The sequence below is a fragment of the Modestobacter sp. SYSU DS0290 genome, assembly GCF_054050955.1.
Map to the genome: position 1 here is coordinate 1 of NZ_JBJHAI010000012.1, position 112,778 is coordinate 112,778.

Annotated in this window: 106 protein-coding genes and 1 pseudogene; 74 read left to right on the top strand and 33 right to left on the bottom strand. The window is 74.8% G+C overall.

Annotated elements, in window-relative coordinates:
• Positions 1–251: 251 nt before the first annotated feature.
• Together rplQ and truA are read left to right on the top strand one after the other, a co-directional pair.
• Positions 252–1,016, top strand: a complete 765-nt coding sequence (gene rplQ, locus ACI795_RS11580) for a 50S ribosomal protein L17 (RefSeq protein ID WP_457075649.1) — start codon at positions 252–254, stop codon at positions 1,014–1,016.
• Between the two features lie 31 nt (positions 1,017–1,047).
• Entirely contained in the window at positions 1,048–1,899 is an 852-nt protein-coding gene (gene truA, locus ACI795_RS11585) for a tRNA pseudouridine(38-40) synthase TruA (RefSeq protein WP_457075650.1), read from the top strand.
• A 19-nt stretch (positions 1,900–1,918) separates the two neighbouring features.
• Here the strand turns inward: truA and ACI795_RS11590 are convergent, their stop codons facing one another.
• Together ACI795_RS11590 and mobA are read right to left on the bottom strand one after the other, a co-directional pair.
• Entirely contained in the window at positions 1,919–2,581 is a 663-nt protein-coding gene (locus tag ACI795_RS11590) for an SDR family oxidoreductase (RefSeq protein WP_457075651.1), read from the bottom strand.
• A 9-nt stretch (positions 2,582–2,590) separates the two neighbouring features.
• Positions 2,591–3,202, bottom strand: a complete 612-nt coding sequence (mobA, locus tag ACI795_RS11595; RefSeq protein ID WP_457075652.1) for a molybdenum cofactor guanylyltransferase — start codon at positions 3,200–3,202, stop codon at positions 2,591–2,593.
• Positions 3,203–3,244: 42 nt separating this feature from the next.
• Between mobA and fdhD the strand changes: the two genes are divergently transcribed.
• On the top strand, positions 3,245–4,075 hold the full coding sequence (fdhD, locus tag ACI795_RS11600) for a formate dehydrogenase accessory sulfurtransferase FdhD (RefSeq protein ID WP_457075653.1): 831 nt from the start codon (positions 3,245–3,247) through the stop codon (positions 4,073–4,075).
• Between the two features lie 30 nt (positions 4,076–4,105).
• On the opposite strand, the gene ACI795_RS11605 is transcribed toward fdhD, so the two are convergent.
• The 3 genes from ACI795_RS11605 to moeA are packed head-to-tail and all read right to left on the bottom strand — an operon-like array spanning position 4,106 to position 6,302.
• Positions 4,106–4,630, bottom strand: a complete 525-nt coding sequence (locus ACI795_RS11605) for a MogA/MoaB family molybdenum cofactor biosynthesis protein (RefSeq protein ID WP_457075654.1) — start codon at positions 4,628–4,630, stop codon at positions 4,106–4,108.
• Complete coding sequence (gene moaC, locus ACI795_RS11610) at positions 4,627–5,100, bottom strand: cyclic pyranopterin monophosphate synthase MoaC (protein WP_457075655.1); 474 nt, start codon at positions 5,098–5,100, stop codon at positions 4,627–4,629. The genes ACI795_RS11605 and moaC overlap by 4 nt, the downstream gene beginning before the upstream one ends.
• Complete coding sequence (gene moeA, locus ACI795_RS11615; protein ID WP_457075656.1) at positions 5,097–6,302, bottom strand: molybdopterin molybdotransferase MoeA; 1,206 nt, start codon at positions 6,300–6,302, stop codon at positions 5,097–5,099. The genes moaC and moeA overlap by 4 nt, the downstream gene beginning before the upstream one ends.
• Positions 6,303–6,383: 81 nt before the next feature.
• On the opposite strand from moeA, the gene ACI795_RS11620 reads away from it, so the two are divergent.
• From ACI795_RS11620 to tsaD, 16 genes are all read left to right on the top strand, one after another.
• Positions 6,384–7,343, top strand: coding sequence for a PfkB family carbohydrate kinase (locus tag ACI795_RS11620; protein ID WP_457075657.1), 960 nt, complete (start codon positions 6,384–6,386; stop codon positions 7,341–7,343).
• A gap of 47 nt (positions 7,344–7,390) precedes the next feature.
• Positions 7,391–7,876: a beta-class carbonic anhydrase gene (locus tag ACI795_RS11625; protein WP_457075658.1), complete on the top strand. Its 486-nt coding sequence runs from the start codon at positions 7,391–7,393 to the stop codon at positions 7,874–7,876.
• A 223-nt stretch (positions 7,877–8,099) separates the two neighbouring features.
• Positions 8,100–8,543, top strand: coding sequence for a 50S ribosomal protein L13 (gene rplM, locus ACI795_RS11630; protein WP_457075659.1), 444 nt, complete (start codon positions 8,100–8,102; stop codon positions 8,541–8,543).
• The gene (rpsI, locus tag ACI795_RS11635) at positions 8,540–8,971 is read left to right on the top strand and encodes a 30S ribosomal protein S9 (protein ID WP_457075660.1); all 432 of its coding nucleotides are present in this window, start codon (positions 8,540–8,542) and stop codon (positions 8,969–8,971) included. Before rplM ends, rpsI begins: the two co-directional genes overlap by 4 nt.
• Positions 8,972–8,993: 22 nt before the next feature.
• The gene (gene glmM, locus ACI795_RS11640) at positions 8,994–10,337 is read left to right on the top strand and encodes a phosphoglucosamine mutase (RefSeq protein WP_457075661.1); all 1,344 of its coding nucleotides are present in this window, start codon (positions 8,994–8,996) and stop codon (positions 10,335–10,337) included.
• A gap of 58 nt (positions 10,338–10,395) precedes the next feature.
• Positions 10,396–12,258 (top strand): glutamine--fructose-6-phosphate transaminase (isomerizing), encoded by a 1,863-nt coding sequence (gene glmS, locus ACI795_RS11645; RefSeq protein WP_457075662.1) that lies wholly within the window; start codon positions 10,396–10,398, stop codon positions 12,256–12,258.
• Positions 12,259–12,378: 120 nt separating this feature from the next.
• On the top strand, positions 12,379–12,753 hold the full coding sequence (locus tag ACI795_RS11650) for a holo-ACP synthase (RefSeq protein WP_457075663.1): 375 nt from the start codon (positions 12,379–12,381) through the stop codon (positions 12,751–12,753).
• Positions 12,750–14,222, top strand: coding sequence for an NAD(P)H-hydrate dehydratase (locus ACI795_RS11655; protein WP_457075664.1), 1,473 nt, complete (start codon positions 12,750–12,752; stop codon positions 14,220–14,222). Before ACI795_RS11650 ends, ACI795_RS11655 begins: the two co-directional genes overlap by 4 nt.
• A 26-nt stretch (positions 14,223–14,248) precedes the next feature.
• Entirely contained in the window at positions 14,249–15,412 is a 1,164-nt protein-coding gene (alr, locus tag ACI795_RS11660; RefSeq protein WP_457075665.1) for an alanine racemase, read from the top strand.
• On the top strand, positions 15,412–16,614 hold the full coding sequence (locus tag ACI795_RS11665) for an alpha/beta fold hydrolase (protein ID WP_457075666.1): 1,203 nt from the start codon (positions 15,412–15,414) through the stop codon (positions 16,612–16,614). Before alr ends, ACI795_RS11665 begins: the two co-directional genes overlap by 1 nt.
• A gap of 30 nt (positions 16,615–16,644) precedes the next feature.
• A complete protein-coding gene (locus ACI795_RS11670; RefSeq protein WP_457075667.1) occupies positions 16,645–17,271 on the top strand; it encodes a uracil-DNA glycosylase in 627 nt (208 codons plus the stop codon).
• Positions 17,268–17,726: a tRNA (adenosine(37)-N6)-threonylcarbamoyltransferase complex ATPase subunit type 1 TsaE gene (gene tsaE, locus ACI795_RS11675; protein WP_457075668.1), complete on the top strand. Its 459-nt coding sequence runs from the start codon at positions 17,268–17,270 to the stop codon at positions 17,724–17,726. The genes ACI795_RS11670 and tsaE overlap by 4 nt, the downstream gene beginning before the upstream one ends.
• A gap of 117 nt (positions 17,727–17,843) precedes the next feature.
• Positions 17,844–19,172, top strand: a complete 1,329-nt coding sequence (gdhA, locus tag ACI795_RS11680) for an NADP-specific glutamate dehydrogenase (RefSeq protein WP_457075669.1) — start codon at positions 17,844–17,846, stop codon at positions 19,170–19,172.
• A gap of 44 nt (positions 19,173–19,216) precedes the next feature.
• Positions 19,217–19,846 (top strand): tRNA (adenosine(37)-N6)-threonylcarbamoyltransferase complex dimerization subunit type 1 TsaB, encoded by a 630-nt coding sequence (tsaB, locus tag ACI795_RS11685; protein ID WP_457075670.1) that lies wholly within the window; start codon positions 19,217–19,219, stop codon positions 19,844–19,846.
• The gene (gene rimI / locus ACI795_RS11690) at positions 19,843–20,295 is read left to right on the top strand and encodes a ribosomal protein S18-alanine N-acetyltransferase (RefSeq protein WP_457075671.1); all 453 of its coding nucleotides are present in this window, start codon (positions 19,843–19,845) and stop codon (positions 20,293–20,295) included. The genes tsaB and rimI overlap by 4 nt, the downstream gene beginning before the upstream one ends.
• Complete coding sequence (gene tsaD / locus ACI795_RS11695) at positions 20,292–21,326, top strand: tRNA (adenosine(37)-N6)-threonylcarbamoyltransferase complex transferase subunit TsaD (RefSeq protein ID WP_457075672.1); 1,035 nt, start codon at positions 20,292–20,294, stop codon at positions 21,324–21,326. The genes rimI and tsaD overlap by 4 nt, the downstream gene beginning before the upstream one ends.
• A gap of 63 nt (positions 21,327–21,389) precedes the next feature.
• Here the strand turns inward: tsaD and ACI795_RS11700 are convergent, their stop codons facing one another.
• Positions 21,390–22,640 carry a THUMP-like domain-containing protein gene (locus tag ACI795_RS11700; RefSeq protein ID WP_457075673.1) on the bottom strand — a complete coding sequence of 417 codons (1,251 nt, stop codon included), beginning with the start codon at positions 22,638–22,640 and terminating at the stop codon, positions 21,390–21,392.
• 198 nt (positions 22,641–22,838) lie between these two features.
• Here ACI795_RS11700 and groES point away from each other — a divergent pair, with 198 nt between their 5' ends.
• Together groES and groL are read left to right on the top strand one after the other, a co-directional pair.
• Positions 22,839–23,147, top strand: coding sequence for a co-chaperone GroES (gene groES, locus ACI795_RS11705; RefSeq protein ID WP_036334331.1), 309 nt, complete (start codon positions 22,839–22,841; stop codon positions 23,145–23,147).
• A gap of 185 nt (positions 23,148–23,332) precedes the next feature.
• Positions 23,333–24,973 carry a chaperonin GroEL gene (groL, locus tag ACI795_RS11710; protein WP_457075674.1) on the top strand — a complete coding sequence of 547 codons (1,641 nt, stop codon included), beginning with the start codon at positions 23,333–23,335 and terminating at the stop codon, positions 24,971–24,973.
• A gap of 188 nt (positions 24,974–25,161) precedes the next feature.
• On the opposite strand, the gene ACI795_RS11715 is transcribed toward groL, so the two are convergent.
• Positions 25,162–25,461: a WhiB family transcriptional regulator gene (locus ACI795_RS11715; RefSeq protein ID WP_457075675.1), complete on the bottom strand. Its 300-nt coding sequence runs from the start codon at positions 25,459–25,461 to the stop codon at positions 25,162–25,164.
• 382 nt (positions 25,462–25,843) lie between these two features.
• Here ACI795_RS11715 and ACI795_RS11720 point away from each other — a divergent pair, with 382 nt between their 5' ends.
• Complete coding sequence (locus ACI795_RS11720) at positions 25,844–26,602, top strand: response regulator transcription factor (RefSeq protein WP_457075676.1); 759 nt, start codon at positions 25,844–25,846, stop codon at positions 26,600–26,602.
• A 13-nt stretch (positions 26,603–26,615) separates the two neighbouring features.
• Here the strand turns inward: ACI795_RS11720 and ACI795_RS11725 are convergent, their stop codons facing one another.
• On the bottom strand, positions 26,616–27,041 hold the full coding sequence (locus ACI795_RS11725) for a DUF5319 family protein (protein ID WP_457075677.1): 426 nt from the start codon (positions 27,039–27,041) through the stop codon (positions 26,616–26,618).
• A 184-nt stretch (positions 27,042–27,225) separates the two neighbouring features.
• Here ACI795_RS11725 and guaB point away from each other — a divergent pair, with 184 nt between their 5' ends.
• The 4 genes from guaB to ACI795_RS11745 all read left to right on the top strand — a co-directional run bounded on the left by guaB (position 27,226) and on the right by ACI795_RS11745 (position 32,585).
• Complete coding sequence (gene guaB, locus ACI795_RS11730; protein WP_457075678.1) at positions 27,226–28,743, top strand: IMP dehydrogenase; 1,518 nt, start codon at positions 27,226–27,228, stop codon at positions 28,741–28,743.
• Positions 28,740–29,909, top strand: a complete 1,170-nt coding sequence (locus tag ACI795_RS11735) for a GuaB3 family IMP dehydrogenase-related protein (RefSeq protein WP_457075679.1) — start codon at positions 28,740–28,742, stop codon at positions 29,907–29,909. Before guaB ends, ACI795_RS11735 begins: the two co-directional genes overlap by 4 nt.
• Before the next feature lie 14 nt (positions 29,910–29,923).
• On the top strand, positions 29,924–31,486 hold the full coding sequence (gene guaA / locus ACI795_RS11740; RefSeq protein WP_457075680.1) for a glutamine-hydrolyzing GMP synthase: 1,563 nt from the start codon (positions 29,924–29,926) through the stop codon (positions 31,484–31,486).
• A 76-nt stretch (positions 31,487–31,562) separates the two neighbouring features.
• Entirely contained in the window at positions 31,563–32,585 is a 1,023-nt protein-coding gene (locus ACI795_RS11745) for a sodium:calcium antiporter (protein ID WP_457075681.1), read from the top strand.
• A 36-nt stretch (positions 32,586–32,621) separates the two neighbouring features.
• Here ACI795_RS11745 and ACI795_RS11750 read toward each other — a convergent pair whose 3' ends face one another.
• A complete protein-coding gene (locus tag ACI795_RS11750; protein ID WP_457075682.1) occupies positions 32,622–32,888 on the bottom strand; it encodes a hypothetical protein in 267 nt (88 codons plus the stop codon).
• Entirely contained in the window at positions 32,881–33,807 is a 927-nt protein-coding gene (locus ACI795_RS11755) for a PspC domain-containing protein (RefSeq protein WP_457075683.1), read from the bottom strand. The genes ACI795_RS11750 and ACI795_RS11755 overlap by 8 nt, the downstream gene beginning before the upstream one ends.
• A gap of 133 nt (positions 33,808–33,940) precedes the next feature.
• On the opposite strand from ACI795_RS11755, the gene ACI795_RS11760 reads away from it, so the two are divergent.
• Together ACI795_RS11760 and ACI795_RS11765 are read left to right on the top strand one after the other, a co-directional pair.
• Positions 33,941–35,149 (top strand): ATP-binding protein, encoded by a 1,209-nt coding sequence (locus tag ACI795_RS11760; protein ID WP_457075684.1) that lies wholly within the window; start codon positions 33,941–33,943, stop codon positions 35,147–35,149.
• Positions 35,146–35,811 (top strand): response regulator, encoded by a 666-nt coding sequence (locus ACI795_RS11765; RefSeq protein WP_457075685.1) that lies wholly within the window; start codon positions 35,146–35,148, stop codon positions 35,809–35,811. The genes ACI795_RS11760 and ACI795_RS11765 overlap by 4 nt, the downstream gene beginning before the upstream one ends.
• Here the strand turns inward: ACI795_RS11765 and ACI795_RS11770 are convergent.
• Positions 35,808–36,542, bottom strand: a complete 735-nt coding sequence (locus ACI795_RS11770; RefSeq protein ID WP_457075756.1) for a PIG-L deacetylase family protein — start codon at positions 36,540–36,542, stop codon at positions 35,808–35,810. The two genes, ACI795_RS11765 and ACI795_RS11770, sit on opposite strands and share 4 nt — an antisense overlap.
• 75 nt (positions 36,543–36,617) lie before the next feature.
• Positions 36,618–36,893 (bottom strand): chorismate mutase, encoded by a 276-nt coding sequence (locus ACI795_RS11775; protein WP_457075686.1) that lies wholly within the window; start codon positions 36,891–36,893, stop codon positions 36,618–36,620.
• 262 nt (positions 36,894–37,155) lie between these two features.
• On the opposite strand from ACI795_RS11775, the gene pcrA reads away from it, so the two are divergent.
• Positions 37,156–39,447 (top strand): DNA helicase PcrA, encoded by a 2,292-nt coding sequence (gene pcrA, locus ACI795_RS11780; protein WP_457075687.1) that lies wholly within the window; start codon positions 37,156–37,158, stop codon positions 39,445–39,447.
• Between the two features lie 74 nt (positions 39,448–39,521).
• Positions 39,522–39,662 carry a hypothetical protein gene (locus tag ACI795_RS11785; RefSeq protein WP_457075688.1) on the top strand — a complete coding sequence of 47 codons (141 nt, stop codon included), beginning with the start codon at positions 39,522–39,524 and terminating at the stop codon, positions 39,660–39,662.
• 16 nt (positions 39,663–39,678) lie between these two features.
• On the opposite strand, the gene ACI795_RS11790 is transcribed toward ACI795_RS11785, so the two are convergent.
• The gene (locus tag ACI795_RS11790) at positions 39,679–40,599 is read right to left on the bottom strand and encodes a M23 family metallopeptidase (RefSeq protein ID WP_457075689.1); all 921 of its coding nucleotides are present in this window, start codon (positions 40,597–40,599) and stop codon (positions 39,679–39,681) included.
• 236 nt (positions 40,600–40,835) lie between these two features.
• Positions 40,836–41,747 carry an esterase/lipase family protein gene (locus tag ACI795_RS11795; protein ID WP_457075690.1) on the bottom strand — a complete coding sequence of 304 codons (912 nt, stop codon included), beginning with the start codon at positions 41,745–41,747 and terminating at the stop codon, positions 40,836–40,838.
• 150 nt (positions 41,748–41,897) lie between these two features.
• Here ACI795_RS11795 and ACI795_RS11800 point away from each other — a divergent pair, with 150 nt between their 5' ends.
• The 9 genes from ACI795_RS11800 (at position 41,898) to ACI795_RS11840 (ending at position 50,718) form a co-directional block, all read left to right on the top strand.
• Positions 41,898–42,944, top strand: a complete 1,047-nt coding sequence (locus tag ACI795_RS11800; RefSeq protein ID WP_457075691.1) for a hypothetical protein — start codon at positions 41,898–41,900, stop codon at positions 42,942–42,944.
• A gap of 34 nt (positions 42,945–42,978) precedes the next feature.
• Complete coding sequence (locus ACI795_RS11805; RefSeq protein ID WP_457075692.1) at positions 42,979–43,389, top strand: cobalamin B12-binding domain-containing protein; 411 nt, start codon at positions 42,979–42,981, stop codon at positions 43,387–43,389.
• An 86-nt stretch (positions 43,390–43,475) separates the two neighbouring features.
• Positions 43,476–44,639: an ADP-forming succinate--CoA ligase subunit beta gene (gene sucC / locus ACI795_RS11810; RefSeq protein WP_457075693.1), complete on the top strand. Its 1,164-nt coding sequence runs from the start codon at positions 43,476–43,478 to the stop codon at positions 44,637–44,639.
• Between the two features lie 27 nt (positions 44,640–44,666).
• On the top strand, positions 44,667–45,545 hold the full coding sequence (gene sucD / locus ACI795_RS11815) for a succinate--CoA ligase subunit alpha (RefSeq protein ID WP_457075694.1): 879 nt from the start codon (positions 44,667–44,669) through the stop codon (positions 45,543–45,545).
• A gap of 119 nt (positions 45,546–45,664) precedes the next feature.
• Positions 45,665–46,489: a hypothetical protein gene (locus tag ACI795_RS11820; protein WP_457075695.1), complete on the top strand. Its 825-nt coding sequence runs from the start codon at positions 45,665–45,667 to the stop codon at positions 46,487–46,489.
• Positions 46,490–46,563: 74 nt separating this feature from the next.
• The gene (locus ACI795_RS11825) at positions 46,564–47,757 is read left to right on the top strand and encodes a cell division protein PerM (RefSeq protein WP_457075696.1); all 1,194 of its coding nucleotides are present in this window, start codon (positions 46,564–46,566) and stop codon (positions 47,755–47,757) included.
• Between the two features lie 60 nt (positions 47,758–47,817).
• Positions 47,818–48,480 (top strand): phosphoribosylglycinamide formyltransferase, encoded by a 663-nt coding sequence (gene purN, locus ACI795_RS11830; RefSeq protein ID WP_457075697.1) that lies wholly within the window; start codon positions 47,818–47,820, stop codon positions 48,478–48,480.
• Positions 48,477–50,027 (top strand): bifunctional phosphoribosylaminoimidazolecarboxamide formyltransferase/IMP cyclohydrolase, encoded by a 1,551-nt coding sequence (gene purH / locus ACI795_RS11835; RefSeq protein ID WP_457075698.1) that lies wholly within the window; start codon positions 48,477–48,479, stop codon positions 50,025–50,027. The genes purN and purH overlap by 4 nt, the downstream gene beginning before the upstream one ends.
• A 70-nt stretch (positions 50,028–50,097) precedes the next feature.
• Positions 50,098–50,718, top strand: a complete 621-nt coding sequence (locus tag ACI795_RS11840) for a pentapeptide repeat-containing protein (RefSeq protein WP_457075699.1) — start codon at positions 50,098–50,100, stop codon at positions 50,716–50,718.
• A 63-nt stretch (positions 50,719–50,781) separates the two neighbouring features.
• On the opposite strand, the gene ACI795_RS11845 is transcribed toward ACI795_RS11840, so the two are convergent.
• Complete coding sequence (locus ACI795_RS11845) at positions 50,782–51,468, bottom strand: hypothetical protein (RefSeq protein ID WP_457075700.1); 687 nt, start codon at positions 51,466–51,468, stop codon at positions 50,782–50,784.
• Between the two features lie 84 nt (positions 51,469–51,552).
• On the opposite strand from ACI795_RS11845, the gene ACI795_RS11850 reads away from it, so the two are divergent.
• The 5 genes from ACI795_RS11850 to ACI795_RS11870 all read left to right on the top strand — a co-directional run bounded on the left by ACI795_RS11850 (position 51,553) and on the right by ACI795_RS11870 (position 56,078).
• Complete coding sequence (locus ACI795_RS11850; protein WP_457075701.1) at positions 51,553–52,422, top strand: bifunctional methylenetetrahydrofolate dehydrogenase/methenyltetrahydrofolate cyclohydrolase; 870 nt, start codon at positions 51,553–51,555, stop codon at positions 52,420–52,422.
• Entirely contained in the window at positions 52,419–52,733 is a 315-nt protein-coding gene (locus tag ACI795_RS11855) for a DUF3017 domain-containing protein (protein ID WP_457075702.1), read from the top strand. The genes ACI795_RS11850 and ACI795_RS11855 overlap by 4 nt, the downstream gene beginning before the upstream one ends.
• A 57-nt stretch (positions 52,734–52,790) precedes the next feature.
• The gene (gene mdh, locus ACI795_RS11860; protein WP_457075703.1) at positions 52,791–53,744 is read left to right on the top strand and encodes a malate dehydrogenase; all 954 of its coding nucleotides are present in this window, start codon (positions 52,791–52,793) and stop codon (positions 53,742–53,744) included.
• Between the two features lie 38 nt (positions 53,745–53,782).
• The gene (locus tag ACI795_RS11865; protein ID WP_457075704.1) at positions 53,783–54,997 is read left to right on the top strand and encodes an NADP-dependent isocitrate dehydrogenase; all 1,215 of its coding nucleotides are present in this window, start codon (positions 53,783–53,785) and stop codon (positions 54,995–54,997) included.
• 229 nt (positions 54,998–55,226) lie between these two features.
• Positions 55,227–56,078, top strand: coding sequence for an endonuclease domain-containing protein (locus ACI795_RS11870; protein WP_457075705.1), 852 nt, complete (start codon positions 55,227–55,229; stop codon positions 56,076–56,078).
• A gap of 92 nt (positions 56,079–56,170) precedes the next feature.
• Here the strand turns inward: ACI795_RS11870 and ACI795_RS11875 are convergent, their stop codons facing one another.
• Positions 56,171–57,037, bottom strand: coding sequence for a CAP domain-containing protein (locus ACI795_RS11875; RefSeq protein WP_457075706.1), 867 nt, complete (start codon positions 57,035–57,037; stop codon positions 56,171–56,173).
• 202 nt (positions 57,038–57,239) lie between these two features.
• Here ACI795_RS11875 and ACI795_RS11880 point away from each other — a divergent pair, with 202 nt between their 5' ends.
• Complete coding sequence (locus ACI795_RS11880; RefSeq protein ID WP_457075707.1) at positions 57,240–58,568, top strand: hemolysin family protein; 1,329 nt, start codon at positions 57,240–57,242, stop codon at positions 58,566–58,568.
• On the opposite strand, the gene galE is transcribed toward ACI795_RS11880, so the two are convergent.
• Positions 58,565–59,521, bottom strand: a complete 957-nt coding sequence (galE, locus tag ACI795_RS11885) for a UDP-glucose 4-epimerase GalE (protein ID WP_457075708.1) — start codon at positions 59,519–59,521, stop codon at positions 58,565–58,567. The two genes, ACI795_RS11880 and galE, sit on opposite strands and share 4 nt — an antisense overlap.
• A 76-nt stretch (positions 59,522–59,597) precedes the next feature.
• Here galE and hisC point away from each other — a divergent pair, with 76 nt between their 5' ends.
• The 4 genes and pseudogenes from hisC to ACI795_RS11905 all read left to right on the top strand — a co-directional run.
• Positions 59,598–60,722: a histidinol-phosphate transaminase gene (hisC, locus tag ACI795_RS11890; protein ID WP_457075709.1), complete on the top strand. Its 1,125-nt coding sequence runs from the start codon at positions 59,598–59,600 to the stop codon at positions 60,720–60,722.
• 27 nt (positions 60,723–60,749) lie between these two features.
• Positions 60,750–61,778: a tryptophan--tRNA ligase gene (gene trpS / locus ACI795_RS11895; RefSeq protein WP_457075710.1), complete on the top strand. Its 1,029-nt coding sequence runs from the start codon at positions 60,750–60,752 to the stop codon at positions 61,776–61,778.
• The gene (locus tag ACI795_RS11900; protein ID WP_457075711.1) at positions 61,775–62,371 is read left to right on the top strand and encodes a 2'-5' RNA ligase family protein; all 597 of its coding nucleotides are present in this window, start codon (positions 61,775–61,777) and stop codon (positions 62,369–62,371) included. Before trpS ends, ACI795_RS11900 begins: the two co-directional genes overlap by 4 nt.
• A gap of 226 nt (positions 62,372–62,597) precedes the next feature.
• Positions 62,598–63,350 (top strand): annotated as a pseudogene (locus tag ACI795_RS11905) (YihY/virulence factor BrkB family protein); the annotation flags it as partial.
• Positions 63,351–63,408: 58 nt separating this feature from the next.
• Here ACI795_RS11905 and ACI795_RS11910 read toward each other — a convergent pair.
• Entirely contained in the window at positions 63,409–64,854 is a 1,446-nt protein-coding gene (locus tag ACI795_RS11910) for a D-alanyl-D-alanine carboxypeptidase family protein (protein ID WP_457075712.1), read from the bottom strand.
• Between the two features lie 280 nt (positions 64,855–65,134).
• Between ACI795_RS11910 and ACI795_RS11915 the strand changes: the two genes are divergently transcribed.
• The 10 genes from ACI795_RS11915 to ACI795_RS11960 all read left to right on the top strand — a co-directional run bounded on the left by ACI795_RS11915 (position 65,135) and on the right by ACI795_RS11960 (position 76,917).
• Positions 65,135–66,196, top strand: a complete 1,062-nt coding sequence (locus tag ACI795_RS11915) for a BMP family lipoprotein (protein WP_457075757.1) — start codon at positions 65,135–65,137, stop codon at positions 66,194–66,196.
• 184 nt (positions 66,197–66,380) lie between these two features.
• Entirely contained in the window at positions 66,381–67,919 is a 1,539-nt protein-coding gene (locus ACI795_RS11920; protein ID WP_457075713.1) for an ABC transporter ATP-binding protein, read from the top strand.
• A complete protein-coding gene (locus ACI795_RS11925; RefSeq protein ID WP_457075714.1) occupies positions 67,916–69,157 on the top strand; it encodes an ABC transporter permease in 1,242 nt (413 codons plus the stop codon). Before ACI795_RS11920 ends, ACI795_RS11925 begins: the two co-directional genes overlap by 4 nt.
• On the top strand, positions 69,154–70,431 hold the full coding sequence (locus ACI795_RS11930; RefSeq protein WP_457075715.1) for an ABC transporter permease: 1,278 nt from the start codon (positions 69,154–69,156) through the stop codon (positions 70,429–70,431). The genes ACI795_RS11925 and ACI795_RS11930 overlap by 4 nt, the downstream gene beginning before the upstream one ends.
• A complete protein-coding gene (locus tag ACI795_RS11935) occupies positions 70,431–70,835 on the top strand; it encodes a cytidine deaminase (protein WP_457075716.1) in 405 nt (134 codons plus the stop codon). The genes ACI795_RS11930 and ACI795_RS11935 overlap by 1 nt, the downstream gene beginning before the upstream one ends.
• Positions 70,832–72,109 (top strand): thymidine phosphorylase, encoded by a 1,278-nt coding sequence (locus tag ACI795_RS11940; protein WP_457075717.1) that lies wholly within the window; start codon positions 70,832–70,834, stop codon positions 72,107–72,109. The genes ACI795_RS11935 and ACI795_RS11940 overlap by 4 nt, the downstream gene beginning before the upstream one ends.
• Positions 72,110–72,195: 86 nt before the next feature.
• Positions 72,196–73,104 (top strand): ABC transporter ATP-binding protein, encoded by a 909-nt coding sequence (locus ACI795_RS11945; protein ID WP_457075718.1) that lies wholly within the window; start codon positions 72,196–72,198, stop codon positions 73,102–73,104.
• The gene (locus tag ACI795_RS11950; RefSeq protein ID WP_457075719.1) at positions 73,101–73,916 is read left to right on the top strand and encodes an ABC transporter permease; all 816 of its coding nucleotides are present in this window, start codon (positions 73,101–73,103) and stop codon (positions 73,914–73,916) included. Before ACI795_RS11945 ends, ACI795_RS11950 begins: the two co-directional genes overlap by 4 nt.
• A 42-nt stretch (positions 73,917–73,958) precedes the next feature.
• Positions 73,959–75,041 (top strand): adenosine deaminase, encoded by a 1,083-nt coding sequence (locus tag ACI795_RS11955; protein WP_457075720.1) that lies wholly within the window; start codon positions 73,959–73,961, stop codon positions 75,039–75,041.
• Positions 75,042–75,273: 232 nt separating this feature from the next.
• Positions 75,274–76,917 (top strand): DEAD/DEAH box helicase, encoded by a 1,644-nt coding sequence (locus ACI795_RS11960; protein ID WP_457075721.1) that lies wholly within the window; start codon positions 75,274–75,276, stop codon positions 76,915–76,917.
• 101 nt (positions 76,918–77,018) lie between these two features.
• Here the strand turns inward: ACI795_RS11960 and ACI795_RS11965 are convergent, their stop codons facing one another.
• The 5 genes from ACI795_RS11965 to ACI795_RS11985 form a co-directional block, all read right to left on the bottom strand.
• Positions 77,019–78,479: a hypothetical protein gene (locus ACI795_RS11965; RefSeq protein WP_457075722.1), complete on the bottom strand. Its 1,461-nt coding sequence runs from the start codon at positions 78,477–78,479 to the stop codon at positions 77,019–77,021.
• 33 nt (positions 78,480–78,512) lie between these two features.
• Positions 78,513–79,379 carry an aldehyde dehydrogenase family protein gene (locus tag ACI795_RS11970; protein WP_457075723.1) on the bottom strand — a complete coding sequence of 289 codons (867 nt, stop codon included), beginning with the start codon at positions 79,377–79,379 and terminating at the stop codon, positions 78,513–78,515.
• A complete protein-coding gene (locus ACI795_RS11975; RefSeq protein ID WP_457075724.1) occupies positions 79,376–80,818 on the bottom strand; it encodes an aldehyde dehydrogenase family protein in 1,443 nt (480 codons plus the stop codon). The genes ACI795_RS11970 and ACI795_RS11975 overlap by 4 nt, the downstream gene beginning before the upstream one ends.
• Positions 80,818–81,813, bottom strand: coding sequence for a deoxyribose-phosphate aldolase (gene deoC, locus ACI795_RS11980; protein ID WP_457075725.1), 996 nt, complete (start codon positions 81,811–81,813; stop codon positions 80,818–80,820). Before deoC ends, ACI795_RS11975 begins: the two co-directional genes overlap by 1 nt.
• Positions 81,814–81,874: 61 nt before the next feature.
• Entirely contained in the window at positions 81,875–82,849 is a 975-nt protein-coding gene (locus tag ACI795_RS11985) for a DUF5937 family protein (RefSeq protein ID WP_457075726.1), read from the bottom strand.
• Positions 82,850–82,904: 55 nt separating this feature from the next.
• Between ACI795_RS11985 and ACI795_RS11990 the strand changes: the two genes are divergently transcribed.
• From ACI795_RS11990 to ACI795_RS12000, 3 genes are all read left to right on the top strand, one after another.
• On the top strand, positions 82,905–84,191 hold the full coding sequence (locus tag ACI795_RS11990) for an MFS transporter (RefSeq protein ID WP_457075727.1): 1,287 nt from the start codon (positions 82,905–82,907) through the stop codon (positions 84,189–84,191).
• Between the two features lie 140 nt (positions 84,192–84,331).
• The gene (locus ACI795_RS11995) at positions 84,332–85,606 is read left to right on the top strand and encodes a DUF222 domain-containing protein (protein WP_457075728.1); all 1,275 of its coding nucleotides are present in this window, start codon (positions 84,332–84,334) and stop codon (positions 85,604–85,606) included.
• Between the two features lie 65 nt (positions 85,607–85,671).
• Positions 85,672–86,082 (top strand): NUDIX domain-containing protein, encoded by a 411-nt coding sequence (locus ACI795_RS12000; RefSeq protein WP_457075729.1) that lies wholly within the window; start codon positions 85,672–85,674, stop codon positions 86,080–86,082.
• Between the two features lie 239 nt (positions 86,083–86,321).
• Here the strand turns inward: ACI795_RS12000 and ACI795_RS12005 are convergent, their stop codons facing one another.
• Entirely contained in the window at positions 86,322–87,851 is a 1,530-nt protein-coding gene (locus ACI795_RS12005) for a hypothetical protein (RefSeq protein WP_457075730.1), read from the bottom strand.
• Positions 87,848–88,393: a SigE family RNA polymerase sigma factor gene (locus ACI795_RS12010; RefSeq protein ID WP_457075731.1), complete on the bottom strand. Its 546-nt coding sequence runs from the start codon at positions 88,391–88,393 to the stop codon at positions 87,848–87,850. Before ACI795_RS12010 ends, ACI795_RS12005 begins: the two co-directional genes overlap by 4 nt.
• Before the next feature lie 155 nt (positions 88,394–88,548).
• Between ACI795_RS12010 and upp the strand changes: the two genes are divergently transcribed.
• From upp to ACI795_RS12030, 4 genes are all read left to right on the top strand, one after another.
• Complete coding sequence (upp, locus tag ACI795_RS12015) at positions 88,549–89,172, top strand: uracil phosphoribosyltransferase (RefSeq protein ID WP_457075733.1); 624 nt, start codon at positions 88,549–88,551, stop codon at positions 89,170–89,172.
• Position 89,173: 1 nt separating this feature from the next.
• Entirely contained in the window at positions 89,174–90,061 is an 888-nt protein-coding gene (locus tag ACI795_RS12020) for a Gfo/Idh/MocA family protein (RefSeq protein WP_457075734.1), read from the top strand.
• A complete protein-coding gene (locus tag ACI795_RS12025; RefSeq protein ID WP_457075736.1) occupies positions 90,058–90,486 on the top strand; it encodes a DUF805 domain-containing protein in 429 nt (142 codons plus the stop codon). Before ACI795_RS12020 ends, ACI795_RS12025 begins: the two co-directional genes overlap by 4 nt.
• 107 nt (positions 90,487–90,593) lie before the next feature.
• Positions 90,594–91,022: a DUF805 domain-containing protein gene (locus tag ACI795_RS12030; RefSeq protein ID WP_457075737.1), complete on the top strand. Its 429-nt coding sequence runs from the start codon at positions 90,594–90,596 to the stop codon at positions 91,020–91,022.
• A 36-nt stretch (positions 91,023–91,058) separates the two neighbouring features.
• Here ACI795_RS12030 and ACI795_RS12035 read toward each other — a convergent pair whose 3' ends face one another.
• The 7 genes from ACI795_RS12035 to ACI795_RS12065 form a co-directional block, all read right to left on the bottom strand.
• Positions 91,059–92,240, bottom strand: coding sequence for a cytidylyltransferase domain-containing protein (locus tag ACI795_RS12035; RefSeq protein ID WP_457075738.1), 1,182 nt, complete (start codon positions 92,238–92,240; stop codon positions 91,059–91,061).
• Positions 92,222–93,112: an N-acetylneuraminate synthase family protein gene (locus ACI795_RS12040; RefSeq protein ID WP_457075739.1), complete on the bottom strand. Its 891-nt coding sequence runs from the start codon at positions 93,110–93,112 to the stop codon at positions 92,222–92,224. The genes ACI795_RS12035 and ACI795_RS12040 overlap by 19 nt, the downstream gene beginning before the upstream one ends.
• Positions 93,113–93,190: 78 nt before the next feature.
• Positions 93,191–94,837, bottom strand: coding sequence for a phospho-sugar mutase (locus ACI795_RS12045; RefSeq protein WP_457075740.1), 1,647 nt, complete (start codon positions 94,835–94,837; stop codon positions 93,191–93,193).
• A complete protein-coding gene (locus ACI795_RS12050) occupies positions 94,834–95,700 on the bottom strand; it encodes an NAD-dependent epimerase/dehydratase family protein (protein WP_457075741.1) in 867 nt (288 codons plus the stop codon). Before ACI795_RS12050 ends, ACI795_RS12045 begins: the two co-directional genes overlap by 4 nt.
• A 97-nt stretch (positions 95,701–95,797) precedes the next feature.
• Complete coding sequence (locus ACI795_RS12055) at positions 95,798–96,259, bottom strand: hypothetical protein (protein ID WP_457075742.1); 462 nt, start codon at positions 96,257–96,259, stop codon at positions 95,798–95,800.
• Positions 96,256–96,960, bottom strand: coding sequence for a hypothetical protein (locus ACI795_RS12060; protein ID WP_457075743.1), 705 nt, complete (start codon positions 96,958–96,960; stop codon positions 96,256–96,258). Before ACI795_RS12060 ends, ACI795_RS12055 begins: the two co-directional genes overlap by 4 nt.
• A gap of 94 nt (positions 96,961–97,054) precedes the next feature.
• A complete protein-coding gene (locus tag ACI795_RS12065; RefSeq protein WP_457075744.1) occupies positions 97,055–97,873 on the bottom strand; it encodes a purine-nucleoside phosphorylase in 819 nt (272 codons plus the stop codon).
• An 83-nt stretch (positions 97,874–97,956) separates the two neighbouring features.
• Between ACI795_RS12065 and ACI795_RS12070 the strand changes: the two genes are divergently transcribed.
• From ACI795_RS12070 to ACI795_RS12100, 7 genes are all read left to right on the top strand, one after another.
• Positions 97,957–99,120, top strand: a complete 1,164-nt coding sequence (locus tag ACI795_RS12070) for a glutamate--cysteine ligase (protein WP_457075745.1) — start codon at positions 97,957–97,959, stop codon at positions 99,118–99,120.
• Positions 99,117–100,343 (top strand): amidohydrolase, encoded by a 1,227-nt coding sequence (locus ACI795_RS12075; protein WP_457075746.1) that lies wholly within the window; start codon positions 99,117–99,119, stop codon positions 100,341–100,343. The genes ACI795_RS12070 and ACI795_RS12075 overlap by 4 nt, the downstream gene beginning before the upstream one ends.
• Positions 100,344–100,399: 56 nt before the next feature.
• Positions 100,400–102,277 (top strand): methylmalonyl-CoA mutase subunit beta, encoded by a 1,878-nt coding sequence (locus ACI795_RS12080; protein ID WP_457075747.1) that lies wholly within the window; start codon positions 100,400–100,402, stop codon positions 102,275–102,277.
• Positions 102,274–104,484 carry a methylmalonyl-CoA mutase gene (gene scpA / locus ACI795_RS12085; protein WP_457075748.1) on the top strand — a complete coding sequence of 737 codons (2,211 nt, stop codon included), beginning with the start codon at positions 102,274–102,276 and terminating at the stop codon, positions 104,482–104,484. The genes ACI795_RS12080 and scpA overlap by 4 nt, the downstream gene beginning before the upstream one ends.
• The gene (gene meaB / locus ACI795_RS12090; protein ID WP_457075749.1) at positions 104,481–105,509 is read left to right on the top strand and encodes a methylmalonyl Co-A mutase-associated GTPase MeaB; all 1,029 of its coding nucleotides are present in this window, start codon (positions 104,481–104,483) and stop codon (positions 105,507–105,509) included. The genes scpA and meaB overlap by 4 nt, the downstream gene beginning before the upstream one ends.
• 110 nt (positions 105,510–105,619) lie before the next feature.
• Positions 105,620–107,029 (top strand): NAD(P)H-quinone dehydrogenase, encoded by a 1,410-nt coding sequence (locus ACI795_RS12095; protein WP_457075750.1) that lies wholly within the window; start codon positions 105,620–105,622, stop codon positions 107,027–107,029.
• 141 nt (positions 107,030–107,170) lie between these two features.
• Positions 107,171–109,753: a reprolysin-like metallopeptidase gene (locus ACI795_RS12100; RefSeq protein WP_457075752.1), complete on the top strand. Its 2,583-nt coding sequence runs from the start codon at positions 107,171–107,173 to the stop codon at positions 109,751–109,753.
• Positions 109,754–109,765: 12 nt separating this feature from the next.
• On the opposite strand, the gene ACI795_RS12105 is transcribed toward ACI795_RS12100, so the two are convergent.
• On the bottom strand, positions 109,766–111,526 hold the full coding sequence (locus ACI795_RS12105) for an acetyl/propionyl/methylcrotonyl-CoA carboxylase subunit alpha (RefSeq protein WP_457075754.1): 1,761 nt from the start codon (positions 111,524–111,526) through the stop codon (positions 109,766–109,768).
• Between the two features lie 249 nt (positions 111,527–111,775).
• Between ACI795_RS12105 and ACI795_RS12110 the strand changes: the two genes are divergently transcribed.
• Positions 111,776–112,778 (top strand): L,D-transpeptidase family protein (locus tag ACI795_RS12110; protein WP_457075755.1); only part of this gene is annotated, 1,003 nt, incomplete at its 3' end.

Here is a 112,778-nt window from a genome sequence, read left to right on the forward strand (position 1 = left end):
CCCCCCCCCCCCCCCCCCCCCCCCCCCCCCCCCCCCCCCCCCCCCCCCCCCCCCCCCCCCCCCCCCCCCCCCCCCCCCCCCCCCCCCCCCCCCCCCCCCCCCCCCCCCCCCCCCCCCCCCCCCCCGGGGCCCTGCAGCGGGGCCACTCGGGGCCCGGCACACTGGTCCCGGACCCAGCACCGCACTCTGCAGCACCGCGATGGACGACGCAGCCGGCACATGCCCGCCCGGCCGCCTGAGGAAGGACCGACATGCCCACCCCCACCAAGGGCCCCCGTCTCGGCGGGTCCCCCGCGCACGAGCGGCTGATGCTGGCCAACCTGGCCACCTCGCTGTTCGAGCACGGGCGGATCACCACCACCGAGACCAAGGCCAAGCGGCTGCGCCCGCTGGCCGAGAAGCTGGTCACCTTCGCCAAGCGCGGTGACCTGCACGCCCGCCGGCAGGTCATGACGACGATCCGGGACAAGGACGTCGTGCACCACCTGTTCGCCGAGATCGGCCCGCGCTTCGCGCAGCGCCCCGGTGGCTACACGCGCATCGTCAAGGTCGGTCCCCGCAAGGGCGACAACGCCCCCATGGCGATCATCGAGCTCGTCGAGGGCGAGACCGTGGCCCAGCAGGCCGTCGGCGAGGCCGAGCGCGCCCGCGGCACCCGGTTCGCCTCCGGCGCCGGCGCCGCGTCCGCGGCCGGTGAGGTCAGCGCCGACACGGCCGAGACCACCGGTCCGGGTGGCGACACCAGCCCGGCGGTCACCGGCGACGAGCCGGCTGCCGACGTCGCTGCGGCCCAGGACGTCGTCACCGACGTCTACAACCCCGACGGCGAGCGCCAGGACGACGGCGACGTCACCCAGGAGCCGACCGCGGAGAACCTGGCCGTCGTCGACGACCCGACGCTCTCCCCGGACGTCGCCAACGCCGCGGCCGCCGAGGTCGAGGCCGCCGAGCTGGGCGACGCCGCCACCGCGGGGACCCACGCTCCGGGCGGCGAGCCCGAGATCGACCCCAAGTGACCCCGCCGGCCTCACGCTGAGGCCGGGGTCCATGGACCGCCAGCACGTTCCGGACGAGCCCGTCACCGCACCCGGTGGCGGGCTCGTCCGCGTTCGCCTGGACGTCTCCTACGACGGGACGGCGCTGCACGGCTGGGCCCGCCAGCCGGGCCAGCGGACCGTCCAGGGCGAGCTGGAGCTCGGCCTGGCCACGGTGCTGCGGGTCGACGTCGACCTGACCGTCGCCGGCCGCACCGACGCCGGTGTGCACGCGACCGGGCAGGTCGCGCACACCGACCTGCCGGCCGAGCTGTTCGCCGCGCACGAGCCGCGGCTGCTGCGCCGGCTGCGCGGGGTGCTGCCACCCGACGTGGCGGTGAGCGCTGCCCGCGTCGTCCCCTCCGACTTCGACGCCCGGTTCGGGGCGCTGGCCCGCCACTACGTCTACCGGCTGACCGACGCCGACGCCGGACCCCCACCGCTGCGCCGGGCGGACACGGTGGGGTGGCCCCGCACGTTGGACGCCGGCGCGATGTCGCTGGCCGCCGGACTGCTGCTGGGACAGCACGACTTCGCGGCCTACTGCCGCCGGCGTGAGGGCGCCACCACGATCCGGACGCTGCTCGACCTCGACGTCGTCCGGAACGGCGACCTGGTCGAGGTCCGTGCCTCGGCCGACGCCTTCTGCCACTCCATGGTGCGCAGCCTCGTCGGGGCGCTGATCGCGGTGGGCGAGGGACGCCGGCCGGTGGGCTGGCCGGCCTCGCTGCTGGAGCTGCGGCAGCGGGCCAACGACGTGCCGGTCGCGCCGGCCGGGGGGCTCACGCTGGTCCGGGTCGACTACCCCTCCGACTCCCGGCTGGCCGACCGCGCCCGGGTCACCCGGGCGCGGCGGGACAGCTGATCAACGGCGGGACAGCTGATCAGGGGAGAGCGGCGACGGCCTCGTCGATCGGGGTGTCGCCGCTGACCAGCTCGACCACCTCGCCCCACTTCCCGACGGCGAGGACCTCCGCGAGCACCGCGGCGACGTCGTCCCGCGGGACGCTGCCCCGCTCGACGCCGTGCTGGAGGGTCACCCGTCCGGTGCCGGGGTCGTCGGTGAGGCCGCCCGGCCGCACGATCGTGGTGTCCAGGGCGGTGCGGGGGAGGATGGAGTCCTCCGCGGCGAGCTTGGCCTGCAGGTAGGCGGCGAACTGCGGGTCCATCCCCTGCGGGGTGCCCCGCCGCGCCTGCTCGACGCCCATCGAGGACACCAGCAGGTAGGGGCGCACCCCGGCGCGCTCGGCGGCGTCGGCCAGCAGCAGGGCCGCGCCCCGGTCGACGGTGTGCTTGCGGTCGGCGCCGCTGCTCGGTCCGCCGCCGGCGGCGAAGACCACCGCGTCGGCACCGCGGACGACGTCGGCGACCTGGTCGACCGAGGCCTGTTCCAGGTCGAGGACGACCGGCTCGACGCCGTCGGACTCGAGGTCGGCCCGGTGGTCGGGGTTGCGGACGATGCCGACGACGGCGTCCCCGCGGCTGCTCAGCAGCCTGCCGAGGCGACGGGCGACCTGTCCATGGGCTCCAGCGATCACGACGCGCATGGCCGGGGCCTACCCGGGGCTCCCGCCCGGCAGTCGTCCAGCGGCGGTGATCCGGGCCGCGGCGAGCTCTGCGGGGGTGTCGCAGTCGGTCCACGGCGCCGGCGAGCCCGGCGGCACCCGAGGGCGGTGCCGGACGGGGGCCAGGGGACCGAGCACCGACCGCAGGGGCGCGTGCGGCCGGGCACCGGTGAGGGCGGCCCGCAGCACGCCGGTCCGCCACAGCCCGAGCAGCAGCTGGTCGCGCCCGGAGTCGTCGACGACCAGCACGCCGTCCCCGCTGAGCCGGGTCCGCAGCTCGGCGACCAGCTGCGGAGTGATGAACGGCAGGTCTCCGGCGAGCACGGCGACGACGTCGACGTCGCCGGGGACGGCGGCCAGCCCGGCGGCCAGGGCCGGCACCGGGCCGCCGCCGGGCGGGTCCTCCCGCACGAGGGTGACGCCTGCGGGCACGTCCTGCGGCGGCCCGACGACGATCCGGGGCCGGGCGTCGGGGACCGCCGCCAGGACGGCCGCCAGCATGGTCCGGCCGCCCACGTCGAGCTGGGGCTTGGGCTGCCCGCCCAGGCGGGAGGCGCGTCCGCCGGCGAGGACGATCGCGGCGAAGGGCGGGGGCTCGGTCACGCTGCGAACGGTAGGGCGCGAGCGGTGAGTACCGTCAGCCGCGTGGGACGAGTGACCAGCCGGACCCCGGTGCTGCGCATCCGGGGCGACCTGCACACCCAGCGACCGGACACCGTGGCGGCCGAGGAGCCGCTGGAGATCCGCCTGGACGGCACCCCGCTGGCGGTGACGATGCGCACCCCGGGCGACGACTTCGACCTGGTGCACGGGTTCCTCGCCACGGAGGGCGTGATCCGCACCGCCGACGACCTCGCCGGGCTGCGGTACTGCAACTCCGTGGACGACGAGGGGCGCAACACCTACAACGTCGTCGACGTCGACCTCGCGCCCGGCGTGGAGGCCCCGGACACCGCGCTGGACCGGAACTTCTACACCTCCAGCTCCTGCGGGGTGTGCGGCAAGGCGAGCATCGACGCCATCCGCACCAAGACCAGCTATGACGTCGCCGGCGACGACACCCGGCTGACCCTGGAGACGCTGCTGGCCCTGCCGGACCGGCTGCGGGCGGCGCAGCAGGTCTTCGAGAAGACCGGCGGGCTGCACGCAGCCGGCCTGTTCACGCCCGAGGGGGAGCTGGTCGCGCTCCGCGAGGACGTCGGCCGGCACAACGCGGTGGACAAGGTGATCGGTGACGCGGTGCGCGAGGGTCGGGTGCCGCTGTCCCGGCACGTGCTGATGGTCAGCGGACGTTCGTCGTTCGAGCTGACCCAGAAGGCGGCGATGGCCGGGGTGCCGGTGCTGGCCGCGGTGTCGGCGCCCAGCTCGCTGGCGGTCGAGCTCGCCGCGGACGTCGGCATCACCCTGATCGGCTTCCTCCGCGGCGACGGCTGCAACGTCTACACCCACCAGGAACGGCTGTCACTGGGACGCTGACGCGTCGTACCCGTACCCGGCTCGCCCGTCTCATGGGTCCGGCGCTGGCGCGCCGGACCCATGATCGCCGCCGCGGAGCTGGCTGACGACGTGCGGGAGCAGTGGCCCGAGCACCGCGAGCCCGTCGCGGACGCCTCCGGTGGAGCCGGGCAGGTTCACGATCAGCGTCCGGCTGCAGGTGCCGGCGAGCCCGCGGGAGAGCACCGACGTCGGCACCGCGTCCTGGCCGTGGCGTCGGATCGCCTCGGCGATGCCGGGCGCCTCCCGCTCCAGGACGGCGCGGGTCGCCTCGGGGGTGACGTCGGTGGGGGTGAGCCCGGTGCCGCCGGTGGTGAGGACGACGTCGGCGCCGGTGGCGACGGCCTCCCGGAGCACCACCTCGAGCTCGGCGACGTCGTCCGGGCGCACGTGCGGCCCCTCGACGGTGAAGCCGAGCTCGCGCAGGCCGTCGGCGAGCACCTGACCGCTGCGGTCGGGGTAGACGCCGAACGCGGCCCGGTTGGAGGCGGTGACGACGACCGCGAGGGCGTCGGCGGGCAGCTCCGCGGCGCTCACCGGTGGAAGTCCCCGCTCTTGCCGCCGGTCTTCGACAGCAGCCGCACGTCGGTGATCGAGGCGCGCTTGTCGACCGCCTTGACCATGTCGATCATCGTGAGTCCGGCGACGGAGACCGCCGTCAGCGCCTCCATCTCCACCCCGGTGCGGTCCGCGGTGCGCGCGGTCGCGGTGATCTCCACGGCGTCGTCGGTGACCTCCAGGTCGACCGTCACCCCGTGCAGCGCGATCGGGTGGCACAGCGGCACCAGGTCCGGCGTCCGCTTCGCCCCGGCGATGCCGGCGATCCGCGCGGTGGCGATCGCGTCGCCCTTGGGCACGCCCCCACCGCGCAGCAGGGCGACGACCTCGGGGCTGACCAGCACCCGGCCGGCCGCGGTGGCCGTGCGGGCGGTCACCGCCTTCGCGGTGACGTCGACCATCCGGGCGGCGCCGGACTCGTCCAGGTGGGTCAGCCGCGGTTCGCTCACTGGAGTGCTCCTTCGATCAGGACGACGGTCACCTCGGCGCCGGTGGGCAGCTCGGTGACCTCCTCGGGGACGACGACCAGGCAGTTGGCGCGGGCCAGGTGGGCGACCAGGTGCGAGCCCGGCCCGCCGACCTGGGACACCTCACCGCCGTCGAACCGGCCGCGGAGGAACTGCCGCTTCCCGGCCGGGGAGCGCAGCGGCGCGGTCAGCCGGGCGGTGGTCCGCAGCCGGTCGGGGTCGCTGTGCCCCAGCGCCCGGCGCAGCGCCGGCCGCACGAACACCTCGAACGACACGAACGAGCTCACCGGGTTGCCGGGCAGGGTGACCACCGGGACGCCGTCGACCGTGCCGGCGCCCTGCGGCCCGCCGGGCTGCATCGCGACCTTGCCGAACTCGACGGTGCCGAGGCCCCGGAAGGCGTCCTTGACCACCTCGTAGGCGCCCGCGCTCACCCCGCCGCTGGTCACCAGCAGGTCGGCGGTCCCCAGCTCGGCGCGCACGGTGCGCAGGAACTCGTCGACGTCGTCGGGGACGAAGTGCAGCGTGCGGGCCTCGCCACCGGCGGCCTCGACCGCCGCGGCCAGCAGCACGGAGTTCGACTCGTAGATCTGGCCCGGCAGCAGCGGCCGGCCGGGCTCGACCAGTTCGCTGCCGGTGGAGAGCACCAGCACCCGCGGGCGGCGGCGCACCGGGAGCACGGCGTGGCCGACCGCGGCGGCCAGCCCCAGCTGGGCGGCGCCCATCGGGGTGCCGGCCCGCAGCGCGACCTCCCCGGCCCGGATGTCCTCACCGGTGTGGCGCAGGTGCGCACCCCGGGCGGGGGAGCCGGTGATGGTCACCACGTCGGTCGCCCCGTTGGTCCGCTCCACGGGGACGACGACGTCGGCGCCGGCCGGGACGGGGGCCCCGGTCATGATCCGGTGCACGGTCCCCGGCTCGAGGACCGGCACGTCGGTGCGCCCGGCCGGGATGTCGGCGGCCACCGGGAGCCGGACGGGGTCGTCCTCGCCGGCCGTCGCGACCTCGGCGTGCCGGGCGGCGTAGCCGTCCATCGCCGAGTTGGTGAACCCCGGCAGCGAGACCAGCGCGGGGAGGTCGCCGGCGAGCACCCGCCCGGCCGCCGCGCTGAGCGGCACGTCCTCGATGGGCAGCGGGGCCAGCAGGCCACGCACCACCGCCTGGTGTTCCTCGACCGTCCGCACGCCCCCATCCTCACCGACCCGCACCGGCGCCGGGGCGGGGGGCACGTGCGTCACCCGGCGGGACCGGGCAGGCTGGGCAGCGTGAGCGCTCCCGAGGGACCGGCCGTCGTCGTCGGTCAGGTGGGCCGTGACCTGGTGCTGGAGGTCGACCAGCTGCCGCGCGGTGGCGGCAGCACCCCGGTGCGCACCCGCCGTGAGCTGCTGGGCGGCAAGGGCGCCAACCAGGCCGTGGCCATGCAGCAGCTCGGGCTCCCGGTCGCGCTGGTGGGCGTGCTGGGCGACGACGCCGCCGGCGACGACGTGCTGGCGCAGGCGGTGCGCGACGGCCTCTGGATCACCGGGGTGGTGCGCCGGCCTGGGGGGACGACCGCGCTGCTGGTGGACCTCGTCGAGTCCGGCGGCACCCGGCGGCTGGTGGAGGACGTGCCCGCGTCGAGCCTGCTGACCCCGGCCGACGTGGCGGCCGCGGGTGAGCTCTTCGAGCAGGCCCGCGCCGTGGTCCTGCAGCTGCAGCAGCCCGGGCCGGCCGTGCGGGCGGCGCTGGCCCGGGCGCCCCGCAGCGCCCTGACCGTGGCCGACGGGGCCCCACCGGACCAGGGGACCGCGGATGCGCTCCTCGCCGGGGTGCAGGTCCTCCGCGCGGACGCCGTCGAGGCCGGTGCGTGGGTCGGTGGCGAGCTGTCCGGTCTGGACGACGTCCGCGCCGCGGCCACCGAGCTGTGCCACCAGGGCCCGCGCGTGGTCTGCCTGGCTGCCGGCGAGGAGGGCGACCTGACCGTGTGGCGCTCGCGCAGCGGGCGGGTGCACGAGCAGCTCGTCCCGCTGCAGGGGGAGTCGCCGGTCGACCCGACCGGCGCGGGGGACACCGTCGTCGCCGCGCTGACCGTCGCGCTGCTGACCGGCCTGGACCCCGGGGAGGCGGCCTGGCAGGCCGGTGTCGCCGCGGCGCGCACCGTCTCCCGGCTCGGCGGGCGCCCGCGGCTGGACCCGGACGAGGTGCGCCGGGCCGCCGAGGAGGCCCGGCGTCCTGCCGGTCGCTGACCCCGGCGATATCGTGTCCGCCGGATCACGGGCGAGAGGACGTTGCAGTGAGCGAGATCGACCGGATGCTGGCGGCCAACGAGGCCTGGCTGGAGCAGTTCCCCGGCGACCTGCCCGTGGCGCCGGCGCGGAAGGTCGCCGTCGTGGCCTGCATGGACTCCCGGATGCCGCTGTTCGGCCTGCTCGGTCTCGCGGTGGGTGACGCCCACGTGCTGCGGAACGCCGGCGGGCTGGTCACCGAGGACACGCTCCGGTCGCTGGCCATCTCCCAGCACCTGCTCGGGACCCGCAGCGTCGTGCTCGTGCACCACACCGACTGCGGCCTCAACAAGGCGACCGAGGAGCAGTTCCGGGCCGCTGTCGAGGAGGCCACCGGGGTGCGCCCGCCGTGGCCGGCGGGCGCCTTCACCGACCTGGACGCCGACGTGCGGGAGTCGGTCCGCCGCGTCCGGGAGGCCCCCTACCTGGTGTCCGAGGAGATCCGGGGCACGGTCTACGACGTCGCGACGGGGCGGCTCCGCGAGATCGAGTGACCCTCGGCCCCGTCCAGCGGCCCGCTCCGGGCCGGTGAGGGGCGAGGAGGACGGGGTCCTCCTCCTGGTATCGTGCTCGTTTGGCGCGCGCTGCCGGCTGGTGCACGCGCGTCCCGGGTCGTCGGTCGCCTGTACGCGGTGACCGGATGGCGGCCAAGTCTCCCGTGCTCGGTGAGGCGATCCCACCAGCCGCCCGCCCGATCGACGAAGGACAGTGAGCCTCGTGCGCACGTACAGCCCCAAGCCCGGTGACATCACCCGGGCGTGGCACGTCATCGACGCCACCGACGTGGTGCTCGGCCGACTCGCCAGCCAGACCGCGCAGCTGCTGCGCGGCAAGCACAAGCCCCAGTTCGCCCCGCACGTGGACGCCGGTGACTTCGTCGTCATCGTCAACGCGGGCAAGGTGGCGCTGACCGGCTCCAAGCGCGACGACAAGATCGCCTACCGGCACTCCGGTCACCCGGGCGGCCTCAAGCGGACCAACGTCGGTGACGAGCTCAGGACCCGCCCCGACCGCGTCATCGAGCGCGCCGTCAAGGGGATGCTGCCGCACAACACGCTGGGCCGGCAGATGCTCTCCAAGCTCAAGGTCTATGCCGGGCCCGAGCACCCGCACGCCGCCCAGCAGCCCCAGACCTACGAGATCAAGCAGGTGGCCCAGTGACCACGCCCATGACCACGGCGCAGACCGTGACCGACGCCGACGGGCGCCCGGTGCAGACCGTCGGCCGCCGCAAGGAGGCCATCGTCCGGGTGCGTCTCCTCCCGGGCACCGGCCAGTTCCGGCTCAACGGCCGCACCATCGAGGAGTACTTCCCCAACAAGGTGCACCAGCAGCTCATCCGTGAGCCGTTCGTGATCCTGGAGAAGGCCGAGCAGTACGACGTCGTCGGCATCCTGCACGGTGGCGGCGTGAGCGGTCAGGCCGGCGCCCTGCGCCTGGCGATCGCCCGCGCGCTCATCGAGGTCGAGCCCGACGACCGCCCCACCCTCAAGAAGGCCGGCTTCCTGACGCGTGACCCCCGTGTCACCGAGCGCAAGAAGTACGGGCTGAAGAAGGCCCGCAAGGCCCCGCAGTACTCCAAGCGCTGACCGGCGCCGGGGGGTCTGTTCCATGGGTCGCCTCTTCGGCACCGACGGCGTCCGTGGTCGGGCCAACGCCGACCTGACGCCGGAACTGGCCCTCTCGGTGGCCCGTGCGGCCGCCAGCGTGCTCGCCGACCGCGACGGGACCTCGCGTCCCGTCGCGGTCGTCGGCCGTGATCCCCGCGCCAGCGGGGAGATGCTCGAGGCGGCCGTGGTCGCCGGGCTGGCCAGCGCCGGTGCCGAGGTGCTGCGGGTGGGCGTGCTGCCGACGCCGGCCATCGCGCACCTGACCGCGCGCACCGACGCCGACCTCGGCGTCATGCTCTCCGCCAGCCACAACCCGATGCCGGACAACGGCATCAAGCTGTTCAGCCGCGGCGGTCACAAGCTGCCCGACGCGGTCGAGGCGGCGATCGAGCGGCGGGTCACCGGCCGCGAGGGGGACGACCACCGCCCCACCGGTGGTGGGGTCGGCCGGGTCCGCGAGCTGCCCGGTGCCGCAGAGGACTACACCGCGCACGTGCTCTCCGCCCTGCGCGAGCCGTTGCGCGGACTCCGCGTGGTCGTCGACTGCGCGCACGGCGCCGCGTTCCGCTGCGCGCCCGAGGTCTACCGCCGGGCCGGCGCCCAGGTGCACGTCATCGGTGGTGAGCCCGACGGCTGGAACATCAACGACGGCATCGGCTCCACCCACCTCGAGCCGCTGATCGCCGAGGTCGCGCGCCGCGGTGCGGACATCGGCATCGCCCACGACGGCGACGCCGACCGCTGCCTCGCCGTCACCGCCGAGGGGCAGGTCGTCGACGGCGACGCGATCCTCGCCATCTGTGCGCTCGCCCTGCACGAGAGCGGCAACCTCACCAACGACACGGTCGTCGCCACGGTGATGAGCAACCTCGGGTTCCACCACACGATGCGCGATGCGGGCATCGCGGTGCAGACCACCGCCGTCGGCGACCGCTACGTGCTGGAGGCGCTCCGGTCCCGCGGGCTGTCCCTGGGGGGCGAGCAGAGCGGCCACCTGGTCTTCCTCGACTGGGCCACCACCGGCGACGGCCTGCTCACCGGGCTGGCGCTGCTGTCCCGGATGAGCTCCACCGGTGCGTCGCTGGCCGAGCTGGCGTCGGTGGTCCGGCGGCTCCCGCAGACGCTGGTCAACGTGCCGGTCACCGACCGGCTGGCGGTGGTGGAGAGCGACGAGGTCGCCCAGGCGGTCAACCAGGTCCAGGCGGAGCTCGGCGAGTCCGGCCGGGTGCTGCTGCGCCCCTCGGGCACCGAGCAGCTGGTCCGGGTGATGGTCGAGGCCCCCACCCAGGAGGAGGCCGACGCCACGGCTGCCCGGCTGGTCGCGGTGGTCGCCGCAACCGGGTGACGGCTGTCGCCCGCTGAGGGGACGTGAGGGGGCCGGTTCCGCCGGTACCATCGCTCGAATGTGCGGCATCGTGGGGTACGTCGGACCACAGGACTCCCTCGACGTGGTCCTGGAGGGACTCCGTCGGCTCGAGTACCGCGGTTATGACTCGGCGGGGGTCGCGGTCGTCGCCGATGGGCGACTGAGCACCGCGAAGAAGGCCGGCAAGCTGGCGAACCTGGAGAAGGTCCTCGCCGAGGAGGCGCTCCCGCCGGCCACCGTCGGCCTGGGGCACACCCGGTGGGCCACCCACGGTGGTCCGACCGACCGCAACGCGCACCCGCACGTCTCGGCCGACGGGACCGTCGCGGTCGTGCACAACGGCATCATCGAGAACTTCGCCGCGCTCCGCGCCGAGATCGAGGCGACCGGGACGGAGTTCACCTCCGAGACCGACACCGAGGTCGTCGCCCACCTGCTGGCCGCCGCCTACCGGGGACTGCCGGCCGGTCCCGGGCGGCTCGCCGAGGCGATGCGCGGGGTGAGCCGCCGGCTGGAGGGCGCCTTCACCCTGGTCGCCGGCCACGCGGAGGAGCCCGACACCCTGGTCGCCTCCCGGCGCAACAGCCCGCTGGTCGTCGGCGTCGGCGAGGGCGAGTACTTCCTCGGGTCCGACGTCGCGGCGTTCATCGGGCACACCCGCAGGGCGCTCGAGCTCGGTCAGGACCAGGTCGTGGAGATCGACCGCACCCGCGGCGTCACGGTCACCGACTTCGCCGGCGCCCCGGTCGAGCCCACGGCCTACGACGTCGACTGGGACGCCGAGGCCGCCGAGAAGGGCGGCTACGACTGGTTCATGCTCAAGGAGATCGCCGAGCAGCCGCAGGCGGTCGCCGACACCCTGCTCGGCCGGCTCGGGGAGGGCGGTGAGCTGGTCCTCGACGAGGTCCGCCTCTCCGACCAGGAGCTGCGCGACATCGACAAGGTCTTCGTCGTCGCCTGCGGAACCGCCTACCACGCCGGGCTGATCGCGAAGTACGCCATCGAGCACTGGACCCGCATCCCGGTGGAGGTCGAGCTCGCCAGCGAGTTCCGCTACCGCGACCCGGTGCTGGACCGCTCGACGCTGGTCGTCGTCATCAGCCAGTCCGGCGAGACGATGGACACCCTGATGGCGCTGCGCCACGCGCGGGAGCAGAAGGCCCGGGTGCTGGCGATCTGCAACGCCAACGGGTCGACGATCCCCCGCGAGTCCGACGCCGTCCTCTACACCCACGCCGGACCCGAGGTGGCGGTCGCCTCCACCAAGGGCTTCCTGACCCAGGTGGTCGCCTGCTACCTGGTCGGGCTGTTCCTCGCCCAGGTCCGCGGGGTGAAGTACGCCGACGAGGTGGCCGCGATCGTCGAGGACCTGCGGCGACTGCCGGACGCCGTGTCCCAGGTGCTCGACGGGATGGAGCCGGTGCGCGAGCTGGCCCGGTCGCTGGCCACCGAGAACACCCTGCTGTTCCTGGGCCGGCACGTGGGCTACCCGGTCGCGCTCGAGGGTGCGCTGAAGCTCAAGGAGCTGGCCTACATCCACGCCGAGGGGTTCGCCGCCGGCGAGCTCAAGCACGGCTCGATCGCCCTGATCGGGCCGGGGACGCCGGTCGTGGTCGTGGTGCCCTCGCCGCGAAGCCGGGAGTCGGTGCACGGCAAGGTCGTCTCCAACATCCAGGAGGTGCGGGCCCGCGGCGCGCGCACGATCGTCATCGCCGAGGAGGGCGACGACGACGTGGTGCCCTACGCCGACCACCTGATCCGGGTGCCGCGCACGCCGACCCTGATGGCGCCGGTGGTCACCACCGTGCCGCTGCAGGTGCTGGCCTGCGAGATCGCCGACACCCGCGGTCTCGACGTCGACCAGCCCCGGAACCTCGCGAAGTCCGTCACCGTCGAGTAGAAGGACCTCGGTGCCCCCCACGACTCGCTCCGCTCGCCGCGGGCCCCTGCACCAAGGCCGTTCCAGTGCCTCACCAGCTCGCGGCGGGCCCCTGCGAAGGGGCCGTTCCAGCACGTCACCATGATCATCGGAGTTGGCATCGACGTGTGCCCGGTCGACCGGTTCGCCGCGTCGTTGCAGCGCACCCCCGGTCTGCGGGACCGGCTGTTCACCGCAGCCGAGCAGCGCACCCCCGCGGGCGACCCGCGGAGCGGGGAGTCCCTGGCCGCCCGGTTCGCGGCCAAGGAGGCGCTGGCGAAGGCCCTCGGCGCCCCGGGTGACCTGCACTGGCACGACGCGGAGGTCGTCGTCGGCGACCGGGGCCGCCCGCACCTGGAGGTGCGCGGCACGGTCGCCCGGCGGGCCGCGGAGCTGGGCGTCAGCCACTGGCACGTGTCGTTGAGCCACGACGGGGGCATCGCCTCAGCCGTGGTCATCGCCGAGGGTGCTCCGTGATCGGGCTGTACACCGCCGACCAGGTGCGGACGGCGGAGCGTGCGCTGATGGCGACGCTGCCGCCCGGGACGCTCATGCAGCGGGCCGCCACCGGGCTGGCGACGGTCTGCCTCGGGCTGGCCGGCCGGGCGCACGGGTTGCGGGTGGTGCTGCTCGTCGGTGCCGGTGACAACGGCGGTGACGCGCTGTTCGCCGGCGCCCACCTGGCCGGCCGGGGAGCGCAGGTGACCGCCGTGTTGCTGGACCCCGAGCGCGCGCACGCAGCCGGCCTGGCCGCACTGCGCCGCGCCGGCGGCCGGGTCACCGACCCCGTGCACAACGGGCTGGACCGCGCCGACCTCGTCCTCGACGGGATCGTCGGCATCGGCGGCTCCGGTGGCCTGCGCCCGGCGGCGGCCCGCCTGGCCGAGCAGGCGGCCGCCGGGCCGGGCCTGCTCGTCGCCGTCGACCTGCCCAGCGGGGTCGCCGCCGACACCGGGGAGGTGCCCGGGGAGGTGTTCCCGGCCCAGCACACGGTGACCTTCGGTGCGGTGAAGCCCGGGCTGGTCGTCGGCGAGGGCCGCCGGCACGCCGGGCAGGTGCACCTGGTCGACATCGGGCTGCGCCCCCACCTCGGTGAGCCGGCCGCCCGGCAGCTGACCGACGCCGACGCCGCGGCCCGGATCGAGCCGCCGTCCCCGGACAGCGACAAGTACAGCGGCGGGGTCGTCGGGATCGTCGCGGGCTCGGCCACCTACCCCGGGGCCGGTGTGCTGTGCACCGGCGCCGCGCTGCGCACCCGCCCGGGGCTGGTGCGCTACGCCGGCACCGCCGCCGACGGGGTCCGGGCCTCCTGGCCGGAGGCGATCGTCACCTCCGGGCGCCCGGGGGACGCCGGCCGGGTGCAGGCCTGGGTGGTCGGCCCGGGCATGGGCACCGACGACGATGCGCGCAGCGTGCTCGCCGAGGTGCTCGCCACCGACCTCCCGGTGGTGGTGGACGCCGACGCGCTGACCATGGTCGCCGCCGCCCCGGAGCTGGTCCGCGACCGCACGGCGCCGACCGTGCTCACCCCGCACGACCGGGAGTTCGCCCGGATCTTCACCTGGGCGGGCGAGGCGGAGGGGATCGGCCCCGACCGGATGGCCGCCGCCCGCCGGGGCGCCGCCGAGCTGGGCTGCACGGTGCTGCTCAAGGGCGATGCGACCGTGGTGGCGGATGCCGCGGGGACGACGTTCGTCAACGGCACCGGCACCCCCTGGCTGGCGACCGCGGGCACCGGGGACGTGCTCTCCGGGGTGCTCGGTGCCGTGCTGGCGCAGACGCCGGTCACCGGGCTGCCGGCGGTGGAGGCGGCCGCCACCGCCGCGCACCTGCACGGCCGGGCGGGTCAGCTGGCCGCCACGGCCGGGCCACTGGTCGCCGGCGACCTGGTGCGTCATCTGGCGGAGGCCGTCGGCCGGCTGTACCGGGGCGGTGCCCCCGCCTGAGCGGGGGTGCCTGGGAGAGTGGGCGCGTGACGACGGTGCAGCAGACCCCCCGGCGGACCGGCGAGAGCCGGGCCGAGGTGCTGGTCGACCTGGACGCCATCGCGGCGAACACCGCGGTGCTGCGCGAGCGGGTCGGCCGGCCGCTGATGGCCGTGGTGAAGGCCGACGGGTACGGCCACGGGCTGGTGCCGGCCGCTCGCGCGGCGCTGGCCGGCGGGGCCGACGCCCTGGGGGTGACCGTGCTGGAGGAGGCGCTCGCGCTCCGCGCGGCCGGGGTCACCGCACCGCTGCTGTCCTGGCAGCACGGGCCGGGGGAGGACTACGCCGCCGCGATGGCCGCCGACGTCGAGGTCTCGGTCAACGCCGAGTGGGCGCTGGCGGAGGTGGTGGACGCCGCCCGAGCCGCCGGCCGCACCGCGCGGGTGCAGTTGTTCGCGGACACCGGGCTGTCCCGGGAGGGCGCCACGCCGGAGGCCTGGCCCGGGCTGGTGGCGGCCGCGGCGCGCGCCCAGGCGGAGGGGGAGCTCGTCGTCACCGGGCTGTGGAGCCACCTGGCCTACGCCGACGCTCCGACGCACCCCACGATCGCGCGGCAGGTGCACGTGTTCGAGGAGGCCGTGGCGCTGGCCCGGGCGGCCGGGCTGACCGACGCCCGCCGGCACCTGGCCAACTCGGCGGCCACCATCGCCCTGCCGGAGACGTGGTTCGACATGGTCCGGCCCGGCGTCGCGGTCTACGGGCTGGACCCGCTCGGCGGGGACCCGGCCCAGTACGGGCTGCGCCCGGCGATGACCGTGCGGGCCCGGATCGCGCTGACCAAGCGGGTGCCCGCCGGTGCGGGGGTCTCCTACGGGCACACCTACGCCACCGCCCGGGAGACCACGCTCGCCCTGGTGCCGGTCGGGTACGCCGACGGGGTGCCCCGGGCCGCGGGGAACCGCGCTCCGGTGCTGGCCGCCGGCGCGCGGCGCACCATCGCCGGCCGGGTCTGCATGGACCAGTTCGTGCTCGACGTCGGCGACGACCCGGTGGCCCCCGGCGACCAGGTGGTGCTGTGGGGACCCGGCGCCGACGGCGAGCCGACGGCGCAGGACTGGGCCGACGTCCTCGACACCATCCACTACGAGCTCGTCACCCGGGTCGGCGGCCGCTTCACCCGCCGGCACGTCGGCACGGCGGGGGCGGCCTGATGGCGGCCGCGAACCGCCACCCCCAGCAGCCGCACCACCTGCACCTGCCCCGTGGCCGCACCGTCGGCCTGGTCGGTGCGGTGCTCGGGCTGGCCGCGGCGGGCACCGCGGTCGGGGTCACCGCGACCCGCGCAGCCACCGCCCGGGTGCGCGCCGAGCGGCTGGCCGGCCAGGTGCCCGACGTCGACCGGGAGTCCGGCCGGCAGCTGCGCGAGCAGGACCCGCTGGGCCTGGGCCGCCGCCCGGCCGACCGGACGGTGCACGTCGAGGCCGACGACGGCGTGCAGCTGACCGTGGAGGAGGTCGGACCGCTCGACGCCCCGTTGACCGTCGTCTTCGCCCACGGTTACGCGCTGTCGATGCACTCCTGGACGTTCCAGCGCCGTGACCTCGGGGAGCGGCTGGCCACCGCCAACGGCCACCGGCCGACGGCCCGGCTGGTCTTCTACGACCAGCGCGGACACGGCACCTCCGGCCGGGGCGACGCCGCGCACGCCACCATCGAGCAGCTGGGTGCGGACCTGGAGGCGGTGCTCACCGCCCGGGTGCCCCGCGGGCCGGTGGTGCTGGTCGGCCACTCCATGGGCGGGATGACCCTGCTGGCGTTCGCCCGCCGTCGTCCCGAGCTGTTCGGCGACCGGGTGGTGGGTGCCGCGCTGGTCTCCACCTCCAGCGGCAACCTGGCCGACCTGGACTTCGGGCTGCCGCACCTGCTCACCCGGGTGCGGACGGCGGTCCTGCCGCTGGCCGCGTGGACGATGCGCCGCCGCCCGGGGATCGCCGAGCACACCCGCCGGCTGGCCAAGGACGTCGTCTCCGCCGCGACCCGGGCGCTGTCGTTCTCCTCCACCGACGTCGACCCGGCGCTGGGGCACTACGTCGACGCGATGATCGCCGGCACCCCGGTCGACGTGATCGCCGAGTTCTACCCGGCGCTGGTGGGCCTGGACCAGAGCGGGGCGATCGAGCCGCTGCGCCGGGTGCCGGTGCTGGTGCTCACCGGCGACACCGACCGGATGATCCCCGCGGAGCACAGCGAGCTGATCGTGCGGGAGCTGGGCCGGGACGAGCACGGCGTGGACTTCGTCGTCGTCCCCGACGCCGGGCACCTGGTGCTGCTCGAGCACCCCGAGCAGGTGACGGCGGCGCTGTCGGCGCTGCTGCGCCGGGTGGACGCCGAGCGGGGGTCCCGCAGCGCGTGACCTCGGGTCACCGGTCGTAGGGTGCTCCGCGTGGCCGCCCTCCGACCGCCCCGCCTCGACGCGGCCGCCGACGAGGTGGCCCGTACCGCCGGGGCCGCACCGGACTGGGCGGCGCTGGCCGGGGTCGCCCGCTCGTGCGTGGCCTGTCCCGAGCTGGCCGCCACCCGGCAGCACGTCGTCGTCGGGGACGTGCCGGTGACGGGCCGGCCACGGCTGGTGCTGGTGGGCGAGGCCCCCGGCGCGACCGAGGACGAGACGGGCCGGCCCTTCGTCGGCCGGTCCGGTGCGCTGCTGGACCAGCTCCTGGGCGAGGCGGGGCTGGACCGGGCGGACGCCGCGGTGCTCAACATCGTGAAGTGCCGGCCGCCGGCCAACCGCACCCCGAAGGCGCCGGAGGTGGCGCGCTGCAGCGGCTGGCTGCGCCGCCAGCTCGAGCTGCTCGACGCCCGGGTGGTGGTGGCGCTCGGGCTCTCCTCGGCGAAGTGGTTCCTCGGGCCGCGCACGGTGCTGGGCCAGGTCCGCGGCCGGGCGCACGAGGTCGACGGCCGGGCGGTGTGGGCCACCTACCACCCGTCGGCGGCGATCCGGTTCGGGCCGAACGGGGCGCCGCGCGCCGGGCTGCTGGCCGACCTGCGCGCCGTGGCGGGCACGCTGTGAAGCGCGAGCACCTGCTCCCCACCCCCGCGGACACGCACGCCCTGGGCCGCGAGCTCGCCGGGCTGCTGCGGGCCGGCGACCTCGTGGTGCTCGCCGGCCCGCTGGGCGCCGGCAAGACCGCGCTCACCCAGGGCATCGGTGCCGGGCTCGGTGTGCGCGGGCCGGTCACCTCCCCGACGTTCGTGCTGGCCCGGGTGCACCGCGGCGGGCGGGTGCCGCTGGTGCACGTGGACGCCTACCGGCTCGGCGGCATGGCCGACGTCGACGACCTGGACCTCGACGCCACCACCGACGAGGCGGTGACCGTGGTCGAGTGGGGCCACGGCCTGGTCGAGCAGCTCGCCGACGAGCACCTGGTCGTCGAGCTGGACCGCCGGGACGACGACGTGCGCACCGCCCGCCTGGTCCCGGTGGGGGCGGGGTGGGAGCGGCGGCTGGCCCCGGGGCGGACGTGACTGCGGACACGCCGGCTCGTACCGTCCACGGGGGGAGCAGCACGCGCGGACGGGTCGTCCGGCGGCGGTTCGTGCTCTGCTGGTCGGAGGAGCGGAGGGCCTGTGAGCGGACAGTCGGTGACCGAGCGCATCTACGAGGAGGTCCTGCACCGCAACCCTGGTGAGACGGAGTTCCACCAGGCGGTGCGCGAGGTGCTCGACTCCCTCGCCGTGGTGCTCTCGCGCCACCGCGAGTACACGGAGATGAAGACCGTCGAGCGGATCTGCGAGCCCGAGCGGCAGGTCATCTTCCGCGTCCCCTGGCAGGACGACCGCGGTGAGGTGCACATCAACCGCGGCTTCCGGGTCGAGTTCAACTCGGCGCTGGGCCCCTACAAGGGCGGTCTGCGCTTCCACCCCTCGGTGAACCTGGGCATCGTCAAGTTCCTCGGGTTCGAGCAGGTCTTCAAGAACGCGCTCACCGGGATGCCGATCGGCGGCGGCAAGGGCGGTGCGGACTTCGACCCGAAGGGCCGGTCCGACGCCGAGGTCATGCGCTTCTGCCAGTCCTTCATGACCGAGCTGTACCGGCACCTGGGGGAGTACACCGACGTACCGGCCGGTGACATCGGGGTGGGGGCGCGGGAGATCGGCTACCTCTTCGGCCAGTACAAGCGGATCACCAACCGGTACGAGTCCGGGGTGCTCACCGGCAAGGGCCTGGGCTGGGGAGGTGCGCTGGTGCGCACCGAGGCCACCGGGTACGGCGCCGCCTTCTTCGCCGCCGAGATGCTCCGGGTGCGGGGCGAGTCGTTGGACGGGAAGCGGGTCACTGTCTCCGGCTCCGGCAACGTCGCGGTCTACGGCATCGAGAAGGTGCACCAGCTGGGGGGCACGGTCGTCGCCTGCTCGGACTCCAGCGGCTACGTCGTCGACGAGCGGGGCATCGACCTCGAGGTCCTCAAGGACGTCAAGGAGGTCCAGCGCGCCCGGATCGACGCCTACGCGGCGCGGGTCCCCTCGGCACGCTTCGTCGCCGGGGGCAGCATCTGGGACGTCCCCTGTGACATCGCGCTGCCGAGCGCGACCCAGAACGAGCTCGACGGCGACGCCGCGGTGGCGCTGGCCCGCAACGGCTGCCGCTACGTCGTCGAGGGCGCGAACATGCCCGCCACCCCGGAGGCCGTGCGCCTCTTCCGCGAGGCCGGGGTGGCATTCGCCCCGGGCAAGGCGGCCAACGCCGGCGGGGTCGCCACCTCGGCGCTGGAGATGCAGCAGAACGCCTCCCGGGACCGGTGGACCTTCGAGCACACCGAGAACCGGCTGGAGGAGGTCATGCGCAGCATCCACGCCCGCTGCCACGAGACGGCCGAGGAGTACGGCTCACCCGGCGACCTCGCGCTGGGGGCGAACGTCGCGGGCTTCCTCCAGGTGGCCGAGGCGGTGCACGCCCACGGGCTGATCTGAGCGGCAGGCGGCGCGGCCGGACGCGGCGGCTACCCTCGTCGGTCGTGCTGGTCCTCGCCCTCGACACCGCCACCCCGACCCTCGTCGTCGGTCTGGCGCGCTGGTCGGGGGAGCAGGGCGCCGAGGTGCTCGCCGAGCGCGCCGTCGCCTCGGGCAACCGGCATGCCGAGCTGCTCACCCCCGCGGTCCGCGAGGTGCTGACCGAGGCCGGGCTCGCGATGCGCGACCTGGACGCGCTCGTCGTCGGCCTCGGGCCCGGTCCGTTCACCGGGCTGCGGGTCGGCGTGGTCACCGCCGCGGCGCTCGGCGACGCCCGCGGGCTGCCGGTGCACGGCGTCTGCTCGTTGGACGCCGTCGGCGACGGCGCCCGGTCGGTGGTCACCGACGCCCGGCGCAAGGAGGTCCACTGGGCCACCTACGGCGCCGACGGCCGGCGGATCGCCGGCCCGGGGGTGGACCGGCCCGAGGACGCCCCGGTGACCGACCCGGTGGTGGGCGACGTCCGGTTCGCCGAGCGGCTGGGCCACCACGTCACCGCCGCGGAGGTCACGACGGCGGGTCTGCTGCGCGCCGCGGCCCCGTCGTTCGGCTCTGCGCCCGCGCCGCTGGAACCGCTGTACCTGCGCCGCCCCGACGCCGTGCCGCCCGCCGCCCGCAAGGTGGTCAGCCAGTGACCGTCCGGCTCCGCGCGATGTCCGAGGCGGACCTGCCGCGGGTGATGGAGCTGGAGGAGGAGCTCTTCGCCCCGGACACCTGGACCGAGTGGATGTACCGCGACGAGCTGGCCCGCCCGGACACCCGGCGCTACCTGGTCGCCGTGGACGAGACGGACACCGTGGTGGGCTACGCCGGGCTGATCGCCTACGACGACGAGGCGCACATCGCCACGATCGGGGTCACCGGCGCACGGCAGGGGGAGGGGATCGGGGCGCTGCTGCTGGACACCCTGCTGGCCGAGGCTGACCGGCGGCCCACCCCGGTGCTGCTGGAGGTGCGCGCCGACGACGCGGCCACCCAGGCGTTCTACGCCCGCCGCGGCTTCACCGAGATCGGCCGGCGGCCGCACTACTACCCGCTCAGCGGGGCCGACGCGGTCGTGATGCAACGGGAGGTGCGGTCATGAGCCAGCCGCTGGTGCTGGGGTTCGAGACCTCGTGCGACGAGACCGGCATCGGGTTGGTGCGCGGGCAGACGCTGCTGTCCGACGCGCTGGCGACGAGCATGGCCGAGCACGAGCGCTTCGGCGGCGTGGTCCCGGAGATCGCCTCCCGGGCGCACCTGGAGGCGATGGTCCCCACGGTGCACCGGGCGCTGGCCGACGCCGGGGTCGCCCTCGGCGACGTCGACGCCGTCGCGGTGACCGCCGGGCCGGGCCTGACCGGGGCGCTGCTGGTCGGGGTGGCGGCGGCGAAGGCGTACGCGCTGGCGCTGGACGTGCCGCTGTACGGGGTCAACCACCTCGCCGCGCACGTCGCCGTCGACGAGCTGGAGCACGGCCGGCTGGCCGAGCCCTCGCTGGCGATGCTCGTCTCCGGCGGGCACAGCTCGCTGCTGCTCGTGCCCGACCTGACCCAGGACGTGAAGGAGCTGGGCCGCACGATCGACGACGCCGCGGGCGAGGCGTTCGACAAGGTGGCCCGGGTCCTCGGCCTGCCCTTCCCCGGCGGCCCGCCGATCGACCGCGCCGCGCGGGACGGCGACCCGTCGTCCATCCCGTTCCCGCGGGGGCTCACCGGACCGCGGGACGCCGCCTACGACTTCTCCTTCTCCGGCCTGAAGACGGCGGTCGCCCGGTGGGTGGAGGCGCGCCAGCGGGCCGGTGAGCCGGTGCCGGTGGCCGACGTCGCCGCCGCCTTCCAGGAGGCCGTGGTCGACGTGCTGACCGCGAAGGCGGTGCGGGCCTGCCGCGACCACGGCGTCGACCACCTGGTCATCGGCGGGGGAGTGGCGGCCAACTCCCGGCTGCGCGCGCTGGCCCAGGAGCGCTGCGACGCGGCCGGGATCGTGCTGCGCACGCCCAGCCCGCGGCTGTGCACCGACAACGGCGCGATGGTGGCCGCGCTCGGTTCGCGGCTGGCCGAGGCCGGGGTCACCGCCTCGCGGATCGACCTGGGCGCGGACAGCTCCCTGCCGATCGAGGTCGTCAGCCGCTGAAGAAGGACCTCGTCCTCCTCACCCCTCGCAGGCTCGGGGCGAGCCTCTGGACGAGGCCGCGGGTCAGGGCGGGTCGCAGACGAGCACGGTCGGTGCGCCGGCGACCCGGGTGACGACGACGACCGCCGTCCCGCTGCCCGGGCCGCGCAGCTGCCGCGCCAGCGTCTCCGGCTCGATCGCCGACCCGCGCTTCTTCACCGTGACCCGGCCGACGCCGCGGGCGCGCAGCAGCGCCTTCAGCTTCTTGAGGTTGAACGGCAGCACCTCGGTGACCCGCAGCGAGCTGACCCAGGGGGAGTCCGCCGGGGCGTCGGAGGTCAGGTAGGCGATGGTGGGGTCGACGCCGGTGGCGCCGAGCTGGTCGGCGACCAGCGCGACCAGTCCGGAGCGGATCACCGCCGGGTCCGGCTCGTGCAGCCAGTCCCGGACCGGGGCGACGGGGGCGAGCCCGGGGTCGACGGCGGCGGTCAGCTCCCGCACGGTCCCGTCGGGCTGCAGCTGGGCCGCCCGGCGCCAGGTCGCCGAGACCCCACGGCCCCACAGCAGCGCCTCCACGATCGACCCGCCGGCGGAGACCCACTCGGCCTCGACGCCGGCCGGCACCCGCTCGTGGTCCAGCCCCGGTGCCACCTTGACCACGCCGGTGGGCAGCACGTCGAGCAGCCGGGACACCGTCGCCCAGGGCGGTGACCAGCGGTCGGGGTCCATCACCCGCCGCCCGCCGGCCCGGCGGGCCGGGTCCAGGACGGCGGCGTCGCACCCGGCCACCCGGCCGTCGGTGGCGGCGGCCACCAGGTCGACGACGTCGGCGTCGACGACCTGCACCCGGTCGGCCAGCCCCAGCGCCGCGGTGTTGAGGGTGGTGAGCTCCCGGGCGACCGGGTCCCGGTCGACCGCCAGCACCCGGGCGCCCGCACGGGCCAGCGCGATCGTGTCGGTGCCCGCGGCGCACCCCAGGTCGGCGACGGCTGCAGCGCCACCGGCCAGGAGCCGGTGTGCGCGCCGGTTCGCCAGCACCGGGCGGCCGGCCTGCTCCAGGGTGTCGCCGGTGAAGAGCAGCCGGTCGGCGTCGGCGCCGAAGGTGACCCGGGCACGCTCCCGCTGGCGGGCGAAGCCCCACGCCGGCCCGGCGAGGTCCACGCCCACCTCGGCGCGCAGCCGGGTCAGCGCGGCGACGGCATCGGTCCGCTCGGCCAGCAGCGCGGCCGCGCGCTGCAGGGCGGCGGTGCCGGCGGGGGTGGCGACGTCGCGCAGCTGGCGGACCGTCTCGGCGGCCGGGTCGCCCGCCCCGGCCTGCTGGTGCGCGCTGGACACGGCCACCAGCCTGGCGCACGACCCTGTCGCCCGGGCGGGCGACCCGGTTGAGCGGCTGGCACTCGCATGGGTAGAGTGCCAGCGACACGGCCGGTGGCTGACCCCCGCGACGGCAGCTCCCGCGACTCCGTGCCACAGCATCTGCACCACCGCACGACCTTCCGAGTACCCGTCCGACACCGAAGGGGGCGTCACCACGTGACGACCGCTACCAAGGTCAACATCAAGCCGCTCGAGGACCGGGTCGTGGTCCAGGCCAACGAGGCCGAGACCACCACCGCCTCCGGTCTGGTCATCCCGGACACCGCCAAGGAGAAGCCCCAGGAGGGCACCGTCGTCGCCGTCGGCCCCGGCCGCGTCGACGACAACGGCAACCGGGTCCCGCTCGACGTGAACGTCGGCGACGTGGTCATCTACTCGAAGTACGGCGGCACCGAGGTGCGCTACGGCGGCGAGGACTACCTCGTCCTGTCCGCCCGCGACCTGCTCGCCGTCGTCGAGAAGTAAAGGGCCCTCCTGCCCCCCACCGCTCGCAAGCTCGCGGTGGGCCCCTGCAGGAGGGCCGGCGGCTGGTGACGCGTTCATCGCCGCTCGCGCTCCGAACGTCCGCCCCGGCGACCCGAACCTCCGGGTCCCGGGGCGGTCGTCGTCTGCCCCGTTCTCCCCTGCAGCACCCTGAGAGAGGTCTGGCAATGGCCAAGATCATCCTGTTCGACGAGGACGCCCGGCGCGCCCTCGAGCGCGGCGTCGACAAGCTCGCCGACGCCGTCAAGGTCACCCTCGGCCCCCGCGGCCGCAACGTGGTGATCGACAAGAAGTTCGGCGCCCCGACGATCACCAACGACGGTGTCACCATCGCCCGCGAGATCGACCTCGAGGACCCCTTCGAGGACCTCGGCGCGCAGCTGGCGAAGAACGTCGCCACCAAGACCAACGACGTCGCCGGTGACGGCACCACCACCGCGACCGTGCTCGCCCAGGCGCTGGTCCACGAGGGCATGCGCAACGTCGCCGCCGGCGCCAACCCGATGGCGCTGGGCCGCGGCATGCGGGCGGCCGTCGACGCCGTGCACGCGGCCCTGGACGCGGTGGCCATCCCGGTCGACGACCGGCCGGCCATCGCCGGCGTCGCCACCATCTCCGCGCAGGACGCCGAGGTCGGCGAGCTGATCGGCGAGGCGTTCGAGCGGGTCGGCAAGGACGGCGTCATCACCGTCGAAGAGGCCAACGGGATGACCACCGAGCTGGACGTCACCGAGGGCGTCCAGTTCGACAAGGGCTACCTCTCGCCCTACTTCGTCACCGACACCGAGGAGCAGGAGGCGGTCCTGGAGGACGCCCTCGTGCTGCTCGTGCAGGGCAAGATCTCCGCGCTGGCCGACCTGCTGCCGCTGCTGGAGAAGGTGCTGTCGACCGGTGGCCGCCCGCTGCTGATCGTCGCCGAGGACGTCGAGGGCGAGGCGCTGTCCACCCTGGTGGTCAACTCCATCCGCAAGACCGTGAAGGTCGTGGCGGTCAAGTCGCCCTTCTTCGGTGACCGGCGCACGGCGTTCATGACCGACCTCGCGGTCGTCACCGGCGGTCAGGTCGTCAGCGAGGACGTCGGCCTGTCCCTGGACTCCGTCGGCCTGGAGGTGCTCGGCACCGCCCGGCGCGTCGTCGTCACCAAGGACGACACCACCCTCGTCGACGGTGGCGGCACCAGCAGCGCCGTCAGCGACCGGGTCGCGCAGATCCGCAAGGAGATCGAGGCCACCGACTCCGACTGGGACCGGGAGAAGCTGCAGGAGCGGCTGGCCAAGCTGGCCGGCGGCATCGCGGTCATCCGGGTCGGTGCGGCGACCGAGGTCGAGATGAAGGAGCGCAAGCACCGGATCGAGGACGCCATCGCCGCCACCCGCGCCGCGGTGGAGGAGGGCGTCGTCCCCGGGGGCGGCTCCGCGCTGGTGCACGCCGCGACCGCGATCGACTCCCTGGAGCTGTCCGGCGACGAGCTCACCGGCGCCCGGTCGGTGCGCAAGGCGCTGGACGCCCCGTTGTCGCTGATCGCGGCCAATGCCGGCTTCGAGGGCCCCGTCGTCGTCGGCAAGGTCCGCGAGGCCGGCACGGGGCAGGGCTTCAACGCCGCCACCGGCGAGTACGGCGACCTGGCCGCCCAGGGCGTCATCGACCCGGTCAAGGTGACCAAGGCCGCGCTGGCGCACGCCACCTCGATCGCGGCGATGGTGCTCACCACCGACTCCGCCGTCGTCGAGGCCCCGGTCGAGGAGGAGTCCGCCGACGGCGGCCACCACACCCACGGCCACTCGCACGGGCACGGGCACAGCCACTGAAAGGACCCCGCTCTCCTCACCCCTCGCAGGCTCGGGGTGAGGAGAGCGGGGCCGACGGCCGGTGCCCGCCTCCGGGCGGGCACCGGCTGCACAAGCCGAGAGGGCCGGTCCGACGTGATGTCGGACCGGCCCTCTCGGCGTTGGTGGGCGGTGGAGGTCCCCCCGCCCAGCGGCGCAGACCCCGGTGCTCAGACCCCGGCGGCGATGGCTGCGGGCTCGGCGGCGATCAGCCGTGCCCGCTCCTCCTCGCTCATGCCGCCCCAGACCCCGTAGGGCTCACGGACGGCGAGCGCGTGCTTGAGGCACGCGTCGATGACGGGGCACGTTCCGCAGACGGCCTTGGCGGCGGCCTGGCGGCGGGCGCGCGCCGGGCCGCGCTCGCCGTCGGGGTGGAAGAACAGCGAGGTGCTCTCGCCCCGGCAGGCGCCGTGCAGCTGCCAGTCCCAGACCTCGGCGACGGGGGTGGGCAGTCGGCGGATGTCGGCCATTGGACCTCCTCGGCTCGGATGCACCGGGGGGTCTGCCCGGTCACGGAGCAGCGGGTGCCCCCGCGCGATGGGCGGCAAACACGGCTGATCACGTTTCGTCGTGCGAGATCTGCCGGGATGTGCATCGCGTCGGGCCCGGCGGACGTCGGCCGCCCGGCTCTCACCCCCGAGGGTGACGGGCGCTGTCCACCGGTCACTCGGGCGATCAAGGTGGTCACAGGGAGTGCCGACCACCGGGGTGGGGGACCCCCCGACACCCGTCCGGGGGTCGGTGGTGGCGGCACCCCCGGGAGCGGGGCGCACCTCGTTCCCGGCCATCGGACCGGGTCTCGCCCGGACCGGTACGCACCGGCCCCCAGCCGGCGCAGAACGGGAGCACGCGGTGATCGAGGACAGGATGCGCGGGAACGGCGGCACGGGCGCCGTCGTCTGGGTGTTCGACGAGCGTCGCCGGGTGCGCGACGAGGTGGCCGCCCGGCTCCTCGCCCTGCCCTTCGTCAGCCGCGTCGAGGCGGTCGGTGACCCGGCCTCGCTGATGGCCCGGCTGGACAACCGGCTGCCCGACGTCCTGCTGGTCGGCACCCAGCGGGCGACCGACAGCGGCCTGTCGGTCGCCACCCAGGTCCTCCGTGCCCACCCCGCCCTGCGGGTGCTGGTGCTCGGGGCCCCCGACGACGCCGACTCCGTGCGCGCCGCGGTCGCCGCCGGTGCCCGCGGCTACCTGCGCTGGGACGCCAGCCCGCTGGAGCTCGGTCTGGGGCTCTCCCGCACCGGCATGCGCAGCGAGCCCGGCCGTCCGCCGGCGCTGGCCCCCGCGCCCCGTTCACCGCACCAGGTGCTGGCCGGTGCGGGTGGACCGTCGTCCGGGCCCTCCTGGGGCGGGGCGACCCCGCTGGCCGGGCTGGCCCCGACCACCGTCCGCTCGACCGTCCCCGAGACCCCCGCCGTCGCACTGTCGATGCGCGAGATGCAGGTGCTCACCGGCATGAGCCAGGGCAAGAGCAACGCCCAGATCGGCCGGGAGCTCTACCTGTCCGAGGACACCATCAAGACCCACGCCCGGCGGCTGTTCCGCAAGCTGGGCGCGAAGGACCGTGCCGAGGCGGTCGCCACCGGCTTCCGCCGCGGCATGATGACCTGAGGAAGGACCCGGCTCACTCCTCGCGGGCGTGCCGGCCGGTGCCGTGCCGGCCGGTCGGCTCCTCGCGCTCGGCGAGCGCCGCGATCCCGTCCGCGTAGCCGCTGGCGTAGTCCCAGCTGACGTAGTCGTCGGGGTCCGGGTCGAACGGCGGCTCGTGCCGCCCGGTCTGCCCCTCGTCGAGCAGCTGGCGCAGGTTGGCCTGCATCAGCGCCCAGTCGACGTGGTGCTCCTCCTGGCAGTCCGGGCAGTCGACGACGATGCCCTTGACGCCCGTGGGCTCCAGCAGGGTGCGGAAGACCTCTAGCTCGGCGAGGTCGTCGAGCACCCCCGCCCGCTCCTCCATGGTCAGCGGCGGATGGCCGGCGTGGTCCCCGAAGTCCGCGCCGAAGTCGCGGTCGTGGTCGGGGAACCCGTCAGCTGCGTCGTCCCACGCGTCCACGTGTCCTCCTCGCCGGTGCCTGCTCGTGTGGCCGTGCCGGCACCCGCTGGCGACCAGCGGGGACGGCGTCCGACGGACAACGGTAACGGGGGAACGGCGGCGCTGGGGCCTCCGCCTACGATCGGGATGGTCCCCCTGCGCCGTCGGCGGCGCTCCACCACCAACTCCGAGAGGGTGGCGACACGTGCAGCCCGATGAGCGCATCCCCGAACTGCCGGCCAAGTTCGCCCCGCTGGGGCTGACCTACGACGACGTCCTGCTCGTCCCCGGGCCCTCGGACGTCGTGCCCGCCGAGGTGGACACCAGCGCCCGGCTGACCCGCGGCCTGCGGCTGGCCATCCCGCTGGTGTCCTCGGCGATGGACACCGTGACCGAGTCGCGGATGGCGATCGCCATGGCCCGCGTCGGTGGCATCGGCGTGCTGCACCGCAACCTCGCGGCCGAGGACCAGGCCGGCCAGGTGGACCTGGTGAAGCGGTCGGAGTCGGGCATGGTCACCAACCCGGTCACCTGCTCGCCGGACAACACCCTGGCCGAGGTCGACGCGCTGTCGGGCCGGTACCGCATCTCCGGTGCGCCGGTGGTCGATGCCGACGGCGTGCTCGTCGGCATGGTCACCAACCGCGACATGCGGTTCGAGACCGACCAGAACCGGCTCGTCCGCGACGTGATGACGCCGATGCCGCTGGTCACCGCGCCCGTGGGCGTGGACCCGGAGCAGGCGCTGGCGCTGCTCAAGCAGCACAAGATCGAGAAGCTGCCGCTGGTCGACGACGCCGGGCGGCTGCGCGGGCTGATCACGGTCAAGGACTTCGTCAAGCGCGACCAGTTCCCGCTGGCCACCAAGGACGCCGACGGCCGGCTGGCCGTGGCGGCCGCGGTCGGCGTCGGTGAGGACGCCTACAAGCGGGTGGGCCTGCTGGTCGACGCCGGCGTCGACGTGGTCGTCGTCGACACCGCGCACGGGCACCAGCGTGCGGTGCTGGAGATGGTCGCCCGGGTGAAGCGGGAGTTCGGTGGCGAGGGCGGCGTCCAGGTCATCGGCGGCAACGTGGCCACCCGCGCCGGCTCCCAGGCGCTGGTCGACGCCGGGGTCGACGCGGTCAAGGTCGGGGTCGGCCCGGGGTCGATCTGCACCACCCGCGTGGTCGCCGGGGTCGGCGTCCCGCAGCTGACCGCCGTGTACGAGGCCAGCCTCGCCGCCCGGCCGGCCGGTGTGCCGGTCATCGCCGACGGCGGGCTCCACTACTCCGGTGACATCGTCAAGGCGCTGGTCGCCGGCGCCGACACGGTGATGATCGGCAGCCTGTTCGCCGGTGTCGAGGAGGCCCCCGGTGAGCTGGTCTTCATGAACGGCAAGCAGTTCAAGGCCTACCGCGGCATGGGCTCCCTCGGGGCGATGCAGAAGCGCGGCAACCAGTCCTTCAGCCGGGACCGCTACTTCGCCGACGACGTGCTCAGCGACGACAAGCTGGTGCCCGAGGGCATCGAGGGCCAGGTGCCCTACCGCGGTGCGCTGGCCGGGGTCGCCCACCAGCTGGTCGGGGGGCTGCGTGCGGGCATGGGCTACGCCGGTTCGCCGACCGTCGCCCACCTGCAGGAGCACGGCCAGCTCACCCGGATCACCGCCGCCGGGCTGACCGAGAGCCACCCGCACGACATCCAGATGACCGTCGAAGCCCCCAACTACCGGAGCCGGTGACCGTGCCCGTACGCGACAACGTCGAGATCGGCCTCAACCGGTTCGCCCGCCGGGGCTACGACCTGGACGAGGTGTCGATCGTCCCCTCGCGCCGCACCCGGGACCACGACGACGTCTCCACCGCCTGGCAGATCGACGCCTTCCGGTTCGAGATGCCGCTGGTCACCAGCCCCAGCGACGCCGTGGTCAGCCCGGCCACCGCGATCGCGGTCGGTCAGGCCGGTGGGCTCGGGGTGCTCAACGCCGAGGGCCTGTGGACCCGCTACGACGACCCGACCGACGTCTACCGCCGGCTGCGGGAGGCCGCCGGCCCGGACAGCGGGCCGCCGACCGCCCTGCTGCAGGAGGTCTACGCCGAGCCGGTGAAGCCCGACCTGGTCACCGCCCGGGTCAAGGAGCTGCGCGACTCGGGGGTGACCACGGCGATCCGGGTCTCCCCGCAGCACACCCAGCAGCTGGCGCCGACGATCCTGGCCGCCGGTGTCGACCTGCTGGTCATCCAGGGCACGATCGTCTCCGCCGAGCACGTGACGACGGCGGGTGAGGCGCTGAACCTCAAGGAGTTCATCGCCGACCTCGACGTCCCGGTGATCGTCGGTGGCGCGGCCGACTACCAGACCGCGCTGCACCTGATGCGCACCGGTGCCGCCGGCGTGATCGTCGGCGTCGGCGCCGACAGCTGGTCCACGGCCGACGCCGTCATGGGCATCCGGGTGCCGCTGGCCAGCGCGATCGCCGACGCCGCCGCGGCCCGCCGCGACTACCTCGACGAGACCGGCGGCCGGTACGTGCACGTCATCGCCAACGGCCGGATCGAGACCAGCGGCGCGATCGCCCGCGCGCTGGCCTGCGGCGCCGACGCCGTCCAGCTGGGCGAGCCGCTGCGGGCGGCGAGCGAGGCGCCGGCCGGCGGCGTGTGGTGGGACTCCGTCGCCGCGCACCCGCGGCTGCCCCGCGGCGGCACCTCCGGGGCCGCCGAGCCGCGCGGCACGCTGGAGCAGCTGCTGCTCGGGCCGGCCGAGGCCGCCGACGGGCGGACCAACCTCTTCGGCGCGCTGCGGCGCACGATGGCCAAGACCGGCTACCGCGACCTCAAGGAGTTCCAGCGGGTCGACCTCGTCCTCGGTGGCGGGAACGACGACGCACCCGGCCACCTGGCCGGCTGAGGGCAACGATGAGCATGGACTTCCCGACCGTCCTGGTCGTCGACTTCGGCGCCCAGTACGCGCAGCTGATCGCCCGCCGGATCCGCGAGGCCGGCGTCTACTCCGAGCTCGTCGGTTCCGACGTCCCGGTCGAGGAGCTGCTGGCCCGCAGGCCGGCGGCGATCGTGCTGTCCGGCGGGCCCTCCAGCGTCTACGCCGAGGGTGCGCCGCAGATCGACCCGACGCTGTTCGAGGCCGGCGTACCGGCCTTCGGCATCTGCTACGGCTTCCAGGCCATGGCGCAGAGCCTGGGCGGCTCGGTGGCCCACACCGGCGACCGCGAGTACGGCGGCACCCCGCTCACCGTCACCACCGAGGCGCGGCTCTTCGGCGGCCTGCCCACCCAGCAGTCGGTCTGGATGAGCCACGGCGACGCGGTCAGCGCGGCACCTCCCGGCTTCACCGTCACCGCCACCTCGACCGGTGCCCCGGTGGCGGCGTTCGAGGACGTCGACCGGCGGCTGGCCGGCGTGCAGTTCCACCCCGAGGTCAGGCACACCGCGCACGGCCAGACGGTGCTCGAGCACTTCCTGTTCGACATCGCCGGGCTGGAGCCCACCTGGACGATGGCCAACGTCGTCGACGAGCAGGTCGCGGCGATCAAGGAGCGGATCGGGGACCGGCGGGCGCTGTGCGCGCTCTCCGGTGGGGTCGACTCCGCCGTCGCGGCTGCGCTCGTCCAGCGCGCCATCGGCGACCGGCTCACCTGCGTCTACGTCGACCACGGACTGATGCGGCAGGGCGAGACCGAGCAGATCGAGCGCGACTTCGTCGCCGTCACCGGCGCCGACCTGCGGGTCGTCGACGCCAGTGAGCAGTTCCTCGCCGCGCTGGCGGGGGTGAGCGACCCGGAGCAGAAGCGGAAGATCATCGGCCGCGAGTTCATCCGGGTGTTCGAGCAGGCGGCCACCGACGTCGTCGCCGACGCCCAGGAGCACGGCGAGAGCGTCGACTTCCTGGTGCAGGGCACGCTGTACCCCGACGTCGTGGAGTCCGGTGGCGGCACCGGGACGGCGAACATCAAGAGCCACCACAACGTCGGCGGGCTGCCCGAGGACCTCACCTTCACCCTGGTCGAGCCGCTGCGGGCGCTGTTCAAGGACGAGGTGCGCGAGGTGGGCCGCCAGCTCGGCCTGCCCGACACCCTGGTGCAGCGCCAGCCGTTCCCCGGCCCCGGTCTGGGCATCCGGATCGTCGGCGAGGTGACCCGCGAGCGGCTCGACGTGCTTCGCCAGGCCGACGCGATCGCCCGCGAGGAGCTCACCGCCGCCAAGCTGGACACCGAGATCTGGCAGTGCCCGGTGGTGCTGCTGGCCGACGTCCGCTCGGTCGGCGTCCAGGGCGATGGCCGCACCTACGGCCACCCGGTGGTGCTGCGCCCGGTCTCCAGCGAGGACGCGATGACCGCGGACTGGACCCGGCTGCCCTACGACGTGCTGGCCCGGATCTCCACCCGGATCACCAACGAGGTGGCCGAGGTCAACCGGGTCGTGCTGGACGTGACGAGCAAGCCGCCGGGCACCATCGAGTGGGAGTAGTCGCCCGAGTGGCGTTGCCGGGCGTGTCGTGATCAGGTTGTCGCCGATCTGATCGTCGTCGACTGGAGGTACCGGGGTGACCACGGGTGCGTGGCCACTCCTGCCCAGCCTGCTCGCGCTGGTCGCGATGGCCCTGGTGATCGTCTTCGCCGGTGTCCGGCTGACCCGGGTCGCCGACGAGCTCGCCGACCGCACCGGCCTGGGCGACGCGGTCGGCGGGGCGCTGCTGCTGGGCGCGGTCACGTCGCTGCCCGGGATCGTGACCACGGCGACCGGGGCACTGGCGGGGGACCCCGGGTTCGGTCTGTCCAACCCGATCGGCGGGGTCGCGATCCAGACCGTCTGGCTGGCCATCGCCGACCTGGTCTACCGCCGGGCCAACCTCGAGCACGCCGCGGCGTCGCTGGAGAACGTCATGCAGTCGCTGGTCCTGGTGGCGCTGCTGTCGGTGCCGGTCATGGCCTACGCGACGCCCGACCTCCGGTGGGGGTGGATCCACCCGCTGACCCTGCTGATCCCCGCGCTCTACGCCTACGGGCTGGTGCTGCTGCGCCGCATGCACGACCACCCGATGTGGATCCCCACGCACACCTCGGCCACCGTGGAGGAGGACCCCGAGGAGGAGGGCACCGACCGCTCCACCCGCCGGCTGTGGACGCTGCTGGCCTCCCTGGGCCTGGTGGTCGGCGCGGCCGGCTGGGTGATCGGCCAGGCCGGGCTCGGCGTGGTCCAGGGCACCGGCCTGCCCAGCGGCGTGGTCGGGTTCACCCTCACCACCGCGGTCACCTCGCTCCCCGAACTGGTCGTGCTGATCACCGCGGTCCGGATGGGGGCGCTGACCCTCGGCGTCGGCAACGTCATCGGCGGGAACGTCTTCGACACCCTGATGATCGCCGTGGCCGACGTCTTCTACCTGGAGGGGCCGGTCTACCGGGACGCCGGGCCGATCAGCCTGGTGCTGCTGGGCGGGACGGTGCTCCTCACCACGGTGCTCACCGCCGGACTGGTGATGCGCGACCGCAAGGGCATCGGCTTCGAAGGGGTGCTGCTCCCGCTGATCTACCTGGGCACGGTGGCCCTGGCGGTGATCAGCCGCTGACGCCCCGGGAGAGCGTGCCCCCCGGGGCGGTCGCGCTCAGCGCCGGCGACGGGCCCGGCGCAGCTCGTTGGCCAGCAACGCCAGCCCGGCGCCGATGAGCAGCACCCAGCTGAAGCCGTGCTCGAACCAGTCCAGCGGCAGGGTCACACCGGTCATGAACAGGACGGCGAGGCCGACGAAGAACACCCCGGCGACCAGAGCGGTGGTGTCCAGGTCACGCCGGCGGGCCGGCGGGTCGGTCGGGGAGGCGCCGCTGGGGAACACCTCGGTCTGCTGCCGGCCGTAGGGGTCGTGCTCAGCCACGGGACACCTCCACGCTCCCGGCACCGAGGGAGATCGTGAGCACGATCTCCGGGTCGTCGTCGTCGCTCCAGTCCGCGCCGTACCCCGGGAAGAAGCCGGACTCCAGGGCGTCCCCGAACAGCTCGACATCGCCGATGGCGTTGTCCACGCTCACCTGGACGTCGGCCGAGAAGGGCACCAGGACCTGCACGTCGCCCAGGCCGGAGTCCACGCTGGTGCGGATGGTCCGGTCGCCGTCGGCCAGGTCGAGCTCGCTGAGGTCGAGGGTGAAGTCCCCGGCCCCGTGCTCGTACTCCGACTGCACGGCGGCGGCGGTCATCGGCCGGTAGGTGCGGTCGCCCATCTCCCCGTCGGGCAGCTGCACGGTGGAGGCCACCAGCAGCGCCGCGGACAGCAGCAGCCCGAGGGTGATCAGGCCACCCTTGGCGCCGCGGCCGGCCCCGGTCAGCGCGCCGACCACGAGCCCGACGCCGACGACCAGCAGGGCGCTGCCCAGGAAGCCCCGGGCGCCGATGTCCAGGTCGGTGAACCGGGTGAGCAGCACGCCGATCCCCAGCACGATGAGCAGGACGGCGACGGTCACCCCGGGCACCGGCGAGCGCGGGCCGGACGGCGGACGAGGGGTCTGCTCACCGGGCTGCACGGCCGGCGCCGCCGGCATGAGCAGCCAGAGCAGCAGGTAGATCACGATGCCGCTGCCGCCGGCGAGGGTCAGCGCGATCGCGCCCACCCGCCACAGCAGGGCGTCGACGCCCGTGTAGTCGGCCAGGCCGCCGGCGACGCCGCCGATGACCCGGTCGGTGCGGCTGCGGCGCAACTGCGGGCGCGGCGCCGCCCCCGGTTGCGGCGGCGGGGGCCAGGAGCCTGGTGGCTGGTCGGCCGTGGGGGGCGGGGCCGAGGGGGGGAGTGCTGAGGTCATGGCACCAGCCTGGCGATCCGGGGGGCGCAGCGGTATCGGGGAACCCCCTGGCCCGACCCTGATCCCGCGCCGCTGCCCGCACTCCGGGTGATCACCGGTGTGCCGACGCCGCCGACGGTGACACGATCGATCCGTGACCACCAGCACCGCGCCGACCGCCCGGCCCCCCGTGGGCCGCGGCGCCCGGCCCCCGCTGGCGCGCCCGGCCTCCGGCCGGCTGCTCGCCGGGGTCGCCGCAGGCACGGCGGCGCACCTGCGGCTGGACCCGATGGTGGCCCGGGTCGTCATCACCGGGCTGGCCTTCACCGGGGTCGGTGTCGTCGCGTACGCACTGCTGTGGCTGACGATGCCGGTCGTCGAGGAGTCCGACGACGGCACGGTCGCCGTGATCGGCGAGCGCCCCAGTCGACGGCAGCTGGTCCTGCTGTCGCTGCTCTCCTTCGCCGCCTTCGGGCTGGTCTCCCAGCTGCTCACCTTCGGCGGCTACGACGTCGTCGTGCCGCTGGTGCTGGCCGGCACCGGGCTGGCGGTCATCTGGCGGCAGACCGACACCGACGCGTCGCTGTCCCGCCGCACCAGCCGCTGGGCGCTGGCCGCCGGTGTCGCCGTCGGCGTCGGCGGGGTGGTGCTGCTGCTGGCCACCACGGGTCAGCTGGCCAACGCCCGCAACGGCTTCACCGCCACCGTGGTGATCCTCGTCGGCCTGGTGCTGGCGACCGCCCCGCTGTGGCGCCGGTTGCTCGACCAGCGGGCGACCGAGCGGGCGGCGCGGATCCGCTCGGAGGAGCGCGCCGCGGTCGCCGCGCACCTGCACGACTCGGTGCTGCAGACCCTCGCGCTCATCCAGCGCCACTCCGACGACCCGACCGTCGTGGGCCGGCTGGCCCGCAGCCAGGAGCGCGAGCTGCGGGCCTGGCTGTACGAGCCGACCGTCGCCACCGGCGGCACCTGGGCCGGGCTCGTCGCCCGGCTGGTCGCCGACGTCGAGTCCGACCACGCCGTCGCGGTCGACCCGGTGGTCGTGGGCGACCTGCCGGTCGACCACGCGGTCGCCACGCTGGGGCAGGCCACCAAGGAGGCGGTGGTGAACGCCGCCAAGCACTCGGGCGTCTCCCGGGTGTCGCTCTACTCCGAGGTCACGCCGACGACGGTGACGGTCTTCGTCCGCGACCGTGGCACCGGTTTCGACCCCGCCGCGGTGCCCGCGGACCGGCGGGGACTGCGCGACTCGGTGGTCGGCCGGCTCGCCCGGCTCAACGGAACGGCGACGGTGCGTTCGGCACCAGGAGAGGGGACCGAGGTGGAGCTGTGTCTCCCGCGCGAGGCGGGGGTGTCCGCGTGAGCGCACCGATCCGCGTCTTCCTCGTCGACGACCACGCGATGGTCCGGGCCGGGGTGCGCACCGAGCTCGGCGACGACGTCGAGGTCGTCGGTGAGGCCGCCGACGTCGCCACCGCGATCGCCGGCATCCGCGCCGCGGCGCCCGACGTCGTCCTGCTCGACGTGCACCTGCCCGGCGGCAACGGGCAGGCGGTGCTCGAGGCGCTGCGTGCGGAGCTGCCGGCGACCCGCTGGCTGGCGCTGTCGGTCTCCGACGCCGCCGAGGACGTCATCGCGGTCATCCGCGCCGGCGCCCGCGGCTACGTCACCAAGACCATCTCCGGTGCGGAGCTGCGCGACGCGGTGCGCCGGGTCGCCGAGGACGACGTGGTGTTCAGCCCGCGGCTGGCCGGCTTCGTGCTCGACGCCTTCGCCGCCGGCGGTGCCGTCGCGGCTCCCGCCGGCGAGGACCCGGCCGTCGACCCCGGCCTGGACCTGCTCTCGGCCCGGGAGCGGGAGGTCATGCAGCTGCTGGCGCGTGGTTACACCTACCGGGAGATCGGCCAGCGGCTGTTCATCTCGGTCAAGACGGTCGAGTCGCACGCCTCGAACGTGCTGCGCAAGCTGCAGCTGTCCAACCGCAACGAGCTCACCCGCTGGGCGGCGACCAACCGCCTGCTCTAGGCGGTGTGCAGGACCTGGAAGGCCTCGGCGAGCCGGCCCTCCGGCAGCCCGTGGGCGCGCGCGTTCTCCCGCATCCAGCCGGTGAGGAACTCCTCGAGCTGGCCCTCGGGCCAGTGGGAGACCTGGCTGGCGTGCGCGCGCAGCGCGGCGAGCTTGCGGTCGAGCGCGTCGGTGACGTCGACGGCGTGGTCGGAGCGCGGGCCACCACCCAGCCAGACCTCGGACACGGTCCAGGCGTCGAGGCCCTCGTCGGCCAGCAGCTCGGGGAAGGCGAAGGGGTTGCGGGCGTCGGGGTACACGGCGCGCAGCGTCGACTCACCGACCGTCATGTGGTCGGGGTGGCTGGCGCCGATGCGCTCGTAGAAGCGCTCCGGGGAGCTGGTGAGCACCCGCTGCGGGCGCACCTGGCGGATGACCCGGCTGATGTCGCGGCGCAGGTCCAGGGAGAGCTCGAGCCGGCCGTCGGGGTACCCGAGGAAGCGCACGTCGGTCACCCCGACCGCGGCCGCGGCGGCGGTCTGCTCCTCCCGGCGCAGCGGCCCCATCCGGTCGCGGGGGGTGTCGTCGAAGCCGCCCGCGTCGCCGTCGGTGACCATGCAGTAGGTCACCTCGGTGCCGGCCGCGGTCCAGGTGGCGACGGTGCCGGCGCTGCCGAAGTCGACGTCGTCGGGGTGGGCCAGCACGCAGAGGGCGCGCTCGACGTGCTCGGCAGGGGCGGTGGGCAGCGGCATCACGCGCCGCAGCTTATGGCCCCGTCCCGAGGCTCGCCCCGAGCCTGCGAGGGGGGAGGAGGACGGGGTCCTTCGTCAGAGGCGGCCGCGGCCCTGGCGCAGCAGCATCATCCCGAGCGCGGCGCCGTCCGGGCCGAGCGCACTGCGGAAGCGGGAGAGCACCTGGCGCTCGCGCGAGAGGTTGAGCCGCATGCCGCCCGAGGCGGTGCGCAGCGAGCCGATCTGCTGGGAGATCGCCAGCCGGCGCTGCACCAGCTCGATGATCTGGGCGTCGCAGGCGTCGATCTCGCCGCGGAGCGCGCCGATCAGGTCGTCGGCGGGGGGGAGCTGTTCGGTGGTGGGGGTGCTCATCGGGGGCCTCCGGGGTGGTGGAGGGCCGTCGGACCCCGCAAGACGAGAAACGCCCCGGGGCCATCGGGCCCGGGGCGTCGTGTGCGGTGGCTGCTCAGCCAGCGGTGACGGACACCGGAACCCGGTGGCCGTAGTAAAACTCGCGGTGGCGCAGCACGCAGCGAGTGTGACACGGACGACGCCCGGAGCGCCACCCGCGGCGCGCGCTCGGGGGCGCGCGGCGGCGAGGACCGTCGGACGCCCGGCCTACAGTGGCGTCGTCATGAGCAGCCCGCAGATCTCCCTCCCCGGCACCGCCGCGCTCGCCCGCTCCACCCCCGGCCAGACCGGGCGGGAGCTCGACCGGATGCTCGCCGGCCTCAACGGCCCGCAGCGCGACGCCGTCGTCCACGAGGGCAGCCCGCTGCTCATCGTCGCCGGCGCGGGGTCGGGCAAGACCCGGGTGCTCACCCACCGGATCGCCTACCTGCTCGGCGCCCGCGGGGTGCAGCCCGGCGAGATCATGGCGATCACCTTCACCAACAAGGCCGCCGGGGAGATGAAGGAGCGCGTCGCCGCCCTCGTCGGGCCCCGCGCCCGGGCGATGTGGGTGTCGACGTTCCACTCGATGTGCGTGCGCATCCTGCGCGCCGAGTCGGCGAAGCTCGGCATGAAGAGCTCGTTCACCATCTACGACCAGGGCGACTCGGTGCGCCTGATGACGATGGTCGCCCGCGATCTCGACCTGGACGCCAAGCGGTACCCCGGGCGCAGCCTGGCCAACCAGGTGTCGAACCTGAAGAACGAGCTGGTCGACGAGGAGTCCTTCAGCCCCCAGACGGCGCCGGAGAAGGTGCTCAAGGAGGCGTACACGCTGTACCAGCGTCGCCTGCGCGAGGCGCACGCGATGGACTTCGACGACCTGATCATGACCACCGTGCACCTGCTCCAGGCCTTCCCGGACGTCGCCGAGCACTACCGGCGCCGGTTCCGGCACGTGCTGGTCGACGAGTACCAGGACACCAACCACGCCCAGTACATGCTGGTGCGGGAGCTGGCCGGCGGCCCCGGCGGGCCGGTCCCGCAGGCCGAGCTGTGCGTGGTCGGTGACGCCGACCAGTCGATCTACGCCTTCCGCGGCGCCACGATCCGCAACATCGACGAGTTCGAGCGCGACTACCCCGACGCGACGACGATCGTGCTGGAGCAGAACTACCGCTCGACGCAGCGGATCCTGAAGGCCGCCAACACGGTCATCGCGAAGAACACCTCCCGCCGGCCGAAGAACCTGTGGTCCGACGCCGGTGACGGCGAGCTGATCTCCGGCTACGTCGCCGAGAACGAGCACGACGAGGCCGCCTGGGTGGCCGAGCAGATCGACGCGCTCACCGACGAGGGCACGGCGCGGCCGGCCGACATCGCGGTCTTCTACCGCACCAACAACGCCTCCCGGGTGTTCGAGGAGGTGTTCATCCGGGTCGGCATGCCCTACAAGGTGGTCGGCGGGGTGCGCTTCTACGAGCGCAAGGAGGTCCGCGACGCGCTGGCCTACCTGAAGCTCGTCGCCAACCCGGCCGACGTGGTGAGCCTGCGCCGGATCATCAACGTGCCCAAGCGGGGGATCGGCGACAAGGCCGAGTCCTGCATCGAGCAGTTCGCCGACCGCGAGCGGATCGCCTTCGGCACCGCGCTGCGCCGCTGCTCGGAGATCACCACGCTCGCCCCGCGTTCGCTCAAGGCGCTGCAGGAGTTCGTCGCGCTGCTGGAGGAGTTCGAGCAGCTGGTCGAGACCGGCTCGGGCCCGGCCGCGCTGCTGGAGAGCATCCTCGACCGCACCGGTTACCTCGCCGAGCTGTCGGCCAGCACCGACCCGCAGGACGAGGGGCGGGTCGACAACCTCAACGAGCTCATCTCGGTGGCCGCGGAGTTCGAGGCGGCCTCGCCCGGCGGCACGGTCACCGACTTCCTGGAGCAGGTCTCCCTGGTCGCCGACGCCGACCAGATCCCGGTCACCGGCGACGACGCCGGGGTGGTCACCCTGATGACCCTGCACACCGCCAAGGGCCTGGAGTTCCCGGTCGTCTTCCTCACCGGCCTGGAGGACGGCGTCTTCCCGCACCTGCGGGCCCTCGGCGACCCGAAGGAGCTGGAGGAGGAGCGGCGGCTGGCCTACGTCGGCATCACCCGGGCCCAGCAGCGGCTGTTCCTCTCCCGGGCCACGGTGCGCACCAACTGGGGTCAGCCGGCGTACAACCCGCCGTCCCGGTTCCTCGACGAGCTGCCCGCCGACACCGTGCAGTGGACCAACCCGCAGCCGGCGCTGTCCGCCCCGTCGTCGTCGGCCCAGCAGCGGGTCGCCGCGACCGGGCTGTCCACCGGCGGGTTGCGTGGCGGGGCGGGCAACCGCGCCGTGATCAGCGTCGACGTCGGCGACCGGGTCAGCCACGACGCCTTCGGGCTGGGCACCGTGGTCGAGGTCAACGGCGTGGGGGACAAGGTGCAGGCGACGGTCGACTTCGGCTCCGGCGGCACCAAGCGCCTCGTGCTGCGCTACGCCCCGCTGGTCAAGCTCTGACGCAGGGCCGCCGTCGGGTGCTCGAGGCGGCGCACGTCGCGCTCCGCCGGGGGGCAGGGGAGGCCGCGGGCCGCGTGCGCGCGCTGCCCTTCGGGGACGCGCCCCTCGAGGCGGGCCGGACGGTGAGCACGCTCCTGCACGTCACCGACGCTGAGCTCGACCGGGCGCCGGCCGAGATCGGCCGGGTGCTGCAGCCCGGTGCCTCGCGCCGCTGAGCCGCGCTCCTCGGGCTCAGCGAACCGACAGCCCGCGCTCGGCCAGCCACTTCTCCGGGTCGGTGGGCTTGCCGTTCATCCCGCCGACGTGGATCTCGTAGTGCAGGTGGGGGCCGGTCGACTGCCCCTGGTTGCCGACCTTCGCGATCTGCTCGCCGGCCGAGACGACGTCGCCGGCCTCGACGCTGTAGTAGCGCATGTGGCCGTAGATGTGCACGTTGCCGTCGGCGTCCTGGATGTAGACGGCGTTGCCGTAGCCCGACGCCGGGCCGGCCCGCAGCACCACGCCGTCCGTGGCGGAGTGGATCGGGGTCCCCAGTGGTGCGGCCAGGTCCAGGCCCCAGTGCATGGTGCCCCAGCGCATGCAGTAGCAGGTGGTCAGCCGGCCGGTGGTGGGGACGACGAAGTCGGGCTCCCGGGCCGCGCGGGAGGCGGCGATCTCATCCAGCCGCGCGGCCGCCTCGGCCTGGCTGATCTCGCCGCGGGCAGCGGCCACGTCGATGCCGCCGGCGAAGCTGGCGTCCTCCACGCCCAGGCCGTAGGCCTGCCCGGACGCCAGCGGCGTGGCGTCGGTGGGGCCGCCCAGCAGTGCGGCCCCCAGGGCGCCGGTGACCGCGACGGCGAGCAGCACCGGGGCGCGCCGGCCCGGCGGCCGGCGGAGCGCGACGGCCCGCCGGGGGCGGAGGGCGCCGAGGCGGCGGCGCGGCGCACGGCCCTCGTCGTCGGGGGTCTCGCCGGTGGGGGTGTCGTCGGTGGGGGTGTCGTCCCGGGGGCTCCGGTCGGCCGCCGTGGCGGCCGCCAGCTCCTGGTCGAGCTGGGCCCAGTCCTCGTCCCAGTCGGCCTCGTCGGCCCAGCTGCCGACCCAGTCGCCCTCGGGGCTGGGGGCGGCATCGTGGTCCGACCGGGTCCGGCCCACGAGCTCACGCAGTCGGGTCAACGGGCACCTTCCGGGGGTGGCGCCCCGGGGGGAGCCGGGGTGCCTGGCGGGCGCCGGTCACCGGGGAGGGCGACCGGGCTGCACACGGGCTGTGCGACGACGTCGACGGGGAATTCCATCGATGTCATTCCGGACGCTAACGACGGTGCAGGGGACGGACAACGACCTGACGGCTCGTGTCGCGAGGCTGTGCGCTCCGTGACGACACACGCCACTCAGAGCCCAGGTATGCCGTCTCAGGCGGCGATCGGGGCGCCGGTGGGCGCGGTGACGCGATGTCCGGCCAGCGTCGCGGCCACCTCGTCCACGACGCCGCGGTGGATCGGCAGGGACATGTGCCCCACCCCGCGGACGAGCACGTTGCGCACCTGCAGGTCGGGGTGCTCGCACCGGCCGGCGGCGGAGGGGACCACCACCTGGTCCAGGTCGCTGTAGACCGCCGTCACCGGGGTGCGGCAGCCCGGTGCGGGCCGGGCCAGCTCCTCCAGGAGCGGGGAGCCCGGCCGCAGTTGGCGGATCAACGGGGTCGGCAGGACGTGGGCCCACCGCGACCCGCCGTGCGGGGTGCCGAGGGTGACCAGGGACTCGACGCGCGCGTCGCCACCGAGCCGCTGTACCAGGTAGCGGGCGACCAGCCCGCCCAGGCTGTGCCCGACCACGTGCACCCGCTCGTGCCCGGTCTCGCTGCACACCTGCTCGACGTGCCGGCCCAGCGCCTCCGCGGCGCCGGCCACGTCGCGCACCAGCGGGCCGTAGTTCCAGGAGCAGACCTGGGCGAACCCGCGCCGCCGCAGGCTGCGCCGCATCACCGCGAACACCGATCGGTTGTCGACCAGGCCGTGCACCAGCACCACCGGGATCCGGGCGGCCAGGGGGTCGTCGGCGAACAGGGCCCGCACCGTCGGGGGCTGGGTGCCCGGGCGGTAGCGGCCGTCGGCGCGCACCGGTTCGGTGCGGGCGCCCAGCGGGTAGAGCAGCGCGTGCGCACCGACCCAGGCCAGTTCGGTCAGCCCGCCGGTGAGTGCGGTGGGGGTGACCAGCGACCGCAGTCCGAATCGGGTCGACGTCGTCCGGTCCGGGACGTCGGTGCCGGCCTCGGTCGCACCGGCGTGCCACGCTGGGGGAGAGGGTGGATCGGTGGTCAGCACCCTGATCTCCCTCCGCTCGTCCGGCCCGGCGCCGGGGGCGCCGTCTGCACTCGTGGTGTGCTCGGTCCGCGCACCGTAATGCCCTTGTGTGCCGGACGTCACACATCTGCCATGCGACACGACCGACCCAGTGACCTCCGAGGGGGAACCGTGCCCGCCCGCGACCGCGCGCCTGCCCGTTCCACGGCCGGCCGGCCGAGCGCCCGCCGGGCGTCCGGCTCTGCTGCCCGACCGGCCCGCCGGCCGGCGGAGCCGCCGGCCGGTGACCCGCTGGTGGTCGGCGCGGTCCCGGTGTCCGCCCGCATCGCCGGCGTGCTCCTGGCCCTCGCCGGGGTGATCGGCGCCGTCGGTGTCTTCCCCACCTACCTGACGGTCGGCGGAACGGTGATCGACCTGGTGACCGGCCCGCTGGATGCCCTGGTCGCGCTGCTCGCCCCGCTGGTGGCCGTGCTGGTCGGGGCGCTGCTGGCGCTGGGGCGGGTGCCACGGCTGGGGCTGGCCTACGCGGCGGTGAACGGTGCGCTCGCCGTCGGCCGGCTGCTGATCGAGCTGCACCAGGGGCACGGGTCCACCGCTCGTCCGGCGATCGAGGTGCTGGCCGGGGAGCGGGTGCTCACCAGCTCCGTGGACACCGGCGCCGGCTGGGTCCTCGGCGTGGTGGCGCTGGGCCTCGCCGTGCTCGCCGGGGTCGTCGCCCTCGTCGCGTGGGGACGCACCGTCATGGAGGACGCCGGCACGCTGGACCCGGCGCGGCCCGTGCTCGCCGGTGCGGCGGTGGTGCTCGGCGTCGGTGCGGTGCTCTGCCTGGCGCTGCCCGCCGCCGACGTCCCCGACCGGGTGGTGACCGACCCGGCCACCGGACTGCAGACCGTGGTGACCGTCGAGGGGCCGCAGGCGCTGCTGGAGCGGCCCGGCCTCGCGCTGCTCGGTGGCCTGCTGCTCGCCGGTGCCCTGCTGCTGTCCTCGGTGACCGCACCCTCGCTGCGCCCCCGGCTGGCGGCGGTCGGCGGCCTGCTCGCCCTGGCCGTCTTCGTGCTGACCACCGCGCTGGCCGGCATGCGCGACGCCGCGCGGAGCCCGGAGGTGGAGTGGACCGTGCCGGGGATGGGCCTGCTGGTGGTCGGCCTGGCGTTCGCCGGGCTGACCGCCGCCGCCTGGCGCTGGCGGACCGGCACTCCGGGCGCAGCGCGAGAGTGACGCATGCCACGTCGATGGGCCTAGAGTCCACGCCGTGACGAGCGAGCGCATCCGGGTGGTGATCGCCAAGCCCGGCCTCGACGGGCACGACCGCGGCGCCAAGGTCGTCGCGCGCGCCCTGCGCGACGCCGGCATGGAGGTCGTCTACACCGGTCTCCACCAGACGCCGGAGCAGATCGTGGCGACCGTCGTGCAGGAGGACGCCGACGCCGTCGGCCTCTCGGTGCTCTCCGGCGCCCATCTCACGCTCTTCGCCCGGCTCGCCGAGCTGCTGCGTGAGCGCGGGGTCGACGACGTCGTCGTCTTCGGCGGCGGGATCATCCCCGAGGCCGACCTGCCCGAGCTGGCCCGGCTGGGCGTGGCCCGGGTGTTCACCCCCGGCGCCACCACCGAGGAGATCGTCAGCTGGGTGCGCGAGCACGTCGGCACCCCGGCGGGGGCCTGACCGTCCGCACCCGATCGGGGTGACGCGCCGCACACCCGGCCGGGCGCCCGAGCGGTCGCCGGGGAGGCGGGCTACGGTGCCTGCTCGTGGATCTCTTCGAGTACCAGGCCCGTGACCTGTTGGCCGCGCACGGCGTCCCCGTGCTCCCCGGCGGCGTAGCCGAGACACCTGAGCAGGCCGAGGCGATCGCCCGCGAGATCGCGGCGCCCGTCGTGGTCAAGGCCCAGGTCAAGGTCGGCGGCCGGGGCAAGGCGGGCGGCGTCAAGCTCGCCGACGACCCCGAGAGCGCCAAGGCCCGCGCCCAGGACATCCTCGGGCTGGACATCAAGGGCCACGTCACCCACCGCGTGATGGTCGCCCAGGCCAGCGACATCGCGGAGGAGTACTACTTCTCCTACCTGCTGGACCGCTCCAACCGCACCTTCCTGGCGATGGCCTCGAAGGAGGGCGGCATGGAGATCGAGCAGCTCGCCGTCGAGCGCCCGGAGGCGCTGGCCCGCATCCCCGTCGACGCCTCCGTGGGCGTCGACGCGCAGAAGGCCGCCGAGATCGTCGACGCAGCCGGGTTCCCCGCCGAGGTGCGCGACCAGGTCATCGCCATCGCGGTCCAGCTGTGGGACGTCTTCTCCAAGGAGGACGCCACCCTGGTCGAGATCAACCCGCTGGCCAAGGCGCCCGACGGCACGGTCCTCGCGCTGGACGCGAAGGTGACCCTCGACGAGAACGCCGGGTTCCGGCACGCCGAGCACGAGGCCCTCGAGGACGCCGCCTCCGCCGACCCGCTGGAGGCCGCGGCCAAGGCCAAGGACCTCAACTACGTCAAGCTCGAGGGCGAGGTCGGCATCATCGGCAACGGCGCCGGGCTGGTCATGAGCACCCTCGACGTCGTCGCCTACGCCGGTGAGGAGTTCGGCGGCGTCCGCCCGGCGAACTTCCTCGACATCGGTGGCGGCGCCTCGGCCGAGGTGATGGCCAACGGGCTGGGCATCATCCTGTCCGACCCGGCCGTGAAGAGCGTCTTCGTCAACGTGTTCGGCGGGATCACCGCCTGCGACGCCGTCGCCAACGGCATCGTCGCGGCCCTCGGCCAGCTCGGCGACGAGGCCAGCAAGCCGCTGGTCGTCCGGCTCGACGGCAACAACGTGGAGGAGGGGCGGCAGATCCTCGCCGACGCCAACCACCCGCTGGTGACCGTGGTGGACACGATGGACGGTGCCGCCCGCCGGGCCGCCGAGCTCGCCGCCCTCTGACCCCCCGCTGCGAACAGGACAACTGAGATGTCGATCTTCCTCACCGAGAACAGCAAGGTCATCGTCCAGGGCATGACCGGCTCCGAGGGGCGCAAGCACACCCAGCGCATGCTCGCCTCCGGCACCGCCATCGTCGGTGGCGTCAACCCGAAGAAGGCCGGCGAGACCGTCGACTTCGACGGCGCCAGCGTCCCCGTGTTCGGCAGCGTCTCCGACGCCATGAAGGAGACCGGCGCCGACGTCAGCGTCATCTTCGTCCCGCCGGCCGGGGCGAAGAACGCCGTCATCGAGGCCGTCGACGCCCAGATCGGGCTCGCCGTCGTGATCACCGAGGGCATCCCGGTGCACGACTCCACCTACTTCTGGGCGCACGCCCAGGGCGGCACCACCCGGATCATCGGCCCGAACTGCCCGGGCCTGATCAGCCCCGGGCGGTCCAACGCCGGGATCATCCCGGCGAACATCACCAAGGCCGGCAAGATCGGCCTGGTCAGCAAGAGCGGCACGCTGACGTACCAGATGATGTACGAGCTGCGGGACATCGGCTTCTCCACCGCCGTCGGCATCGGCGGTGACCCGGTCATCGGCACCACGCACATCGACTGCCTCCAGGCGTTCCAGGACGACCCGGAGACCGAGGCGATCGTGATGATCGGCGAGATCGGTGGCGACGCCGAGGAGCGGGCCGCGGACTTCATCAAGGCCAACGTGACCAAGCCGGTCGTCGGCTACGTGGCCGGCTTCACCGCGCCCGAGGGCAAGACCATGGGCCACGCCGGTGCGATCGTCTCCGGCTCGGCCGGCACCGCCCAGGCCAAGCAGGAGGCCCTCGAGGCCGCCGGCGTCCGGGTGGGGAAGACCCCGTCGGAGACCGCGCTGCTGATGCGCGAGATCGTCGGGGGCTGACGCCGCCGCTGTTCCGCACGGCCGCTGCCCGGCACCTCCCCGGAGGTGCCGGGCAGCGGCGTTCCCGGTGGGGGACGATGCGGAGGACCCTGCCACGTACTCCGAGGAGAGCCGCCGCGATGACGTCCAGTGGTCCCGAGCAGCACCCGGCCGGGCCGGGCCCGGAGCCCGAGCGCGCGGCCGGGTCCCCGGCCGCGCACCCTCCCGCCCCGGCGCCCCGCCGCCGGCCCGGGCTGCGGGTGCTGGGCTGGGCCGACCTCGTCGTCCCGGCCGGGGCCCTGCTCTACCTGGTCTTCCTGAGCGTGCCCTGGTTCAGCGTGCCGGGGTACGACCTGGGCTTCGGCTACAGCGCGCCCGGCATGTCGGTCAACGGCTTCCAGTCGCCGTTGCTGACCCTCGCGCTGCTGCTGGTGCTGGTGGCCGCGGTGTGGAGCGTCCTGCCGGCGTTCCGCGAGGTCCGGGTCCCGTTCCCGCGCGCCGTCGTCCCGGCCGGCCTGGCGGCGCTGGCCTTCCTGCTGACCCTCACCGAGTGGCTGACCACCTTCGACGCCGGCTTCACGCTGATGGGGCTGCTCGCCTTCCTCACCGCGACGGCGCTGCTGGTGGTCACGCTCTCCCGGCTGCTCGCCGACCTGCGGGCGGCCGGCGCCGCGCCCGTCGGCTGGGCCGGCGCACCGCAACCGCCTCCCGGCGCCCCGGGCTGGGGTGTGCCGCCGTACGCGCCGCCCGGGTACGGCGCCGGCCCCTACGAGGCCGCGCCGCCGTACGGGAGCTGGGGGCACGGGGTGCACCCGCAGTACGCGCCGCCTGCTCACCACCCGCAGCCCCCGGAGTCCGGCTGGTACCAGGGCCCGCCCACCTGGAGCCCGCCCCCGGCGCCGGCTCCCGCTCCCGAGCGCGGTCCCGAACAGCCCGGCGGCAGCACCGCCGCCGGGGGCGGCTGACCGCTGGCCTGTGAGATGACCGGACCCGGCGCGTGCACCGCTGATCCGGCGACGCCGCTTGCGAGAGTGGTGAGGTGACGTCCCTGCTGTCCCGCCTGCCCCTCGGGTCGCACGGCACCGGCGGACGGCGTGGCCCCGCCACCGGCTGGCTCGCGGTGGCCACCGCCCTCGCGGTGTCGGTCACCGGGCTGCTCGGGCTCTGGCTCGCGCTGCTCGTGGTGCAGGCCCTCGACCCCGACGGCGGGCTGCCGGCGGGCTCGTCGGCGCGGGTGGCCGGCCAGCTGTGGTCGCTCGCGCACGGCGCGGCGGTCGAGCTCCCCTCCGGACCGCTCCGGATCGCGCCCCTGCTGGTCACCGCGGGCACCGCCTGGGGCCTGGCCCGGGCGGCCGGGTCGGTGGTGGCGGTGCGCGAGCTGGACTCGCCCCGGTCGGTCGCCGGGGTGCTGGGTGCCGTGGTCGCGGCGCACGCCGTCACGACGGCGTTGGTCGCCGTGCTGGTCAGCACGCCGGACGCCGAGGTGGGGGTGGGCCGGCCGCTGGTGGGGGCGGTGGTGCTGGCGCTGCTCGCCGGTGGCGCCGGGGTGCTGCGCGACTCACCGCTGGGCGGGGAGCTGCTGGACCGGTTCCCCGGTCCGGGGCGGGCCGTGCTGCGCGCCGTGGCCGCGGGCACCCTGGCGCTGGCCGCCGGCTGTGCCGCGGTCCTCGCCGTCGCCCTGGCGTCCGACGCCGACGGCGCCGCCGCCATGGTCACCGGGCTCGGTGGCGCGAGCGCCGGGGCCGCCGGGCTGACCGGGCTGAGCGTGCTGCTGCTGCCCAACGCCCTCGCCGCGGTCGCCGGGCTGGCCGCCGGGCCGGGGTTCGTCGTCGGGGCGGGCACCTTCGTCTCGGTGGGCGGCGTGACGCTCGGACCGGTGCCGGCGTTGCCGCTGCTGGCCGCCCTGCCCGACACCCAGGCCGTGCCGCTGGTCGCGTTCCTGTCCCAGGCGCTGCCCGCGCTCGCCGGGCTGGTCGCCGGGATCGCGCTGGGGCGCCGGCTGGAGGACGCCGACGGCGGCGCGGTCACCGCCGCGTTGTGGGGCGTCGTCGCCGCGGTCGGCGTCGGCGCCGTCACCGGGCTGTGGGTGCTCGTCGCCGGTGGTTCGCTGGGCGATGCCGCCCTGGCCGAGGTGGGCGCACCGGCGCTGGCCACCGGGCTGGCGGTGGCCGTGCAGGCCGGGATCGCCGCCGTCCCCGGCGCCGCCGTCGCCCGCTGGCGCAGCCGTCCCTGACCCGTCGGCACCGGACCCGTCGGCACCGGCCCCTGGGCCCGGACACTAGGGTCTGCGGACGTGCCCGCCGACGCATCCGCCGTCCCGGGGACGCCGGGTGCCCGCGCGCGCGTGGTGGTCCTGCTGTCCGGAGCCGGTTCGCTGTGCGCGGCCCTGCTCGCCGCGACCGACGAGCCCGGCTATCCGGCGGAGGTCGTCGCCGTCGGCGCGGACCGCCCGGACGCCGCCGGGCTGGCCCTCGCCGCCGACCGCGGGATCGACACCTTCGTCGTCGCCCTGCGCGAGCACCCCGACCGGGCGTCCTGGGACCGGGCGCTGGCCGCTGCGCTGGCCGAGCGCCGTCCCGACTGGGTGGTCTCCGCCGGGTTCATGAAGCTGCTGGGCCCGGCCGTGCTGGCCGCCCTCGACGGCCGGGTGGTCAACACCCACCCGGCGCTGCTGCCCGCCTTCCCCGGCGCGCACGCCGTCCGCGACGCCCTGGCCGCCGGCGTGGCCACCACCGGCGCGACCGTGCACCTGGTGGACGCCGGCCTGGACACCGGCCCGGTGCTGACCCAGCGCCCCGTCCCGGTGCACGCCGACGACGACGAGGCGAGCCTGCACGAACGGATCAAGACCGTCGAGCGCGAGCTCCTGGTGGACACCGTGGCCGCGCTGGCCACCGGCGCCCCGATCCCCTCCCTACCGACTCCTGCCATCCCGACCGAGGAGAGCCCCCGATGACCGAGCGCATCCCTGTCCGCCGCGCGCTGCTGGGCGTCTACGACAAGACCGGCATCGACGAGCTCGCCCGCGGCCTCGTCGACGCCGGTGTCGAGCTGGTCAGCACCGGCGCCACCGCGGCCCGGATCGCCGCCGCCGGGCTGCCGGTCACCCCCGTCGAGGAGGTCACCGGCTTCCCCGAGTGCCTCGACGGCCGGGTGAAGACGCTGCACCCGGCCGTGCACGCCGGGATCCTGGCCGACCGGCGCAAGCCGTCGCACGTGGCCCAGCTGGACGAGCTGGGCATCGCCGCCTTCGACCTGGTCGTGGTGAACCTCTACCCGTTCAGCGACACGGTGGCCTCCGGCGCCTCGCCGGACGAGTGCATCGAGCAGATCGACATCGGCGGACCGGCGATGGTCCGCGCGGCGGGCAAGAACCACCCGTCCGTCGCCGTCGTCGTCGACCCGGGCCGGTACGACGAGGTCGTCGAGGCGGTCGCCGCCGGCGGCTTCACCCTGGCCCAGCGCCAGCAGCTGGCCGCGGAGGCGTTCCGGCACACCGCCGCCTACGACGTCGCGGTCGCCTCCTGGATGGGCAACGTGCTCTCCCCGGACGACGAGAGCGGCTTCCCCGAGTGGGTCGGCGGCAGCTGGGAGCGCACCGACGTCCTGCGCTACGGGGAGAACCCGCACCAGGGGGCGGCCCTCTACCGCAGTGGGCAGCCCGGGCTGGCCGACGCCGAGCAGCTGCACGGCAAGCAGATGTCCTACAACAACTACGTCGACACCGACGCCGCCTGGCGGGCCGCGCACGACCACACCGACCCGTGCGTGGCGATCATCAAGCACGCCAACCCCTGCGGGATCGCCGTCGGCGCGGACATCGCCTCGGCCCACCGCAAGGCGCACGCGTGCGACCCGGTCTCGGCCTTCGGCGGGGTGATCGCCGCCAACCGCGAGGTGGACCTGACCCTGGCCGAGCAGATCTCGGAGGTGTTCACCGAGGTCGTCGTCGCCCCCTCGTTCACCGAGGACGCCCTCGGGCTGCTCACCCAGAAGAAGAACGTCCGGCTGCTCCGGATGCCCGAGGCGCCGCGGCTGACCGTCGAGCTGCGCCCGGTCAGCGGCGGGTTGCTGCTGCAGACCGCCGACCGGATCGACGCCGCCGGCGACGACCCGACCAGCTGGACCCTGGCCACCGGCCAGCCGCTGGACGCCGCCGGCCTGGACGACCTGGTCTTCGCCTGGCGGGCGGTGCGCGCGGTGAAGAGCAACGCCATCCTGCTGGCCAGCGACCGGGCCACCGTGGGCGTGGGCATGGGGCAGGTCAACCGGGTCGACTCCGCCCGGCTCGCCGTGGCGCGGGCGGGGGAGCGGGCCGCCGGGTCGGTGGCCGCCTCCGACGCGTTCTTCCCGTTCGCCGACGGGCTCCAGGTGCTGCTGGACGCCGGGGTGCGTGCCGTGGTGCAGCCGGGCGGTTCGGTGCGCGACGACGAGGTGATCGCCGCCGCGGCGGCCGCCGGGGTGACGCTGTACCTGACCGGCACCCGCCACTTCGCCCACTGAGGAAGGACCCTCTCCTCCTCACCCCTCGCAGGCTCGGGGCGAGCCTCTGGAGAGGCCGTAGGGTGCTGTGGTGATCGACAAGGAACCGCCGGAGCCGGACACCGTCTGGGAGGGCGAGGACCTGGCCCGCGTCGAGTGGGACTGGGCCCGGCTGGAGCGGGTCACCTTCGTCGACTGCCGCTTCGACGACGCCTCGTTCGCCGAGCTGGTCACGGTGCGCTGCGTCTTCGACCAGTGCGTGCTCACCGGCGTGGCGATGTCCGGTGCCCGGCACGAGGGGACGGCGTTCCTCTCCTGCCGGTTCGACCGCGCGCGCCTGTCCGGCAGCACCTGGTCCGGCTGCAAGCTCACCGGCTCGCAGTTCCCGGGTGCGACGCTGCGCCCGATGACCAGTGCGGACTCCGACTGGAGCTACACGTCGCTGCGGGGGGTCGACCTGTCCGGGGTCGACCTGTCGGGGCAGAAGCTGGTCGAGGCCGACCTGACCGACACCGACCTGCGGGAGTCCGACCTCACCCGCGCCGACCTGCGGCACGCCCGGCTGCAGACCACCCGGCTGCGGGGGGCCGACCTGCGCGGCGCGGACACCGACGGGGTGAACTGGCACGGCTTCGACGTCACCGGGGTGCGGCTGGACGTCGTGCAGGCGGTGACGTTCGCCCGCGCCCACGGGGCGCTGGTCGCCGACTGACCCGTCACGGCCCCGTCCGGAGGCTCGCCCCGAGCCTGCGAGGGGTGCGGAGGACGGGGTCCTTCACCAGCGGGTGCGCTCTCCGGTGACCAGCGCCTTGAGGCCGCCGAGCACGCCGAGCGCCGCGGCGGCGACGGCGAACCAGGCGCCGACCGCCCACCGCTCCAGGTCCCAGTCGGCGTCGGCCAGCGGCACCAGCACGCCGGCCGCGACCACGAGCGCCACCACCAGCGCGAGCGCACCGAGGAACCGGTGGGTGCGGGCCGGCACGAACAGCAGCAGGCCCAGCAGGAAGAGCACCGCACCCCCGCCCGCCACGGCCGGGACCGCCCAGTCGAGGTGGCCGGCCAGCCCGCCCGGACCCTCCGCGAGGTCGTCCAGGCTCCGCTGCACCAGCACCAGGCCCCGGTCGCCGCCGTCGACCCACACGACGAGCAGGCTGAGCCCGGCCGCCACCCCGGCCAGCAGGAGCAGCAGGCCGGCCAGGGTGTCCGGTCGCCGGCAGACGGCCGGCCGGCCCCCGGCGTCGTCGGCCGGCTGCCGGACGGCGACCGGCGCGGTCGGTGGCCAGGACGTCGCCGGGCTGCTCTCCGGAGTGGGGTCCCAGCGCGCCTCGGTGTGCACCACCTCGGTGGGCTGGTCGGCCAGCGGCTGCGCGGGCAGACGCCCGCCCGTCCACGCGGAGCTGCCGTGGGGAGTGGGGTCGCCGTCCCACGACGACTGCCGGGAGAGGCGGTCGGGCTCGCTCATCGGTCCTCCTCGCGCGCGGGCCGGCCCACGGAGCTGCCGGTGTCCGGGAGCCTAGGGGGAGCGGGCGTGCGGCAGACTGGTCCCGTGGCGGCGACGACTCTGGACGGCAAGGCGACGGCGGCGGCGATCCGGGCGGAGCTGACCGAGCGGGTGGCCTCGCTCGCGGCGGCCGGGCGGCGCCCGGGGCTGGGCACGCTGCTGGTCGGTGACGACCCGGGCAGCCGGTGGTACGTCTCGGCGAAGCACTCCGACTGCGCCGAGGTGGGCATCGCCAGCATCCAGCGCGAGCTGCCGGCCAGCGCCACGCTCACCGACGTGCTGGCCGTCGTCGACGAGCTCAACGCCGACCCGGCGTGCACCGGCTACATCGTCCAGCTCCCGCTGCCGCGGGGCATCGACGAGAGCGAGGTGCTGGAGCGGATGGACCCGGCCAAGGACGCCGACGGGCTGCACCCGGTGAACCTGGGCCGGTTGGTGCTCGGCGTGCCCGGCCCGCTGCCGTGCACCCCGGTCGGCATCGTGGAGCTGCTGCGCCGGTACGACGTACCGCTGGCCGGTGCCGAGGTCGTCGTCGTCGGGCGGGGGATCACCGTCGGCCGGCCGCTGGGCCTGCTGCTGACCCGGCGCACCGAGAACGCGACCGTGACCCTCTGCCACACCGGCACCCGCGACCTGGCGGCGCACACCCTGGGCGCCGACGTCGTGATCGCCGCCGCCGGGGTGCCCGGGCTGATCACCGGGGACATGGTCAAGCCCGGTGCCGCGGTCCTGGACGTCGGCGTCAGCCGGGTCGACGGGAAGATCGCCGGCGACGTCGCCGCCGACGTCCGCGAGGTCGCCGGCTTCGTCGCGCCGAACCCCGGCGGGGTCGGGCCGATGACCCGGGCGATGCTGCTGGCCAACGTCGTTCTCGCCGCCGAGCAGGCCACCGGGGCCGAGGTGCTCTCGGCGTGACCCGGCCGGCACCGGCCCCCGAGCCGCTGTACCGGCGGCGGCCGCTGCTGGCCGGCTTCGTGCGGCAGTGGCCGCTGCTGCTGGTCATCGTGCTGGTCGCGGCCGGCCTGGCGCTGGTGGCGCTCGAGCAGTGGCGCCGCGGCCTGGTCGTCATGGGGCTGGCCACGGTCTGTGCGGCGCTCCTGCGCCTGCTCCTGCCGGCCCGCCGGATCGGCTTCCTGGCGGTGCGCAGCCGCCGGGTCGACGTCGGGCTCAGCCTCGTGGTGGGCCTGGCGGTCGCCGGCACCGCGCTCGCCGTCCCGGCCGACTGACCCGTGCGGGGCGCCCCGCATGGCCGCGGGGGCGGGTCCGGGGCTAGGTTGGCGGGCATGGCGGAGCGGGACCGGCAGGGCAAGGTGACCGTCGTCGGCGCCGGCTTCTACGGCTCGACCACAGCGCTGCGGTTGGCGGAGTACGACCTGTTCGAGACCGTGGTGCTCACCGACATCGTCGAGGGCAAGCCCGAGGGCCTCGCGCTGGACATCAACCAGTCACGGCCGATCGAGGGCTTCGAGACCCGCGTCGTGGGCGTCGGCGGTGGGTCCTACGAGGGCACCGAGGGCTCCGACATCGTGGTCATCACCGCCGGTCTGCCGCGCAAGCCCGGCATGAGCCGGATGGACCTGATCGAGACCAACGCCGGCATCGTCCGCTCGGTCGCGGAGAACGTCGCCCGCACCTCACCGGAGGCCGTCGTCATCGTCGTCTCCAACCCGCTCGACGAGATGACCGCGCTGGCGCAGCTGGCCACCGGCTTCCCGAAGGCGCGGGTCATGGGGCAGGCGGGGATGCTCGACACGGCCCGGTTCACCGACAACGTGGCCCAGGAGTGCGGCGTCCCGGTCGGCTCGGTGCGCACCCTGACGCTCGGGTCGCACGGCGACACGATGGTCCCGGTGCCCTCGCGCTGCACCGTCGACGGCCGCCCGCTGGCCGAGGTGCTGCCGGCCGACCGGATCGCGCACCTGGTCGACCGCACCCGCAACGGCGGGGCCGAGGTCGTCGCGCTGCTGAAGACCGGTTCGGCGTACTACGCGCCGTCCGCCGCGGCCGCCCGGATGGCCCGCGCGGTGCGCGAGGACGCCGGGGCGGTCATGCCGGTGTGCGCCTGGGTCGACGGCGAGTACGGCATCTCCGGGGTCTACCTGGGGGTCGAGGCCGAGATCGGCCGGACAGGAGTGCGGCGGGTCGTGCAGAGCGACCTGACCGACAGTGAGCTGGCGGGCCTGCGCGAGGCCGCCGAGGCCGTGCGTGCCAAGCAGGCCGATGTAGCCGACCTCTGACCACGACGGTCAGAGCTGCAGAGAGGGATACCAACCACGTGAGCAAGATCAAGGTCGAGGGCAAGGTCGTCGAGCTCGACGGCGACGAGATGACCCGGATCATCTGGCAGTTCATCAAGGACCAGCTGATCCTCCCGTACCTGGACGTCGACCTCGAGTACTACGACCTCGGCATCGAGGCGCGCGACGCCACCGACGACCAGATCACCGTCGACGCCGCGAACGCCATCAAGCAGCACGGCGTCGGCGTCAAGTGCGCCACCATCACCCCGGACGAGGCGCGGGTCGAGGAGTTCGGCCTCAAGCGGATGTACCGCTCGCCCAACGGCACGATCCGCAACATCCTCGGCGGCGTCATCTTCCGCGAGCCGATCATCATGGCCAACGTGCCGCGGCTGGTGCCCGGCTGGACCAAGCCGATCATCGTCGGCCGGCACGCCTACGGTGACCAGTACCGGGCCACCGACTTCCGGTTCCCCGGCGAGGGCACCCTGACGCTGACCTACACCCCGAAGGACGGCTCCGCGCCGATCGAGCACGAGGTGTTCCAGACCCCCGGCCCCGGCGTCGTGATGGGCATGTACAACCTCGACGAGTCGATCCGCGACTTCGCCCGCGCCTCGCTGAACTACGGCCTGGCCCGTAACTACCCGGTGTACCTGTCCACGAAGAACACGATCCTGAAGGCCTACGACGGCCGGTTCAAGGACATCTTCGAGGAGACGTTCCAGGCGGAGTTCGCCGACAAGTTCAAGGAAGCCGGCATCACCTACGAGCACCGGCTCATCGACGACATGGTCGCCGCCTCGCTGAAGTGGGAGGGCGGTTACGTCTGGGCGTGCAAGAACTACGACGGTGACGTCCAGTCCGACACCGTGGCGCAGGGCTTCGGCTCGCTGGGCCTGATGACCTCGGTGCTCGCCAGCCCCGACGGCCGCACGGTCGAGGCCGAGGCGGCGCACGGCACGGTCACCCGGCACTTCCGCGCGCACCAGCGCGGTGAGGCCACCTCGACCAACCCGATCGCCTCGATCTTCGCCTGGACCCGTGGCCTGGCCCACCGCGGCAAGCTGGACAACACCCCCGAGGTGACCCGGTTCGCCGAGACCCTGGAGAAGGTCTGCATCGACACCGTCGAGAGCGGCCAGATGACCAAGGACCTGGCGCTGCTGATCAGCAAGGACAGCCCGTGGCTGAACACCCAGGACTTCCTGGCGGCCATCGACGCCAACCTGCAGAAGGCCATGGTCTGAGCACCGCCTGACGCCTGCGTTGCACGGACGGCCCCCGCGACCACTGGTCGCGGGGGCCGTCCCGCGTCCGGGGGTGTGACCGGCGCATCGAGATCGGGCTCAGGGCGGTCATCCTGCTCGGGAGACAGCGCTCAGCCCGTGGTGATCATGCCTGTGGGCGACGGCAGCAGCCGGGGCGACGTCTCCGGCAGGCTCCTGGCGTGCCACGGCCGCCGCACCGCCCACCCCCGTGCTGCGAGGGCGGGTCTTCCGCGGCACCTGGGCGGTCGAGCAGGGCCTGCTCACGAAGGCGCAGCTGCGCAGCAGCGCGTGGCGGCGCCTCCGCGCGGACGTCTACGCCGACGCTGCCGAGCCCTGCGTCCACCGGCTGCACGCCCGCGGGGTGGCGCTGGTGATGCCCCGCGCCGCGGCCCTGGCCGGGCGGACGGCGGCCGACCTGCTGGGCGTGCCCGGTGCCGCCGGCCCCGGGGACCCGGTGGAGGTGACCCTGCGGCCTGGGACCCGTTGGGACCCCCAGCCGGGGATCGTGGTGCGCACCGCGCCGCTGGCGGGGGACGTCGTCGCCCGGGGCCCGTTCCTGCGCTGGACCTCCGGGCTGCGCACCGCCGTCGACGTGGCCCGGTTCGCGCCACCGGACGATGCCGTGGTGCTGCTCGACCAGCTGGTGCACGCCGGCGCGGTGCAGCTCGACGCGGTGCGCGCCGCCGTCGCCGCGCTGCCCACGTGCCGCGGCGTCGCTCGCGCCCGCCGAGCCGTGGCGGCGGCCGACGGGCGGGCCGAGTCGCCGCAGGAGACCCGGCTGCGGCTCTTCCTGGCGGCGCACGGGCTGCCCGCACCGGTGTCCCAGTTCGAGGTCCGCGTGGCGGGCCGGTTCGTGGCCCGGGTCGACTTCGCCTGGCCCGAGCGACGGGTCGCGCTGGAGTACGACGGCGCCTGGCACGCCGAGCCGGGCCAGTTCGGCCGGGACCGCCAGCGCCTCACCGCACTCGCCGCGGCCGGCTGGCGGGTGCTGTTCGTGACCGCCGTCGACCTGCGCCGTCCGGTCCTGCTGCTCGCCCGGCTGGCGGACGCGCTGGCGTGATCACCTCGGGCGGAGCGCGGTCATCCTGCGTGGGAGACAGCGCTCAGCCCGATCTCGGCAGTCAGCCCTTCCCGGTGGGCGGGCGAGAGCGCTCAGGCGCCGAACAACTGGGTCCACCAGGGGCCGCCGGGCCCCTGGGCCACGCCGACGCCGAGGGTGCCCAGCTGGCAGTCGAGGATGTTCGCCCGGTGGCCGGGGCTGTTCATCCAGGCGGTCATGACCGCGGCGGCGTCCGGCTGGCCGTAGGCGATGTTCTCCGCTCGCGCGTGCTGGATCCCGGCGGCCCGGGCCCGGGCGAACGGGTCACGACCGTCGGGGTCGACGTGGGAGAAGAACCCGCGGTCGCGCATGTCCTCGCTGTGGGCGCGGGCGACACCGGCGAGGCCTGGATCGGCCGCGACCGCCGGGCAGCCGGCCGCTGCGCGCTCGGCGTTGACCAGGTCCAGCACCTGCTGCTCGGTGCTCGACCCGGCGGCCGCCGCGGCCACCGGGGCCGGGTCGGGTGCCGGCGCCGGGGCGGGAGCCGACGCCGGGGAGGCCGGCGCCTCGGGCTCGGGGGCCGGCGTGGACTCGGCGGCCGGCGGCGCGGCGGCCTCGACTGCGGAGGTCCCGGCCGCGACGGTCTCGGGCGCGGGGCTCTCCGGAGCCGGGCTCAGCGGTGCGTTGCTGCTCGGGGCGGTGCTGTCCGGGGCGGTGCTGCCCGGGGCGGCGGTCTCGGTGACCGCCTCGGCCGGTGCGGCGCCGGCTGCCGGCGGGCGGGGCTGCGGACCCCCGGCGGCGGTCTCGGCGAGGTGGGTGCGCACCACGCCGTGCACGACGGTCACGGTGGCGGCGAGCAGCACCAGGACGGCGGCCAGCATCAGCGGCGCCCAGAGCGGCCGGCCACGCCAGCTGAGCGGGCGGGACAGCGCGGCGTCCAGGCGCCGGAGCGTGGACGGGCGGGACGGGTGGGAGGGCACGGCTCGTCCTCAGCAGCAGATCGCGGACATCACCCGGTCGAGGGTAGACGGAGACGGAGAGTCACCAGCGTGTCGTCGTCCGGAACACCCGGGGGAGGAGAGCGGGTTCTCGGGAGGACCCGTCACGGGTCCGGCCACTACCGTGGTCCGCTGACGCCGGCAGAGCACTGCCGAGCACTGCATACGGAGGAACACGCCGCTCGTGAGCGACGTCTGGCTCAACATCGTCATGGTCGTCGGCTTCGTCCTGATCGGCGGTGCGTTCTCGGGAGCCGAGATCGCCCTGGTCTCCCTCCGGGAGTCGCAGGTCCGTGCGCTGGCCGACACCGGCCGCCGCGGGCAGGCGCTGAACAAGCTGCTCGGCGACCCGAACCGCTTCCTCGCCGCGGTGCAGGTCGGGGTCACCCTGGCCGGCTTCTTCTCCGCCGCCTTCGGGGCCAGCACCCTGTCCGGGCCGCTCGGTGACCTCCTGGTCGATCGGGGCGTGCGGGCCAGCGTGGCCGAGCCGCTGGCCTTCGTGCTGGTCACCATCGCGATCAGCTACCTGTCGCTGGTCGTCGGTGAGCTGACCCCCAAGCGGTTGGCCCTCCAGCGGGCCGAGGGGTTCTCCCTGGTCGTCGCCGCGCCGCTGAACGCCATCGCCAAGCTCTTCCGGCCGGTGATCTGGCTGCTGTCGAAGAGCACCGACCTGCTCGTCCGGCTGCTCGGCGGCGACCCGAAGGTGAGCGGGGAGTCGATCAGCCAGGAGGAGCTGCGCGACCTGGTCGCGGCGCACGAGTCGCTCTCCAGCGACGAGCGGCGGCTGATCGACGAGGTGTTCCGCGCCGGCGACCGGGAGGTGCGCGAGGTGATGACCCCGCGGACCGAGGTGCACTTCCTGGACGGGTCGACCACCGCGAGCCGGGCGGCCAAGCAGGTCGCCGACTCCAACTGGTCCCGCTACCCGGTGATCGGCCGGGGGGAGGACGACGTCGTCGGTTTCGTGCACGTCCGCGACCTGTTCCTGCCCAACCACCCCGCCGGGCGGGCGGCGACCGTGGCCGACCTGGCCCGGGAGGTCAAGCAGCTGCCCGGCACGGCGAAGGTGCTCAACGCGATGTCGGAGATGCGCCGGGAGAACCGGCACTTCGCGATCGTCGTCGACGAGTACGGCGGCACCGACGGCATCGTCACCCTGGAGGACCTCATCGAGGAGGTCATCGGGGACATCTACGACGAGTACGACGCCGACGTCGCCGCGGAGGAGGACGAGCCGACCGGCGGCCCGCAGGAGCTCGACGGGCTGCTGAACCTCGACGACTTCGCCGAGGCGACCGGCCTCGAGCTGCCCGAGGGGCCCTACGAGACGGCCGCCGGCTACCTGCTGGCGGCGCTGGGCCGGCTGCCGGTGGTGGGCGACGTCGTCGACGTCGAGGGCCGCCAGCTCACCGTGCTGGAGCTGGACGGACGGCGGATCGCGCGCATCGAGGTCAGCCCCGCACCCGAACCGGACGACGCCGAGGACGCCGCCGCCGAGTCCGACGCCCGCTAGCGCTGCTGCTGCACGAAGGCCCAGGCGTCGCCGACGATCTCCCGCAGGTCGGTGTGCACCGGCTGCCAGCCCAGGTCGTCGTGGATGCGGGCGGAGCTGGCCACCAGGCGGGCCGGGTCGCCGGCGCGGCGGGGGCCCACGACCACCGGCAGGGGGTGCCCGGTCACCTCGCGGACGGCGTCGACCATCTCCTGCACGGAGAAGCCGCTGCCGCTGCCCAGGTTGTAGACCCGGTGCTCGCCGGGCGCCGGCGCGGGGAGGGCGAGCAGGTGCGCGGCGGCGAGGTCCTCGACGTGGACGTAGTCGCGGATGCAGGTGCCGTCGGGCGTCGGGTAGTCGTCGCCGTAGACGGTGAGCGCCTCGCGGGAGCCGGCGGCGACCTGCAGCGCGATCGGGATGAGGTGCGTCTCCGTGGCGTGCCGCTCGCCCCGGCCGTACGCGGCGCCGCCGACGTTGAAGTAGCGCAGGCTCACCGCGGCGAAGTCGTACGCCACCGCGTAGCTGGTCAGCATCGCGTCGACGGCCAGCTTGCTGGCGCCGTAGGTGTTGGTCGGCCGGGTGGGCGCGGTCTCCGGGATCGGCACCTCGTCGGGCTCCCCGTAGGTGGCCGCGGTGGAGGAGAAGACGATCCGGCGGCAGTCCGCGGCGCGCATCGCCTCCAGCAGCGCGAGCGAGCCGCCGACGTTGTTCTCCCAGTACCGCTCCGGCGCCTGCTGGCTCTCCCCGACCAGGCTCTTGGCGGCGAAGTGCAGCACCGCCTCCGGGCGCACCTCGGCGAGCACCGGGGCGGAGTCGTGCAGCGACGCCTGCACCAGACGGGCGCCGTCGGGGACGGCGTCCCGGTGCCCGGTGGAGAGGTCGTCGAGCACCGTGACCTCGTGCCCCTCGGCCAGCAGCGCAGCGGTGACTACGCTGCCGATGTACCCGGCTCCGCCGGTGACGAGAACGCGCATGCCCGGGAGCCTAGACACGCGCACGCCGGGAAGCCTGGACAGGTGCGGCGCCCGCACCGGTACGAGGAGGAGTCCCGTGGTCAGCGCACGTCCCGCGGTGGCCGCGATGCCGGCCTACCGGCCCGGCCGCAACCCCGCTGACCTGGCCCGCGAGATCGGGGTCCCGCGCGCGGTGAAGCTGGCCAGCAACGAGGTGGCCTTCCCGCCGCTGCCCGCCGTCGTCCAGGCCATCGCGGCGACGGCGGGGGAGTGCAACCGCTACCCCGACAACGGCGCGACGGTGCTCACCGCGGCGCTGGCGGAGCGGTACGGCGTCACCCCCGGCCAGGTGGCCACCGGCTGCGGCGCGGTCACCGTGCTGCAGCAGCTGACCCAGGCCTACAACGACCCGGGCACCGGCATCGCGTTCGCCTGGCGGTCGTTCGAGATGTACCCGCTGCTGGCCCAGGTGGCCGGCGCCCGTGCCCGGCAGGTGCCGCTGGTCCCCGGCACGCCGGGCGGCGCCGCCGACACCCACGACCTGGACGCCCTCGCCGCGGCGATCGACGAGACCACCCGGCTGGTGTTCGTCTGCAACCCGAACAACCCCACCGGGACGGCGGTGCGCCGGGCCGAGCTGGAGCGGTTCCTCGACGCCGTGCCCGAGACGGCGCTGGTGGTGCTGGACGAGGCCTACCGCGAGTTCGTCACCGACGCCGACGTCCCCGACGGGGTCGAGCTGATGCGCGGGCGGCCCAACGTGGCCGTGCTGCGCACCTTCTCCAAGGCGTGGGGGCTGGCCGGGCTGCGGGTGGGCTACCTGCTGGCCGAGGACCCGGCCGTCACCGACGCGGTGCGCCGCACCCACGTGCCCTTCAGCGTCTCCAGCCTCGCCCAGGCCGCGGCGGTGGCCGCCCTCTCCGCGGAGGACGAGGTGCGGCAGCGGTGCGCCGCCGTCGTCGCCGAGCGCGACCGGCTGACCGCGGCGCTGCGGGAGCGGGGCCTGCCGGTCGCCGACAGCCAGGCCAACTTCGTCTGGCTGCCGCTGGGTGAGCGCACCGCCGAGGTCGCCGCCGCCCTGGAGGGGCGGGCGGTGATCACCCGGCCGTTCGCCGGCGAGGGGCTCCGGGTGACGGTCGGGACCCCGGAGGAGGACGACGTCTTCCTCGGCGCGCTGGACGCCGTCCTGACCAGCGCCGGGGTCGCGGGCGCGGACACCTGACCGGAGACCACCGGGGCGCGTGGTTCGATGAGGGACGTGCCTGCTCCCCGCGTGCTGTCCGGCATCCAGCCGACGGCTGACTCGTTCCACCTCGGCAACTACCTGGGTGCGCTGCGGCAGTGGGTGGCGCTCCAGGACGACCACGACGCCTTCTACTGCGTCGTCGACCTGCACGCGATCACCATGGAGCAGCCCGACCCGGCGGTGCTGCGCCGGCGCACGCTGGTCTCCGCCGCGCAGCTGGTCGCCCTCGGCGTCGACCCGGAGCGCAGCACGCTGTTCGTGCAGAGCCACGTGCCCGAGCACGCCCAGCTCGCCTGGGTGCTGCAGTGCCTGACCGGGTTCGGCGAGGCCAGCCGGATGACCCAGTTCAAGGACAAGAGCACCCGCGAGGGCGCCGGGGCGACGTCGGTCGGGCTGTTCACCTACCCGGTGCTGCAGGCCGCCGACATCCTGCTCTACCAGGCCGCCCGGGTGCCGGTCGGCGAGGACCAGCGGCAGCACCTGGAGCTCACCCGCGACCTGGCCACCCGGTTCAACGGCCGGTACGGCGACACGTTCGCGCTGCCGGAGGCCTACGTGCCGCCGGGTGCGGCGAAGGTGCTGGACCTGCAGTCGCCGGACAAGAAGATGAGCAAGAGCCTGCCGCCGGCCGGCTGCGTGAACCTGCTCGACGACCCGAAGGCGACGGCGAAGAAGATCCGCTCGGCGGTCACCGACACCGGCCGCGAGGTCGTCGCCGACCCGGTGGAGAAGCCGGGCGTGACCAACCTGCTGGCCATCCACTCGGCGCTGTCCGGGCAGAGCGTGGCCCAGCTGGAGGAGCACTTCGCCGGTCGCGGCTACGGCGACCTGAAGAAGGAGCTCGCCGACGTGGTCACCGAGGCGTTCGCCCCGGTGCAGCAGCGCACCGCCGAGCTGCTGGCCGACACCGCCGAGCTGGAGCGCGTCCTGGCCGCCGGCGCTGCGCGTGCCCGCGAGGTCGCGGCCCCCACCCTGGCCACCGTCTACGAGCGGGTGGGCTTCCTGGCCCCGGTCGGGGGCACGCCGGCGTGACCGACCGACCGCTGCGCGCCGACGACACGTTCGTGCACCGCCCCTCGGCGGAGCGCGAGGTGCCGGCCGACACCGCCGTGCTGGGCGTGGTGGTGTCGATCCCGGAGCCGTGGGCGCAGCTGCTGGTCGAGTGGCGGGGCAAGTGCGGGGACCCGCAGGCCAGCCTGGTGCCGCCGCACGTCACCCTGCTGCCGCCCACCGAGGTCGCGGTGGGTGACCGACCGGCGATCAGCGCCCACCTGGCGCAGGTCGCGGCCTCCCACCCGCCGTTCGACATGCGCCTGTCGGGCACCGGCACGTTCCGGCCGGTCTCGGAGGTCGTCTTCGTCGCCGTCGAGCGGGGCATCGCCGACTGCGAGCTGATCGCCACCGACGTCCGCACCGGTCCGCTGGCCCGGCCGCTGGCGTTCCCGTACCACCCGCACGTGACGGTTGCGCACGACGTGCCGGGCGAGATGCTGGACCTGGCGCACGCCGGTCTGGCGGAGGTGCACGCGGAGTTCCGGGTGACCTCGTTCACCGAGTTCGAGCAGCTCCCCGACGGCGCCTGGGCCGTCGCCCGCGAGTACCCGCTCACCGGCACACCGCGCTGACCTGCGGCGCGACCGGGCCGGGAGCCCGCCGGTCGACGCGCGCGGCAGATCGTCAGACCGCACACTCGGTCCGGTGACCGCGCCCCGGACGACGCCCGACCGCGCCGACGGTCCGGGCAATCCCGTCACCCGGCTGGTCGCCGCGGCCCGCCGCCTGCTGCGCCGGGGGCGCGACCGGTGGGGGTGGCTGGACCACCTGGTGCACGCCGGCGGTCACTACAACCGGGTGCAGGCCGACCTGCTCGCCTCCGGGGTCACCTACTACGTCTTCCTCGCCCTGTTCCCGGTGCTGCTGCTGGTCGCCGCCGTCGCCGGGCTGGTGCTGCGCGGCAACCCGCTGCTGGAGGAGCGGCTGGTCTCCGGCATCCGGGACGCGGTGCCCGGCTCGACCGGCGCCGACCTCGCCGACCAGGCCGCCGCGGCGATCGACAGCGCCACCACCTTCGGCCTCGTCGGCCTGCTGGGCTTCCTGGTCATCGGGCTGCGCGCGATGGACAAGATCCGGGTGGGCATGGACGTCGTCTGGCGCGGGCAGCCGGACCCGCCGGACTTCCTCACCGACCGGGTCAGGGACGTCGCCGGCCTGCTGGGGTTCGGGGTGGCCGGGGCGCTGAGCATCGCGCTGACCACCAGTGCGACGTCGGCCTCCACCCGGCTGCTGGACCTGCTGGGCCTGGACACCGTGCCGGGCTTCGGGCTGGTCACCGCGGTGGTGGCCGTCCTGCTGGCCCTGCTCGGCGACACCCTGGTCTTCCTGTGGCTGCTGCGGGGCGTGCCGGACAACCCGTTCGGCTGGCGTCGGCTGCTGCCCGGCGCGGTGTTCGGGGCGGTCGGCTTCGAGCTGCTCAAGCTGGCCGGCACCATCTACCTGGCGGTCATCGGCGGGAACGTGACCGCGCAGACGTTCGGCGGGATCGTCGGCCTGATCGTCTGGCTGAACGTGGTCTTCCGGTTCGCCTTCTACACCGCCGCGTGGACCGCGACGATCCCGTCGATCGAGGCGGACCGGATCGCCGCCGGCCACGTGCGGCCGGGCCTCAGCGCACCGGACCCGGCGCCTGTGGCCCCGGAGCGTCCGGGTGGTCCGGCGGTGGCGTCCCCGCCGGTGCGTCCGGCGGTGTCCCCGGTGCGGACCGCGGTCGGGCTGCTGGGGGCCGGTGCCCTGGCGGGGGCGCTGGGGGCCCGGCTGCTGGCCCGCCGTCGCCGGGACCGCCGGGCCGGCTGACCGGACGCCGGGCCCGGCGGCGGCCGACGACGGTGGCGAGCACCACCAGGACCGCCGCGACGGCCAGGGCGACGGGCAGCAGCGGGCTGCCCTGCTCCTGGGCCGGGGCGGCGGTGACCTCCGGAGCCGCGGCGGGCCGGGCCGCTGACGCCGGCCGGGTGGCCCGGGCCGAGGTCGGGGCCGCCGTCGGCTCGGGCTCGTCCGGGTCGACCAGCCGGCCGGGAGCCTCGACCGTGGCCGGGGTGGCGAAGCCCCAGTCCAGCAGCCGGGTCGCCTGCTCCTGCTCGTGCACCGGGCGGCGCTCGGCCTGCATGAGGCTCACCACCAGGCGGCGGCCGTCGCGCTCGGCCGCGGCCACGAAGGTGTGCCGCGCGGCGTCGGTGAACCCGGTCTTGCCGCCCAGCGTCCCCGGGTAGTCCGACAGCAGCCCGTTCTGCGACTGGATCTGGAACCCCTCGTACCCGGGCGCCGGGGGCATCTGCGCGATCCGGGTCTGCAGCACGTCGAGGGTGTAGGGGTCGGCGACCAGCTCGCGCATGAACAGCGCCAGGTCGTAGGGGGACGACGACTGGCCGGCGACGTCGAGCCCGGAGGGCGTCCCCACGACGGTGTCCGAGGCCCCCAGCCGGGCGGCGGTGGCGTTCATCGCCGCGACCGTGGGCGCCACGCCCCCGGCGACGCGGGCCAGGGCGTTGGCCGCGTCGTTGCCCGACTGCATGACCAGCGCCCGGAACAGCAGGTCGACGGTGTACTGCCCGTCGCGCACCAGCCCCACCCGGCTGCCCTCGATCGCCTCGTCCTCGACGGTGGCGACCACGACCTGCGCCGGGTCCAGCTGCGGCGCCAGGGTGAGCAGGGTCAGCGTCTTGATCGTGCTCGCCGGGTAGTAGCGGCCGTGCGGGTCGCGGGCGCCCAGCACCTGACCGGTGCCGGCGTCGGCCACCAGCCAGCCGTGCGCGTCGATCCCCTCCGGCAGCGGCGGGGCGCCCTCGGCGGTGACCACCCCGCGGGTGTCCAGCCCCTCCCCACCCACGGTGCTGCCGTCGGCGGCGCTGCCCTGCGGCGGGCCGGCGGCGTACGGCGCGGTCGGCGTGGGGGCGGTCGGGTCGACGGTGGGCCGGGCGGTCTCGGCGTGGGCGGGGGAACCGGCCGTGCCGAGCACCGCGACCGCGACCGTGGCCGTGACCAGGGCGTGGACGGCGGCGGACCGGACGGCGGCGCCGGCGCGCAGCCGGGCCGGGGACGTCGGGTGGCGCATGACGGGCACGCTAACCCGGCCGGGCGGCGGGTCCCGCTGTGGGCGCCGTCTCACCGCGACCGCCGGGTGTGTGCCCGGTGTTGCCCGTAGGCAACGATCCCATCTCTATCCGCTGCCTGGCGGCCGCACCCGCGTCACCCGGAGTTAGCGTGCCGGGGGCGTCGTCGCCCCGCCCGGTCACCGGGTCGGGGCCGGCGGCGGAGCACGGAACACCACCAGGCACCGGGGTCCGCCGATCAGATCGGCCGGGCCCATGAGAGAGGAGACCGTCTTGCGCCGAGTGCGTGGGATGAAGGCCGGCATCCAGGCCACGGCACTGCTGCTGGCCGGCAGCATGGCCCTGGCGGCCTGCGCCAGCGACGAGAGCGACGGCGGCTCGGGCGGGAGCGGCGACGACGAGCTCATGATCGGCCTCGCGTTCGACACCGGTGGCCGGGGCGACAAGTCGTTCAACGACTCCGCCTACGCCGGGGTCGAGGCCGCCGTCGAGGAGCTCGGCCTGTCGATGGAGGAGAACGTCCAGACGCTCTCGCCGAACGACGACGCCTCCAACCGGGGGGAGCTGCTCACCCAGCTGGCCGAGCAGGGCTACGACCCGGTGATCGCCGTCGGCTTCAACTACGACGAGATCATCGGCGAGGTGGCCGCGGACTTCCCGGACGTCACGTTCGCCCAGGTCGACGGCTCCAACGAGGACGGCGCCAAGGGTGACAACGTCACCGGCCTGGTGTTCGCCGAGGAGCAGGGCGCCTTCCTGGCCGGCGTGGCCGCGGCGTCGAAGACCGAGACCGACCACATCGGCTTCGTCGGCGGCGTGCAGAGCCCGCTGATCGAGAAGTTCCAGGCCGGCTACGAGGCCGGGGCCCGCGCGGTCAACCCGGACATCCAGATCGACAGCCAGTACCTGTCGCCGGCCGGTGACTTCAGCGGCTTCGGCGCCCCGGACCGCGGCTACAGCGTGGCCCAGGGCTTCTACCAGAACGGCGCGGACATCGTCTTCCACGCCGCCGGTGGCTCGGGTGAGGGCGTCTTCCAGGCGGCCGTCGAGGCCGGCAAGCGCGCGATCGGCGTCGACTCCGACCAGTGGCAGCTGGCCTCCCCCGAGCAGCAGGCCGTGATCATGACCTCGATGCTCAAGCGGGTCGACAACGCCGTGCAGGAGTTCATCCTCAGCTTCGCCGAGGGCGAGGTCGAGGGCGGCACCAACGAGGTCTACGACCTGGAGTCCGACGGCGTCGGCCTGTCCACCTCGGGTGGCTACATCGACGACATCTCCGACGTCGTCGAGGACTACCGCCAGCAGATCGTCGACGGCGAGATCACGGTGCCCACCACCCCGTGACGCGTGCGGCCTGAGCAGCACGGGCGGCGGCGGGCTCGGGGGCGGTACACGCCCCCGAGCCCGCCGTTTTCCGTGTGTACCGTCTCCGCGTCGGACGACGACGCCTGAGAACCACCTCCCGGCCGCAAGACCTGCGGCCGGGTACGTCCCTGCGCCACCACGCCGGTCCCCCGAGGAGTTCCCGTTGACCGAGTCGGCACCGCTCGCGGTCGAGCTCCGCGGCATCACCAAGCGCTTCCCCGGCGTGGTGGCCAACTCCGACATCCAGCTGCGCGTCCGCCGCGGCGAGGTGCACGCCATCGTGGGCGAGAACGGCGCCGGCAAGTCGACGCTGATGAAGACCCTGTACGGCATGCACCGCCCGGACGAGGGGGAGATCCTCGTCGACGGCCGCCCGGTCACCTTCCGCAGCCCGGCCGATGCGATCGCCGCCGGGATCGGCATGGTCCACCAGCACTTCATGCTGGCCGACAACTTCACCGTGCTGGAGAACGTCGTCCTGGGGAGCGAGCCCACCAAGGGCGGCCGGCTGGACCGCACGGAGGCCCGGCGCCGGATCCGGGAGATCTCCGACGCCTATGCGCTCGGTCTCGACCCCGACACCATGGTCGAGGACCTCGGCGTCGGTGACCGGCAGCGGGTGGAGATCGCCAAGGTGCTCTACCGCGGCGCCCGCACGCTGATCCTGGACGAGCCGACCGCCGTCCTGGTGCCGCAGGAGGTCGACGAGCTGTTCGGCAACCTCGCCGAGCTCAAGCGCGAGGGCCTCACCGTCATCTTCATCTCGCACAAGCTGGACGAGGTCCGGAAGGTCGCCGACGCGATCACCGTGATCCGCCGGGGGACCACCGTCGGCGAGGCCGACCCGCGGACGACGACGGCCAAGCAGCTCGCGGAGCTGATGGTCGGCGCCGAGCTGCCCACCGCCCAGCGGCGCGACTCGACCGTGCGGGAGACCCCGGTGCTGCAGCTGCGCGGGATCACCGTCGCCACGCCGGGCGGGCGCCCGGCGGTGGACGACGTCTCGCTCACCGTCCGTGAGGGGGAGGTCGTGGGCATCGCCGGCGTCGAGGGCAACGGCCAGGCCGAGCTCGTCGACGCGATCATGGGGCTGCGGCCGCTCACCGCCGGCACGGTCCTGCTCGGCGCCGACGACATCACCGCCTGGTCCACCCGGCAGCGGCGCGAGCAGGGGCTGGGCTTCATCCCGGAGGACCGGCACCGGCAGGGCATGCTGCTGGAGGCGCCGCTCTGGGAGAACCGGATCCTCGGCCACCAGACCCGCCCGCCCGCGGTGAAGGGCCCCTTCATCGACCGGAAGGGCGCCCGCGCCGACACCGCCCGGATCATGCGCGAGTACGACGTCCGGGCGCCCGGTCCGGACACCGCCGCCATGGCGCTGTCCGGCGGCAACCAGCAGAAGCTGATCGTCGGGCGGGAGATGAGCGCCCGGCCGCGGCTGCTCATCGCCGCCCACCCGACCCGCGGCGTCGACGTCGGCGCCCAGTCGGTCATCTGGGAACTGCTCAAGGACGCCCGCGCGGAGGGGATGGGGATCGTGCTGGTCTCGGCGGACCTCGACGAGCTCATCGGCCTGTCGGACACGCTGCACGTCATGCTCCGCGGGCGCCTGGTCGCCTCGCTGGACCCGGCGCGCCTGACCCCGGAGGAGCTCGGGAGCCACATGACCGGCGCCGCCGACACCTCGGTGGGTGCCGCGTGAGCACGCTGCGCCGCCTGGGCACCGCGCTGCTGGCGCCGGTGCTGGCCATCGTCGTCGCGCTGGTCATCTCCGCGCTGGTCATCGTCCTGATCGGGGAGAACCCGCTCAGCGCGCTCGAGGTCATGCTCGACTTCGGCGACAGCCCGTCTCAGCAGACCCAGGCGATGGTGGTCATCCTCAACCGGGCCGTGCCGCTGTTCCTGGCCGGCCTCGCCGTCTCCGTCGCCTTCCGGATGGGGCTGTTCAACATCGGGGTGGAGGGCCAGTACCGGCTCGCCACCATCCTGTCCGCCGCGGCCGGCGCCGCCGTCGCGCTGCCGGCCCCGCTGCACGTGCTGCTGATCATCGTCGTCGCCATGCTGGTGGGCGCCTTCTGGGCGGGGATCGTCGCCGTCCTGAAGGTCACCCGGGGCGTGAGCGAGGTGATCAGCTCGATCATGCTGAACTTCATCGCGCTCGGGCTGGCGTCCTACCTGCTCACCGGGCCGCTGCGGGGCAGCGAGCCGGGCGCGTCGATCATCACCACCGCGGAGATCCCCGAGTCCGGGTGGTTCCCCGGGCTCAACGGCGTCTTCGGGGCGCTGGGGCTGGCGCAACCGCGGTCGGAGCTGTACGGCTTCCTGCTGGTGGCGGCCGTCGCCGGGATCGTCATCGCGGTGCTGGTGCGGCGCACCCGGTTCGGCTTCGACCTGCGCGCCACCGGCATGTCGGCGTCGGCGGCCACCGCCAGCGGCGTCGACGCGCGCGGCATGGTGCTCAAGACGATGCTCATCTCCGGCGCGGTGGCCGGGCTCATCGGCCTGCCCGACCTGCTGGGCAGCTCCCACCACTACGGCACGGAGTTCACCACCGGGCTGGGCTTCCTCGGCATCGCGGTGGCGCTGCTGGGGCGCAACAACCCGATCGGCATCGCCCTGGGTGCGCTGCTGTTCGGCTTCCTCGACCGCGCCGCGATCCCGCTGCAGTTCGAGGGCATCCCCGCCTCGGTGGTCACGATCATCCAGGGCACGATCGTGCTCGCCGTCGTCGTCGCGAACGAGATCGCCCGCCGGATCTCCCGGCGCCAGGCCGAGCGCGGCGGCAGCCAGGCGGCCCCGCCGACCAGCGGCGACGGCAGCACCGACGGCGGGCAGGGGCCTGGCGGCCCGCCGCCGGACCCCGGCTCCGCCATCGGGACCGGCACCGGCCCGGGCGTGCGCAGCGGCGCTGCCGACGGCACCCGAGGAGGGACCCTGTGAGCACCGCCGCAACCACCGCGAGGACGTCGGGGCGCGGGCCGGTGACCGAGCTGCTGCTGGGCGGCGGCCGGGCCCGGCGGATCACCTGGCTGCTGGTCGGGCTGCTGGTGCTCGTCTCGGCGGTCCGGGTCGTCTCCGGTGAGCAGGCGCTCACCTCGTCCTCGACGTTCGCCGCCGCGCTGCTGCTCGCCGTCCCGCTGGGGCTGGTCGCGCTCGGCGGTCTGTTCTCCGAGCGGGCCGGCGTGGTCAACATCGGCCTCGAGGGCATGATGATCCTCGGCACCTGGGGGGCCGGCTGGGCCGGATACCAGTGGGGCTGGGCCGGTGCGCTGATCGGCGGCGCGGTCTTCGGCGCCGCCGGCGGTCTGCTGCACGCCGTCGCGACGGTCACCTTCGGGGTCGACCACGTGGTCTCCGGCGTGGCGATCAACATCCTGGCCGGCGGCGTCGTCCGGTTCCTCTCCGAGCTGCTCTACAGCGACAACCCGGCCGGCGGTGGGGTGACCCAGTCGCCCGCGCTGTCCAGCCGCCCGCCGAGCTTCTCGCTGCCGGTGCTCTCCTCCGGGCCGGACCTGCTGGGTGACCTGGAGAGCCGGCACTGGTTCCTGGTCTCGGACCTGGCCGGCGTCCTGCGCGGGTTCACCAGCGGCGTGGGGGTGCTGACCGTGCTCGCCGTGCTGCTGGTGCCGGCCACCTACCTGCTGCTGTGGCGCACGGCGTTCGGGCTGCGGCTGCGCTCCTGCGGGGAGAACCCGGCGGCCGCGGACTCCCTCGGCGTGCCGGTCTACCGGCTCAAGTACACCGCCGTGATCATCTCCGGCGCGCTCGCCGGGCTCGGTGGCGTCTTCCTGGTGTTCGTCGCCAACATCTACCGCGAGGGCCAGACCGGCGGCCGCGGCTTCATCGGCCTGGCCGCGCTGATCTTCGGCAACTGGCGGCCCGGCGGGCTGGCCGCGGGTGCGGGGCTGTTCGGGTTCTCCGACGCGCTCCAGCTGCGCAGCCCGACCGCCGTCGTCGCGCTGCTGCTGCTCATCGCCGTGCTGCTGGTCGGGGTGGCGATCTGGCAGGCCACCCGGCGCCGGTACGTGCAGGCGGTGATCGCGGCGGCGTTCGGTGCCGCGGCGCTGGCCGGCTTCCTGACCATCGACGAGCTGCCCGAGGGGATCGTCTCCTTCACCCCGCACCTGACCACGCTGCTGGTGCTCTCGCTGGCCTCGCAGCGGCTGCGGATGCCCAGGGCCGACGGGCTGGTCTACCGACGAGGAGAGCACTGATGGACGTCGACTGGGATGCGCTGCGCGCCGCGGCGCGGGAGGCGATGACCCACGCCTACGCGCCCTACTCGCAGTTCCCCGTGGGGGTGGCCGGGCTGGTCGACGACGGCCGGGTGGTCACCGGCTGCAACGTGGAGAACGCCTCCTACGGCCTGGGGCTGTGCGCCGAGTGCGGGATGGTCAGCGACCTGGCCCGCTCCGGCGGCGGCCGGCTGGTCGCGGTCGCCTGCGTGGGCGGCGACGGGCAGCCGCTGATGCCCTGCGGGCGCTGCCGGCAGCTGCTGTGGGAGCACGGCGGGCGGGACATGCTGATCGAGACGGTGTCGCTGGGCATCGTGCCGATGAGCGAGGTGCTGCCCGACGCGTTCGGCCCGGACGACCTGGTGAAGGCGGCCTCCCGATGACCCAGCCCTTCGACGCGATCGACGTCATCCGGGCCAAGCGCGACGGCCGGCCGCTGACGGCGGACCAGATCCGCTGGGTCATCCGCGCCTACACCGACGGGGTGGTGCCCGACGAGCAGATGAGCGCGCTGCTCATGGCGGTGTTCTTCCGGGGGATGTCCGGCGACGAGCTCGCCGCGTGGACGCAGGCGATGATCGACTCCGGCGTCCGCAAGGACCTCTCCTCGCTGGGGCGGCCGACCGCCGACAAGCACTCCACCGGCGGCGTCGGCGACAAGATCACCCTGCCGCTGGCGCCGCTCGTGGCCGCCTGCGGGGTGGCCGTGCCGCAGCTGTCCGGCCGCGGGCTGGGCCACACCGGGGGCACGCTGGACAAGCTGGAGTCGGTCCCCGGCTGGCGGGCCTCGCTCACCGACGCCGAGTACGTGCAGCAGCTGCGCGATGTCGGCGCGGTGATCTGCGCCGCCGGCGCCGACCTCGCGCCGGCAGACAAGGTGCTCTACGCGCTGCGTGACGTCACCGGCACCGTCGAGTCGATCCCGCTGATCGCCAGCTCGATCATGAGCAAGAAGATCGCCGAGGGCGCGGACGCGCTGGTGCTCGACGTGAAGACCGGCTCGGGTGCGTTCATGCGCGACCCCGACGACGCCCGCACCCTGGCCCGCACCATGGTCGGCCTCGGCGAGGCAGCCGGGGTGCGCACCGTCGCCCTGGTCACCGCCATGGACCGGCCGCTGGGCCGCTCGGCCGGCAACGCCGTCGAGGTCGCCGAGTCGGTGGAGGTGCTCGCCGGGGGCGGGCCGGCCGACGTCGTCGAGCTGACCCTGGCGCTGGCCCGGGAGATGCTCGCCGGGGTCGGGCGCGACGACGTCGACCCCGCCGACGCGCTCGCCGACGGCCGGGCGATGGACGCCTGGCGCCGGATGATCTCCGCCCAGGGCGGCGACCCGGACGCTGCTCTGCCGCAGCCCGCCGAGCGGCACGTGGTGACCGCACCGGCGACCGGCACCCTCACCCGGCTGGACGCCTACGCCCTCGGGGTCGCCGCCTGGCGCCTGGGTGCCGGGCGGGCCCGCAAGGAGGACCCGGTGTCGGCCGCGGCCGGCGTCGTCTGGCACGCGGGCGTGGGGGAGCAGGTGACCGCCGGGCAGCCGCTGCTGGAGCTGCAGACCGACGACGCCGCCCGGATCCCGCGCGCCCTGGAGGCGCTGGAGGGCGCCGTCGGCGTCGACACCGACGACCGGCCGCTCCCGCTGCTCATCGAGCGCATCTAGAAGGACCCCCTCGCCCCCCACCGCTCGCGAGCTCGCGGCGGGGCCCTGCGAGGGGGCCACAGGTGCGTGGAGGACACTGTCGCCTCGTGCAGCAGGACTCGCTCCCCACCACCGGCGCGGGCGCGGCCGTCGCCCCGGGCACGCCGCTGGACCCCGATGCCGCCATCTCGGTGCGCGGCCTGGTCAAGCGCTACGGCGAGCGCACGGCCGTGGACGGACTGGACCTGGACATCCGGCGCGGGGAGATCTTCGCGCTGCTCGGCCCCAACGGCGCCGGCAAGACCACCACCGTCGAGGTGCTGGAGGGCTACCGCCGGCGCGACGGCGGCGAGGTCCGCGTGCTCGGCGTCGACCCGGCGGCCGGGGGGCGGGCCTGGAAGGCCGACCTGGGCATCGTGCTGCAGTCCGGCGCGGGCGACAGCCAGCTGACCTGCCGGGAGCTGCTGCGCGCCCAGGCGTCCTACTACGCCGACCCCCGCGACGCCGACGAGGTCCTCGAGCTGGTCGGCCTCACCGAGAAGGCCGGCTCCCGGGGCCGCACCCTCTCCGGCGGCCAGCGCCGCCGGCTCGACGTCGCGCTCGGCATCGTCGGCCGCCCCCGGTTGCTGTTCCTGGACGAGCCGACCACCGGCTTCGACCCGGAGGCCCGCCGGCAGTTCTGGTCGCTGATCCGCTCGCTCCGCGACCTCGGCACCACGATGCTGCTCACCACCCACTACCTGGACGAGGCCGAGGAGCTGGCCGACCGGGTCGGCGTGATCGCCCGCGGCCGGCTGGCCGAGGTCGCCGTCCCCGCCGAGCTCGGCGGGCGGGGCACCGCCCCCGCCGTCGTCAGCTGGACCGAGGGCGGCGCCCGCCGGGTGGCCGAGACCGCCACACCGACGGCGTTCGTCGCCGGGCTCGCCGCCCGGTTCCCCGGCGAGGTGCCGGACCTGGCCGTCGCCCGGCCCACGCTCGAGGACGTCTACCTGCGGATGATCGGAGAGGGCCAGTGACCGCCACCCGTGAGCGGGCCCTGCCGTCGGTCGGCGCGGTGTGCCGCACGCGGGCCGGGGTGGAGCTCAAGGAGTTCTTCCGGCAGCGCGAGTCCGTCGTCTTCACGCTGATGTTCCCGGTGATCCTGCTGCTCGTCTTCGGGGCGGTGCTCGACTACGACCTCGGCGCGGGGGTCAGCTTCACCCAGTACTTCATGGCCGGGGTGATCGCCGCAGGCATCCTCGGCGCCAGCCTGCAGAACATGGCGATCAGCATCGCCACCGAGCGCTCCGACGGCACGCTCAAGGGCCTGGCGGGCACCCCGATGCCCAAGAGCGCCTACTTCGTCGGCAAGGTGGTGCAGGTCCTCGTCGTCACCGTGGCGATCGTGGCGATCCTGCTGGTCATCGGGGTCGCGTTCTACGACGTCGGGCTGCCCTCGGGTGCGGACTGGCTGACCTTCCTCTGGGTCGCCGGGCTCGGCTCGGCGGCCTGCACGCTGCTGGGCATCGCGGTCTCCAGCCTGGCCCGCAACGGCCGGTCGGCGTCGGCCACGGTCACCCCGATCGCGCTGGTGCTGCAGTTCATCTCCGGGGTGTTCTTCCAGTTCAGCGAGGTGCCCACCTGGCTGCAGACGATCGCCGCGGTCTTCCCGCTCAAGTGGATGGCGCAGGGCCTGCGCTCGGTGTTCCTGCCCGACGCGCTCGCCGCCGCCGAACCGGCCGGCACGTGGGAGCTCGGGCGGGTCGCGCTGGTGCTGGGCATCTGGTGCGCCGTCGGGCTGGTGCTGTGCGTGCGCACCTTCCGCTGGCAGGACCGCGAGAGCCGCTGAGCCGGTGCTCCCGGTACCGAGAGCACCGGTAGCGTTTCCGGCGTGCCTGCCGAGCTGAACGCCGAGAACCTCGCCCGCGCGCCGAAGGTGCTGCTGCACGACCACCTGGACGGCGGGCTGCGGCCGCAGACGGTGCTGGAGCTGGCCGACGAGGCCGGCTACCGCGACCTCCCGGCGGACGAGCCCGCGACGCTGGGCCGCTGGTTCCGGCAGGCCGCGGACTCCGGGTCGCTGCCGCGCTACCTGGAGACCTTCGCGCACACCGTCGCGGTGATGCAGCGGCCCGAGGCGGTGCACCGGGTCGCCCGCGAGGCCGCCCTCGACCTGGCCGCCGACGGTGTCGTCTACGCCGAGGTGCGGATGGCGCCGGAGCTGCTCACCGAGCAGGGGACGGCGCTGCAGGCGGTGGTCGAGGCGATGCTCGACGGCTACGCCCAGGGCAGCCGGGAGGCCGCGTCGGCCGGGACGCCGATCGTCGTCGGCACCCTGCTGTGCGCGATGCGCCAGGCCGACCGGTGGGTGGAGGTCGCCGAGCAGGTGGTCCGGTTCGCCGGCGCCGGCGTGGTCGGCTTCGACCTGGCCGGCCCCGAGGACGGCTTCCCGCCGGACCGCATCCCGGAGGCGATCGCCGTCCTGGACCGCGCCGGAGCGCACCGCACCGTGCACGCCGGGGAGGCCGCCGGCATCGGCTCGATCGTCGCCGCGCTGGACGGCGCCGGCGCCGAGCGGCTGGGCCACGGGGTGCGGATCGCCGACGAGGTGCCCGACGGCGGCCCGCTCGGGCCGGTCGCGGAGCGGGTGCGCGCGGAGCAGATCGCGCTGGAGGTCGCGCCGTCGTCCAACGTGCAGACCGGCGCCTACCCGTCGCTGGCCGAGCACCCGGTCGACCGGCTGCACCGGGCCGGCTTCGCGGTGACGCTCAACACCGACAACCGGCTGATGAGCGGGGTCTCGGCGAGCAGTGAGCTGACCGCGGTGGTGGACACCTTCGGCTGGGGCTGGGACGACGTGCAGGCGGTGACCGAGCGGGCGTTGCGCGCCGGGTTCGCCGACGACGCGGTGCGCGCCCGGATCACCACCGAGGTGGTCCGCCCGGCCTACGACCACCTGCGCGCGGGCGGCTGAGGCACCCCGGGGAGGAGGGTCACCCGGCTGCGGGAATCAATCCGGGCGCTGCGCTGCTAACCTGATCGTGCCGGCGCGTGCCGGTCATCCTCCCGGACGGTCCTGTCCGGGCACAGCGCATCCGTGCAGATCACGCGTCACAGAAGACGGCCGCGATCACCAGTGTGGACGCCGGACCCCCGGCGATCAGCATCACCACGGGACGCGCACCGATCTGTATCGGAGTCCCCGCTTGTCCTCGTTCGACTCTGTCGACACCCAGAACACCCAGAACACCCAGGACGCCGCGGCTGTGGCCGTCCTCGAGACGCCCGCAGCCGAGACCCCCGCGGTCGAGGTCGCTCCCGAGCCCACCGGCCCGACCTTCGCCCAGCTGGGCCTGCCCCAGCCGCTGGTCACCGCGCTCGAGCGCAAGGGCATCCGCCACCCGTTCGCCATCCAGACCTCCGCCCTGCCGGACGCCCTCGCCGGGCGCGACGTGCTCGGCAAGGCCGCCACCGGCTCGGGCAAGACGCTGGCCTTCGGCCTGCCGCTGCTCTCCCGTCTCGGTGCCGAGCCGGGTCAGGGACGCCGCGCACCGCGCGGGCTCATCCTGGTCCCGACCCGCGAGCTGGCCCAGCAGGTGCACGACAACCTGGCCCCCCTCGGCCAGTCGATCGGCGTCCAGCTGGCCGCCGTCTACGGCGGCGCCTCGATGTACCGCCAGATCCAGCAGCTCCGCCGCGGCGTGGACGTGCTCATCGCCACCCCCGGCCGGCTGCAGGACCTGATCAACCAGGGCGAGACCACGCTGTCCGAGGTCGTCGTCTCGGTGATCGACGAGGCGGACTTCATGTCCGACCTCGGCTTCCTCCCGGTGGTCAAGGAGCTCCTCGACCAGACCCGCACCGACGGTCAGCGGCTGCTCTTCTCGGCCACGCTGGACGGCGAGGTCGACACCCTGGTCCGCCGGTACCTCAAGGACCCGGCCCGGCACGAGGTCGTCAAGGCCGAGGACAGCGGCCCCAAGGCCGAGCACCTGGCCTACAGCGTGTCCTTCCCGGACAAGCTGAAGGTCACCGAGGCGATGGCCGCCCGTCCGGGTCGGATCATCATCTTCGTGCGCACCCAGCACGGCGCCGACCGGCTGGCCGACAACCTGAAGCACGTCGGCATCGCCGCCGAGCCCATCCACGGTGGGCTGCCGCAGGCGGCCCGCCGCCGGGCCCTGGAGGCGTTCACCGACGCCCGCAGCCCGGTGCTGGTGGCCACTGACGTCGCCGCGCGTGGCATCCACGTCGACGACGTCTCGCTGGTCCTGCACTACGACCCGCCGGCAGACCACAAGACCTACCTGCACCGCTCCGGCCGCACCGCGCGCGCCGGTGCCGCGGGTGTCGTGGTCTCCCTGCTGCTGCCCGACCAGGTGGGGCAGTCCAAGCGCCGCTTCCGCCAGGCCAAGGTCGACCCGCAGGTCACCCGGATCCGTCCGGGCGACGCTGCGATCGCCGACCTCGTCGCCGGTGGCACGTTCGTCGAGCCGATCGTCCGTCCGGTGCGCGAGTCGCGCCGTCCGGCCGGCGGTGCGGGCGGGCGTCGTCCCTCCGGTGAGCGTCCCGGCGGCTACCGCGGTGGCCCCCGTCGTCCCTCCGGCGACCGCGAGCGCACGTACGGAGACCGCCCCTCGGGCGAGCGCTCCTACGGCGATCGGGATCGTTCCGGCGGCCGCCCCTCGGGTGACCGCGACCGTTCGTACGGAGACCGCCCCTCGGGCGAGCGCTCCTACGGCGATCGGGATCGCTCCGGTGGCGGCGAGCGTCGCACCGGTGGCTACCGCGGCTCCAGCGAGGGGCACCGCTCCGGCGGCCGCCCCTCGCGCCCGGCCCGCTCCTACTGAGGTCAGGCCCGTCCCGCGAGGGACGGGTGAGCAACGGCAACGGCCGGCTCCCGCACTGCGGGGGCCGGCCGTTGCCGTTCGGTGCTGGTCGCCGTTCGGTGCTAGTCGCGGAAGCGCAGGGCCCCGCTGACCTCGGTGACGACCTCGTCCCAGGTGCTCGCCAGCGCGGCGGCGTCCTGCGCGGGCAGCGGCGCGGTCGGGTCGGACTCGCTGCGGGCGACGGCGCGGCCCAGCGGGGTGTCCCCGGTGAGCAGTTCCTCGACCCGGGTCAGCCCGGCGTACTCGGCGACGTCGCGCACGCCCTCCACCGGCTGCTCCAGCGCCTCGTGCCGGGCCAGCCCGCCCGCGCCGTCGGCCACCTCGCGCAGCACCTCGGCGAGCACGGTGAGGTCGTAGCGGTCCTGGTCGGCCGGCAGCGGCAGGACGTCGGTGTCGGCCACCTCCGGCCAGGATGCGATGCCGGTGAGGTCGTGGCGCTCGTCGGAGGCGCAGAAGCGGGCCAGCTCGACCGGGGACGGGAACAGGAAGACCTGCCCGTCCCGGCCGAGGAACCGGGCGCGGTCCTCGACGTAGCAGCGCAGCGTCAGACCGGCGCCCTCGGGGACGACGAGCTCGACGGGCAGGATGCCGACCGCCTCCCAGAACTCCTGGGCGGCGGCGACCGCGGCCGGGCTGGCGGTCAGCCGGCTGCCGCCGCGGATCGCCCGCGTGCCGGTGGTGACCACGCCGGGCTCGGCGGCGGTGGAGCCGGCCGGCTGGCGCTGGGCGCTCGCCCGGGCCACGGCCGGGCGGGCGTCGTCCTCGTCGTCGAGCAGGTCGACGTCCTCGTCCTCGTCCTCGTCGTCCGGGTCCGCCGCGCGGGCCTCGGCCTCCTCGGCGGCCGACGGGTAGTCGTCCGGGGAGACCCGGCCGGCGCCGGTCCAGTCCAGGTGGTCGTCGAGCTCCTCGAGGACGTCCTCCCAGAGCTCGTCGATCGCGGTGCCCAGCCGCCCCCAGGACTCCTCGCCGGTGCGGCCGAGGAACGCCTGCACACCGAGGGGCAGCGCGGCCACCTCGGGGCGGGAGACCAGCTCGGCGACGGACTCGAACTCGGTCTCGTCGTCGTCCAGCAGGTCGTCGTCGTCATCGGTGGTGTCGCAGCACTCGGCGATGCGGCCGACCACGTCGATGACGGCGGCCAGCTCGTCGACGGCCCAGCGGTCCGGGTTCTCCGCGACCACGTCGTAGACGCCGTCGAGGTCGAACCGGTGGTCCTCGTCGGGGGTCAGGTCACCGGCGTCCAGCCCGGCCACGACCGGCCAGACCGGGTGGTCGGCGAGATCGTGGTCGGTGTTGGTGCGGCAGAACGCGGCCAGCGCGGCGGGGGAGGGGAACAGGTGGACGACGGCCTTGGTGACGCCGTCCTCCGGGTCGTCGTCGTTCAGGTCGGCGGGCACGTCGACCGTGCTGCCGAGGAACGCCTGCCACTCCTCGCCGTCCTCCTCCCAGGGAGGCGCCCAGAGCGTGTAGCCGGTGCGGTCGTCGAGGGTGAGGGCGATGGGGACGATGCTGGGCCTGGCCACCAGCCCATCCTGCCCGGTCGAGCGCAGCTGCGCTCACACCCCCATCGGATGCCAGACGCTCTTGGTCTCCAGGAACGGCGTCAGCCGGCTCAGACCGGGGTCCGCGGTCCAGTCCGGCTCCTCCGCGGGCGCCCGCAGCACCCGCTTGATCGTGCCGGCCGCCGAGCGCTCCAGCTCCATCGCCAGGGGGCCGGGCGCACCGGCCAGGTCGATCGCGTCGACGTCGGCGTGCTCGGCCAGCCAGGGCCCGATCTCCGCGGCGTCGCCGGTGAGCAGGTTGACCACCCCACCGGGGACATCGGAGGTGGCCAGGACCTCGCCGAGGGTGATCGCCGGCAGCGGGCGCTCCCTGGCCGAGACGACGACGGCGGTGTTCCCGCCGGCGAGCACCGGCGCGAGCACGCTGACCAGGCCGAGCAGGCTCGACCGCTGCGGAGCGAGGACCGCCACGACGCCGGTCGGCTCCGGGGTGGAGAAGCCGAAGTACGGGCCGGCGACCGGGTTGCTGCTGCCCAGCACGGCGGCCAGCTTGTCGGTCCACCCGGCGTACCAGACCCAGCGGTCGATCGCGGCGTCGACGGCGGCCCGGGCCTTGGCGGTGCTCAGTCCCTCGCCGGCGGCGACCTCCTCGGCGAACTGGGCCGCGCGGCCCTCCATCACCTCCGCGACCCGGTAGAGCACCTGGCCGCGGTTGTAGGCGGTGGCGCCCGACCACTTGGCGAAGGCGCCCCGGGCGGCGACCACGGCGTCCCGGGCGTCCTTGCGGGAGGCCCAGGCGGCGTTGGCCAGGAAGTGGCCCTTGGCGTCGCGCACCTCGTAGGTGCGCCCGGACTCCGAGCGGGGGAACGCCCCGCCCAGGTAGAGCTTGTACGTCTTGCGCACGGCGAGCCGGTCGGTCACTTGGAAGCCTCCAGGTACGCGGCCAGGCCCTGCCGGCCGCCCTCCCGGCCGTAGCCGGACTGCTTGTAGCCGCCGAACGGCGAGGTCGGGTCGAACTCGTTGAAGGTGTTGGCCCACACGACGCCGGCGCGCAGCTGGTCGGCGATCTTCAGGATGCGCGAGCCCTTCTCCGACCAGATGCCGGCCGACAGCCCGTAGGTCGAGTTGTTGGCCTTCGCGACCGCCTCGTCGGGGGTGCGGAAGGTGAGCACGGACAGCACCGGCCCGAAGACCTCGTCGCGCGCGATCCGGTGCGCCGCGGACACGCCGGTGAAGACCGTCGGGGGGAACCAGTACCCGCGGTCGGGGAGGTCGCAGGCCGGCTGCCAGCGCTGCGCGCCCTCGGCCTCGCCGATCGCCGACAGCTCCCGGATCCGGGCCAGCTGCTCCGCGGAGTTGATCGCACCCAGGTCGGTGTTCTTGTCCAGCGGGTCGCCGACGCGCAGGGTGCCGATCCGCCGCTGCAGCGCCGCCACCACCTCGTCGTGCACCGACTCCTGGACCAGCAGCCGGGAGCCGGCGCAGCAGACGTGGCCCTGGTTGAAGAAGATGCCGCGGACGATCCCCTCGACGGCCTGGTCGACCGGGGCGTCGTCGAAGACGATGTTCGCGGCCTTGCCGCCCAGCTCCAGCGTCAGCCGCTTCTCGGTGCCGGCGACCGAGCGGGCGATCTCCCGGCCGACCTCGGTGGAGCCGGTGAAGGCCACCTTGTCGACGTCGGGGTGGGCGACGACCGCACGGCCGGTGGCGCCGGCGCCGGTCACGATGTTGACCACGCCCGGGGGCAGGTCGGCCTGCTGGCACACCTCGGCGAACAGCAGCGCGGTCAGCGGGGTCGTCTCGGCGGGCTTGAGGACGACGGTGTTGCCGGCCGCCAGCGCCGGGGCGACCTTCCACGCCAGCATCAACAGCGGGAAGTTCCACGGGATGACCTGGCCGGCCACGCCCAGGGGGCGCGGGGCCGGACCGAGGCCCGCGTGCTCGAGCTTGTCGGCCCAGCCCGCGTGGTAGAAGAAGTGCGCCGCGGCCAGCGGGACGTCGACGTCGCGGCTCTCCCGGATCGGCTTGCCGTTGTCCAGGCTCTCCAGGACGGCGAACTCCCGCGCCCGCTCCTGCAGCAGCCGGGCGATGCGGAACAGGTACTTGCCGCGGTCGGCCGGGCGCATCGGCCCCCAGACGCGGGTGAAGGCGCGGCGGGCGGCGCGGACGGCGCGGTCGACGTCCTCCTCCGTGCCGACGGCGACCTCGCTGAGCACCTCCTCCGTGGCCGGGTTGACGGTCTTCAGCGGGGTGCCGCCGCCGTCGGTGAACTCGCCGTCGACGAACAGGCCGTAGCTGGGCTTGAGGTCGACGATCGACCGCGACTCGGGCGCGGGCGCGTACTCGAACAAGCTGGTCATCAGTCCACGCTCACGTGGTCGGGGCCGGAGTAGTGGCCGGTGCGGAGCTTCTGGCGCTGCAGGAGCAGGTCGTTGAGCAGGCTGGAGGCGCCGATGCGGAACCAGTCGGGGGAGAGCCAGTCGGCGCCGGCGGTCTCGTTGACCAGCACCAGGTGCTTGACGGCGTCCTTCGTCGTCCGGATGCCGCCCGCGGGCTTGACGCCGACCTGGCGGCCGGTGGCGGCCCGGAAGTCGCGGACCGCCTCCATCATCACCAGGCAGACCGGCAGCGTGGCGGCGGGGGAGATCTTCCCGGTGGAGGTCTTGATGAAGTCGCCGCCGGCGAGCATCGCCAGCCAGGACGCGCGGCGCACGTTGTCCAGCGTGACCAGCTCGCCGGTCTCCAGGATGACCTTGAGGTGTGCGGTGCCGCAGGCCTCCTTGACCGCGACGATCTCCTCGAAGACGTCGAGGTAGCGGCCGGTCAGGAAGGCGCCGCGGTCGATGACCATGTCGATCTCGTCGGCGCCGTTCGCGACCGCGTCCCGGACGTCGGCGAGCTTGACCGCCCGGCTGGCCCGGCCGCTGGGGAAGGCGGTGGCGACGGCGGCGACGTTGATGTCGGTGCCGGCCAGCGCCTCCTTGGCCACGCCCGCGAGGTCGCCGTAGACGCAGACCGCGGCGACGGCCGGGCAGGTGAGGTCCTCGGGGTCGGGGCGCCGGGCCTTCGCGGCCAGGCTGCGCACCTTGCCGGGGGTGTCGGCCCCCTCGAGGGTGGTCAGGTCGACCATCGAGATCGCGGTGTCGATGGCCCAGGCCTTCGCGGTGCTCTTGATCGAGCGGGAGCCGAGGACGGTGACCCGCTGCTGCGCGCCCACCTGGTCGACGCCGGGCAGCCCGTGCAGGAAGGCGCGGAAGGCGTCGTCCGAGCGGGTCACGTCGGCGAAGGGGTCCGGCGGGGTGCCCGGGGCGCCGCCGGACCCGGCCAGGGCGTTCGGGTCGAGCACGTGGGTCATGCCGGGCATTCTCCACTGCCCGGCTCCGGGGCCGGAGGGTGCTGCCCCCCGGTGGGGAGGCTCAGCGAGCGGCGGCCAGCAGGTCGTCCCCCAGCGGCGAACGCCGGTACAGCACGGCGCGGCCGTAGCGGGCGGAGAGCAGCAACCCCGCCGCCCGCAGCGCCCGCAGGTGCTGATTGACCGCAGCGGGGGTGACCCCGGCCCGCGCCGCGAGCTCGGTCGAGGACGCCGGTGTGCCGAGCTGCTGCAGCAGCTCCGCGCGCACCCGGCCGATGACCCCGGCCAGCGCGCCGGCGGCGGGTGAGCGGTCGCGCTCCCAGAGGGTGCCGAGCCCCCGGACGCCGTACATGAGCAGGGGTGGCTCGGCGGGGGAGATGGGGGCGGAGGCGCTGCGGGTGAACATCGTCGGGGTGAGGGTGAGCCCGTCCCCCTGCGTGGACCGGGCGTAGGTGACGCCGGTGTGCATCCGCACCCGGACCACGCCGTCCGCGAACGACACCCCCTCGGCCAGGCCGGCGAACATGTGCGCGAGCCCGTGGCGGGCCATCTCGCGGCCACGGTGCATCACGTCGGCCTCCAGCAGGGCGCGCATCCGCGGCCAGTCGTCGGCGAAGCAGCGGTCCCAGTACCGGGCCAGGGCGTCGACGATCCGATCGAGCACCTGGGGCGCCGGGCCGCGCAGGACCTCGGGGAGGTCGGCGGGGTCGGTGACCGCGTGCACCGCCATCACGTCCGGGATCACCCGCTCCTCCGGCGTTCCCCGGAGGGCGGTCAGCTCGTCCTCGATCCGGGTCAACGGTGAACCGGGGCGTGGGGTCAGGAAGTCCGGTGTCCACAGCCGGGCGTCGGTCAGCGCGAGCAGCAGGGGGGCGTCGAGCTCGGACCTCGCCTCCGTGACGCGCCGGAGCCAGGGCAGGTGCAGCGGGTGCCGGCCCGGGTCGCGCCAGGCGCGCAGCGAGAGGACCAGTTCGTTGAGCGGCGAGATGGCGAAGCGCACGTCGGCCAGGTCCATCCCGGCCAGCTCGTAGCGGATCATCAAGCACAACGCTATCTCCGTGTGCCTGCCGCGCCCCGGGTGGCAGGAAGACCACGTGCAGACGGTGAACGTTCACGGCGGACCCCTGGCCGGCATGCGGGAGACGCTGGCGCCGCACGACCCGGTGGCCCGCGCGCTGACCTGGGCCACCATGGCCACCTCGCTGAGCAGTGGCGTCTTCTACACGGTGAGCGCGCTGTTCTTCACCCGGGTGCTGGGCATGTCCGCCACGACCGTCGGGGCCGGCCTCACGGTCGCCGGGGCAGCTGGCGTCGCGGGCTCGCTGGGGGCGGGGTTCCTCGCCGACCGGCTCGGCGCCCGGCGACTCCTCCTCCTGGCGACGCTGGGTCAGGGGCTGGCTCTGGTGGCCTACGTGGGTGCCAGGACGACGGCCTTGTTCATCGCCGTTGCCTGCTGCGCCGTGGGCCTGCGCTACACCCAGTCGACGGCGCGGCAGGCCGTGCTCGCCCGCAGCTTCACCGGCGCTGACCGGGTCGTCGTCCGAGCCCGGCTGCGGGTGGTGACCAACGTGTTCATCGGGCTGGGGACGGTCCTGGCGGGGGTGGCGCTGCTGGTGGACACCGGCGTCGCCTACCGGGCGGCGATGCTCGTCTCCGGGCTGTTCGTGCTGGTGTCCTGCCCGCCGCTGCGCCGCCTGGCCCGGCAGGGGGAGCCGGTCGGGAGTGACGGGCTGCCGGATCCGCTGGCCGCGGGGACCCGGGGCCCCTCACCGCTGCGGGACCGCCGGTACCTGGCGGTGACCGGGCTGAGCGCCGTGATGGCGATGCACTTCGGGCTGCAGACCGTCGGGGTGCCGCTGTGGGTGGCGTCGCACACCGACGCGCCGGCGGTGACGGTCTCGGCGTTGCTCGTGCTCAACACGGTGGTGGTCGCGCTCTTCCAGGTGCGGGCCGCCCGCGGGACCGACGATGTCAGGGTCGCCGGTCGCGTGGTTGCCCGGGCGGGGCTGTTGCTGGCGCTTGCCTGCGCGTTCTACGCGGTGGCGGGTGCCGGGGGAGCGGCCGTCGCCGTGGCGGTGCTGGTGCTGGCGGTGCTGGCTCATTCGGGTGCGGAGATGTGGGCGGAGGCGGGCAACTGGGGCCTCGCCTTCGAGCTCGCCGACCCGCGCAGCGCCGGCGCCTATCAGGGGGTGAGCCAGACCGGCTACTCCCTGGGCGCCATGCTCGCCCCGCTGGTGGTCACTGCGACCGCCATCGAGCACGGTGTCGTCGGGTGGGGGGTGCTGGCGGCGGTGTTCGCCGCCGCCGGAGGCGTCACCTGGGTCATCGCCCGGCGGGTGCCGTCGGGGCTGGGTCCGGCCGCCGGGCCGTCGGGTGATTGAGCGGTGGCTCAACCGATCGAGCCGGGTGTCAAGGCTCCCAGCTGATCTGTGGACAGGTCGTTGACCTGCGGATTCGACTGGTGAGGCTGCCCATTCGTCGATAGAGTTCGAACACACATTCGAATGGCGGGGGGGTGTCCGTGGGCGGCTCGGTGACGCTGGACGCCCCTGCGCCGAACGTGGTCGCGGAGCTCCCCACGGACGACCTGTCGGGGTTGGGCGTGCTGTCGGCGTTGGACTCTCGGGTGGGCGAGGAACTGCACGGGCTCCGCGATGGTGCAGTGCTGGAGCGGACGGCGTTGCTGGTGGCCGCGCGGAACCGGCTGGACGCCGAGCTGGCCCGCACGGTGCGGCACGCGGAGCTGACCCAGGCCGCGGAGCGTGATGGGCTGAAGTCGATGCGGTCGTGGCTGCTCGGGCACGCCCGCCTGTCGGTTGGTGAGGCGTCGCGGGTGGTGCGGGCTGGCCGGGTGCTGGAGTCCTTCCCGGCGCTGGCAGCCGGGTTCGAGCGCGGTGAGGTCACCGCGGCGCAGGTCGACGTGGTCGCCGGCGCGGTCGGCCCGGGCGAGGTGGCCCGAGCCGAGGAGCAGGGGATCGACCTGGCCGCGTTCGACTCCGCATGGGCGGATGTCGCGCGGGGGGCGCCGCATGCGTCGCTGGTCGTGGCGGTGCGGGCGTTCGAGGACGCACTGGACCCCGACGGGCCGGAGCCGGATCCCACGGAGGGGCGGCGGCTGAGCATCGCCACGCACGCCGACGGGAGCATCACCGCGCGGCTGGATGCCGATGCCGTGGGTGGGGAGAAGTTCAAGGCGGCGGTCGAGTCGATGCTGCAGGCAGACCGGCCGAAGGGCGACACCCGCACCCGCGCGCAGCAGCAGGCCGATGCGCTCGTGCAGCTGTGCGACAACGCCCTCGCGTCCGGCGGCTTGCCGACGCTGCGCACGGAGAAGCCGCACGTGGTCCTCGGTCTGGACGTGGAGGACCTGGCCGCCCCGGGGACCGGTGCCGGTGCGGCGCAGACCGGTTTCGGGGCGGTGATCTCCGCCGCGCGGGCCCGGTGGCTGGCCTGTGACGCGGTGGTCTCCCGGATCGTGCTGGGCCCGGACGGGGAACCGCTGGAGCTGGGCCGCAAGCACCGGGTGGTCACCCCCGGGCTGCGCCGGGCGGTGGTGGCGCGGGACAAGAGCTGCGTGTTCGCCGGGTGCGGGGCGCCGCACTGGTGGGCCGACGTGCACCACCTGGTCCACTGGATCAACGGTGGTGAGACGTCGTTGAGCAACTCGGCGTTGCTGTGCGAACGGCACCACACCAAGGTCCACCACGGGTTCCGGATCGAGCGACAACCCGACGGACGATGGCGCACGTGGCGGCCCGACGGCACCGAGATCCTGATCGGGCCCCTGCTCACCTGATCCCGGCGGAGCCCGCCTCAGGTGGCTGCTCGAGGGCCGGACGTCGGGCGTGGTCGACTGCTCACGTGCACCACGTCGTCACCGGGGCGCTCCTCCAGGATGGACGGGTCCTGCTCACCCACCGGTCACCGCACCGCCGCTGGTACCCCGACGTCTGGGACCTGCCCGGTGGACACGTCGACGACGGCGAGACGGAGCTCGATGCGCTCCGCCGCGAGCTGCGCGAGGAACTCGGGGTCGAGGCGCTGGCCATCGACCCCGAGCCGGTGGCGCGCATCAGTGACCCGGCCGCGGACCTGAGCCTGGGCGTCTGGGCGGTGCGCGCCTGGCGCGGGACGCCCACCAACGCCTGCCCTGACGAGCACGACGAGATCCGGTGGGCCGACGGAGCCGGCCTGCCGTCGCTGGAGCTCGCCCACCCCGGCTACCTGCACCTGCTGAGCGCGCTGCTCACCGCGAGCGCGGACGCCGGCTGACGCACGGCTGCGACCCGTCAGGCGATGGCCCGCCAGCCGATGGCCCGGGCCGTCCCGATCCGATCAGTCGGCCGTTCGGTGCGGCCCGGGCACGGGCGGGTGGGGCAGGGCGACGGCGGACCGGATCCCCGACGGTGGCGTCCGGCGGGGGCCTAGCGCGAAGCGGCGCTGTCGGGCGTCCTCGATGAGCTGTCGCGCCGCCAGGACGCTGGCTGGTTCGGCCTCGGGCCGCAGCCGGTTCACGCCGGCGGGGGGATCGGGGTGGCGAACGACGTCGTGGAGCTGCTCCCGAAGTCGCCCCAGGAGCCGATCTGCCCGGAGCTGATCGGCTCCGCCGGGGTCAGCCGGCCGTTCCGGTCGACCACCTGGACGGCGGACGCACCCGCCGGGAAGGGCAGGCTCGTGACGCCTTCCTCGAGGGGCACCCGTACCTGCTGCGCGCCGTCAGCGTCGAGGACCACCGCCTCGGTGGCACCCCGCGGTCCGCTGATGACCAGGGTCCGGATGCCCACCTCCATGTCGATGGCGACGACGTCGCCCTCGACCGGGTCGTCCGCCGGGCGGACGTCCAGGTAGCTCACCGCCTGGTCCGGCGTGCGCCCGGCGGGTGCGGGTTCCCCGGGCGTGCGGGTGTGCCCGCCGACGAGCAGGCGAGCGCCCGAGGGCATCCGGATGCTGTACACCGTGATCAGCGGTGCCGATCCGGTCGCCGGCGAACCCGCGTCCGGTCCCTGGAACACCTGCACGAGCTCGGGGGCGCCGCCGTCCGCGAGGTCCGTCAGCTCCGTCCCGAACGGCCCCAATGCGGTCGTCAGCGCCTGGTCCAGGTAGTCGTGGCCGGGGTCGACCGTGCCGGCGAAGCGGCTCTGGATCCCCACCGGCCACCCCCGCGCGTCGTCCGGGTCGATCCCGGCGGCCGGTCCGGCGACGCTGGGCGCGGTGCGCCAGATGTCCTCGCCACCCCGGAGGACGCGGACGCTGGCGGGGACGCCGAACCGGGTGGAGCTCTCCAGCGCGGTTACGACCACGCCGTCCCGGTCCTCGTCGGCGACGGGCTCGAAGGAGCGGCGAACGGTGCCGTCGGCGTCCAGCACCGCCCGGTCGGACACCTGCACCTGGTCACCGGGAGCGGTCACGACCACCAGGGAGCGCTGGGGGTCACGGAGGTCGACGTGCGCGAGCGGCTCGTCGCCGACCCGGGTCTGCGGGGTCCCGGAGATGCTCATCTCGTCCGCGCCGGCACCGGCCGGGCCGGTGAACCAGGCCACCGTGTCCCCGCCGGCAGCGCGCAGGGCGACCAGGGCCCATCGGCCTCCGGGCACGTCGCCGGCGAACAGGACCTCCCGCTGGTCGGGGCGGTAGGCGGCGGCCAGGTCCACCGTCACCGACGTCCAGTCCTCGGCCGGCTGGGGCTGCGGGTCGATGGTGAACCCGGTGCCGTCGGGTGAGCGCCACTGCTGGTAGGTCCACGGCAGCTCGCGCAGGGCCGCGAGGAACGCCGGGTCCTCGGCCAGCGAGCCACGGGTGCCGGCGGCCGAGGCGCCGCCGACCGCCTCGGCCGCCTGCCCGCCGGGGACGTCGCGGAGGCTGCCGACGACGGGCACCAGAGCGACCACCAGGACGACGGCCAGTCCGGTGCCCACGGTCGTGAGCCGGCGGTTGCGCTGGGTGCGGCGTCGCGCCAGGACGTCGTCGGCGAGCCGGGGTGACGGGGCGGCGGCCTGGTCCGCCAGGTGGTCGAGGTCGATCCGGAGCTGGTCGGTGTTCACGGTCGCCTCCTGGGGGTGACGCCGGCGTCGTCCATCGGTCGTGCCGGCTGGGCAGCGGCGTCGCTGGCCGCGAGGTGCTCCCGCATCCGGGTCAGGGCGCGGGAGGTCTGGCTCTTGACGTTGCCCACCGAGCACCCCAGGACCCGGGCGGTGTCGGCCTCGGAGAGGTCCTCGTGGAACCGGAGCACCAGCACGGCCCGCATCCCCGGGGACAGGGACTGCAGTGCGGCTGTCGTCCGGTCGGCCGGGGTGAAGTGCTCGTGCGCCGGCGGCAACGCCTCGTCGTGGTCGGCGATGAGGCGCTCGGGCACGCGGCGGCGACGACGCCAGCTGGTGTGGGTGTTCACCAGCGCGGTACGTGCGTAGCCGTAGGCGAGCTCCGGGTCGGACAACCGCGCCCAGCGCCGGGACACCTGCATCAGTGCCGTCTGCAGCAGGTCCTCGGCGTGCCCGTGGTCCCCGGTCAGCAGGAAGGCCGTGCGCATCAGACCTGGCGACCAGGTCCGCACGAACGCGTGGAAGGACACGTCGTCCGGCTCCACTGCACCTCCGTCTCCCGGGTCACCGTGGAGTCCGCACCCCACTACCTGAAGACACGCTCAGGAGTCCCTCAGAGGTTGCACGGGACCGAGGAACACCGTCCCCACCGCCCGGCTCAGCGCCTGACCGGCCACGGGGGGCCGATACGGTGTGCGCCGTGCAGCTGACCGTCGTCGACCACCCGATCGCCCGCGCCCGCCTGTCCCGGATGCGCGACGAGCGCACGGACAACGCCGCGTTCCGCGCCGCCCTGCGCGAGCTGACCCAGATGCTGGTCTACGAGGCCACCCGTGACCTCGAGGTCGTCGAGGAGTCGATCACCACCCCGGTCACCGGCACCATCGGCTACCGGCTGGCCGGCCCGCCGCTGATCGTCCCGGTGCTCCGCGCCGGCCTCGGCATGGCCGACACCGCGCACGGCATGCTGCCGGAGTCGCAGATGGGCTTCGTCGGCCTCGCCCGCAACGAGGTCACCTTCCAGCCCGAGGCCTACATGGCCTCGCTGCCGGAGTCGCTGGTCGGCCGGGCGGTCTTCGTGCTCGACCCGATGCTGGCCACCGGTGGATCGCTGGTGCACTGCTGCACGCTCCTCACCGACCGCGGCTGCACCGACATCACCGTGCTCTGCGTGCTCGCCGCGCCCGAGGGGATCGAGCGCCTGGAGAACAGCGGCCTGCCGCTGCGCGTCTTCACCGCCAGCATCGACCAGGGCCTGGACGAGAACGCCTACATCGTCCCCGGCCTCGGTGACGCCGGGGACCGCCAGTTCGGCGCCGTCTGACATGCGGTTCGGGGTGCTCGGCACCGGGTTCTGGGCCACCGAGGTGCACGCCGCCTCGCTGGCGGCGCACCCGGACGCGGAGCTGGTCGGCGTGTGGGGCCGGGACCTGGCCAAGGCGAAGGCGGCCGGGGCGCGGTTCGAGGTCCCGGGCACCGTCGACCTCGACGCGCTCCTCGCCGACGTCGACGCGGTGAGCTTCGCGCTGCCGCCGGACGTGCAGGCCCCGCTGGCCGAGCGGGCCGCAGCAGCCGGCAAGCACCTGCTGCTGGAGAAGCCGGTCGCACTGTCGGTCGACGCCGCCGACCGGGTGGTCGCCGCCGTGGAGTCCGCCGGCGTCGCCTCGGTCGTCTTCTTCACCAACCGCTTCCGGACGGCGACGTCCACGTGGCTCGAGCAGGCGTCCCGCACCCGCCTGGCCGGTGGCGCGGTCACCTGGCTCGGCCGGCTGACCGGCTCGCCGTTCGACACCCCCTGGCGGCGGGAGCACGGCGCGCTCTGGGACGTCGGACCGCACGCGCTCTCCCTCCTCGTCCCGGCGCTCGGTCCGGTCAGCGCCGTCCAGGCGGGTGCGGGGCAGGGGGACACGGTGCACCTGGTGCTCACCCACCCCGAGGGCCGCGCGAGCACGGTGACCGTCTCCAGCACGGTGGCCGGGCTGGCCACCGGCATCGACATCGGGGTGCACGGGGACGCCGGTCGGCTCGTGCTGCTCCCGGAGTCCGGCACGGCGGTCGAGGCGCACGGCGTGGCCGTCGACGAGCTGCAGGCGGCCGCGCTCACCGGCGGTGCGCACCCGTGCGACGTGGCGTTCGGCCGGGACGTCGTCCGGGTGCTCGAGGCCGCGCAGCGGGCCCTGGCCAGTGGCTGCCGGGAGGCCGTCACGCCGTGACCGGCAACGACGGCCGGGTCGGCCCCGTCGCCTGGTACGTCCCGACCGGGCGGATCCAGCGCAGCGACTGGTGGCTGCGCTACGTGCTCGTCATCCTGTTCATCGGGGTGCTGGCCTCGCTGGTCGACGCATCGACCTTCCCGGACGCCTTCCCGCGCTTCGAGGACCGGGAGAACGCCCTGGACGTCGCCGACCTGCTGTGGGCCTTCCCCAGCCAGGGCGGCCCGGTGACCGTGCTGGCCGCGCTCGTGCTGGTCGTGCCGAACGTCGCGGCCACCGTGACCCGGCTGCACGACCGCGACCACTCGGCCTGGTGGCTCCTGTGGGCGCTGCTGCCGGGGGTCGGCTGGCTGGTGCTGCTGGTGACCGCCGGGTTCCTCGGCACCCAGCCGCACGCCAACCGGTACGGCTCGCCACCGACCTGACCGTCCACCGTGTCACCCGGCCGGGGGACAGACGCCACCCTGCGTGACCGCCACGATGAGCCGCCGGCCGTCCGGACGGCGCCCAACCGCAACGACGACGAGGTCCCGTGAGCATCGCCCAGTGGTACGTGTCCCGCGGGCGGATCTCCCGCCGCACCTTCTGGCTGCACTACGTGCTGCCGATCCTGCTGCTCAACGCCCTGGCCGTCGCCGCCGACCTGGCCCTCGGCTTCAGCGAGGTGACCGGCACGACGGCCACGACCACCAGCGCCAGCCTGCAGACGACGCTCGGTGTGCTGTCGCCGATCGTCGGGCTGCTGACGCTGGTGCCGTCCTTCTCCTCCAACGTCACCCGCCTGCACGACCGCGGGCACTCGGCCTGGTGGCTGCTCATCGGTCTGATCCCGCTGGTGGGCGGCCTGGTCCTGCTGGTCCAGCTCGGGTTCCTGCCCGGGGAGGACCACGCCAACGACTACGGCCCGCCCCCGGCCGCTGAGCACGTGCCCGAGCCGGGCTACCCGCAGAGCTACCGCTGACCGGTCCGCGGGCACGCGCCGGCTTCGCCTGCGGGTTCAGGCGTCCAGTGGCGGCCGGGCCACGAGTCCCCGGAGCAGCCGGTCGGCGGCCTCGCGGAAGGCCCCCGACCCACCGGCAGCCGACGTGACGTAGCCGGCCACGTGTCGGACCTCGGGGACGGCGTCCGCGGGGCAGGCGGACCAGCCGACGCTCGCCAGCAGCTGGGCGTCGTGGACGTCGTCGCCGATGTAGGCGATCTCCCGCAGGCTGAGCCCTCGCCGCTGGGCGATCGCCACCACGTCGGAGAGCTTGTCGGTGGAGGCGAGGCAGACCTCGTCCAGCCGCAGCTTCGCCGCTCGCTCGGTCAGGCTGGGGCCGGCCTCGGAGGTGATGATCCCGGTGGCGACGCCGGCCTCGCGCAGCAGCTGGAAGCCCTTGCCGTCACGGGCGGAGAACACCTTGCCCTCCCGGCCGGCCTCGCCGTAGAGCAGACCGTTGTCGGTCAGCACCCCGTCGACGTCGGTGAGGACCAGGCGGATCGGCGACCGCAGCACCTCCGGCCGGTGCCCGTGCACGCGCAGCAGGGCGTCCACCACCACCAGGTCGGCAGGGTCGTCGATCTCGTGGCCGGCCGCGCGGGGGGTCTCCACCAGGGCGACCGCACCGCTGAGGCGCGATCCCGTCGCCAGCAGCGCGGTGCGGTGGGTGGCGTAGACGGCTCCGGACTCGACGAGGTCACCGGACCAGTCCTGCCGCCTCGGCCGGCGCACCGGGTCGTAGTTCACGGGCAGGCCGGTCCCGCCCTCTCCGGCCTGCCACCGGAAGGCGTGCGTCCGCACGACGGTCAGCGCACTGTCGGCGCCGGCCTCGAGCGCCCGGACGCACCGGTCGACGTGCTCCGGGGTGGTCAGCGGGCTCGTCGCCTGGAGGAGGACGACCACGTCGCACTCGGCACCGCTGGCCCACTCGAGCATCGCCGACTCCGTCGAGGCGGTGTCGGTCGCCGTCGCCGGGTCACGCCGGTGCACGGTGACCCGGTCACCGAACGCCTCGGCCACCGCGGCGATGACCGGGGAGTCGGTCGACACCACGACCTCGTCCACCGTGCCGGCCTGCAACGCCGCCCGGATCGACCACGCCACCAACGGACGGTCCCCGACGAGTGCGACGTTCTTGAGCGGGATGCCCTTGCTGCCGCCGCGGACGGGGATGAACGCGACTACACGCCGTCGGTCCACTTGAGCTTCTCCCGGGTGGCCTTCTCGACCTCGAGCAGGTCGTCGGACTTGTAGGTCAGGGCCTGGGCCACGTTGCGCGTGTCGCGCTTCAGCTTGCGCAGGCCGTCGGGCTCCAGCGAGGCGGCGTGGTCGGTGCCCTTGGCGGTGCGGTCGAGCGTGAAGTGCCGCTCGATCGTCCGGGCACCGAGCGCCAGCGCGGCGACGTCGGCCGCGATGCCGAGGTGGTGCCCGGAGAAGCCGATCTCCTTCACCACGTCACCGAGGTCCGCGCGCAGCCGGGTGATCTCCAGCAGCGCCAACTGGTCGAACGGCACGGGGTAACCGGAGGTGCAGGCGTACAGCACGACGTCGGCGGCCCGGCCGCGGGAGACCAGGAACTCGACGATCCGCTCCTCCTCGGCCCGCGTCGTCATGCCCAGCGAGATGTGGATCTCCCCGCCGAACCGGTCACACAGCGTGCCGAGGACGGAGAAGTTCAGGTTGGTCGCCGACGGCACCTTGATGAACTCGGGGGCGAGGTCGGTGATCGCCTCCGCCGAGGGCACGTCCCAGACCGACGTGGAGTAGACGACGCCGTTGTCCTCGCAGTGCTGCTTGAGCTCCCGGTGCTGGTCCACGGAGAACTCCAGGTACTCCCGGTGCTCGCCGTAGGTCCGGCCGAAGCTGTGCATCGGGTTGGGGTGCGGCCGGTCGTACTCCTCCTGCGTGAAGAGGACCCGGTTGTCCCGCTTCTGGAACTTGACCGCGTCGACCTCGCAGAAGGTGGCGGCGATGGAGATCATCCGCTTGGCGAGGTCCAGGTCGCCGGCGTGGTTCCCGCCGATCTCGGCGATGACCCGCGGCGCCGCGGGTGGGTTGGTCGTCGAAGTCACGTGTGTCCTCTTGGGGTGTCGGGCGCCGTGGGACGGCGCCGGGTGAGCGGTGCCCGCGCTGGTCGCGGGCGCGTCGGATCAGCGATCGGCCGGGGTGGAGAGCCCCAGTGCGGTGGTCATCTCGGTGCGCAGCCGGGTCAGCTCCGCGGTCGCCCGCTCGCGGGCGGCGGGCACCGCGGCGGCGTCGGCCACCGGGACGACCGTCTCCAGGTAGGCCTTCAGCTTGGGCTCGGTGCCGCTGGGCCGCACGACCACCCGGACGCCGTCCCCGGTCAGCCGCACCCCGTCGACCGGCGGTTCGGCGTGCGCCAGGTCGGTGGCCTCGACGTCCCGGCCCAGCAGCTGCGCCGGGGGCCGGGCGCGCAACCGGGCCATCGCCCCGGTGATGACCGAGAGGTCCTCCACCCGCACCGACAGCGGTCCGGTGGCGAAGAGCCCGTGCTCCACCGCCAGCTCGTCGAGCCGGTCGGTGAGCGTCCGGCCGTCGGCGTGCAGCTCGGCCGCGAGCAGCGCGACCGCCAGGGCCGCGGAGATGCCGTCCTTGTCGTGCGCGACGCCGGGCGTCACGGCGTAGCCCAGCGCCTCCTCGTAGCCGAACACCAGCGGCGCCGCGGCCGAGCCGGCCCGGATGATCCACTTGAAGCCGGTCGGGGTCTGCTCGAACCGTGCGCCGTGCGCCCGGGTCAGCTCGCCCAGCAGGGAGCCGCTCACCAGCGAGCAGGCGTAGGTTCCGCGCACCCCCCGGCGCAGCAGCCAGTCGGCCAGCAGCACACCCACCTCGTCGCCGGTCAGCTGCCGCCCGCCCACGACCACCGAGCAGCGGTCGGCGTCCGGGTCCTCGGCGATCGCGACGTGGGCACCGGCCTGCTCGGCGCGGGCCACCAGGAGGTCGACCGCTCCCGGTTCCTCGGGGTTGGGGAAGGCGACGGTCGGGAACGCCGGGTCCGGCCGGTCCTGCTGCGGCACGGTGTGCAGCGGCCCGAAGCCGGCCGCCTCGAACACCCGGCGGGTGGTGGCCGAGCCGACGCCGTGCATCGCGGTGTAGGCGACGGTGAGCCGCTGCCGGTCGGCCAGCGCCACCCGGCCGGGCTCCAGCGCGTCGACGACGGCGGTCACGTAGTCGGCCTCGACGTCGTCGGAGCAGGTGACCCAGTCGTCGCTGCGCGGCAGCGACCGCAGCGACCCCACGGCGGCGATCGCCGCCTCGATCTCCCGGTCGGCCGGCGGCACCAGCTGGGCGCCGTCGCCCAGGTAGACCTTGTAGCCGTTGTCCTGCGGCGGGTTGTGGCTCGCGGTGACCATCACCCCGGCGACCGCGCCCAGGTGCCGGACGGCGAAGGACAGCACCGGGGTGGGCAGCGGCCGGGGCAGCACCTGGACGGCGAAACCGGCTCCGGCCAGCACCTCGGCGGAGAGCCGGGCGAACTCGTCGGAGCGGTGGCGGGCGTCGTAGCCGATGACGACGCCGCCCCCGGCGTGCCCGGCGCCGCGCAGCCAGGCGCCCAGGCCGGCCGCGGCCCGGGTCACGACAGCGGCGTTCATCCCGGCCGGCCCGGCGCGCAGCGGGCCGCGCAGGCCAGCGGTGCCGAAGGTCAGCGGACCGGCGAAACGACGCGCCAGCTCCTCGGTGTCCTGCGCCTCGATCAGCGCCGCGATCTCGGCCCGGTCGCCGTCGTGCGGGTCGTCCTCGGCCCAGGTGCGGGCGGTGGTCAGCACGTCGGTCACTGCTGCTGCCCCTCGATCTCCTCGGCGTCGAAGGAGGCGAGCGTGTACTCCCCGCCGACCAGGGTGTGCACCGGGTCGGTCGGGTCGGGCTCGCCGTGCGCGGCGATGAGTGCGGCGGCGTGGCGCTCGGCGTCGTCCACGGGGCGGTAGCCCAGCGCACGGGCCGCGGTGAGGTCCCACCAGTTGCGGGTGTTGTCCGACACGCCCCACACCACGGCGAAGCCGGGGGAGGGGGTGCGCAGCGCGGCGTCGACGAGACCCACCTGGTCGGTGGGGGACAGCCAGGTGGCCAGCTGGCGCAGGGTGGTCGGCTCGGGGAAGGCGCTGCCGATCCGCAGGCAGACGACGTCCATGCCGTACCGGTCGACGTACAGGGCTCCCAGGCCCTCCATCGCCACCTTGGAGACGCCGTAGTAGGTGTCCGGGCGGTGCGGCGCATCCTCCTCGCGGAGCAGCCCCTGCCCCGGCCGGGGCGTGTACCCGGTGGCGTGGTTGCTGCTGGCGAGCACGACCCGCCGGACACCGGCGCGGCGGGCGGCCTCCAGTGCGCAGTAGGTGCCCTCGATGTTGGCCGAGCGGATCGCCGGCCAGGTCGACTCCCCGGAGATGCCGGCCAGGTGCACGACGGCGCCGGCGCCCGCGGTCGCCTCGACCATCGCATCGAGGTCGGTGACGTCCGCGACCACGGTCTCCTCACCTGCGCGGGGCTCGGTGATCGGGGCGACGTCGAGGCTCCGCAGCGACCAGCCGCGCTCGGGCAGGCCGCCGCGCAGGACCGTGCCGATCCGCCCGGCGGCACCGGTCACCAGGACCGGACCGGGCCTCCCCGGTGTCTCGGGCACGTCGTTGCTGGGTCGGTCCACGGGTCCCCCTCGTCGGTGGTCGGCCGCGTCCGACCGTACGGGTGCGGCCGGGGCGGACGGCCACCCCGGCCGGGTGAGCGGTCGCCGGACCGCTCGCTCAGTGCGTCTCGAGGCGGCGGAGTCGTTCCTCGTAGGCCGCCACGGTGCTCAGCCGGGCGCGCACCTGGGCGTGCTCCCGCCGGATCTGGGCCAGCAGCCTGCGCGCGTCGTCCGCCTCCTGGGCGGGGACGTCGGCGACGGGGGACACGGTGTCGTCGCCCTGCCGGAGCCGCTCGACCCGCTCCTCGAGCCCGGCGAGGGCCGGCGCGATCCGGTCCACGTCGAAACGCAGCCCGTCCACGGCTGCCCGCAGCTCCGCCACCTCGGCGGCCACGGCACCGATGCGCGCCCAGTGCTCGTGCCGGGAGCGTTCGTGCTCGTCCAGCAGTGCCTGGGCAGCGCCGAGCCGGTCGTGCAGGTGGGCGATGTCGGGCTCGACCCGGTCCCGCACGAAGCGGTGGCCGATCCGGCGCAGCCGGCCGGCGCCGGGGAGGGCCGCGGCCAGGCGACGGGCGTTCACGGGAGCACCTCGACGCGGCCGGCCGCGGTCATCCGCCGGAGGAGGGCGGCCTCGGCCCGCAGGTCGTGTTCGTCGTTGACCGGGGACGGCGCCCCGTAGGCGTGGGCCCAGCTCCGCTGCTCCGTGTCCTCGAGCATGGAGAACCCGGTGACCCGGACCACTGCGTCCGGGAAGGCGTGCGCTGCCAGCACGACCGCGGTCGTCCCGGTGGTGGCCCACTGCGGCCGCTCGGCCCGGTCCAGGCCGAGCTCGGTGACCAGCGGCAGGGTGACCTCACGGTTGGGGATCGGCACGAGTCCCAGGTCCGCGGGCCACCACGGAGGGACCACCTCGACGTCCCAGTGGACCCGGCCGGGCTCGTTGAGCAGGTACAGCCGGTGGCTGTAGTCCTCGAACAGCCACGGGGTGGCCCGCACCGCCCACTGGAGCACGACGACGTCGGCCCGGCGACCGACGGTCGGGGCTCCTCCGGGCTCGTCGAGGGCGAACCCGTTGACCCGGATCACGAGGTCGGCGTCGTCGATCGAGGCAGCCCGGCGGGCGTCGGGGAGCAGCGGCGCGTTGCCGACCACGGCGACGGTCCGCACCGGCAGCCGGACGGCGTAGGCGGACAGCAGCGCGACGAGCGGCCCGGTCGTCCTCGGTGGCCCGGCCTCGGCGGCGAGCGCACCCGCTGCTGGGGTGGTCATCAGGTCGGTCATCCACTCGACGCTAACAAGGGAGCAGCTGTGGAGCCGACATCCGGACGTGGCCGGCGCAACGCCGGCCACACCCGTCCCGGCAGTGTCGCGGGCGTCAGTCCATGCGACCGATCAGCTGGACCAGGAACTCCCCGAGCCGGCCGGCGGCGGCCTTGCCTGCCTCGAGCACCTCGAGGTGGTCCAGCGCCTCCCCGGTGATCCCGGCCGCGGCGTTGGTGACCATCGACAGCCCGAACACCTCCAGGCCCGCGGCCCGGGCGGCGATCGCCTCCAGCGCCGTCGACATGCCGACCAGGTCGGCGCCGAGGGTGGTCAGCATCCGGATCTCGGCCGGGGTCTCGAAGTGCGGGCCGGGCAGGGCGGCGTAGACGCCCTCGGCCAGAGACGGGTCGATCTCCTTGGCCAGCGCGCGCAGCCGGGCGGAGTACAGGTCGGTGAGGTCGACGAAGGTGGCGCCGACCAGCGGGGAGCGGGCAGTGAGGTTCAGGTGGTCGCTGATCAGCACCGCCTGGCCGACCCGGTGCTCCGGCCGCAGCCCGCCGGCGGCGTTGGTCAGCACGACGGTGCGGACACCCGCGGCGGCGGCGGTGCGGATGCCGTGCACCACCGGCTCGACGCCGCGGCCCTCGTAGAGGTGGGTGCGGCCCAGGAACAGCAGCACCTTGCGGTCGCCCACCCGGACGGAGCGGATCTGCCCGCCGTGGCCGGTGACGGTGGGGGCGGTGAAGCCGGGGAGGTCGCCGATGGCGACGGTGGCCAGCGTCTCGCCGAACGCGTCGGCGGCCGGCGCCCAGCCCGAGCCCATGACGACGGCGACGTCGTGGTCCCCGCCGACGGCGGCGGTCAGCTGCTCGGCGGCCTGGGCGGCCAGCGCGGTGGGATCGGACGGAGGTGCTGCGGTGGGCTCGCTCACCTGCGCGAGCATAGGGATCCGGTCGGACACCGCACCCGCTCGCACGACCGGCGGCCCGCCTCCGCCGCTCCTAGACTCGCGGGGTGCAGATCCCCTTCCACTCGTCCGAGCGTGCCTCCCTGGGAGTGGAGTGGGAGCTCCAGCTGGTCGACCGGGAGACCGGTGAGCTGACCTCCGGCGCCACCGAGATCCTGGCCGAGCTCACCCCCGACGGGCTCGAGGAGCACCCGAAGGCCAAGCACGAGCTGCTGCAGTCGACCGTCGAGGTCATCACCGGGATCTGCACCACCGTCGCCGAGGCCAAGGCCGACCTCGCGGGCACCCTCGCCGAGGTCGTCGCGGCGGCCGACCGGCGCGGCCTGGACCTGATGTGCGCCGGCAGCCACCCGTACACCCGCTGGGACACCCAGGAGATCTCGCCGAAGGAGCGGTACGCCGAGCTGGTCGAGCGGATGCAGTGGCCGGCCCGGCGGCTGCAGATCTTCGGGGTCCACGTGCACGTGGGCGTCCGCTCGCCGGACAAGGCGATGCCGATCGTCAACGCCCTGCTGCAGTACGTGCCGCACTTCCTGGCGCTGTCGGCGTCCTCTCCGTTCTGGTCCGGCTGCGACACCGGGCTGGCCTCGGTGCGCACCAAGGTCTTCGAGGGGATGCCGACCGCCGGCCTGCCCTACCAGCTCACCGACTGGGCCGGGTTCGAGGAGTACATGGGCACGCTGATCGCGGCCGGGGCGATCGAGAGCGTCCGCGAGGTGTGGTGGGACGTGCGTCCACACCCGGACTTCGGCACCGTCGAGCTGCGCATCTGCGACGGCCTGCCCACCCTCGACGAGATCGGCGCGGTCGCCGCCCTGGCCCAGTGCCTGGTCGAGCAGCTCGACACCCAGCTCGACCGCGGCTACACCCTGCCCACGCCGGCCGGCTGGATCGTCCGGGAGAACAAGTGGCGCGCGGTGCGGTACGGCCTGGACGCCCGGATCGTCGTCGACGAGCAGGGCACCGTCGCCCCCGTCCGGGAGGCGCTGGCCGAGCTGATCGAGGAGCTGCTGCCCACGGCCCGCAAGCTGGGCTGCGAGGCCGAGCTGCTCGACGTCCGGCGGGTGCTCGCCGTCGGAGGCTCCTACCAGCGGCAGCGCGCGGTCGCGGCGGCACACGACGGCGACCTGCGCCCGGTCGTCGGCAGCCTGGTCGCCGAGCTGCGCGACGGCCTGACCGACGTCGACAGCGCCGCCGGGGAGCCGCGGTGAGCGACGAACGCCCCCGGGACGGCGCCGGCGCGGAGCTGGACGACTGGACCCGGGACCACCAGGCCGAGCTGGTCGCCGTCCGCCGGCACCTGCACGCCCACCCCGAGCTGGGGTTCGCCGAGCACGAGACGACCGCCCACCTCGAGCAGCGGCTGTCCGCGGCCGGGCTGCGGCCCCGTCGGCTGCGCTCGGGCACGGGCCTGGTCTGCGACGTGACCGGCGACCCCGACGGCCCCGTCGTGGTGCTGCGGGCCGACATCGACGCCCTGCCGCTGGCCGACCTCAAGGACGTGCCCTACCGCTCCACCCGGGAGGGCCTCTGCCACGCCTGCGGGCACGACGTGCACACCACCGTGCTGCTCGGCGTCGCGCTCGCCCTCGCCGCGCAGGAGCACCTGCCCGGCACCGTCCGCTGCGTCTTCCAGCCGGCCGAGGAGCAGGTGCCCGGCGGGGGGCTGGCGGTCGTCGACGAGGGGGTGCTGGCCGGCGCCACCCGGGCGTTCGCGCTGCACTGCGACCCGTCGCTGCCGGTCGGCCGGGTAGGGCTGCGCACCGGGGCGATCACCGCCGCCTGCGACCGGGTGGAGGTCACCCTGACCGGGCCCGGTGGGCACACCGCCCGCCCGCAGCTCACCGTCGACCTGGTGCACGCGCTGGGCCGGGTGGTCACCGAGGTGCCCGGACTGCTCTCCCGGGTCGTCGACCCGCGGTCGAGCCTGTCGCTGGTGTGGGGGTCGGTCAGCGCCGGCGTCGCGGCCAACGCGATCCCGCAGACCGGCACGCTGCGCGGCACGCTGCGGGTGCTGGACCGCTCGGTGTGGAACGAGGCGGAGGAGCTGGTCCGGCGGCTGGTCACCGAGGTCGCGACCGGGTCCGGGGCCGGGGTGTCGATCGAGTACGTGCGCGGCGTCCCCCCGGTGGTCAACGACCCGCGCAGCGTCGCCCTGCTGCGCGGGGCGGCGATCGAGACCGTCGGTGGGGACGGCGTGGTCCAGTCCCCGCAGAGCATGGGCGGGGAGGACTTCGGCTGGTTCGCCGAGGTGCTGCCCATCGCGCTGGCCCGGCTGGGCACGGCGGGGGACGGCCCGCCGCTGGACCTGCACCGGGGCACCTTCGACGTCGACGAGCAGGCGATCGGCGTCGGCGTCCGGCTGCTGGCCCGCGCCGCGCTGCAGGCGCTCGCCGCCGACGCGGTCGTCCCCGTGGGTGACCCCGCCCGGTAGATCGTGTAGAGCTTGGGCCCACGAGCCGAGTGGCACCGAGAGGCGGGGACCCGACGATGAGCTCCACCGACCAGCAGGCGGGGCGCCCGACCGGGCCGCCTCCTGCCGAGCCGGCCACTCCGGACGACCTCGCGCTGGCCGCGGGCTTCCCGGCCGCCACCCGGGAGCAGTGGCGGGAGCTGGTGGCCGGGGTGCTGCGCAAGGCCGGGCGCGACGACCTGCCCGACCCGGTCGAGGACGCGCTGCGGCAGACGGTGGCCACCGGGGTCGCGGTCGCGCCGCTGTACACCGCCGAGGACGTCGCCGACCTGCCCGCCGCCGTCGGCGTGCCCGGGCTGCCGCCGTACGTCCGCGGGTCCCGGGTCGCGTCGGTGCCCGCCGTCGACGGGGAGCTGACCGTGCCCGGCGGCTGGGACGTCCGGCAGCGGCACAGCGATCCCGACGTGGCGCGCACCCGGGAGGCGATCGCCGCCGACCTGGAGAACGGCGTCACCTCGCTGTGGCTGGTGCTCGGCGAGGGGGCGGTCCCGGTCGAGGCGCTCGGCGAGGTGCTCGCCGACGTGTACCTCGACCTCGCGCCGGTGACCGTCGACGGGGGTGTGGCCGCGGCCGAGGCGCTCCTCGCGCTCGTCGAGGGGCGGAGCGACCTCGCGCCCGGCGGCTGCCTGGGCCTGGACCCGCTCGGCGTGCAGGCGGCCACGGGGGAGGAGCAGGACCTGGCGGGGCTGGCCGGCGTGGCCCGCCGCGCCCCCGCGGGCTGGCGCACCGTCGTCGTCGGCGGCACCGTGTTCGCCGACGCCGGTGGCTCGGTCGTCGAGGAGCTCGGCTGCGCGGTCGCCGCGGGGGTGGCGTACCTGCGGGCGCTCACCGATGGCGGCCTGAGCACGGAGGAGGCGTTCGGGCAGCTGGAGTTCCGGCTCTCCGCCGGGGTCGACCAGTTCACCACCATCGCCGCGCTGCGCGCCGCGCGCCGGCTGTGGGACCGGGTGGGCGAGGCCAGCGGGGTCGCTCCGGAGCACCGGGCCATGCGCCAGCACGCGGTCACCTCCTCGGCGATGGTCACCCGGCACGGCGCGGCGGTGAACATGCTGCGGACGACGGTCGCCTGCTTCGCCGCGGGCGTCGGCGGCGCCGACGTCGTCACGGTGCAGCCCTTCGACGCCGCCCTGGGCCTGCCCGACGCGTTCGCCCGCCGGATCGCCCGCAACACCCAGACCCTGCTGCTCGAGGAGGGGTCCGTGGGTCGGGTGCTCGACCCGGCCGGTGGCTCCTGGTACGTCGAGGCGCTCACCGAGTCGATCGCCCAGGAGGCGTGGGCCTGGTTCACCGAGGTCGAGCGGGCCGGTGGGCTGCCCGCCGCGCTGGCGTCCGGGCTGGTCGGTGAGCGGATCGCCGCCGCCCGGTCGGTCCGGGAGGAGCGGGTCGCGCACCGCACCGACCCGGTCACCGGCGTCACCGAGTTCCCGGACGCCGCGGAGGTGCTGCCCACCCGCCGGCCGGACCCGTGGCGTCCGCCGTCCGGGCCGGGCGGGCTGCCGCGGGTGCGCACCGCCGAGCGGTTCGAGGCGCTGCGCGACCGGGTCGAGGCCACCGACCCGCGTCCGGCCGTCTACCTGGCCACGCTGGGCCCGGTCGCCCGGCACACCGCCCGCGCCGGCTTCGCCGCCAACCTCTTCGCCGCCGGTGGGCTGCGGACGCCGTCCGGCGACGGCGCCTCCGGGTTCGCCGCCGCGGGGACGACGGTGGCCTGCCTGTGCGGCACCGACCGCGACTACGCCGCCGACGGGGCCGCGCTGGCCGCGGAGCTCCGGGCCGCCGGCGCGACCCAGGTGTGGCTGGCCGGCACCGCGGACGTCGAGGGCGTCGACGGGCACCTGTTCACCGGCTGCGACGCCCTCGCGGTGCTGACCACGGTGGTGGAGGAGTGGGCATGAGCGGGATCCCCGACTTCGGCGACCTGGAGCTCGGTGCACCGCAGGCCGGGGCCACCGGCGCGGACTGGGCGACGGCCTTCGAGCAGGCCACCGGCCGCACCCCGGCCGAGGCGGCGTGGCAGACCCCCGAGGGGATCGTCGTCCCGCCGCTGTACACCCCGGCCGACCTCGCCGGGCTCGACTCGCTGGCCACGTACCCGGGCATCGCGCCCTACCTGCGCGGGCCCTACCCGACGATGTACACCACCCAGCCGTGGACCATCCGGCAGTACGCCGGCTTCTCCACCGCGGCCGCGTCGAACGCGTTCTACCGGCGCAACCTGGCCGCCGGGCAGAAGGGCCTGTCGGTCGCCTTCGACCTGCCCACGCACCGCGGCTACGACTCCGACCACCCGCGCGTGGTCGGCGACGTCGGCATGGCCGGGGTGGCGATCGACTCGATCCTGGACATGCGGCAGCTCTTCGACGGCATCCCGCTGGACCGGATGAGCGTGTCGATGACGATGAACGGCGCGGTGCTGCCGGTGCTGGCGCTCTACGTCGTCGCGGCGGAGGAGCAGGGGGTGAGCCCGGACCAGCTCACGGGGACGATCCAGAACGACATCCTCAAGGAGTTCATGGTCCGCAACACCTACATCTACCCGCCGCAGCCCTCGATGCAGATCATCAGCGACATCTTCGCGTTCACCTCGCAGCGGATGCCGCGGTTCAACTCGATCTCCATCTCCGGCTACCACATCCAGGAGGCCGGGGCGACGGCCGACCTGGAGCTGGCCTACACCCTCGCCGACGGGGTCGAGTACCTGCAGGCGGGCAAGGGCGCGGGCCTGGACGTCGACGCCTTCGCCCCGCGGCTGAGCTTCTTCTGGGCGATCGGCATGAACTTCTTCATGGAGGTCGCCAAGCTGCGGGCCGGGCGGCTGCTCTGGGCCCGGCTGGTGCGCGAGGCCGGCGCGCAGAACCCGAAGTCGATGTCGCTGCGCACCCACTCGCAGACCTCCGGCTGGTCGCTCACCGCGCAGGACGTCTACAACAACGTCGTCCGCACCTGCCTGGAGGCGATGGCCGCCACCCAGGGGCACACCCAGTCGCTGCACACCAACGCCCTGGACGAGGCGCTGGCGCTGCCCACCGACGCCTCGGCCCGGATCGCCCGCAACACCCAGCTGCTGCTGCAGCAGGAGGCCGGGACGACGCGGGTGATCGACCCGTGGGGCGGCTCGGCGTACGTGGAGAAGCTCACCGCCGACCTGGCCCGCCGCGCGTGGGCGCACATCCAGGAGGTCGCCGAGCACGGCGGCATGGCGCAGGCGATCGACGACGGCATCCCGAAGCTGCGGATCGAGGAGGCCGCGGCCCGCACCCAGGCGCGCATCGACGCAGGCACCCAGCCGGTCATCGGCGTCAACAAGTACCGGGTCGACGCCGACGAGGCGGTCGAGGTGCTGCGGGTGGACAACGCCGACGTCCTCGCCCAGCAGAAGGCGAAGCTCGCCGAGCTGCGGGCGACCCGCGACGAGGCCGCGACCACCGACGCGCTGGCCCGGCTGACCGCCGCCGCCCGCGCCGCCGCCGAGGGCAGTCGGGGCCCCGGGCTCGAGCAGAACCTGCTCGCGCTGTCCATCGACGCGGCCCGGGCGCGGGCCACGGTCGGGGAGATCTCCGACGCGCTGGAGGCGGTGTACGGGCGGCACGCCGGTCAGGTGCGCACCATCTCCGGTGTGTACCGGGACGAGGCAGGAGACTCCGGGGCGGTGGCGGAGACCCGCGCGCTGACCGACCGGTTCGCCGAGGCCGAGGGCCGCCGGCCGCGGATCCTGGTGGCCAAGATGGGCCAGGACGGGCACGACCGCGGGCAGAAGGTGATCGCCACCGCCTTCGCCGACCTCGGCTTCGACGTCGACGTCGGCCCGCTGTTCCAGACCCCGGACGAGGTCGCCCGCCAGGCGGTGGAGGCCGACGTGCACGTCGTCGGCGTCTCCTCGCTGGCCGCCGGCCACCTGACCCTGGTGCCCGCGCTGCGGGACGCGCTCGCCGAGCTCGGCGCCGACGACGTGCTGGTCGTCGTCGGCGGGGTGATCCCGCCCGACGACGTGCCGACGCTGCGGGAGATGGGCGCCGCCGCGGTCTTCCCGCCCGGAACGGTCATCGCCCAGGCCGCGCAGGAGCTGCTGCGCACGCTCTCGTCCCGGCTCGGCCACCCGTGACCGAGCCACCTCCCCGGGCTCTCGGTACAGAAAGCCCGGGGCCTTCTGTACCGAGAGCCCGGGAGGTCGACGTCCCGGCGCTGGTGGACGGCGTGCTGGCCGGCCAGCGCCGGGCGGTGGCCCGGGCCATCACGCTCGTCGAGTCACGCCGGGCCGACCACCGGGAGCGGGCGCAGGAGCTGCTGGTGCAGCTGCTGCCGCACGCCGGGGGCGCCCGCCGGGTCGGCATCAGCGGCGTGCCCGGGGTCGGCAAGTCCACGTTCATCGACGCCCTCGGCGTCCAGCTCACCGCCGCCGGGTCGCGGGTCGCGGTGCTCGCGGTCGACCCGTCGTCGGCGCGCTCGGGCGGGTCCGTGCTGGGGGACAAGACCCGGATGAGCCGGCTGGCCGTCGACCCGGCCGCGTTCATCCGGCCTGCGCCGACCGCCGGCACCCTCGGCGGGGTGGCCCAGGCGACCCGCGAGTCGATGGTCGTGGTCGAGGCCGCCGGGCACGACGTCGTCCTGGTGGAGACCGTCGGCGTCGGGCAGTCCGAGACCGCCGTGGCCGAGATGGTCGACTCCTTCCTCTTCCTCACCCTGGCCCGCACCGGCGACCAACTGCAGGGGATCAAGCGCGGCATCCTGGAGATCGCCGACGTCGTCGCGGTGAACAAGGCCGACGGCCCCGGGGAGGCCGACGCCCGGCGGGCCGCCCGCGAGCTGGGCGGGGCGATGCGGATGCTGCGCGGCGCGGCAGTGCCGGTGCTGACCTGCGCCGGGCTCACCGGGGCGGGGCTGGCCGAGGTGTGGGCCGCGGTGGTCGAGCACCAGGACCGGCGGCGGGCCTCCGGCGAGCTGGACCGGCGGCGGCGCGAGCAGCAGGTCCGCTGGCTGTGGCAGCTGGTCCGTGACGGCCTGGAGCACCGGCTGCGCGAGCACCCCGGCGTCCGTTCCCTCGCCCCGGAGCTGGAGCGCGAGGTGCTCGCCGGCGAGCTCACGCCCGCGCTGGCCGCCCGGCAGCTGCTGGGCACCTTCCTCGGCTGACCGGCCGAGCACCCTCCGGGGTGGCGCTCCCGCGTCGGTGGGCGACGGCGGGCGCCGCAACAGTGACAATGGGGCCGGCAGACGACGGTCCACGCTTGGAGCAGCACACCATGACCCGCATCGTGATCATCGGCGGCGGCCCGGCCGGGTACGAGGCGGCCCTGGTCGCCGCCCAGCTCGGCGCCGACGTCACCGTCGTCGAGCGCGACGGCATCGGCGGGGCGAGCGTCCTGTCCGACTGCGTCCCGTCCAAGACCTTCATCGCCTCCGCCGGCGCGATGACCGCGGTCCGGGACTCCGCCACCCTCGGCGTCACCGGCACCGAGCTCGGGCGGGCCGCCATCGACCTGGCGGCGGTGAACACCCGGATCAAGGGGCTGGCGGTCGCCCAGTCCGCCGACATCCACCACCGCCTGGCCTCCGAGGGCGTGCGGATCATCGGCGCCGCGGCGCGGCTCGCCGACGAGGTCCGCGGGCTGACCGTGCACCGGGTCGAGGTGCTGGACGCCGACGGGGGAGTCACCGAGGTCCTCGAGGGCGACGTCGTGCTGATCGCCACCGGGGCCGACCCGCGGGTGCTGCCCGGCGCCGAGCCCGACGGCGAGCGGATCCTCTCCTGGCGCGACGTCTACGACCTCACCGAGATGCCCGAGCACCTGGTCGTGGTCGGCTCCGGCGTCACCGGCGCGGAGTTCGCCTCCGGCTACCTGGAGGCCGGCGTGCCGGTCACCCTGGTCTCCTCCCGCGACCAGGTGCTGCCCGGCGAGGACGCCGACGCCGCCGCCGTGGTCGAGCAGGTCTTCCAGTCCCGCGGCGGGCGGATCGCCGAGCGCGGGCGGGCGCAGAGCGTCGTCCGCACCGAGAAGGGCGTGCGGGTCGAGCTCACCGACGGGCGGGTGGTCGAGGGCTCCCACGCGCTGATGACCGTGGGCACCGTGCCGAACACCAGCGGGCTGCAGCTGGAGGAGTGCGGCGTCGAGCTGACCGGCTCCGGGCACGTCGTCGTCGACCGGGTCTCGCGCACGACGGTCCCGGGGATCTACGCGGCCGGTGACGTGACCGGGGTGTTCCAGCTCGCCTCGGTCGCCGCGATGCAGGGCCGGATCGCCATGTGGCACGCGCTGGGGGAGGCCGTCGCGCCGATCCGGCTGAAGACGGTCTCGGCCAACGTCTTCACCCACCCGGAGATCGCCACGGTCGGCGTGCAGGAGAAGACGCTCACCGAGGACGCCGACGTCGAGGTCGTGCGCCTGCCGCTGGCCACCAACGCGCGGGCCAAGATGGGCGACCTGCACGACGGGTTCGTGAAGCTGTTCACCCGCCGCTCCACCGACGTCGTGGTGGGCGGCGTCGTGGTCGCGCCAGGGGCCTCGGAGCTGATCCTGCCGATCGCGCTCGCCGTCACCAAGGGCCTGACCGCCGCCGACCTGGCGCAGACCTTCGCGATCTACCCGTCGCTGTCGGGCTCCATCACCGAGGCCGGCCGCCGGCTGATGGGGATCGAGGACGAGCACAGCTGACCGTGCCGGTGTGACGGGCGGGGCGGCCGCGGCGCGCGGGGAGCCTGGCACGGACACGCACGCGGGATCCGGGCGCCGCTGGCCCGGATCCCGCTCGGCGCTGCCGATGCTGAGGGCGGTCCCCTCTGCCCTGGAGTACTCGTGTCCCTCGCTCTCCGCCAGGCGTCCCGCCGTCTGGTCGTCTGTGCCGCGCTGAGCGTCGCCCTGTCCACCTCGCTGCTCGCCGGGTCGGTCGTCCGCGCCGAGGCGGCGCCCGCGGCCGCCGGAGAGACCGTCGTCGGGGAGCTGGTCCAGGCCTACGCCGACCCGGAGCACCTCGTCGAGCACGCCGACGGGCACCCGGGCGAGGAGCCGGCGACGGGCGAGGACCCGGGCCTGCTGAGCTGGGTGCAGCCCGACGACGGCGACGCGGTGCGGGTGCCGACGACCGACGTCGACGAGCTCCCGGTCGGGGCGACGGTCGAGGTCACCGTCGGGCGGACCGTGCATGACGACGCGTCCGCAGAGGGGCTGGAGCCGGCCCGCGACGTCCTCGCCGCCGAGGTCGTGGCGGCGCCCGCGCCGGTGCCGACCGCCCCGGCCACCGGCCCGGTGAACCACCCGGTCACCGTGGTGATGGTGCAGCCCGCCGGGACCACCCGCACGGACAAGGACGCCACCCTGGACCAGGTGGCTGCCGTGGTCGACGGCCCGGTCGCCGAGTTCTGGTCGGAGCAGAGCGGCGGGGCCGTGCAGTTCGGCGTCACCGCGCGGGTCGACTGGATCACCACCAGCGCCACCTGCAGCCAGCCCGTGGGCATCTGGCAGGCGGCGGCCACGGCTGCCTCCTGGCAGGGGCTCCCGTCCGAGCACCTCATGGTCTACGTGCCCCAGACGGCCACCGCCTGCTCCTACGGCCTCGGGACGGTCGGCCGCTCGGTGGACGCCGGGGGCATGGTCTACGTCCGCGACACGCTCCCGTCGGTCATCGCCCACGAGTTCGGGCACAACATGGGCCTGGGGCACTCCTCGGCGCGGCAGTGCGACAGCTCCGTGGACATGGGCACGTGCCAGGTCACCCCGTACCACGACTGGTACGACGTCATGGGCATCTCCTGGGAGCAGATGGGCTCCCTGGCGAGCGTGCACGCCGCACGGATGGGGTTCCTCCCGTCCGCGTCGGTGGCCACCGCCGATCCGGCCGGCGGCACGTACACCCTGGAGCGCCTCGACCTCCGGCAGGGCGCGCACCCGCGTGCCCTGCGGGTGGTCGACGCCCAGGGAGCGGTCTACTGGTTGGAGTACCGGGCGGGCTCCACGGGGACCGGGCGGGACGCCTGGCTCAGCTCGTCGTCGGCGAACCGGATCGGTCTGCAGTCCGGGCTCCTGGTGCGCCGGGAGGCCACGGGGGACAGCACCTCCCTGCTGCTGGACGGCAGCCCGTCGGCCGCACCCAACTGGGGCGCCGACCGGGCGGCCGCACTCCCCGTGGGCACGCTGGTGCCACTGGCGGACACCCGGCTCGGCGTCACCGTGCAGAGCGTCACCGCCACGGAGCTCACCCTCGTCGTCCGGACGGGGGCGCCGATCCCGCAGGCGCACGCCGCCCTCGGCGGCAACTCGGGGCCGCTGGGTGCGCCGACGACGGCGGTCAGCTGCGCCGGTGACACCTACTGCACCAGGCAGTACGAACGCGGCACCATCGTCTGGTCGCCGGCCACCGGTGCCCGGGCGGTCAGCGGCGGCATCCGGGGGGCGTGGGCCGGGTCGGGCGGGCTGAACGGTCTGCTGCGGTACCCGACCGGGGACATGGTCTGCGGGCTGTCCGGTGGCGGGTGCGGCCAGCAGTTCCAGGGCGGGGTCGCGTACTGGTCCCCGGCGACCGGCACCCGGGTGGTGAGCGGCGGGATCCTCGGCACGTGGCGGTCGCTGGGCCTCGAGCGGGGGGCGCTGGGCTACCCGGTCAGCGAGATGGGCTGCGGGTTCGTCGCCGGCGGGTGCGGCCAGCACTTCCAGGGCGGGGCGGTGTACTGGTCGCCAGCCACCGGTGCCCGGGCGGTCAGCGGCGGCATCGGCGGGGTGTGGGCCAGGCTGGGCTGGGAGAACGGACCGCTGCGGTACCCGTCCGGAGACATGGTCTGCGGGCTGTCCGGTGGCGGGTGTGGCCAGCAGTTCGAGGGCGGGGTCGTGTACTGGTCCCCGGCGACCGGCACCCGGGTGGTGAGCGGCGGGATCCTCGGCACGTGGCGGTCGCTGGGCCTCGAGCGGGGGCCGCTGGGCTACCCGGTCAGCGAGATGGGCTGCGGGTTCGTCGCCGGCGGGTGCGGCCAGCACTTCCAGGGCGGGGCGGTGTACTGGTCGCCGGCCACCGGTGCCCGGGCGGTCAGCGGCGGCATCGGAGGGGTGTGGGCCGGGCTGGGCTGGGAGAACGGTCTGCTGCGGTACCCGTCCGGGGACATGGTCTGCGGGCTGTCCGGTGGCGGGTGTGGCCAGCAGTTCGAGGGCGGGGTCGTGTACTGGTCCCCGGCCACCGGTGCCCATGCGGTCTCCGGCGGGTTCCTGGGCACCTGGACCGGGCAGGGGCGGGAGAACGGTCAGCTGGGGTACCCGACGGTCGCCATGGCCTGCGGGTCGTCGTCCTGCCGGCAGGGGTTCCAGGGCGGAGAGCTGCTCTGGTCGCCCGAGACCGGTGTCCGGTACGCCGCGTGGCCCAAGGGGATGGGCGGCGGTCCGGTCCCCGGCTGACCCGGGGCCGGCTCAGCCGGCGGTGTCGGTGATGGTGCAGAGCACCGCGCCGCTGGTGACGGTCGCGCCCACCTCCGCGGACAGCCCGCTCACGGTGCCCGCCTTGTGTGCGGTGATCGGCTGCTCCATCTTCATCGCCTCGAGCACGACGACCAGGTCGCCCGCGGCGACCGTCGCGCCGTCGGCCACCGCCACCTTCACGATCGTGCCCTGCATCGGCGCGGTGAGGGAGTCACCCGAGGTTGCCTGGGCACCGTGACCGCCGCTGCGCCGGCGCGGCTTGGCCGCGCCGGCTGCTGCGGCACCGCCGCCGGCGGCGAGCCCGGCCGGGAGCGAGACCTCGAGGCGCCGGCCGCCGACCTCGACGACCACGGTCTGCCGGGGCTCCTCCTCGGTGCCGGCGACGGGGGTGGCGTCGTACGGGGGCACCTGGTTGTCCCACCCGGTCTCGATCCAGCGGGTGTGCACCGTGAACGGCTCGCTGGTGAACGCCTCGTCCCGGACGACGGCGCGGTGGAACGGGACGACGGTGGGCATGCCCTCGACGACCAGCTCGTCCAGCGCTCGGCGGGCACGCTGCAGCGCCTCGGTCCGGGTGGCGCCGGTGACGATCAGCTTGGCGAGCATCGAGTCGAACGCACCGGCCACCTCGCCGCCGGCCTCCACCCCGGAGTCCCAGCGGACCCCTGGGCCCTGGGGGATCTCCAGCCTGGTGACCGGGCCGGGAGCGGGCATGAAGTTGCGCCCGGCGTCCTCGGCGTTGATCCGGAACTCGATGCTGTGCCCGCGCGGGGCCGGGTCCTCGGTGATCTCCAGCGGCAGGCCCTCGGCGATCCGGAACTGCTGGCGGACCAGGTCGACGCCGCTGGTCTCCTCGGTGACCGGGTGCTCGACCTGTAGCCGGGTGTTGACCTCCAGGAAGGAGATCGAGCCGTCGGCGCCCACCAGGTACTCGACGGTGCCGGCCCCGGAGTAGCCGGCCTCCCGGCAGATCGCCTTGGCCGAGGAGTGGATCCGCTCGCGCTGTTCGTCGGTGAGGAACGGCGCGGGGGCCTCCTCCACCAGCTTCTGGTTCCGCCGCTGCAGCGAGCAGTCCCGGGTGCCGACGACGACGACGTTCCCGTGCGTGTCGGCCAGCACCTGCGCCTCGACGTGCCGCGGCTGGTCCAGGAAGCGCTCGACGAAGCACTCGCCGCGGCCGAACGCGGAGACGGCCTCCCGGACGGCGGAGTCGAACAGCTCGGGGATCTCCTCGATGGTGCGGGCCACCTTCAGCCCTCGTCCGCCACCACCGAAGGCGGCCTTGATCGCCACCGGCAGCCCGTGCTCGCGGGCGAAGGCGACCACCTCGTCGGCGTCCGCCACCGGGTCCTTGGTGCCGGGCACCAGCGGCGCCCCGGCCCGGGTGGCGATGTGCCGGGCGGCGACCTTGTCACCGAGGTCGACGATCGCCTGCGGGGAGGGGCCGATCCAGGTGAGCCCGGCGTCGATGACGGCCTGCGCGAAGTCGGCGTTCTCGGAGAGGAAGCCGTAGCCGGGGTGGACGGCGTCGGCCCCGGACCGGCGGGCGGCGTCGATGACCTTGTCGATCACCAGGTAGGAGTCGCCGGGCGTCGTCCCGCCCAGCGCGAAGGCCTCGTCGGCGGTGCGCACGTGCAGGGCGTCCCGATCTGGCTCGGCGTAGACGGCGACGCTGGTGAGCCCGGCGTCCCGGCAGGCGCGCGCCACCCGCACCGCGATCTCGCCACGGTTGGCGATCAGGACCTTCTGCACGACGCGCTCCTCTTCCCGGTGTCCGGGCGGAGCCTAGTTCTCCGGGCGTCCCCGGGTGCGGCCAGGGGAGCCGCGCAGGCACCCGCGCGCCGGTGGCGGGCGGGGGGAGTGTGCCGGGTGGTGCAGGGGTGGGCCCGGCGTGCGCGCAGACCTGGACTTCCGGCCGGCAGCGGGTTGGATGGCGCCGTGTCCCGCCGCTCGTCGCCCCGTCCCGTCACCCCTGCACACCGCCGGGGCCGTCGCCGCGCGGTGCGGTCGCTGCTGGTCCTCCTGCTGGTCGCCGGCGCCGTCCTGGTGTCCGGCGGACCGGCCGGTGCCGGCGCCCCCGCCTCGGCGGCCCAGCTGATCACCGTGGAGACCGCGTCGGCGTCGGCCACGACCGGGACGCTGCGCGCCTGGGAACGCGTGGGTGGGGGATGGCGCCTGGCGCGCGGCCCCTACCCGGTGTTCGTCGGTGGCAGCGGTGTGGGGCAGGCGCGCGAGGGCAGCTCGACCACGCCCGCGGGGACCTACCCGCTGACCGAGGCGTTCGGCCGGTTGCCGAACCCCGGCACGGCGATGCCCTGGTTCCAGAGCGACACCCAGGACTGGTGGGACGGGAACCCCTCGTCCCCGACGTACAACCTGCACGTCCGCCGGTCGAGCAGCCCGGGGGGCGCCAGCGAGAACCTGTACGGCAGCGGGCCCGTCTACGACTACGCGGTCAACATCGGCTACAACCTCGGCCGGGTGCCCGGGGCCGGGTCGGCGATCTTCCTGCACGTGAGCAACGGTCGGCCCACCGCCGGGTGCGTCTCGATGGACCGGGAGGCGCTGGCCGGCCTGCTCCGCTGGCTGCGGCCGGACGCCGAGCCGCACATCATGATCAACGTCGCGCCCGTCCGGAACGCGATCGCGGACGCCTGGTACCGCACCGGTGGGGTGGCGGGGCCGCTGGGGCTGCCCGCCGGCGGGGAGGGTGGGCTGCCCGACGGGCGCGGGATCGCCCAGTGGTTCCAGGGCGGCCCGGTCTACTGGAGCGGGGCGACCGGGGCCCACCCGGTGGTCAACGGGAACCTGCAGGCCTGGGCGCGGAAGGGCTACGAGAACGGGCCGCTGCGCTACCCCACCACCGACGAGGGCGGACTCCCCGACGGGCGCGGGATCGCCCAGTGGTTCCAGGGCGGCGCCGTCTACTGGACCGCCGCCACCGGCTCCCGGTCCGTGGTCGGCGGGAACCTGCAGGCCTGGGCACGCACCGGCTACGAGAACG

Excerpts from the sequence above, each read along its gene's own strand:
- rplQ (WP_457075649.1), top strand. The coding sequence starts at position 252 with ATGCCCACCCCCACCAAGGGCCCCCGTCTCGGCGGGTCCCCCGCGCAC.
- truA (WP_457075650.1), top strand. The coding sequence starts at position 1,048 with ATGGACCGCCAGCACGTTCCGGACGAGCCCGTCACCGCACCCGGTGGC.
- ACI795_RS11590 (WP_457075651.1), bottom strand. The coding sequence starts at position 2,581 with ATGCGCGTCGTGATCGCTGGAGCCCATGGACAGGTCGCCCGTCGCCTC.
- glmM (WP_457075661.1), top strand. The coding sequence starts at position 8,994 with ATGGGTCGCCTCTTCGGCACCGACGGCGTCCGTGGTCGGGCCAACGCC.
- glmS (WP_457075662.1), top strand. The coding sequence starts at position 10,396 with ATGTGCGGCATCGTGGGGTACGTCGGACCACAGGACTCCCTCGACGTG.
- ACI795_RS11650 (WP_457075663.1), top strand. The coding sequence starts at position 12,379 with ATGATCATCGGAGTTGGCATCGACGTGTGCCCGGTCGACCGGTTCGCC.
- ACI795_RS11665 (WP_457075666.1), top strand. The coding sequence starts at position 15,412 with ATGGCGGCCGCGAACCGCCACCCCCAGCAGCCGCACCACCTGCACCTG.
- tsaD (WP_457075672.1), top strand. The coding sequence starts at position 20,292 with ATGAGCCAGCCGCTGGTGCTGGGGTTCGAGACCTCGTGCGACGAGACC.
- groL (WP_457075674.1), top strand. The coding sequence starts at position 23,333 with ATGGCCAAGATCATCCTGTTCGACGAGGACGCCCGGCGCGCCCTCGAG.
- ACI795_RS11715 (WP_457075675.1), bottom strand. The coding sequence starts at position 25,461 with ATGGCCGACATCCGCCGACTGCCCACCCCCGTCGCCGAGGTCTGGGAC.
- guaA (WP_457075680.1), top strand. The coding sequence starts at position 29,924 with ATGGACTTCCCGACCGTCCTGGTCGTCGACTTCGGCGCCCAGTACGCG.
- ACI795_RS11755 (WP_457075683.1), bottom strand. The coding sequence starts at position 33,807 with ATGACCTCAGCACTCCCCCCCTCGGCCCCGCCCCCCACGGCCGACCAG.
- ACI795_RS11770 (WP_457075756.1), bottom strand. The coding sequence starts at position 36,542 with ATGCCGCTGCCCACCGCCCCTGCCGAGCACGTCGAGCGCGCCCTCTGC.
- ACI795_RS11775 (WP_457075686.1), bottom strand. The coding sequence starts at position 36,893 with ATGAGCACCCCCACCACCGAACAGCTCCCCCCCGCCGACGACCTGATC.
- pcrA (WP_457075687.1), top strand. The coding sequence starts at position 37,156 with ATGAGCAGCCCGCAGATCTCCCTCCCCGGCACCGCCGCGCTCGCCCGC.
- sucD (WP_457075694.1), top strand. The coding sequence starts at position 44,667 with ATGTCGATCTTCCTCACCGAGAACAGCAAGGTCATCGTCCAGGGCATG.
- ACI795_RS11820 (WP_457075695.1), top strand. The coding sequence starts at position 45,665 with ATGACGTCCAGTGGTCCCGAGCAGCACCCGGCCGGGCCGGGCCCGGAG.
- purH (WP_457075698.1), top strand. The coding sequence starts at position 48,477 with ATGACCGAGCGCATCCCTGTCCGCCGCGCGCTGCTGGGCGTCTACGAC.
- ACI795_RS11845 (WP_457075700.1), bottom strand. The coding sequence starts at position 51,468 with ATGAGCGAGCCCGACCGCCTCTCCCGGCAGTCGTCGTGGGACGGCGAC.
- mdh (WP_457075703.1), top strand. The coding sequence starts at position 52,791 with ATGGCGGAGCGGGACCGGCAGGGCAAGGTGACCGTCGTCGGCGCCGGC.
- galE (WP_457075708.1), bottom strand. The coding sequence starts at position 59,521 with ATGCGCGTTCTCGTCACCGGCGGAGCCGGGTACATCGGCAGCGTAGTC.
- trpS (WP_457075710.1), top strand. The coding sequence starts at position 60,750 with ATGAGGGACGTGCCTGCTCCCCGCGTGCTGTCCGGCATCCAGCCGACG.
- ACI795_RS11910 (WP_457075712.1), bottom strand. The coding sequence starts at position 64,854 with ATGCGCCACCCGACGTCCCCGGCCCGGCTGCGCGCCGGCGCCGCCGTC.
- ACI795_RS11935 (WP_457075716.1), top strand. The coding sequence starts at position 70,431 with ATGGACGTCGACTGGGATGCGCTGCGCGCCGCGGCGCGGGAGGCGATG.
- ACI795_RS11940 (WP_457075717.1), top strand. The coding sequence starts at position 70,832 with ATGACCCAGCCCTTCGACGCGATCGACGTCATCCGGGCCAAGCGCGAC.
- ACI795_RS11975 (WP_457075724.1), bottom strand. The coding sequence starts at position 80,818 with ATGACCAGCTTGTTCGAGTACGCGCCCGCGCCCGAGTCGCGGTCGATC.
- deoC (WP_457075725.1), bottom strand. The coding sequence starts at position 81,813 with ATGACCCACGTGCTCGACCCGAACGCCCTGGCCGGGTCCGGCGGCGCC.
- ACI795_RS11985 (WP_457075726.1), bottom strand. The coding sequence starts at position 82,849 with ATGATCCGCTACGAGCTGGCCGGGATGGACCTGGCCGACGTGCGCTTC.
- ACI795_RS12020 (WP_457075734.1), top strand. The coding sequence starts at position 89,174 with ATGCGGTTCGGGGTGCTCGGCACCGGGTTCTGGGCCACCGAGGTGCAC.
- ACI795_RS12060 (WP_457075743.1), bottom strand. The coding sequence starts at position 96,960 with ATGACCGACCTGATGACCACCCCAGCAGCGGGTGCGCTCGCCGCCGAG.
- ACI795_RS12080 (WP_457075747.1), top strand. The coding sequence starts at position 100,400 with ATGAGCTCCACCGACCAGCAGGCGGGGCGCCCGACCGGGCCGCCTCCT.
- scpA (WP_457075748.1), top strand. The coding sequence starts at position 102,274 with ATGAGCGGGATCCCCGACTTCGGCGACCTGGAGCTCGGTGCACCGCAG.
- ACI795_RS12095 (WP_457075750.1), top strand. The coding sequence starts at position 105,620 with ATGACCCGCATCGTGATCATCGGCGGCGGCCCGGCCGGGTACGAGGCG.